This is a genomic window from Cellulomonas sp. P2_B4 (genome assembly GCF_056404795.1).
Genome location: NZ_JBFUDI010000003.1, coordinates 1 through 112291, shown reverse-complemented (window position 1 = coordinate 112291; position 112291 = coordinate 1). Strand labels below are relative to the sequence as shown.

111 protein-coding genes, 4 tRNA genes and 1 riboswitch (1 of these 116 cut by a window edge) are annotated in these 112291 nt (G+C 72.3%); of the genes, 75 read left to right on the top strand and 40 right to left on the bottom strand.

Annotation, left to right across the window (positions count from 1 at the left end):
- The 4 genes in view from cysD to AC1DZC_RS05470 are tightly spaced (each overlapping or abutting the next) and all read right to left on the bottom strand, a layout consistent with a single transcriptional unit that may run on beyond the window.
- Positions 1 to 474 carry the 5' portion of a sulfate adenylyltransferase subunit CysD gene (cysD, locus tag AC1DZC_RS05485; RefSeq protein ID WP_477040431.1) on the bottom strand. It extends 441 nt beyond the left edge of the window, so the window shows 474 of its 915 coding nt (coding positions 1-474); it begins with the start codon at positions 472 to 474; its stop codon lies beyond the left edge, outside the window.
- Positions 471 to 1169: a phosphoadenylyl-sulfate reductase gene (locus AC1DZC_RS05480; RefSeq protein WP_477040430.1), complete on the bottom strand. Its 699-nt coding sequence runs from the start codon at positions 1167 to 1169 to the stop codon at positions 471 to 473. Before AC1DZC_RS05480 ends, cysD begins: the two co-directional genes overlap by 4 nt.
- Positions 1166 to 1324, bottom strand: coding sequence for a hypothetical protein (locus tag AC1DZC_RS05475; RefSeq protein ID WP_197030011.1), 159 nt, complete (start codon positions 1322 to 1324; stop codon positions 1166 to 1168). Before AC1DZC_RS05475 ends, AC1DZC_RS05480 begins: the two co-directional genes overlap by 4 nt.
- The gene (locus AC1DZC_RS05470; RefSeq protein ID WP_477042522.1) at positions 1321 to 2979 is read right to left on the bottom strand and encodes a nitrite/sulfite reductase; all 1659 of its coding nucleotides are present in this window, start codon (positions 2977 to 2979) and stop codon (positions 1321 to 1323) included. The genes AC1DZC_RS05475 and AC1DZC_RS05470 overlap by 4 nt, the downstream gene beginning before the upstream one ends.
- 333 nt (positions 2980 to 3312) lie before the next feature.
- Here AC1DZC_RS05470 and zapE point away from each other — a divergent pair, with 333 nt between their 5' ends.
- From zapE to AC1DZC_RS05455, 3 genes are read left to right on the top strand one after another with little or no spacing between them, the layout of a single operon-like run.
- Positions 3313 to 4341 (top strand): cell division protein ZapE, encoded by a 1029-nt coding sequence (zapE, locus tag AC1DZC_RS05465; RefSeq protein ID WP_477042521.1) that lies wholly within the window; start codon positions 3313 to 3315, stop codon positions 4339 to 4341.
- Positions 4342 to 4350: 9 nt separating this feature from the next.
- Positions 4351 to 4827 carry a MarR family winged helix-turn-helix transcriptional regulator gene (locus tag AC1DZC_RS05460; protein ID WP_477040427.1) on the top strand — a complete coding sequence of 159 codons (477 nt, stop codon included), beginning with the start codon at positions 4351 to 4353 and terminating at the stop codon, positions 4825 to 4827.
- Positions 4828 to 4831: 4 nt separating this feature from the next.
- Positions 4832 to 5290 (top strand): GatB/YqeY domain-containing protein, encoded by a 459-nt coding sequence (locus tag AC1DZC_RS05455; RefSeq protein WP_477042520.1) that lies wholly within the window; start codon positions 4832 to 4834, stop codon positions 5288 to 5290.
- A gap of 134 nt (positions 5291 to 5424) precedes the next feature.
- Here the strand turns inward: AC1DZC_RS05455 and treZ are convergent, their stop codons facing one another.
- The 3 genes from treZ to glgX are packed head-to-tail and all read right to left on the bottom strand — an operon-like array spanning position 5425 to position 11938.
- Complete coding sequence (treZ, locus tag AC1DZC_RS05450; protein WP_477042519.1) at positions 5425 to 7173, bottom strand: malto-oligosyltrehalose trehalohydrolase; 1749 nt, start codon at positions 7171 to 7173, stop codon at positions 5425 to 5427.
- Between the two features lie 2 nt (positions 7174 to 7175).
- Positions 7176 to 9686: a malto-oligosyltrehalose synthase gene (treY, locus tag AC1DZC_RS05445; protein WP_477042518.1), complete on the bottom strand. Its 2511-nt coding sequence runs from the start codon at positions 9684 to 9686 to the stop codon at positions 7176 to 7178.
- On the bottom strand, positions 9683 to 11938 hold the full coding sequence (gene glgX, locus AC1DZC_RS05440; RefSeq protein WP_477040423.1) for a glycogen debranching protein GlgX: 2256 nt from the start codon (positions 11936 to 11938) through the stop codon (positions 9683 to 9685). The genes treY and glgX overlap by 4 nt, the downstream gene beginning before the upstream one ends.
- Positions 11939 to 12057: 119 nt before the next feature.
- Here glgX and AC1DZC_RS05435 point away from each other — a divergent pair, with 119 nt between their 5' ends.
- Positions 12058 to 13296, top strand: a complete 1239-nt coding sequence (locus AC1DZC_RS05435; protein ID WP_477042517.1) for an NAD(P)/FAD-dependent oxidoreductase — start codon at positions 12058 to 12060, stop codon at positions 13294 to 13296.
- On the opposite strand, the gene helR is transcribed toward AC1DZC_RS05435, so the two are convergent.
- Both helR and AC1DZC_RS05425 read right to left on the bottom strand, forming a co-directional pair.
- Positions 13283 to 15445: an RNA polymerase recycling motor ATPase HelR gene (gene helR / locus AC1DZC_RS05430; protein ID WP_477042516.1), complete on the bottom strand. Its 2163-nt coding sequence runs from the start codon at positions 15443 to 15445 to the stop codon at positions 13283 to 13285. The two genes, AC1DZC_RS05435 and helR, sit on opposite strands and share 14 nt — an antisense overlap.
- Positions 15446 to 15545: 100 nt before the next feature.
- Entirely contained in the window at positions 15546 to 16622 is a 1077-nt protein-coding gene (locus AC1DZC_RS05425; RefSeq protein WP_477042515.1) for a carboxylate-amine ligase, read from the bottom strand.
- A gap of 90 nt (positions 16623 to 16712) precedes the next feature.
- Between AC1DZC_RS05425 and galE the strand changes: the two genes are divergently transcribed.
- The gene (gene galE, locus AC1DZC_RS05420; protein ID WP_477042514.1) at positions 16713 to 17690 is read left to right on the top strand and encodes a UDP-glucose 4-epimerase GalE; all 978 of its coding nucleotides are present in this window, start codon (positions 16713 to 16715) and stop codon (positions 17688 to 17690) included.
- Here the strand turns inward: galE and AC1DZC_RS05415 are convergent.
- Positions 17687 to 18529 carry a hypothetical protein gene (locus AC1DZC_RS05415; RefSeq protein ID WP_477042513.1) on the bottom strand — a complete coding sequence of 281 codons (843 nt, stop codon included), beginning with the start codon at positions 18527 to 18529 and terminating at the stop codon, positions 17687 to 17689. The genes galE and AC1DZC_RS05415 overlap by 4 nt on opposite strands.
- A 135-nt stretch (positions 18530 to 18664) precedes the next feature.
- Between AC1DZC_RS05415 and AC1DZC_RS05410 the strand changes: the two genes are divergently transcribed.
- The 6 genes from AC1DZC_RS05410 to AC1DZC_RS05385 all read left to right on the top strand — a co-directional run bounded on the left by AC1DZC_RS05410 (position 18665) and on the right by AC1DZC_RS05385 (position 24840).
- Complete coding sequence (locus AC1DZC_RS05410; RefSeq protein WP_477042512.1) at positions 18665 to 19429, top strand: glycosyltransferase family 2 protein; 765 nt, start codon at positions 18665 to 18667, stop codon at positions 19427 to 19429.
- On the top strand, positions 19426 to 20268 hold the full coding sequence (locus AC1DZC_RS05405) for a carbohydrate deacetylase (RefSeq protein WP_477042511.1): 843 nt from the start codon (positions 19426 to 19428) through the stop codon (positions 20266 to 20268). The genes AC1DZC_RS05410 and AC1DZC_RS05405 overlap by 4 nt, the downstream gene beginning before the upstream one ends.
- Positions 20265 to 20930 carry a class I SAM-dependent methyltransferase gene (locus AC1DZC_RS05400; protein ID WP_477042510.1) on the top strand — a complete coding sequence of 222 codons (666 nt, stop codon included), beginning with the start codon at positions 20265 to 20267 and terminating at the stop codon, positions 20928 to 20930. The genes AC1DZC_RS05405 and AC1DZC_RS05400 overlap by 4 nt, the downstream gene beginning before the upstream one ends.
- The gene (locus AC1DZC_RS05395; RefSeq protein ID WP_477042509.1) at positions 20927 to 22099 is read left to right on the top strand and encodes a hypothetical protein; all 1173 of its coding nucleotides are present in this window, start codon (positions 20927 to 20929) and stop codon (positions 22097 to 22099) included. The genes AC1DZC_RS05400 and AC1DZC_RS05395 overlap by 4 nt, the downstream gene beginning before the upstream one ends.
- A gap of 609 nt (positions 22100 to 22708) precedes the next feature.
- Complete coding sequence (locus tag AC1DZC_RS05390; protein ID WP_477042828.1) at positions 22709 to 24004, top strand: DUF6421 family protein; 1296 nt, start codon at positions 22709 to 22711, stop codon at positions 24002 to 24004.
- Between the two features lie 59 nt (positions 24005 to 24063).
- On the top strand, positions 24064 to 24840 hold the full coding sequence (locus AC1DZC_RS05385; RefSeq protein WP_477042508.1) for an SDR family NAD(P)-dependent oxidoreductase: 777 nt from the start codon (positions 24064 to 24066) through the stop codon (positions 24838 to 24840).
- On the opposite strand, the gene AC1DZC_RS05380 is transcribed toward AC1DZC_RS05385, so the two are convergent.
- From AC1DZC_RS05380 to AC1DZC_RS05365, 4 genes are all read right to left on the bottom strand, one after another.
- The gene (locus AC1DZC_RS05380; protein ID WP_477040412.1) at positions 24812 to 25546 is read right to left on the bottom strand and encodes a potassium channel family protein; all 735 of its coding nucleotides are present in this window, start codon (positions 25544 to 25546) and stop codon (positions 24812 to 24814) included. The two genes, AC1DZC_RS05385 and AC1DZC_RS05380, sit on opposite strands and share 29 nt — an antisense overlap.
- 42 nt (positions 25547 to 25588) lie before the next feature.
- Positions 25589 to 26380, bottom strand: a complete 792-nt coding sequence (locus AC1DZC_RS05375) for a transglutaminase-like domain-containing protein (RefSeq protein ID WP_477040411.1) — start codon at positions 26378 to 26380, stop codon at positions 25589 to 25591.
- 72 nt (positions 26381 to 26452) lie between these two features.
- Positions 26453 to 27907, bottom strand: coding sequence for an SDR family NAD(P)-dependent oxidoreductase (locus AC1DZC_RS05370; RefSeq protein ID WP_477042507.1), 1455 nt, complete (start codon positions 27905 to 27907; stop codon positions 26453 to 26455).
- A 79-nt stretch (positions 27908 to 27986) separates the two neighbouring features.
- Positions 27987 to 28745 carry a hypothetical protein gene (locus AC1DZC_RS05365; RefSeq protein ID WP_477042506.1) on the bottom strand — a complete coding sequence of 253 codons (759 nt, stop codon included), beginning with the start codon at positions 28743 to 28745 and terminating at the stop codon, positions 27987 to 27989.
- Positions 28746 to 28920: 175 nt separating this feature from the next.
- Between AC1DZC_RS05365 and gad the strand changes: the two genes are divergently transcribed.
- The 5 genes from gad (at position 28921) to hrpB (ending at position 35449) form a co-directional block, all read left to right on the top strand.
- Positions 28921 to 30345: a glutamate decarboxylase gene (gad, locus tag AC1DZC_RS05360; RefSeq protein ID WP_477040408.1), complete on the top strand. Its 1425-nt coding sequence runs from the start codon at positions 28921 to 28923 to the stop codon at positions 30343 to 30345.
- The gene (locus AC1DZC_RS05355) at positions 30342 to 31229 is read left to right on the top strand and encodes a hypothetical protein (protein WP_477040407.1); all 888 of its coding nucleotides are present in this window, start codon (positions 30342 to 30344) and stop codon (positions 31227 to 31229) included. Before gad ends, AC1DZC_RS05355 begins: the two co-directional genes overlap by 4 nt.
- Positions 31226 to 31927, top strand: a complete 702-nt coding sequence (locus tag AC1DZC_RS05350) for an RraA family protein (RefSeq protein WP_477040406.1) — start codon at positions 31226 to 31228, stop codon at positions 31925 to 31927. The genes AC1DZC_RS05355 and AC1DZC_RS05350 overlap by 4 nt, the downstream gene beginning before the upstream one ends.
- Before the next feature lie 145 nt (positions 31928 to 32072).
- Positions 32073 to 32921 (top strand): phosphatase PAP2 family protein, encoded by an 849-nt coding sequence (locus tag AC1DZC_RS05345; RefSeq protein ID WP_477042505.1) that lies wholly within the window; start codon positions 32073 to 32075, stop codon positions 32919 to 32921.
- Between the two features lie 47 nt (positions 32922 to 32968).
- Complete coding sequence (hrpB, locus tag AC1DZC_RS05340; RefSeq protein WP_477042504.1) at positions 32969 to 35449, top strand: ATP-dependent helicase HrpB; 2481 nt, start codon at positions 32969 to 32971, stop codon at positions 35447 to 35449.
- Here the strand turns inward: hrpB and AC1DZC_RS05335 are convergent.
- The 4 genes from AC1DZC_RS05335 to AC1DZC_RS05320 all read right to left on the bottom strand — a co-directional run bounded on the left by AC1DZC_RS05335 (position 35439) and on the right by AC1DZC_RS05320 (position 39804).
- A complete protein-coding gene (locus AC1DZC_RS05335) occupies positions 35439 to 36233 on the bottom strand; it encodes a tyrosine-protein phosphatase (RefSeq protein WP_477042503.1) in 795 nt (264 codons plus the stop codon). The two genes, hrpB and AC1DZC_RS05335, sit on opposite strands and share 11 nt — an antisense overlap.
- A 26-nt stretch (positions 36234 to 36259) precedes the next feature.
- Complete coding sequence (locus AC1DZC_RS05330) at positions 36260 to 36613, bottom strand: SHOCT domain-containing protein (RefSeq protein ID WP_477042502.1); 354 nt, start codon at positions 36611 to 36613, stop codon at positions 36260 to 36262.
- Between the two features lie 181 nt (positions 36614 to 36794).
- Positions 36795 to 37619: a bestrophin-like domain gene (locus AC1DZC_RS05325; protein ID WP_477042501.1), complete on the bottom strand. Its 825-nt coding sequence runs from the start codon at positions 37617 to 37619 to the stop codon at positions 36795 to 36797.
- Between the two features lie 88 nt (positions 37620 to 37707).
- Positions 37708 to 39804 (bottom strand): PQQ-dependent sugar dehydrogenase, encoded by a 2097-nt coding sequence (locus AC1DZC_RS05320; protein ID WP_477042500.1) that lies wholly within the window; start codon positions 39802 to 39804, stop codon positions 37708 to 37710.
- Positions 39805 to 40044: 240 nt separating this feature from the next.
- Here AC1DZC_RS05320 and AC1DZC_RS05315 point away from each other — a divergent pair, with 240 nt between their 5' ends.
- The gene (locus AC1DZC_RS05315) at positions 40045 to 41292 is read left to right on the top strand and encodes an arginine deiminase (protein ID WP_477042499.1); all 1248 of its coding nucleotides are present in this window, start codon (positions 40045 to 40047) and stop codon (positions 41290 to 41292) included.
- On the opposite strand, the gene AC1DZC_RS05310 is transcribed toward AC1DZC_RS05315, so the two are convergent.
- Positions 41289 to 41945 (bottom strand): hypothetical protein, encoded by a 657-nt coding sequence (locus AC1DZC_RS05310; RefSeq protein ID WP_477042498.1) that lies wholly within the window; start codon positions 41943 to 41945, stop codon positions 41289 to 41291. The two genes, AC1DZC_RS05315 and AC1DZC_RS05310, sit on opposite strands and share 4 nt — an antisense overlap.
- Before the next feature lie 208 nt (positions 41946 to 42153).
- A complete protein-coding gene (locus AC1DZC_RS05305) occupies positions 42154 to 42663 on the bottom strand; it encodes a hypothetical protein (RefSeq protein ID WP_477042497.1) in 510 nt (169 codons plus the stop codon).
- On the opposite strand from AC1DZC_RS05305, the gene AC1DZC_RS05300 reads away from it, so the two are divergent.
- Positions 42650 to 43087, top strand: coding sequence for an RICIN domain-containing protein (locus AC1DZC_RS05300; protein ID WP_477040396.1), 438 nt, complete (start codon positions 42650 to 42652; stop codon positions 43085 to 43087). The genes AC1DZC_RS05305 and AC1DZC_RS05300 overlap by 14 nt on opposite strands.
- A 10-nt stretch (positions 43088 to 43097) precedes the next feature.
- Here AC1DZC_RS05300 and AC1DZC_RS05295 read toward each other — a convergent pair whose 3' ends face one another.
- The 3 genes from AC1DZC_RS05295 to AC1DZC_RS05285 all read right to left on the bottom strand — a co-directional run bounded on the left by AC1DZC_RS05295 (position 43098) and on the right by AC1DZC_RS05285 (position 45321).
- Positions 43098 to 44381, bottom strand: coding sequence for an APC family permease (locus AC1DZC_RS05295; RefSeq protein WP_477042496.1), 1284 nt, complete (start codon positions 44379 to 44381; stop codon positions 43098 to 43100).
- Positions 44382 to 44426: 45 nt separating this feature from the next.
- Positions 44427 to 44573: a hypothetical protein gene (locus AC1DZC_RS05290; protein ID WP_477040394.1), complete on the bottom strand. Its 147-nt coding sequence runs from the start codon at positions 44571 to 44573 to the stop codon at positions 44427 to 44429.
- 16 nt (positions 44574 to 44589) lie between these two features.
- Positions 44590 to 44664, bottom strand: a riboswitch (cyclic di-GMP riboswitch).
- A gap of 204 nt (positions 44665 to 44868) precedes the next feature.
- Entirely contained in the window at positions 44869 to 45321 is a 453-nt protein-coding gene (locus tag AC1DZC_RS05285; protein ID WP_477040393.1) for a CD225/dispanin family protein, read from the bottom strand.
- Between the two features lie 94 nt (positions 45322 to 45415).
- Between AC1DZC_RS05285 and AC1DZC_RS05280 the strand changes: the two genes are divergently transcribed.
- On the top strand, positions 45416 to 46192 hold the full coding sequence (locus tag AC1DZC_RS05280) for a class I SAM-dependent methyltransferase (protein WP_477040392.1): 777 nt from the start codon (positions 45416 to 45418) through the stop codon (positions 46190 to 46192).
- Here the strand turns inward: AC1DZC_RS05280 and AC1DZC_RS05275 are convergent, their stop codons facing one another.
- A complete protein-coding gene (locus tag AC1DZC_RS05275) occupies positions 46193 to 46390 on the bottom strand; it encodes a hypothetical protein (RefSeq protein WP_477040391.1) in 198 nt (65 codons plus the stop codon). It lies immediately after the preceding gene.
- A gap of 160 nt (positions 46391 to 46550) precedes the next feature.
- Here AC1DZC_RS05275 and AC1DZC_RS05270 point away from each other — a divergent pair, with 160 nt between their 5' ends.
- Both AC1DZC_RS05270 and AC1DZC_RS05265 read left to right on the top strand, forming a co-directional pair.
- Positions 46551 to 46757, top strand: a complete 207-nt coding sequence (locus AC1DZC_RS05270; protein ID WP_477042495.1) for a three-helix bundle dimerization domain-containing protein — start codon at positions 46551 to 46553, stop codon at positions 46755 to 46757.
- Between the two features lie 338 nt (positions 46758 to 47095).
- Positions 47096 to 47230: a hypothetical protein gene (locus tag AC1DZC_RS05265; protein WP_477040389.1), complete on the top strand. Its 135-nt coding sequence runs from the start codon at positions 47096 to 47098 to the stop codon at positions 47228 to 47230.
- A gap of 60 nt (positions 47231 to 47290) precedes the next feature.
- On the opposite strand, the gene AC1DZC_RS05260 is transcribed toward AC1DZC_RS05265, so the two are convergent.
- Genes AC1DZC_RS05260 through AC1DZC_RS05245 form a run of 4 tightly spaced genes read right to left on the bottom strand, consistent with a single transcriptional unit; the run spans position 47291 to position 49704 of the window.
- Entirely contained in the window at positions 47291 to 47647 is a 357-nt protein-coding gene (locus AC1DZC_RS05260) for a PRC-barrel domain-containing protein (RefSeq protein ID WP_477040388.1), read from the bottom strand.
- Complete coding sequence (locus AC1DZC_RS05255) at positions 47634 to 48029, bottom strand: hypothetical protein (RefSeq protein ID WP_477040387.1); 396 nt, start codon at positions 48027 to 48029, stop codon at positions 47634 to 47636. The genes AC1DZC_RS05260 and AC1DZC_RS05255 overlap by 14 nt, the downstream gene beginning before the upstream one ends.
- The gene (locus AC1DZC_RS05250; protein ID WP_477040386.1) at positions 48026 to 49255 is read right to left on the bottom strand and encodes an NRAMP family divalent metal transporter; all 1230 of its coding nucleotides are present in this window, start codon (positions 49253 to 49255) and stop codon (positions 48026 to 48028) included. The genes AC1DZC_RS05255 and AC1DZC_RS05250 overlap by 4 nt, the downstream gene beginning before the upstream one ends.
- Positions 49252 to 49704, bottom strand: a complete 453-nt coding sequence (locus tag AC1DZC_RS05245) for a hypothetical protein (RefSeq protein WP_477042494.1) — start codon at positions 49702 to 49704, stop codon at positions 49252 to 49254. The genes AC1DZC_RS05250 and AC1DZC_RS05245 overlap by 4 nt, the downstream gene beginning before the upstream one ends.
- Before the next feature lie 116 nt (positions 49705 to 49820).
- On the opposite strand from AC1DZC_RS05245, the gene AC1DZC_RS05240 reads away from it, so the two are divergent.
- Both AC1DZC_RS05240 and AC1DZC_RS05235 read left to right on the top strand, forming a co-directional pair.
- On the top strand, positions 49821 to 50126 hold the full coding sequence (locus AC1DZC_RS05240; RefSeq protein WP_477040384.1) for a putative quinol monooxygenase: 306 nt from the start codon (positions 49821 to 49823) through the stop codon (positions 50124 to 50126).
- 3 nt (positions 50127 to 50129) lie between these two features.
- Positions 50130 to 50651 carry a pyridoxamine 5'-phosphate oxidase family protein gene (locus AC1DZC_RS05235; protein WP_477042493.1) on the top strand — a complete coding sequence of 174 codons (522 nt, stop codon included), beginning with the start codon at positions 50130 to 50132 and terminating at the stop codon, positions 50649 to 50651.
- 74 nt (positions 50652 to 50725) lie between these two features.
- Here AC1DZC_RS05235 and AC1DZC_RS05230 read toward each other — a convergent pair whose 3' ends face one another.
- From AC1DZC_RS05230 to AC1DZC_RS05215, 4 genes are all read right to left on the bottom strand, one after another.
- Positions 50726 to 51193 (bottom strand): DoxX family protein, encoded by a 468-nt coding sequence (locus tag AC1DZC_RS05230; protein WP_477042492.1) that lies wholly within the window; start codon positions 51191 to 51193, stop codon positions 50726 to 50728.
- A 175-nt stretch (positions 51194 to 51368) separates the two neighbouring features.
- Positions 51369 to 51443, bottom strand: a tRNA-Val gene (locus AC1DZC_RS05225).
- 40 nt (positions 51444 to 51483) lie between these two features.
- A tRNA-Cys gene (locus tag AC1DZC_RS05220) sits at positions 51484 to 51554 on the bottom strand.
- Positions 51555 to 51604: 50 nt separating this feature from the next.
- A tRNA-Gly gene (locus AC1DZC_RS05215) sits at positions 51605 to 51676 on the bottom strand.
- A gap of 144 nt (positions 51677 to 51820) precedes the next feature.
- On the opposite strand from AC1DZC_RS05215, the gene AC1DZC_RS05210 reads away from it, so the two are divergent.
- On the top strand, positions 51821 to 52900 hold the full coding sequence (locus AC1DZC_RS05210) for a chorismate-binding protein (RefSeq protein ID WP_477042491.1): 1080 nt from the start codon (positions 51821 to 51823) through the stop codon (positions 52898 to 52900).
- A gap of 4 nt (positions 52901 to 52904) precedes the next feature.
- A complete protein-coding gene (locus tag AC1DZC_RS05205; protein WP_477042490.1) occupies positions 52905 to 53768 on the top strand; it encodes an aminotransferase class IV in 864 nt (287 codons plus the stop codon).
- Between the two features lie 58 nt (positions 53769 to 53826).
- On the opposite strand, the gene AC1DZC_RS05200 is transcribed toward AC1DZC_RS05205, so the two are convergent.
- Positions 53827 to 54216: an SsgA family sporulation/cell division regulator gene (locus AC1DZC_RS05200; RefSeq protein WP_477040379.1), complete on the bottom strand. Its 390-nt coding sequence runs from the start codon at positions 54214 to 54216 to the stop codon at positions 53827 to 53829.
- 351 nt (positions 54217 to 54567) lie between these two features.
- Between AC1DZC_RS05200 and AC1DZC_RS05195 the strand changes: the two genes are divergently transcribed.
- From AC1DZC_RS05195 to AC1DZC_RS05155, 9 genes are all read left to right on the top strand, one after another.
- Positions 54568 to 54640 (top strand) — tRNA-Val (locus AC1DZC_RS05195).
- Between the two features lie 134 nt (positions 54641 to 54774).
- Entirely contained in the window at positions 54775 to 56787 is a 2013-nt protein-coding gene (gene thrS, locus AC1DZC_RS05190) for a threonine--tRNA ligase (protein WP_477042489.1), read from the top strand.
- Between the two features lie 3 nt (positions 56788 to 56790).
- Positions 56791 to 57378, top strand: a complete 588-nt coding sequence (locus AC1DZC_RS05185; RefSeq protein ID WP_477042488.1) for an HIT family protein — start codon at positions 56791 to 56793, stop codon at positions 57376 to 57378.
- A gap of 7 nt (positions 57379 to 57385) precedes the next feature.
- Complete coding sequence (gene pgsA / locus AC1DZC_RS05180) at positions 57386 to 58000, top strand: phosphatidylinositol phosphate synthase (protein WP_477040376.1); 615 nt, start codon at positions 57386 to 57388, stop codon at positions 57998 to 58000.
- The gene (locus tag AC1DZC_RS05175) at positions 57997 to 58959 is read left to right on the top strand and encodes a phosphatidylinositol mannoside acyltransferase (RefSeq protein ID WP_477042487.1); all 963 of its coding nucleotides are present in this window, start codon (positions 57997 to 57999) and stop codon (positions 58957 to 58959) included. The genes pgsA and AC1DZC_RS05175 overlap by 4 nt, the downstream gene beginning before the upstream one ends.
- Complete coding sequence (locus AC1DZC_RS05170; RefSeq protein ID WP_477042486.1) at positions 58956 to 60170, top strand: glycosyltransferase family 4 protein; 1215 nt, start codon at positions 58956 to 58958, stop codon at positions 60168 to 60170. The genes AC1DZC_RS05175 and AC1DZC_RS05170 overlap by 4 nt, the downstream gene beginning before the upstream one ends.
- Complete coding sequence (locus AC1DZC_RS05165) at positions 60167 to 60856, top strand: hypothetical protein (protein ID WP_477040373.1); 690 nt, start codon at positions 60167 to 60169, stop codon at positions 60854 to 60856. Before AC1DZC_RS05170 ends, AC1DZC_RS05165 begins: the two co-directional genes overlap by 4 nt.
- Positions 60857 to 60964: 108 nt before the next feature.
- The gene (pdxS, locus tag AC1DZC_RS05160) at positions 60965 to 61888 is read left to right on the top strand and encodes a pyridoxal 5'-phosphate synthase lyase subunit PdxS (RefSeq protein WP_477042485.1); all 924 of its coding nucleotides are present in this window, start codon (positions 60965 to 60967) and stop codon (positions 61886 to 61888) included.
- Positions 61885 to 62511: an NUDIX hydrolase gene (locus tag AC1DZC_RS05155; RefSeq protein WP_477042484.1), complete on the top strand. Its 627-nt coding sequence runs from the start codon at positions 61885 to 61887 to the stop codon at positions 62509 to 62511. Before pdxS ends, AC1DZC_RS05155 begins: the two co-directional genes overlap by 4 nt.
- Positions 62512 to 62533: 22 nt before the next feature.
- Here the strand turns inward: AC1DZC_RS05155 and AC1DZC_RS05150 are convergent, their stop codons facing one another.
- Positions 62534 to 63763, bottom strand: a complete 1230-nt coding sequence (locus AC1DZC_RS05150) for a kynureninase (RefSeq protein ID WP_477042483.1) — start codon at positions 63761 to 63763, stop codon at positions 62534 to 62536.
- 79 nt (positions 63764 to 63842) lie between these two features.
- Between AC1DZC_RS05150 and AC1DZC_RS05145 the strand changes: the two genes are divergently transcribed.
- The 11 genes from AC1DZC_RS05145 to AC1DZC_RS05095 all read left to right on the top strand — a co-directional run bounded on the left by AC1DZC_RS05145 (position 63843) and on the right by AC1DZC_RS05095 (position 74838).
- Positions 63843 to 64157, top strand: a complete 315-nt coding sequence (locus tag AC1DZC_RS05145) for a hypothetical protein (protein WP_477042482.1) — start codon at positions 63843 to 63845, stop codon at positions 64155 to 64157.
- A 44-nt stretch (positions 64158 to 64201) separates the two neighbouring features.
- Positions 64202 to 64813, top strand: coding sequence for a pyridoxal 5'-phosphate synthase glutaminase subunit PdxT (gene pdxT / locus AC1DZC_RS05140; RefSeq protein ID WP_477040369.1), 612 nt, complete (start codon positions 64202 to 64204; stop codon positions 64811 to 64813).
- 70 nt (positions 64814 to 64883) lie between these two features.
- Positions 64884 to 65642, top strand: a complete 759-nt coding sequence (locus AC1DZC_RS05135) for a YebC/PmpR family DNA-binding transcriptional regulator (protein WP_477042481.1) — start codon at positions 64884 to 64886, stop codon at positions 65640 to 65642.
- A 184-nt stretch (positions 65643 to 65826) separates the two neighbouring features.
- Positions 65827 to 66393, top strand: coding sequence for a crossover junction endodeoxyribonuclease RuvC (gene ruvC, locus AC1DZC_RS05130; protein WP_477040367.1), 567 nt, complete (start codon positions 65827 to 65829; stop codon positions 66391 to 66393).
- Positions 66394 to 66517: 124 nt separating this feature from the next.
- Positions 66518 to 67132: a Holliday junction branch migration protein RuvA gene (gene ruvA, locus AC1DZC_RS05125; protein WP_477040366.1), complete on the top strand. Its 615-nt coding sequence runs from the start codon at positions 66518 to 66520 to the stop codon at positions 67130 to 67132.
- On the top strand, positions 67125 to 68183 hold the full coding sequence (ruvB, locus tag AC1DZC_RS05120; protein WP_477042480.1) for a Holliday junction branch migration DNA helicase RuvB: 1059 nt from the start codon (positions 67125 to 67127) through the stop codon (positions 68181 to 68183). The genes ruvA and ruvB overlap by 8 nt, the downstream gene beginning before the upstream one ends.
- Before the next feature lie 169 nt (positions 68184 to 68352).
- Entirely contained in the window at positions 68353 to 68772 is a 420-nt protein-coding gene (gene yajC, locus AC1DZC_RS05115) for a preprotein translocase subunit YajC (protein WP_477042479.1), read from the top strand.
- Between the two features lie 86 nt (positions 68773 to 68858).
- On the top strand, positions 68859 to 70736 hold the full coding sequence (gene secD / locus AC1DZC_RS05110; protein ID WP_477042478.1) for a protein translocase subunit SecD: 1878 nt from the start codon (positions 68859 to 68861) through the stop codon (positions 70734 to 70736).
- A complete protein-coding gene (secF, locus tag AC1DZC_RS05105; RefSeq protein WP_477042477.1) occupies positions 70736 to 71842 on the top strand; it encodes a protein translocase subunit SecF in 1107 nt (368 codons plus the stop codon). The genes secD and secF overlap by 1 nt, the downstream gene beginning before the upstream one ends.
- Positions 71843 to 71925: 83 nt before the next feature.
- A complete protein-coding gene (locus AC1DZC_RS05100; RefSeq protein ID WP_477040361.1) occupies positions 71926 to 72444 on the top strand; it encodes an adenine phosphoribosyltransferase in 519 nt (172 codons plus the stop codon).
- Between the two features lie 69 nt (positions 72445 to 72513).
- Positions 72514 to 74838: a RelA/SpoT family protein gene (locus AC1DZC_RS05095; RefSeq protein ID WP_477040360.1), complete on the top strand. Its 2325-nt coding sequence runs from the start codon at positions 72514 to 72516 to the stop codon at positions 74836 to 74838.
- Here the strand turns inward: AC1DZC_RS05095 and AC1DZC_RS05090 are convergent.
- From AC1DZC_RS05090 to AC1DZC_RS05080, 3 genes are all read right to left on the bottom strand, one after another.
- Positions 74825 to 75412 (bottom strand): hypothetical protein, encoded by a 588-nt coding sequence (locus AC1DZC_RS05090; protein ID WP_477040359.1) that lies wholly within the window; start codon positions 75410 to 75412, stop codon positions 74825 to 74827. The genes AC1DZC_RS05095 and AC1DZC_RS05090 overlap by 14 nt on opposite strands.
- A 132-nt stretch (positions 75413 to 75544) precedes the next feature.
- Positions 75545 to 77554 (bottom strand): DUF349 domain-containing protein, encoded by a 2010-nt coding sequence (locus AC1DZC_RS05085; protein WP_477042476.1) that lies wholly within the window; start codon positions 77552 to 77554, stop codon positions 75545 to 75547.
- The gene (locus AC1DZC_RS05080) at positions 77551 to 78312 is read right to left on the bottom strand and encodes a peptidylprolyl isomerase (protein ID WP_477040357.1); all 762 of its coding nucleotides are present in this window, start codon (positions 78310 to 78312) and stop codon (positions 77551 to 77553) included. Before AC1DZC_RS05080 ends, AC1DZC_RS05085 begins: the two co-directional genes overlap by 4 nt.
- Before the next feature lie 147 nt (positions 78313 to 78459).
- On the opposite strand from AC1DZC_RS05080, the gene AC1DZC_RS05075 reads away from it, so the two are divergent.
- Positions 78460 to 79176, top strand: coding sequence for an MBL fold metallo-hydrolase (locus AC1DZC_RS05075; protein ID WP_477040356.1), 717 nt, complete (start codon positions 78460 to 78462; stop codon positions 79174 to 79176).
- Positions 79177 to 79199: 23 nt separating this feature from the next.
- On the top strand, positions 79200 to 80552 hold the full coding sequence (gene hisS, locus AC1DZC_RS05070) for a histidine--tRNA ligase (RefSeq protein ID WP_477040355.1): 1353 nt from the start codon (positions 79200 to 79202) through the stop codon (positions 80550 to 80552).
- Here the strand turns inward: hisS and AC1DZC_RS05065 are convergent.
- Entirely contained in the window at positions 80545 to 81066 is a 522-nt protein-coding gene (locus AC1DZC_RS05065) for a TspO/MBR family protein (protein ID WP_477040354.1), read from the bottom strand. The two genes, hisS and AC1DZC_RS05065, sit on opposite strands and share 8 nt — an antisense overlap.
- Positions 81067 to 81146: 80 nt before the next feature.
- Here AC1DZC_RS05065 and AC1DZC_RS05060 point away from each other — a divergent pair, with 80 nt between their 5' ends.
- The 15 genes from AC1DZC_RS05060 to AC1DZC_RS04990 all read left to right on the top strand — a co-directional run bounded on the left by AC1DZC_RS05060 (position 81147) and on the right by AC1DZC_RS04990 (position 95515).
- Positions 81147 to 82217: an Rv2578c family radical SAM protein gene (locus AC1DZC_RS05060; protein ID WP_477040353.1), complete on the top strand. Its 1071-nt coding sequence runs from the start codon at positions 81147 to 81149 to the stop codon at positions 82215 to 82217.
- 197 nt (positions 82218 to 82414) lie between these two features.
- Entirely contained in the window at positions 82415 to 83146 is a 732-nt protein-coding gene (locus AC1DZC_RS05055) for an SAF domain-containing protein (RefSeq protein ID WP_477042475.1), read from the top strand.
- Position 83147: 1 nt separating this feature from the next.
- Complete coding sequence (locus tag AC1DZC_RS05050) at positions 83148 to 83924, top strand: CpaE/TadZ family protein (RefSeq protein ID WP_477040351.1); 777 nt, start codon at positions 83148 to 83150, stop codon at positions 83922 to 83924.
- A 33-nt stretch (positions 83925 to 83957) separates the two neighbouring features.
- A complete protein-coding gene (locus AC1DZC_RS05045) occupies positions 83958 to 85268 on the top strand; it encodes a CpaF family protein (RefSeq protein WP_477040350.1) in 1311 nt (436 codons plus the stop codon).
- A gap of 5 nt (positions 85269 to 85273) precedes the next feature.
- Positions 85274 to 86125, top strand: coding sequence for a type II secretion system F family protein (locus tag AC1DZC_RS05040; RefSeq protein WP_477042474.1), 852 nt, complete (start codon positions 85274 to 85276; stop codon positions 86123 to 86125).
- Complete coding sequence (locus AC1DZC_RS05035; RefSeq protein ID WP_477040348.1) at positions 86122 to 87045, top strand: type II secretion system F family protein; 924 nt, start codon at positions 86122 to 86124, stop codon at positions 87043 to 87045. The genes AC1DZC_RS05040 and AC1DZC_RS05035 overlap by 4 nt, the downstream gene beginning before the upstream one ends.
- A gap of 54 nt (positions 87046 to 87099) precedes the next feature.
- On the top strand, positions 87100 to 87339 hold the full coding sequence (locus tag AC1DZC_RS05030) for a hypothetical protein (RefSeq protein ID WP_477040347.1): 240 nt from the start codon (positions 87100 to 87102) through the stop codon (positions 87337 to 87339).
- Positions 87336 to 87776 carry a TadE family protein gene (locus AC1DZC_RS05025; protein WP_477040346.1) on the top strand — a complete coding sequence of 147 codons (441 nt, stop codon included), beginning with the start codon at positions 87336 to 87338 and terminating at the stop codon, positions 87774 to 87776. Before AC1DZC_RS05030 ends, AC1DZC_RS05025 begins: the two co-directional genes overlap by 4 nt.
- A 32-nt stretch (positions 87777 to 87808) precedes the next feature.
- Positions 87809 to 88189, top strand: a complete 381-nt coding sequence (locus AC1DZC_RS05020; protein ID WP_477042473.1) for a TadE/TadG family type IV pilus assembly protein — start codon at positions 87809 to 87811, stop codon at positions 88187 to 88189.
- Complete coding sequence (locus AC1DZC_RS05015; RefSeq protein WP_477042472.1) at positions 88186 to 88632, top strand: TadE/TadG family type IV pilus assembly protein; 447 nt, start codon at positions 88186 to 88188, stop codon at positions 88630 to 88632. The genes AC1DZC_RS05020 and AC1DZC_RS05015 overlap by 4 nt, the downstream gene beginning before the upstream one ends.
- The gene (locus AC1DZC_RS05010; protein ID WP_477042471.1) at positions 88629 to 91442 is read left to right on the top strand and encodes a hypothetical protein; all 2814 of its coding nucleotides are present in this window, start codon (positions 88629 to 88631) and stop codon (positions 91440 to 91442) included. The genes AC1DZC_RS05015 and AC1DZC_RS05010 overlap by 4 nt, the downstream gene beginning before the upstream one ends.
- A gap of 38 nt (positions 91443 to 91480) precedes the next feature.
- A complete protein-coding gene (locus tag AC1DZC_RS05005) occupies positions 91481 to 92011 on the top strand; it encodes a hypothetical protein (protein ID WP_477042470.1) in 531 nt (176 codons plus the stop codon).
- Positions 92005 to 92868 (top strand): hypothetical protein, encoded by an 864-nt coding sequence (locus AC1DZC_RS05000; protein WP_477042469.1) that lies wholly within the window; start codon positions 92005 to 92007, stop codon positions 92866 to 92868. The genes AC1DZC_RS05005 and AC1DZC_RS05000 overlap by 7 nt, the downstream gene beginning before the upstream one ends.
- A 101-nt stretch (positions 92869 to 92969) precedes the next feature.
- Positions 92970 to 94739 carry an aspartate--tRNA ligase gene (gene aspS, locus AC1DZC_RS04995; protein WP_477042468.1) on the top strand — a complete coding sequence of 590 codons (1770 nt, stop codon included), beginning with the start codon at positions 92970 to 92972 and terminating at the stop codon, positions 94737 to 94739.
- Positions 94736 to 95515, top strand: coding sequence for a GNAT family N-acetyltransferase (locus AC1DZC_RS04990; RefSeq protein WP_477042467.1), 780 nt, complete (start codon positions 94736 to 94738; stop codon positions 95513 to 95515). Before aspS ends, AC1DZC_RS04990 begins: the two co-directional genes overlap by 4 nt.
- A 6-nt stretch (positions 95516 to 95521) precedes the next feature.
- Here AC1DZC_RS04990 and AC1DZC_RS04985 read toward each other — a convergent pair whose 3' ends face one another.
- Together AC1DZC_RS04985 and AC1DZC_RS04980 are read right to left on the bottom strand one after the other, a co-directional pair.
- On the bottom strand, positions 95522 to 95884 hold the full coding sequence (locus AC1DZC_RS04985) for a hypothetical protein (RefSeq protein ID WP_477042466.1): 363 nt from the start codon (positions 95882 to 95884) through the stop codon (positions 95522 to 95524).
- Positions 95884 to 98127, bottom strand: coding sequence for an MMPL family transporter (locus AC1DZC_RS04980; RefSeq protein ID WP_477042465.1), 2244 nt, complete (start codon positions 98125 to 98127; stop codon positions 95884 to 95886). The genes AC1DZC_RS04985 and AC1DZC_RS04980 overlap by 1 nt, the downstream gene beginning before the upstream one ends.
- Before the next feature lie 94 nt (positions 98128 to 98221).
- Between AC1DZC_RS04980 and AC1DZC_RS04975 the strand changes: the two genes are divergently transcribed.
- The 13 genes from AC1DZC_RS04975 to AC1DZC_RS04915 form a co-directional block, all read left to right on the top strand.
- A complete protein-coding gene (locus AC1DZC_RS04975; RefSeq protein ID WP_477042464.1) occupies positions 98222 to 99589 on the top strand; it encodes a replication-associated recombination protein A in 1368 nt (455 codons plus the stop codon).
- Between the two features lie 220 nt (positions 99590 to 99809).
- Positions 99810 to 100436: a 30S ribosomal protein S4 gene (gene rpsD, locus AC1DZC_RS04970; RefSeq protein WP_477039446.1), complete on the top strand. Its 627-nt coding sequence runs from the start codon at positions 99810 to 99812 to the stop codon at positions 100434 to 100436.
- Between the two features lie 120 nt (positions 100437 to 100556).
- Positions 100557 to 100925, top strand: a complete 369-nt coding sequence (locus AC1DZC_RS04965; RefSeq protein ID WP_477039445.1) for a DUF948 domain-containing protein — start codon at positions 100557 to 100559, stop codon at positions 100923 to 100925.
- Positions 100925 to 101284 (top strand): hypothetical protein, encoded by a 360-nt coding sequence (locus tag AC1DZC_RS04960; protein ID WP_477042463.1) that lies wholly within the window; start codon positions 100925 to 100927, stop codon positions 101282 to 101284. The genes AC1DZC_RS04965 and AC1DZC_RS04960 overlap by 1 nt, the downstream gene beginning before the upstream one ends.
- A gap of 85 nt (positions 101285 to 101369) precedes the next feature.
- Entirely contained in the window at positions 101370 to 104051 is a 2682-nt protein-coding gene (gene alaS / locus AC1DZC_RS04955) for an alanine--tRNA ligase (protein WP_477042827.1), read from the top strand.
- A gap of 31 nt (positions 104052 to 104082) precedes the next feature.
- Complete coding sequence (gene ruvX / locus AC1DZC_RS04950; protein WP_477039442.1) at positions 104083 to 104622, top strand: Holliday junction resolvase RuvX; 540 nt, start codon at positions 104083 to 104085, stop codon at positions 104620 to 104622.
- Positions 104623 to 104677: 55 nt separating this feature from the next.
- Positions 104678 to 105829 carry an endolytic transglycosylase MltG gene (gene mltG / locus AC1DZC_RS04945; RefSeq protein WP_477039441.1) on the top strand — a complete coding sequence of 384 codons (1152 nt, stop codon included), beginning with the start codon at positions 104678 to 104680 and terminating at the stop codon, positions 105827 to 105829.
- Complete coding sequence (locus tag AC1DZC_RS04940; protein WP_477042462.1) at positions 105826 to 106674, top strand: shikimate dehydrogenase; 849 nt, start codon at positions 105826 to 105828, stop codon at positions 106672 to 106674. Before mltG ends, AC1DZC_RS04940 begins: the two co-directional genes overlap by 4 nt.
- 101 nt (positions 106675 to 106775) lie before the next feature.
- Entirely contained in the window at positions 106776 to 108449 is a 1674-nt protein-coding gene (locus AC1DZC_RS04935; protein WP_477039439.1) for a GspE/PulE family protein, read from the top strand.
- Positions 108450 to 108602: 153 nt separating this feature from the next.
- Complete coding sequence (locus AC1DZC_RS04930; protein ID WP_477042461.1) at positions 108603 to 110204, top strand: type IV pilus twitching motility protein PilT; 1602 nt, start codon at positions 108603 to 108605, stop codon at positions 110202 to 110204.
- Positions 110204 to 111436 (top strand): type II secretion system F family protein, encoded by a 1233-nt coding sequence (locus AC1DZC_RS04925; protein WP_477042460.1) that lies wholly within the window; start codon positions 110204 to 110206, stop codon positions 111434 to 111436. The genes AC1DZC_RS04930 and AC1DZC_RS04925 overlap by 1 nt, the downstream gene beginning before the upstream one ends.
- Before the next feature lie 10 nt (positions 111437 to 111446).
- Entirely contained in the window at positions 111447 to 111881 is a 435-nt protein-coding gene (locus AC1DZC_RS04920; RefSeq protein ID WP_477042459.1) for a type II secretion system protein, read from the top strand.
- Positions 111882 to 112075: 194 nt separating this feature from the next.
- On the top strand, positions 112076 to 112291 hold a 216-nt coding region (locus tag AC1DZC_RS04915; protein WP_477042458.1), incomplete at its 3' end, for a prepilin-type N-terminal cleavage/methylation domain-containing protein.

The following is a 112291-nucleotide window of genomic DNA, read 5'->3' as shown; positions in this document are numbered from 1 at the left end:
GCCGAACTCGTCGCGCAGGGAGAACACGCGCTCCTTGGCGCGGGCCTTCTCCTCGTCGCGACGACCGCCGCCGAAGACCGCGTCGAACTTGTTCTCGATGATGCCGTCGAGCAGCGGGACGGTCTGGAGCGCGTTGCGCGAGCCGTCGGGGCGCTCGGTCACGCGGCCGTCGTCGATGGCGTCCTGCACGCTGGCCACGACGAGCCGCAGGCCGTACTGCTCTACCACGCGGTCGCGGTACTCGATGACCTCGGGGAAGTTGTGCCCGGTGTCCACGTGCATGAGCGTGAACGGCACGGCCGACGGCCAGAACGCCTTCCGCGCCAGGTGCAGCATGACGATCGAGTCCTTGCCGCCGCTGAACAGCAGCACCGGCCGCTCGAACTCGCCGGCCACCTCGCGCATGATGTGGATGCCCTCGGACTCGAGGGCGTCCAGCTGCGTCAACGTGCTTGGTCCGGAGAGAGTGCTCACGTGTGCAACCCGCATTCGATCTTGCCCGTGCCGGACCAGCGGCCCGCACGAGGGTCCTCACCGGGCGCCACCGCACGCGTGCAGGGGGCGCAGCCGATCGACGTGTAGCCGGCCTGGCGCAGCGGGTTCAGCACGACGTGGTTCTCCTCCACGTAGGCGTCGACCTGCTCCTGCGTCCAGGCGGCCAGGGGGTTGAGCTTGACCTTGTCCCGCTTCTCGTCCCAGCCCACGACGGTGATGTCGGTGCGGGTCGGGGCGTCCTCGCGGCGCATGCCGGTGACCCACGCCGTGTACGGCGCGAGCCCGCGCTCGAGCGGCTCGACCTTGCGCATCGCGCAGCAGAGGTTCGGGTCACGGTCGTGCAGCTTCTCGCCGTGCTCGGCGTCCTGCTCCTGCACGGTGCGCAGCGGCAGGACGGTGCGGAGCTTGATGTCCGTGAACTCGGCGTAGTAGTCCCGCGTGCCGATGGTCTCGGCGAAGTGGTAGCCCGTGTCGAGGAAGATCACGTTGACGCCGGGCGCGGCCTTGGCGGCCATGTGGACGAGGATCTCGTCGCCCATCGACGACGCGACGACAAGGTCGTCGCCGAAGGTGGCGGCCGCCCAGGCGATGATCTCCTCGGGGTGGGCACCCTCGAGGTCCCGACCGGCCTGTTCGGCCTGCTCGCGCAGCGAGGCAGTCTCGAGTGTGCTCATGCGCGGCTCACCAGCCCCACGAACTTGAGCGCGAACGCGCGGGTGCACGAGCGGCACTCCCACTGCCCGTGCGTCTCGCCGGCGGGCCAGAGGTCCTCGCTGGCGCAGAAGGGGCAGTAGTACGGCACCGCCCGCTCGCCCGATGTTCCGCTCATCGCAGGTCCTCCTCGTCGGCTCGCTGCACCCACTGGGCGAAGAGCTCGCCCTCGGTGCGCTGCTCGTCGAACTTCGTCGCGACACGCTCGACGTAGTCCGGCAGCTCCTCGGCAGGAACGCGCAGGCCGCGCAGGGTCTTCCCCAGACCGCTCGTCAGGCCGAGCCCGCCGCCCAGGTGGACCTGGTAGCCGTCCTCGCCGTTCGCCAGCGCGCCCTTCAGGCCGATGTCGGCCGTCTGGATGCGGGCGCACGAGTTGGGGCAGCCGTTGAGGTTGATCGTGATCGGCTGGTCGAACGTGGGCAACCGGTTCTCCAGCTCGCCGATCAGGTGCGTGGCGCGCGCCTTCGTCTCGACGATGGCCAGCTTGCAGAACTCGATGCCGGTGCAGGCCATCGTGCCGCGACGGAAGGTGCTCGCGGTGCGCACGACGAGGCCGAGCGCCTCCAGCCCCTCGACGAGCGGGTCGACCTTCGCCGGCGCGACGTCCAGCACGACGATCTTCTGCTCGACCGTGAGCCGGACCTTGTCGGAACCGGCGGTCTCGACGAGGTCGGCCAGCTGTTGCAGCAGCTCGCCCGAGATGCGGCCGACGGTCGGCGCCATGCCGACGTAGAAGCGGCCGTCGTTCTGCGGGTGCACCCCGACGTGGTCGCGACGACCGGTCGGCGGTGCGGGCGGCTCGGGGCCGTCCTCGAGGGCGAACCCGAGGTACTCACCCTCCAGCACCTGCCGGAACAGCTCGGGCCCCCAGTCGGCGACGAGGAACTTCAGGCGCGCACGGGTGCGCAGCCGGCGGTAGCCGTAGTCGCGGAAGATGCTGACGACGCCGACCCACACATCCGGGATCTGCTCGAGCGTGACGAACGCGCCGAGTCGGACGCCGAGCTTCGGGTTGGTGGACAGGCCGCCGCCGACCCAGAGGTCGAAGCCCGGGCCGAGCTCGGGGTGCACCACGCCGACGAACGCGACGTCGTTGATCTCGTGCGCGACGTCGTGGTGCGGAGAGCCGCTGATCGCGGTCTTGAACTTGCGCGGCAGGTTGGAGAACCGCGGGTCGCCGATGTAGTTGTCGACGATCGCGCGCACGGCGGGGGTGCCGTCGATGATCTCGTCGGCTGCGACCCCGGCGACGGGGGACCCGAGGACGACGCGCGGGCAGTCGCCGCAGGCCTCCTGGGTGCTCAGCCCGACGGCCTCGAGGCGGCGCCAGATCTCCGGGACGTCCTCGACGCGGATCCAGTGCAGCTGGATGTTCTGCCGGTCGGTGACATCGGCGGTCCCGCGGCCGAACTCGACCGAGATGTCCGCGATGGTGCGCAGCTGCTGCAGGCTCAGCGCGCCGCCGTCGCAGCGCACCCGCAGCATGAAGAACTCGTCGTCCAGCTCGTGCGGCTCGAGCGTCGCGGTCTTGCCGCCGTCGATGCCGGGCTTGCGCTGCGTGTAGAGCCCCCACCAGCGCATACGTCCGCGCAGGTCCTCGGGCGCGATGCTGGCGAAGCCCTCGCGGGAGTAGACGTCCTCGATCCGCTGGCGGACGTTGAGCGCGTCGTCCTGCTGCTTGAACAGCTCGTTGCCGTTCAGCGGTTCTTTCTGGTCGAACGCCCACTGGCCCTCGGGGCGAGCCGCGGGCGGGGCGATCCTGGTCTGCGCCATAGGGCGCTACCTCCGGGTGAACATGGACGTGCGACTGCACCCTGCGCTCGGGGGAGCGGCGATCGGACACAGACCGCGCGCCCGAGGGGGGACGTGGGCGGGGTCAGTTGCTCCGCGGACAGCAGCAGCGCATGACCAGGGCCGCGGCGGCGCAGTGGCACCGACAGGCGGACGTCCCGGACATGATCACCCCCTGAGGATGACGGACGTCCGCCCTGTGCGGGAGGGCCGTTCCGGTATCTGAGATGCACTCGCCGACATATGGACAACCGCCCGACAGTCCACTAAAAGCGGTCCAGTTGAGTCGGGATTAGCCGCGTACGCTCTCTCCTCGTGCCAGAGTCCCGCGCCGTCGATGCGCCACCTGCCGCGCTCTGCGATCGTCGGCCACAGGTCCCCGTCGACCGGCTGCTGGCCGAGATGGTCCCGCCCCGACACTTTGCCGACGAGTCCTTCGACACCTACCGTCCCGACCCCTCGCACCCGTCGCAGCGGGCCACGGTCGAGCGTCTGACCCAGGTCGCCGCGCAGATCCGCGACGGTGGCGGGGGCCGACGCTGGCGCAAGAAGGCCCCGGCCCCCGCGGTCTACCTCGACGGCGGGTTCGGCGTCGGCAAGACCCATCTGCTGACGTCGCTCGCCCGGGCCGTCGGCGACGCGGCGTACGGCACGTTCGTCGAGTACACGAACCTCGTCGGCGCGCTCGGCTTCCTGCCCACCGTCGAGGCGCTCGCCACCCGGCGGCTGGTCTGCATCGACGAGTTCGAGCTGGACGACCCCGGCGACACCGTCCTGATGTCCCGCCTCCTGCGCGAGCTGGCCGACCGGGGCGTGGCGCTCGCCGCCACCTCCAACACGCTGCCCGGCTCGCTCGGGGAGGGGCGCTTCGCCGCCGACGACTTCCTGCGCGAGATCCAGGCCCTGTCCGCGCGCTTCGAGGTGCTGCGCGTGGACGGCGACGACTACCGGCACCGCTCGCTGGTCACGGATGCCTCCGGGATGCGGGACGCCGACGTCCGTTCCGCGGTCGCCGGCCGACCGGACGCGACCCTGGACGACTTCGACGCCCTTCTCGCGCACCTGGCGACGGTCCACCCCTCCCGGTACGGCGCGCTGCTCGACGGCGTCGGCCTCGTCGGGCTCACCGCCGTGGGACCCGTGCCGACGCAGGACGTCGCCCTGCGCCTCGTCGTGCTCGTCGACCGGCTCTACGACCGCGACGTCCCGGTGCTGCTGGGCGGGTCGGGGGAGCGCGACCTGTTCTCCGCCGACATGCTCGCCGGCGGGTACCGCAAGAAGTACTACCGGGCGCTGTCCCGGCTCGGCTCGCTCGCGGCTGACGGGCTCGCGCTGGTCAAGTAGATTGACCACATGGCCGACGACGTCGTTCTCCCCGCCCTGCTCCGCGCCGCCCGTGGCGCCTACAGCCACGTCATCCACGCCGAGCTCGTCGCCGGTGGCTTCGACGACGTGCCGCGCAACGGGCCGTTCGTGCTCGGCGGTCTGGTCAACCACGGCGGGAGCGTCTCGGGGCTCACGCGTGAGCTCGGCGTCACCAAGCAGGCGGCGAGCCAGCTGGTCGACACGCTCGTCGTGCGCGGCTACCTCGAGCGCGTCGCGGACCCGCAGGACGGCCGCCGGATGACCGTCGTCCCCACGACCCGCGGGCGCGGTGCCGCCGCGGCGGTCCGCAGCGGCGTCGAGCAGGTCGACGGGCAGCTCCGGGAGCGGCTCACCGCCGACCAGCTGGACGGGCTCCGTGCCGGGCTCGTGGCCCTGTGCGACCTGCGCGAGGAGTGGGAGGACCGGATCCGCGCTTCGCGCCCGGCGCGGGACGGGGGACGATAGCCGCATGAGCTCCGAGACCCTCGACCGCCTGACCGCCGACCTGACCACCTCCATGAAGGCGCGCGACGCCGACCGCACCAGCATCCTGCGCCAGCTCATCGGCGCCGTGCGGGCCGAGGAGAAGGCCGGACCCGAGGTCAAGGAGCTCACCGAGGACGACGTGCTCAAGGTGCTGGCCCGCGAGGTCAAGAAGCGGCGCGAGAGCGCGCAGATCTACACCGACGCCGGCGCAGGCGAGCGTGCGGACGTGGAGACGCGCGAGGCCGACGCGATCGAGACGTACCTGCCCGCGCGGCTCTCGGACGACGAGCTCGCCGCCCTGGTGACCGACGTCATCGCGTCCGTGGGCGCGACGAGCATCAAGGACATGGGTGGGGTCATGAAGGAGGCGACGGCCCGAGCGGGCACCGCCGCCGACGGCAAGAAGCTCTCCGCGCTGGTCCGTTCGGCGCTGGCGGGGTAGCGGTCAGGCGCGGCTGACGACCACGAACCGCTCGTCGTCGTCCGCGTCGCCGAGCTTCTCGCTCGCCCGCGCGACCATGGCCGGCGAGATGTCGAGCCCGGACACGCCCACGCCCTCATGGTGGCGCGCGAGCGTCAGGCGAGCACGGTGATCGACCGCGGCGCCCCGACCACCGGTTCGTGCCCCGCGTTCGTCCAGGCGGCCACGACGGCGAGCGCCTCGCCGGTCCCGGCGGCCGGGGGCAGGGGTCCGTCCGAGAGGTTGACGACGACGTGGGCGGCCCCCCGCCGCAGCACGAGCCAGCCGTCCCACGGACCCTCGCCCGAGCCGCCGCCCCAGGTCACGTCCGTCGCGGTGAGGTCGCCGGAGGCAAGGTCCGGCACGGAGCGGCGGAGCGCGAGGAGGGTGCGGTACCAGTCGAGCATCCGGGCGTGCGCCGGATCGGCGAGCTCGGCGCGGTCGAGGGTGCTGGCCCGGAAGGTGGACAGTGCCTGCGGGTCGGGCACCTCGACGTCGCCGCCGTAGAGCTCGGCCCAGCCGTGGCCGCCGAACTCGCGGGTGCGGCCCTCGCGCACGGCGGCCGCCAGGGACGGGTCGGCGTAGGACGTGAAGAACTGGAACGGCGTGCGGGTTCCCCACTCCTCGCCCATGAAGAGCATCGGGGTGAACGGCGACAGGATCAGGAGCGCCGCAGACGCCGCGAGGACCAGATCGGGGTGCTGCCGCGACGGGCGGTCGCCGATCGCGCGGTTGCCCACCTGGTCGTGGGTCTGGACGCTGACGACGAACCGGTGGCCGTCGGTCTCGGGCGCGACCGGGCGGCCCCAGGTCCGGCCACGGAACGTCGACCAGCCGCCGTCGTGCACGAAGGCCCTGGTCAGCGCCTGGCGCAACGCTGACGGCGTGCCGAAGTCGGCGTAGTAGCCGTGCCGTTCGCCGGTGAGCAGGGCGTGGATCGCGTGGTGGACGTCGTCGGCCCACTGGGCGGTCATGCCCCACCCGCCGTCGGCCGTCGGCGTGACCGAGACGATGTCGTTCAGGTCGGTCTCCGCGACCAGCGAGAGCGGTCGCCCGACGGTCGACGAGAGGGCTGCGACCCGGTTGGACAGCTGGGTGAGCAGGTGGACCGGGCGGTCGTCGGCCAGGGCGTGCACGGCGTCGAGGCGCAGGGCGTCGACGTGGAAGTCGGAGAACCAGCGCAGCGCGCTCTCGATGATCCAGCGCCTGACCTCGTCGGAACCTGGCTGGTCGAGGTTGATCGCCGCACCCCACGGCGTCTCGTGCGCGTCGGTCCAGTACGGGCCGAACTCGCCGACGTAGGCGCCCGACGGGCCGAGGTGGTTGTAGACGACGTCGAGGCACACGCCCAGTCCCAGGCCGTGGGCGGTGTCGACGAACCGCTGCAGCGCCGCCGGCCCGCCGTAGGCCTCGTGCACCGCGTACAGGCCGACGCCGTCGTAGCCCCAGCCGCGGTCGCCGTCGAACGGGGCGATCGGCATGAGCTCCACCACGTCGACGCCCAGCGCGACCAGCGACGGCAGCTCGGCCGCGGCGGACTCGAGAGTGCCCCCGGGCGTGAACGTGCCGACGTGCAGCTCGTACAGGACCGCTCCGCGGACGTCGACGCCCTCCCACGACTCGTCGGACCAGTCGAACGCGGACGTGTCGAACACGCGGCTCGGACCGTGCACGCCGGCCGGCTGCCACGCGCTGCGCGGGTCGGGTCGGGGCGGGCCGCCGTCGAGGGAGAACGCGTAGTCCGTCCCGGACGGGAGGTCTCGGTCGGTCTCCCACCAGGCATCGGCGCGCTCCATCGGCACGTGCTCGTCACCGACGACCAGATCGATGCGGGAGACGTTCGGCGCCCAGACGCGAGGCAGCATCCTCAGCCCTGTGCCCGGACGAGCAGGGCGACGGGCAGCCGGTCCAGGATGCCCGCCACGTCGACCACGCCGCCGCTCACGGCGCGCTCAGTCAGGACGTCGAACCAGTCGCCGTCGGGCAGCGCGACCGAGTGGTCGGCCCACCCGCCGAGCCGGTCGACGGCCGCCGCGAGCCGGGTCGCGACGACGGCGACCTGGGGGACGCCGTCCACGGTCCGGGCGTACGTCAGCGAGTGCCCGGACGAGTGCGCGAGCGGCCGGAACCCCGCGGTCGGCCCGACGAACGCGTCGGGCAGGTCGTGCCGCAGGCGCAGCGCGCGGGAGGTGACCAACAGCTTCTCGTCGGCCAGGTCGCGCGGGCCGGCGCCGTCGTCGAGCCGGACGAGCCGGGCGGCGAGCGGTGCGACGTCGACGAACCGGCGGTTGTCCGGGTCGACGAGCACGGGGTCGGGGACCTCGGTGCCCTGGTAGACGTCCGCGACACCCGGCAGGGTCAGCTGGACGAGCTTGGTGCCGAGGGTCGCCGCCCGGACCGCGGGCCGCGTGCGGACCTCCCACTCCGTGAACAGTGCGGCGACCGTGGGATCGACCAGGGCCTGGCGCGCGGCGTCGAGCACGGCGCGTTCGTAGGGCTCGTCGGGCGCCGTCCACGTGGTGCGGGACTTGGCCTCCCGGATCGCCTTCGTCAGGTACTCCACGAGGCGGTCCTCGGCGATCGGGCCGTGGTCCGTCCACGTGCCCGCGAGCGTCTGCCACAGCAGGTACTCGGTCCGGCCGTCCAGCAGCGCGCTGCGGTACGGGGCCGTGGCGGCCCGGAGCCGGTCGACGAGCTGCGACCACTCGCGGGGAAGCTCGCTGAGCACCCCGAGCCGCGAACGCGTGTCCTCGCCGCGCTTGGTGTCGTGCGTCGACAGGGTCGTCATGCCGAGCGGCGACGCCACCTGCATCCGCGCCGCCCACGCCGAGAGGTCCGTCGGCGTCAGCGCGAACTGCTCGGGCGCCCCGCCCACCTCGCAGAGGCCCACGAGGTGCGTCCAGCGGTAGAACGCGGTGTCCTCGACCCCCTTGGCCATGACGGCCCCGCAGGTCTGCTGGAAGCGCACGATCAGCTCGTCGCGACGGGCGCCGCGGGTCTGGCCGGCGCTGCCCACCTCGCGGCCCAGGAGCAGGTCGACGAGCACGTCCATGGTGGACTCGCGCTCCGGCGAGAGCCGTCGGCGCGCGTGCCGGGCGGCGGCGTGCAGCACCTCGAGCGACTCGGGGTGCACCGGCTCGCCGGGCACGACGTAGGCGCGGTACCGGTCGAACGCGACGAGCAGCTCGACCAGGCAGTCCTGCAGCGCCCGCCAGGTGTGGTCGCGCAGGCGCAGGTCGTCGTGGCAGATGCCGGCCGCCAGGGTCGTCAGCCGGTAGACCTCCGCGTACAGCGGACCGTCGACGATCTCGCGCTTGGCCTGCTCGGCGATCCCCGGGAACGCGTCGGAGGTGTCGCCCGTGAGCCGGTGCATGACCGCGTCGAGCACGGCCGCGCCGCCGGGGTCGACGAACGTCTGCTGGATCCGCCAGAGGGCCTCGTAGCCCGTCGTTCCGGCGGTCTCCCAGTCGGCGGGCAGCGTCTCCTCGCCCTCGAGGATCTTCTCGACGACGACCCACGCGCCGTCGCTCTCGGCGCGCAGTCGCGCGAGGTAGCCCGCCGGGTCGGCGAGCCCGTCGGGGTGGTCGATCCGCAGGCCGTCGATCACGCCGTCGGCGAGCAGCCGCAGGACGAGCCGGTGCGTGGCGTCGAAGACGGCGGGGTCCTCGACCCGGATGGCGAGCAGCGTGCCCACGTCGAAGAACCGTCGGTAGTTGAGCTCCTCGTCGGCCACCCGCCAGTACGCGAGCCGGTAGTGCTGGCGCTCGACCATCTCGGCCAGGGCCAGGCTCTCGGTGCCCGGCCGGACGGGGAACACGTGGTCGTAGTAGCGCAGGACCGTCCGCGTGCCCTCGCCGGGGATCTCGACCTCGTCGAGCTGGAGCTCGTCGCGGCCGAGGACCGCGCCGATCCGGTCGCCCAGCACGGGCATCAGCACCGCGCCGTCGCCCGCCGACCAGTCGACGTCGAACCAGTCGGCGTACGGGGAGTCCGGCCCCTCGCCCAGCACCGACCACAGGGCGCGGTTGTGCCAGACGGGCGTCGGCACGGCCATGTGGTTGGGCACGATGTCGAGCACGAGCCCGAGGCCGGCGTCGTGGGCCACCTCGGCCAGGTGCTCCAGGGCGGGCAGGCCGCCGAGCTCGGGCGCGACCTCGTCGTGGTCGACGACGTCGTACCCGTGGGTGGAGCCGGGAGCTGCCCGCAGGATCGGCGAGAGGTAGACGTGCGTGACGCCCAGCGACGCCAGGTACGGCACCCGGTCGGCGACGTCGAGCAGGGTCAGGTCGGTGCCGAGCTGCACGCGGTACGTCGAGACCGGCACCGGCCGCCCCGCCGTGGGGAGCCGTCGGGTCGGGGTCGGTCGTTGATCGCTCATGCCGTCGGGCGCGGCTTGGTGGTGCGTCGCTTCGGCTTCTCGTCCGTGGCGCCCGCCGAGGCCGTGCGCCGCTTGGCCTGCTTGGCGGCCTCGCGAGACGCCTCCGCCACCGCCCCCGTGCCCGACGACGAGGCCGTCGGCGTCATCGGCGCCCGGGTGAGCACCACGACGGACTTCTGGGCGAGGGTCAGGTCCTTGCCGGACTCGACGGTGGTCCCCGACTCGACCTGGGAGTCCGTGTCGAAGACGGCGGTCCAGGTCTGGCCGTAGGCGACCTCGGGGATCGTGAACGTGGCCGTGTCGGGCTGCCCGTTGAACAGCACCAGGAAGCTGTCGTCGACGATCTCCTGGCCGCGATCGTCGGGCTCGACGATCGCGTCACCGTTGAGGAACACCATCACGGCGCGAGCCTGGTCGGCGCCCCACGCCTCGTCACGCATGTGGTGGCCGTCCGGCGCGAGCCACGCGATGTCGAGCAGGTCCGACTCCCCGCCGTGCTCGGCGGAGCCGGCGAAGAACCGACGCCGCCGGAACACCGGGTGGTCCTGACGGAGCCGCACGACGCGCCGCGTGAACTCGAGAAGCGCGTTCTGCGTCTCGTCGAGATCCCAGTCGACCCAGGAGATCGGGCCGTCCTGGCAGTAGACGTTGTTGTTGCCCTGCTGGGTCCGGCCGAGCTCGTCACCGTGCGCGAGCATGGGGATGCCCTGCGACAGGAGCAGCGTGGCGATGAAGTTGCGGCGCTGCCGGGCGCGCAGCGCGAGCACGTCCTTGTCCTTCGTCGGGCCCTCGACGCCGCAGTTCCACGACCGATTGTGGCTCTCGCCGTCGTTGTTGCCCTCGCCGTTCGCCTCGTTGTGCTTCTCGTTGTAGGACACGAGGTCGTTCAGCGTGAAGCCGTCGTGCGCGGTGACGAAGTTGACGCTCGCGATCGGGCGGCGGCCGGTGTGCTCGTACAGGTCCGACGAGCCCGACAGCCGGCTGGCGAACTCCCCGAGCGTGGAGGGCTCGCCGCGCCAGAAGTCGCGCACGGTGTCGCGGTACTTCCCGTTCCACTCCGACCACAGCGGCGGGAAGCCGCCCACCTGGTAGCCGCCCTCACCGATGTCCCACGGCTCGGCGATGAGCTTGACCTGCGAGACGACGGGGTCCTGGTGCACCAGGTCGAAGAACGCCGAGAGCCGGTCGACCTCGTGGAACTGCCGGGCCAGAGTGGCCGCCAGGTCGAACCGGAACCCGTCGACGTGCATCTCGGTCACCCAGTAGCGCAGCGAGTCCATGATCAGCTGCAGCACGTGCGGCGAGCGCATGAGCAGCGAGTTCCCGGTGCCCGTGGTGTCGAAGTAGTGCGCCTGGTCGTCGTCGACGAGCCGGTAGTAGTTGGCGTTGTCGATGCCGCGGAAGCTCAGCGTCGGGCCCATGTGGTTGCCCTCGGCCGTGTGGTTGTAGACCACGTCGAGGATCACCTCGATGTCGGCCTGGTGCAGCGCCTTGACCATCGCCTTGAACTCCTGCACCTGCTGCCCGGCCTGCGGGAAGGCCGAGTAGCCGTTGTGCGGGGCGAAGAAGCCGATCGTGTTGTAGCCCCAGTAGTTGGACAGACCCTTCTCGACGAGCGACGGGTCGTTGACGAACTGGTGCACGGGCATGAGCTCGACGGCCGTCACGCCCAGCGAGGTCAGGTGCTCGATGACCGCGGGGTGCGCGAGGCCGGAGTACGTTCCGCGCAGCTCCTCGGGGATCGCCGGATGCTGCATCGTGAGGCCACGCACGTGCGCCTCGTAGATCACGGACTCGTGGTACTCGTGCTGCGGCGGGCGGTCGTTGCCCCAGTCGAAGTACGGGCTGATCACCACGGACGTCATGGTGTGCCCGGCGGAGTCGTCGTCGTTGCGCTCGTCGGGCGCGTCGAACTGGTACGAGTACAACGAAGGGTCGCCGTCGATCTGACCGTCGATCGCCTTCGCGTACGGGTCCAGGAGCAGCTTGTTGGGGTTGCACCGGTCGCCCTTGGCCGGGTCGTTCGGCCCGTGCACGCGGAACCCGTAGCGCTGGCCGGGCGAGATCGCCGGCAGGTAGCCGTGCCACACGAACGCATCGACCTCCGTGAGGTCCCCGCGCGTCTCGGTCCCGTCCGCGTCGATCAGGCAGAGCTCGACCCGCTCGGCCACCTCGGAGAACAGGGCGAAATTCGTCCCGGTCCCGTCGTAGGTGGCGCCCAGGGGATAGGGACGTCCAGGCCACATCTGCATGCGCCCCAGGGTGCCAGCCCTGGAGTCTTCTGGCGCGTGGTGCACAGCGGAAGCACGGGTGGACTTCACCACACCCGCAGACATTGCGGATCGGGCGGCGACCTGGTGCGCTGGCTGGCATGAGCGCATCGGTGGTCGTCGTCGGGGGTGGTCTGGCAGGCGCCAAGACCGTGGAGGCGCTGCGCGGCGGCGGGTTCGACGGGCGCGTCGTCCTGCTCGGGGCGGAGACCGAGCGCCCCTACGAGCGCCCGCCGCTGTCCAAGGGCTACCTGCAGGGTTCCGACGAGCGCGAGGGTGCCTTCGTCCACGACGCCGGCTGGTACGCGTCGCACGACGTCGACCTGCGGCTCGGGGTCGCGGTGACCGGTCTCGACCTCGCCGCGCACGACGTCCTCGACAGCTCGGGCACCCGCACCGGCTGGGACCACCTGGTGCTCGCGACGGGGTCCGAGCCGCGGCGCCTCGACGTCCCCGGAGCCGACCTGAAGGGGGTGGTGCACCTGCGCACCCTCGACGACTCCGACCGGCTCCGGGCCTCCCTCGTGCCCGGCCGTCGCGTCGTGGTGGTCGGCGGCGGGTGGATCGGCCTGGAGGTCGCCGCGGCCGCGCGGGCCGCCGGGTGCGAGGTGACCGTGCTCGTCCGCGACCCGCTGCCGCTGCTGGCCGTGCTCGGACCGGAGCTGGCCGAGACCTTCGCGGACCTGCACCGGGCGAACGGCGTCGACCTGCAGGTCCGGACGGAGGTCGGGGCGATCGTCGCGGCCGGCGACGGCACGCACGTCGGCGCCGTCGAGCTCGCGGACGGCACGCTCGTCGACGCCGACCTGGTCGTCGTCGGCGTCGGCGCGGCACCGCGGGTGGACCTGGCGCGCGACGCCGGGCTGAACGTCGAGGACGGTGTCCTCGTCGACGCCCACCTGCGCTCGTCGAACCCGCACGTGCTCGCGGTGGGCGACATCGCCCGCGCCCACCACCCGTTCCTGGGCACCCACGTCCGGGTCGAGCACTGGGCCAACGCGCTGAACCAGCCCGCCACCGCGGCGGCCACGATCCTCGGCCGCGACGAGCCGTACGACAAGCTGCCCTACTTCTTCTCGGACCAGTTCGACCTCGGCATGGAGTACGTCGGCTGGGTGGGACCGCACGGCTACGACCGGGTGGTGGTGCGCGGCGACCTGGTCGGGCGCGAGTGCATCGCGTTCTGGCTGCGGAACGGTCGCGTGCTCGCCGGCATGAACGTCAACGTGTGGGACGTGGTCGACGACGTGCAGGCACTCATCCGCTCGCGCGCCCAGGTCGACGCGGACCGGCTGGCCGACCTGGACGTGCCGCTGGGCGAGGTGGTCAGCGGCTCGTGAGGACGACGAGCTGCTGCGTCGCGCGGGTCATCGACACGTAGCGGTCGACCGCCCCCTCGATGCCCTCGCCGAACCTGTCGGGGTCGACCAGGACGACCAGGTCGAACTCGAGCCCCTTGGCCAGCTCGGGCGTCAGCGACCGGACGCGTGGTGTCGCGACGAAGGACGGGTCGCCGATCACGCAGCCGATGCCCTCGGCGTGCTCCGCGGACCAGTCCTCGAGGATCGTGTCGAGGTCGGCCACCGAGCCGTGCGCGACCGGGACCCCTGTGCTGCGGATCGAGGTCGGCACGTTCGCGTCGGGCAGCGCGGCCCGGATGACCGGCTCGGCCTGCTCCATGACCTCCTGGGGCGTCCGGTAGTTGATGCTCAGCGTCGCGAGCGTGAGCTGGTCGAGGCCCACACGCTCCAGCCGCTCCTGCCACGACTCGGTGAACCCGTGCCGGGCCTGCGCGCGGTCCCCGACGATGGTGAGGCTCCGCGACGGGCAGCGGCTCAGCAGCATCCGCCACTGCGCGTCGGTCAGCTCCTGGGCCTCGTCGACGACGACGTGCGCGAACGGCCCGGCGAGCACGTCCGGGTCCGGGGCGGGCAGCGCGGTCTCGTCGACGAGCGCGTCGCGCAGGTCCTGGCCGCGCAGCATGCTCATGACGGCGAGCTCCGAGTCGTCGGACTCGATGAGGTCGTCGACGATCTGGTTCATGTACTCGCGCTCGGCCGCGAGCGTCGCCTCGTGCCGCCGCCTGCGCTCCGACGCCTCCGCGTCGCCCAGTCGCTGGCGTGCGGCGTCGAGGAGCGGCAGGTCGTCCACGGTCCACGCCTGCGCGTCGGCCCGCTGCAGCACCCGGACCTGCGACGGCTCGAGCCACGGTGCGCACAGGCGCAGGTAGGCGGGCACCGACCACAGGTCGCCGACGAGGTCGGTGGGCTCGAGCATCGGCCAGGCGCGGTTCAGGGTGCGGACGAGGTCCTTGTTGCCGAGCAGCGCCCGGCGGAGCACGTCTGCGGGGACGTCGTCGTCGTCGACCTTGTCGGCCAGGATCGTGAGCACGGCGTCGAGGACCTGCTCGCGGGCCTCGTTGTGCGGCGTGCCGCGCTCCGGCGCGTCGAACGCCTCGGCCCAGTCCGCCGAGCTGAGCCACAGGTCGGCCCACTCCGTCTCGACCTCCATGCCCTCGGTGGGCGGCCGCTCGTAGAACCGGACGGCGGGCTCGATCGCCCCCACCATCGCCGCCGACGACTTCAGGCGGGAGACCTCGGGGTCGGCCTCGACCCGCGCGGTGGCTCCCTCCAGGACGAGGTCGCGCAGCGTGCAGGTCTGGACGCCCTCCTCGCCGAGGCTGGGCAGGACGTCGCCGACGTACGCCAGGTACGGCTCGTGCGGGCCGACGAACAGCACGCCGCCGCGGTGGTGACCGAGGCGCGGGTCGGAGTAGAGCAGGTAGGCCGCGCGGTGCAGTGCCACGACGGTCTTGCCGGTCCCGGGTCCGCCGTCGACGACGAGCGCGCCGCGGGACCCGGCGCGGATGATCGCGTCCTGGTCGGCCGCGATCGTGCCGAGGACGTCGCGCATCCGTGCCGAGCGGTCGGTGCCGAGGCTCGCGACGAACGCGGACTGGTCGTCGAGCGCGGCGTTGCTGGTGAGGCCCTCGGGGGTGAAGACCTCGTCCCAGTAGTCGCCGATGCGCCCGCGCGTCCACCGGTACCGGCGGCGGCTGACGAGTCCCATCCGGTTCGCGTGGGTGGCGCCGAAGAACGGCTCGGCGGCGGGGGAGCGCCAGTCGAGGAGCAGCCGCCGGCCCGCGGCGTCCGTGAGACCCAGTCGTCCGATGTAGACGGGACCGTCGGCGGTGACGATGCGGCCGAGGCAGAGGTCGAGGCCGTACCGGCGCAGGGTCCGCAGGCGGGCGGTCAGCCGGTGGACCTCCTGGTCGCGCTCCAGCGCCTGCGTGCCGCCGCGGCCCGGCGCCCTGCGCTCGGCGTCCAGCCGGGTCGACAGGTCCGCGATGCTCTCCTCGAGAGTCGCAGCGATCGCGGCGAAGTGCTCCTCGTCGTCCGCGACGAGGGTCGGGTCGGCCTTGGCGGCGAGTCGGTCGGGAAGGTCGAACGCGCTCACACCGGTGCTCCGATGTCCGTGGATGGTGGTCACGGCTGGCGATTCTGCGCGCCGACGGGGGCCTTGCCGCAAGCCCCCGGTCGCGCTATACCTTGGAAGTGGAAGGAGGCCGGGCCTCCTTCCTTTCGTGCGTCTAGGCCAGCGTCCGGTCGACCGCGCGACGGACCACCTCGTCGTCGTCGGCCCCCTGGGCCCGCCAACCCAGCTGCTGGATCGCGCCGTTGCCCCGCCGCAGCAGGGTCGTCACCTGGTGCTCGACCCACTCCAGGTCCCCGTTCGCCAGCAGCGCGGGCCGGACGTGGTCGACGAGCGTGCCGACGGCCTCCGCCGCAGGGACGGGCGTGCCGGTGAAGGGGTCGACGAGGTCGCCGGACAGGCCCGACCGCGCGGCCCGCCAGCCGGCCGCCCGCAGGAGCTCCGTCCGGGGCTGCTCGATCGTGGCGCGGGTGTCCGCGAGCGCGCGGACGAGGGCGGCCTGCAGCGCCGCGTCGCCCGCGTCGAGGCAGACGTCCGCGACCCGGACCTCGACGGTCGGGTACCGCGACGACAGCCGGGCGTCGAAGTAGACCATCCCCTCGTCGAGGATCGCGCCCGTGCGCAGCAGGCCGTCGATGACCGCGCGGTAGCCGGCCGCGTCGCCGAACGGCGCCGTCGGGCCGGCGGTGGGCCAGCGACCCCAGACCTGCGAGCGGTAGCTGGCGTACCCGGTGGTCGTGCCCTGCCACGACGGGCTGTTGCCGGAGAGGGCCAGCAGGATCGCCGTCCAGGGCCGCAGGTCGTCGAGGATCCGCACGCCCTCCTCGTCGTCGGCGACCTCGACGTGCACGTGGCACCCGCACGTCAGCTGGTCCCGCGCCGTCTGGCCGAACTCCGCCCGGATCGCGTACGCGCGCTTGTCGGGCAGGACGGTCGACTCGACGGCCTGCGGGGGCGTGGCCAGGGCGGCCACCCGCGCGCCCGCCCGACCGGCCAGCTCGTCCGCCCGGGAGCGGCCGGACCGGATCTGCTCGACGAGGTCCGCGAGGTCCGTGCACGGGTGCGTCGACGTCTCGATCTGCTCCTGCTTGAACTCCTTCTCCAGGTCGCCGCCGGGTTCGTCGCCCGACGACGGCTCGTCCGCTGCGTGCCGCAGGACCGCGGGGGCGACCGCGTGGGGCTGCCCCTCGGGCGTGACGAGCAGGAACTCCTCCTCGACGCCGACGCTCCGCATCGGCTCAGTCTGGGGGAGTCTTCTGCGACGCGCTCGGCAACGCTCGCCGATCCACCCACCTGCCCGGTCGGTGAGCGCTAGTCTCCGGGCGTGGCAGTGCTCGTGACAGGGGGAGCGGGCTACATCGGGGCGCACGTGGTGCGCGCGGTGCAGTCGGCTGGGCATGCGGTCGTCGTCGTCGACGATCTGAGCAGCGGCGACGCCGGACGCGTCCCGGACGTGCCTTTGGTGCGTCTGGACCTCGCGCTCGCTCCGAGTCGGGCGGCGCTCGCCGCGACGATGCGCGAGCACGGCGTCACGTCGGTGATCCACCTCGCGGCGCGCAAGCAGGTGTCCGAGTCGGTCGAGCGCCCGCTCTGGTACTACGACCAGAACCTCTCCGGGCTGTCGCACGTCCTGGGCGCGATGGACCTGGCGTCGGTCGGGACCATCGTGTACTCCTCGTCGGCCGCTGTGTACGGCTGTGTCCCCGACGAGCTCGTCACCGAGGACGTCGCTCTGGCTCCGATGAGCCCGTACGGGCGCACCAAGCTGGCGGGCGAGTGGCTCGTGCGGGACGCCGTCCGGGCGCGCGGGGTGCGCGCCGTCGCCCTGCGCTACTTCAACGTCGCGGGCGCGGGCGCCCCGGAGCTCGGCGACACCGTCGTCGCGAACCTCGTCACCTGCGTCCTGGACCGCATCGGTCGGGGGCTGCGTCCGCAGGTGTTCGGTGCCGACTACCCGACCGCCGACGGCAGCTGCGTGCGCGACTACGTGCACGTGCTCGACCTCGCGGAGGCCCACGTCGCGACCCTGGACCGCGTCGTCGGCGGCGATCCCGTCGGCCCGGCGCTCAACGTGGGTCGCGGCGAAGGGGCGTCGGTGTTCGAGGTCCTCCGGGTGCTGTCCGAGGTCAGCGGGCTGGACACCACCCCCGAGGTGGTCGGCCGGCGGCCTGGCGACCCCGCCCGGGTCGTGGCGGCCGTCGACCGCATCGCGCGCGACGTGCACTGGAGTGCCCGGGCCGACCTGCGCGCGATCCTCGAGAGTGCCTGGGCGGCGTGGCGGGCGGGTCGGGCCGTTCTCTAGCGCGCGGGCTCGCGTTCCGCCGGCGCCCCGAAGCGGGCGACGACGACGGCGCCCACGAGGACGAGCACGAACCCGACCGCCGCGACGCCCGCGGCCCCGTCCGTGGTCCGGTCGCCGGCGAAGAGCAGGCCGAGGGTCGCGCCGGTCACCGTCTCGATGCCGACCATGAGCGCGGTGACCGGGACGACCGGCGCCCGCCGCAGCGCGATCGCCGAGGCCGCCAGACCGAGCACTCCGCAGACGCCCGCGCACCAGATGACGGGGTCCGTGACCAGGACGAGCGGCGACCAGCTCGGCGCCGTGCGCGCCCCGAGCGCCAGGACGCCGAACGACAGCCCGGCCAGCGCCGCGAGCGCGAGCCCGCGCACCGGGGTCGGCGGACCGAGGGCGACGAGCGCCGTGGAGACGACGAGGGCGACGGTCAGGGCGAGGACCCACCACAGCGTGTGCGTGGTGACGGGGACGGACGGCTGGGCGCTCACCGACGACGCGAGCAGGATCAGCCCGGCGGCGAGGCCCGCGAGCCCGAGCCAGTCCGTCCAGCGCAGGCGTGCGCCGAGCGCGAGGATCGACAGCACCGCCGCGACGCCCAGGCTGGACGCCCGGCCGGCCTGCACGACGAACAGGGGAAGGGTCTGCAGGGCGAAGAACGACAGCAGGAAGCCGGAGACGACGAGCACGAGCGAGGCGAGGTAGGTCCGGTTGCGTGCGAGGCCGCCGACGAGGGCCGCGTCGAGCCGGGAGTCGACCGGCATGCGCCGCATGGCCAACGCCTGGACGACGATCGCGCCGCCGGAGCACAGCGCGGCCCCCGCGACACACAGAAGTGCCAGACCCACGTGCTCTCCCCCTGTCGCGTGCCTTCGGCGTGGATGACGCACCGAGCCCAGCCCGGAAACCCTATGCTCCACGCGGACGTACTTGCAGACGTCCGTCACGGCGCGCGGGCAGCGCGCATCCCGGGCGGGGGCCCCATGAGCAGTGCAACGAAGCCGTTCGAGAAGCTCTCGATCTTCTTTCCGATGTGGAACGAGGAGGAGTACATCGAGCGGGCCGTTAACGCGGCCCGGGCGGTGTGCGAGGAGCTGGTCGAGCAGCACCAGATCATCGACTACGAGATCATCGTGGTCGACGACGCCTCGACCGACGCCACGGGCCGGCTGGCCGACGCGATCGCCGCTGAGGACGCCCACGTCGTGGTGGTCCACCACCCCCGCAACCGCAAGCTCGGCGGGTCGATCAAGAGCGGGTTCGCGGCGGCGACGGGCGACGTCGTGCTCTACACGGACGCCGACCTCCCGTTCGAGATGGAGGAGCTGGTGCGCGCCCTGCGGGTCCTGCGCACGTACGAGGTGGACGTGGTCAGCGCGTACCGACTGGACCGGACCGGCGAGGGACCGCGCCGCGCGGTCTACTCCTTCCTCTACAACTGGCTCGTCCAGATCATGTTCCGCACGCGTCTGCGGGACATCAACTTCGCGTTCAAGCTCTGCCGCCGACGCGTCCTGGACCACGTGACGCTCAAGAGCGAGAGCTCGTTCATCGACGCCGAGCTGGTCATCCGCGCCCAGCGCTCGGGGTTCCAGATCCTGCAGATCGGCGTCGACTACTTCCCGCGGACGCGCGGGGTGTCCACGCTCTCGTCGCCGGCGGTGATCAAGGCGATGGTGCTCGAGCTCGTGCACCTGCGCCGCGAGCTGCGCGACGTCGCCCCCGTCGTCGGCCTCGAGCGCCCGTGAGGCGGCTCCTGGTGGTGACGGCGGACGACCTCGGGCTCACCCGGGGCGTGAACGACGCCGTACGCCAGGCCCACCTGTCGGGCATCGTCACCGCCGCGTCATTGCTGGCCGTCGGGCGGGAGTTCGACCACGCCGCCGCGATGCTCCGCGACCTGCCGGAGCTCGAGCTCGGCGCGCACCTGGCGCTCGTCGGCGAGGACCCGCCGCTCCTGTCCGCGCGGGAGGTGCCGAGCCTCGTCGACGCCCGCGGTGCGTTCCCGCTGAGCTACCGCGCGGTCGTGCGCCGCGGGCTCGTGGGCCGCATCGACCCGGACGACGTGCGCCGCGAGCTCGGCGCCCAGCTCGAGCGTGTGATCGGCGTCGGCGTCCCGGTCACCCACGTCGACACCCATCAGCACACGCACCTGTGGCCGACGGTCGGCGCCGTCGTCGCGGAGCTCGCCGCGACGGCGGGCATCTCGGCCGTGCGGCTCCCGACGAGCCACGCTCACGGGCCGACGAGCCTCGGGGTGCGCGCGCTCGCGCGGGGCACCCGGTCGCAGCTGCGCCGGGCGGGCCGGTCGACGACCGCCGACTACGCCGGGCTCGACGAGGCGGGAGGGCTCGACGCCGCACGGTTCGCGCGCACGCTCGAGCAGACGGCGCGTCGTGGCGCGGCCTCGGTCGAGATCAACTGCCATCCCGCGCTCGCGGACGACCCGGACCTGCAGCGGTTCGCGTGGGGCTACCGGTGGGCCGACGAGCTGGCGATGCTCGTCGACCCCGCCTCGCGGCGGGCGGTCGACGCCGCCGGCTACCGGCTCGGCGGGTTCCGTGCGCTGGTCGGGGAGGCGGCATGATCGCCGGTCGCCGACCCGACGAGCCCGGCCGCCGGGCGCTCGCGCTCTACCGGGACGCGCCCGCCGCGGTCCGCGCGCACGTGACGATCCGCTGGTGGAGCGCGCCGTTCCGACCCGTCGCCGACGTCCTGCCGCGCGACGGCCGGATCCTCGAGATCGGGTGCGGACACGGGCTGTTCAGCGCGTACGCGGCGTTCGACTCCGCCGGGCGGGACGTGCTCGGGGTCGACATCGACGCGGACAAGATCGAGGCTGCCGTCGCGGCCGCCGAGGGTCTCGACCGGCTCGAGTTCCGGGTCGCCCCGGACGGCGCGGTGCCCGAAGGCCCCTGGGACGCGATCGTCTTCGTCGACGTCCTCTACCTCCTGCCCGCCGACGAGCAGCGTCGCCTGCTGACCGAGGCGGTCGCGCAGCTGGCACCAGGCGGGTCGGTCGTGGTCAAGGAGATGGGCACGCGGCCCCGCTGGAAGGTCCGCTGGAACACCCTGCAGGAGACGCTCTCGGTCAAGGTGCTGCGGATCACCGAGGGGTCGGAGTTCGACTTCGTCGACCCGCGCACGATGGGCGGCTGGCTCGTCGGGCTCGGTCTGCGCGTCCGGGTGCGACGCCTCGACCGGGGGCGGGTGCATCCGCACCACCTGCTGGTCGCGAGCTCGTCGTGAGGCTGCCGTGGTCGCGGGTGGTCGCCGCCTACCTCGCGGTCGCCGCGGTCCTGACGGCGGTCGTCGCGGTCGCCGGTCGGTGGCGGCACGCCCCGGACGTGAGCCCCGCCCTGCAGGGGCCGTCGTGGCTCGACGGCTGGTTCCACTACGACGCCGGCTGGTACCTGCAGATCGCCGGGCAGGGGTACTCCTACACGCCCGGCCAGCAGTCGTCGGTCGCGTTCTTCCCGGTCTACCCGCTCGGCATGCGCGGTCTGGGCAACGTGCTCGGCGACCACCAGCTCGCGGGGTGGGTGATCACCGTGCTGGCCGGCCTGGGCGTGGCTCTGCTCTTCGCCCGCTGGGTCTGGGAGCGCCTCCCGCAGCGGTCCGCCACCTTCGCCGTCGTGGCCCTGCTCGTCTACCCGTACGCGTTCTTCCTCTACGGGGCCGTCTACGCCGACGCCCTCTTCGTGCTCTGCAGCATCGGGGCGTTCCTGCTGCTCGAGCGGCGCTGGTACCTCGCCGCCGGACTCGTCGGGGCGCTCGCGACCGCGGGCCGGCCGGTCGGCGTCGCGGTGGCGGTCGGACTGGTGGTCCGCGCGCTCGAGCTCCTCGCCACGGACCGCGCCGCGGTTCCCGGACGGGTGCCGCTGCGCGACGTCGTCGGCTCGGTGCGTGACGTCCGGCTGCGGCACACGGGCGTCCTGCTCTCCCTCGCGGGGCTCGGACTGTGGTGCTGGTACCTGTGGAGCACGTTCGGTGACCCGCTCGCGTTCGTGCACGTCGAGAGCGCGCCGGGCTGGGACCAGGGCGTGGGGCCGCGCACCTGGTTCAAGGTGTCCTTCGTCGAGACGTTCACGTCGGGGCACTGGCAGACCGGCCTGCTGCTCACCGTCCAGGCGGTGGCCTGCCTGGTCGCGGTGCTGCTCCTGCCGCGCGTGTGGCGCCTGTTCGGGTGGGGCTACCTCGCGTTCGCGGCCGTCGTGCTCGCCATCCCCATCCTCGGCACAGACGACTTCATGGGCACGGGCCGCTACGTCCTGGCCGCGTTCCCGGTGGTGGCGGCCGCGGGGGACTTCGTGGCGGGCCTGCGTCGCCCGTGGGTGCGATGGGTGCTGGTCGCGGGCTCGGCGGCGTTGCTGGTCGCCCTGACGGCCCTGTTCGGGGCGTCGTACGAGGTCTCCTGACGCGCCCGGCCTCCCGTTGACCGCGCAGCCGCCAGACCGTACCGTGCGGTAACGCTGACGTCCGGATGGTGAGATACGCGCATGAGCCTGTTTCCGACCCTGCACGCGACCGGGGACCTCCCGCCCGCCCACCGGTCCCACCTCGAGCACCACGGGATCGCTCTGGTCGGGGTCGACGACGACCCCGACGTCGTCCTGGTCCTGCCGGGCACGGAGCCCGTGCAGACCGGGGCCGGGACGATCGTCGTCGCGACGGGGGAGGACGGGCCGGCGACGGTCGCGCTCCTGGCCTCGCGCGGCATCGTGAGCCGCCCGTCGCAGGCGACCGGGTCGCTCGCGACCGCCGGCGTCGGGGTCCCGGACCTGCTGGCCTGGACGGGCGACCTCACGCTCCCGGTGCGGGCGGTGCTCGACGTCGACGCCCCCGCCGTGCCCATGCTGCGGCTCGGCGAGCGCGGCGCGGTCGTCGCCGCGGGCGTGCGGGACGACGCGGGCGCCGCACTCCTCGTCCTGGGCGTGGATCCCCTGCTGGAGACACCGGAGGTGCTGCTCAACGCGGTCAGCTGGGCTGCGGCACCCGCGCCGGCCGGCTCGGCGAGCCGGGACCCGCTGGTCGACCACCCTGCGTGGCAGCGCCTGAAGGCCGACGTCACCGAGCTCCAGCAGCTCCAGGTGAAGGACGGCTCGATCGCCGACCCGTCGCTGCACGAGCGCGCCCGCGAGCTGGTGACCGCGATCGACCTGGCGGTCGCCGCGCTCGTCCCCGTGCTCCCGCACGACGAGGAGTACCTCACGGCGGTCGGCAAGGACCTCCAGCGGTGGTCCGACGCGGGCTTCGTCGTCCCCGACTTCCTCGACTCGCTGGTCGCGTTCCGACCCGAGACGCAGCGCGTCGATGGGCTGGTGCACCTGGTCGTGTTCCCGATGTACACGCAGAACGGCAGCACCGACCGGCGCGTCGAGGCCGTGCTGCTGCGGGTGCGCTGGCCCGACCTCGTCGCGGACCTGGAGGCGACGCAGTTCAGCAACGCGCTGTTCGTGCCCGTGACGTTCCTCGACTTCACGCCGGGCTACGACACCAACTCGGCGGTGCTCTTCCCGGAGACCGTCGCCGTGCGCGAGGTGCCGACGTTCACCTGGGGTGCGATCTTCGCCGACCGGGAGGCCGCGCGGTTCCGGCGCGTCGTGCGGGCGGCAGCCGACACCACCCGCCTGGCGCTGCCCCCGGACGCGGCCCGGCTCCTGGAGGACCAGCGCCTCGCCGAGGAGACGTTCGTCCTCTGGGACCTGGTCCACGACCGCACGCACATGCGCGGCGACCTGCCGTTCGACCCGTTCATGATCAAGCAGCGGATGCCGTTCTTCCTGTACTCGCTTGAGGAGCTGCGCTGCGACCTGACCGCGTTCCGTGCGGCGGTGCGCCTCGAGGCCGACGGCGTCCCGCACGCGCGGTACGTGCAGTACGCGATCCTCTTCGACCGCATCTTCCGGTTCCCGGTGACGGGCACGCGTGTGCGCAACTACGACGGGCTCGGCGGCCAGCTGCTGTTCGCCTGGCTGCACCAGCACCACGTCCTGCACTGGACCGACTCGCGCCTGACCATCGACTGGCCGCAGGTCCCCGACGCCGTCATCGCGCTGGCCGAGCAGATCGAGCAGCTGTACTGGCGCTCGATCGACCGCCCGAAGACCGCGCACTGGCTCGCCGCGTACGAGCTGGTGTCCGGCACGCTGACGCCGCACCCGGCGTCCCGGTGGGCCGTGCGCGACCTGCCGCTCGACGGCCCGCCCAAGGGGCTGACCGACGCGGTCCTCGACGACGAGTTCCCCCTGTCGATGTTCTACGAGGCGCTGTCCCGCAAGATCGCCGACGTCGTCGCGTCGACGTCAGGGATCACCGCCTAGTCGATTCCGGCCCGCCCCGCGCGTCACCCCGTCGACGGACTCACGGACGGGGAGGCGCCATGGAGCTCGACGGATCGGTGGCGGTCGTGCACGGCGCGGCCGGGGCGCTCGGGAGCGCGATCGTGCGTGCGTTGGCGCGCGACGGCGCGACGGTCCACCTGGCGGGCCGGACGCTGGCGCCCCTCCAGGCGCTCGCCGCGCAGGTCGGGGGCACCGCCACCCTCGTGGACGCGACGGACCCCGAGGCGGTCGACGCGCACCTGGCGGGGATCGGGCGCGTCGACATCGCGGTGAACGCCGTGGGCGCCGACCACGTCCAGGGCGTCCCGCTGCGCGACCTCGCACTCGACGACTACCTGCAGCCGATCGTCGCGGTCACCACGACGCAGTTCGTCACGGCGACCGCGGCGGCCCGGCGGATGGTCGCGGCGGGCGGCGGTGTGGTGGTCGTCCTGTCGACGACCGCGGCGCGGGTCGGGCTGCCCTCCGACGGCTTCGGTCCGGCGTGCGCGGCCGTCGAGGCGTTCGCGCGCCAGCTCGCCGCGGAGGTCGGTCCCCGCGGGGTGCGCGTCGTGTGCGTCCGGGCGGACGCCATCCCCGGCTCGGTCGCGCACGGCTCGCACGCGGCGGCGATGTGGTCGCGCGCGGCACGGGCCTGGGGATCCACCCTGGAGCAGGCGATGGCCGCCGGCCTCGGCGTGCCCGGGGCACTGCTGGCCGACGAGCTCACGCTCGACGCGCTCGGGGACGTCGTCGCCTTCCTCGCGTCCGACCGGGCACGGTCGATGACGGCGACGGTGACGAACCTCAGTCGGGGGGCTCTGCCGGACCTGTGAGGCGCGACCGGCGCGGCGTGACGGTGAAGGACGCGACGAGCCGTGCCACCAGGGTCGCGAGGAACACCTGGCCGACGAGCGCCTCGAACGTGGCGAGGTTGCGGCCCGGGAACTGGGCGGCGGTGAAGTCGCCGTAGCCGAGCGTGGTGAGCGTCGTGTACGAGAAGTACTGCAGCGCCTGCTGGCTCGTCGCCTGACCGCCCGCGAAGAACGGCTGGGGTCCGAGCCAGGCGAGCACGCCGAATATCGCGGTGAAGATCATGCCGATCAGGAGGTACGCGCTCAGCGCCCCGAAGATCGACTGCAGCGTCACCGCAGTGCGGCGCAGGATCCGGTCGAGGATGACGACGAGAGCGGTGATCAGGATGCTCGCGACGGCCGCGTTCAGGACGCCGTAGGCGTCCTCGCGCGGCAGGACGAGAAAAGCGCTGACGCTGACCACCGCGGCGACGGCGGGAACCGTGCGCACGACGATCCGCGCACGCCCCTCGACGCGCGACGACCGGATGGCGACGAACAGGGCGCCGACGTAGAGGAACGCCACCCCCACCTGCACCCACTCCTCGCCCCCCAGGGCGGAGGTCACATAGGCGGTGACCAGGAGCGTCAGCACCAGGGCGAACCGGTCCGGCTCGCGGCGGCGCTCGGACCAGGTCCGTCTCGTGCGCTTGGTCTCGGCGGGTTCCTGCGGCTCCTCGGCGCTCACGTTCGGGAGGTTAGCAGCGGTCGTGGTCCGCCCGGCGGAGGTTCAGCCGATGACGACCAGGTCCCGCACGTCGTCGTCGGGCAGCGTCTCGGCGACTGCTCTGACCTCGAGCTCGACCAGGTCGGCGAACCCGTGGTGGACGTTGAGGAACGCGGTGTCGGAGGCGTCGCGCCCGGTCGCGATCCGGACGAGCGTCGACCGCGGAGCGAGCGTGGTCGCGTCCACGACGTACCACTGCCCGTCCAGGTAGGCCTCGGCGACTGCGTGGAAGTCCATCGGCTGCAGCCCCGGCGCGTAGACCGAGGCCAGCCGGGCGGGCACGTCGAGGGCGCGCAGGAGGGCGACGACGAGGTGCGCGTAGTCGCGGCACACGCCCTCGCGGGCCAGCAACGTCCGCACGGCACCGTCGGTCGGCAGGCTCGAGCCCGGGACGTACGACAGCCGCGAACCCACCCAGGAGCTCACCGCGGCGAGCAGGTCGTACCCGTGCAGCCCGGCGAACTCGGCGTGGGCCGTCGGGCCGAGCGAGTCCGACTCGCAGTAGCGGCTGGGACGGAGGTAGCGCAGGAGGTCGGGCTCGTCGGCGGGCTGGGACGCGGCGCGCCCGTCGACCGTCGCGGTGTAGTCGAGCAGCAGCCGGCCGACGCCGGCGTCGAGCACGTGCAGTCGCGTCCCGTGGTGGTCGAGGAGCTCGCGCGGCTCGACGAACGTCCCGTCGATCGAGACCGTCAACGCCTCCGTGACGGCGTACTGGGTGGACACGGCAAGCTCGAACGCGAGCGTCGCGGGTGACGTCACGTCGAGGACCAGGTGGGCGCTCATCTCGCGATGCATGCGCCGATCGTGGCGGGTCCGGGCCCCGGGCGCCTCTGGGCGCAGGCTACGTGCCCCCGAGTGTGACCAGCGTCACCACGCGGAGCGGACGTAGTCCTTGAGGAAGCAGCCGTAGAGGTCCTCGCCGGCCTCGCCGCGCACGATCGGGTCGTAGACGCGGGCGGCGCCGTCGACGAGGTCCAGGGGAGCGTGGAAGCCCTCCTCGGCCAGCCGGACCTTGGTCGGGTGCGGCCGCTCGTCGGTGATCCAGCCGGTGTCCACGCTGGTCATGAGGATGCCGTCCTGCGCCAGCTCGTTCGCGCTCGTGCGCGTGAGCATGTTGAGCGCCGCCTTGGCCATGTTGGTGTGCGGGTGGCCGGGGCCCTTGTAGCCACGGGAGAAGACACCCTCCATCGCGGAGACGTTGACCACGTACGCGTTGCCGGGGACCGCGCGCATCACGTGCCGCAGGCGGCTGACCAGGATGAACGGCGCGGTCTGGTTGCACAGCTGGACCTCGAGCAGCTCCATCGGGTCCACCTGGTCGACGGTGTGCACCCAGCTGTTGGACTCGGCGGTGTCGGGCACGAGGCCGCCCGCGTCGATCGCGGTGCCGGCCACCAGGCGCGTGAGGGACGCGGCCTCGGCGGTGAGCGCGAGCTCGGCGACACCCGCGCCGGGGGCGATGCTCGTCAGCTCGGTGACCGACCCGGCCAGGGCGTGCGGGTGCGCGCTGCTCGTCCGGCCGAACGTCGTGATGGGCGGCAGCGCGCGGTCGGGCAGCGGCTCCAGCTCGGCGTCCGCGAGGTGCGAGTACGCGCCCGGCGAGCGCCGGACCGTCTGGGCGGCGTTGTTGATGAGGATGTCGAGCGGGCCCTGGGAGGCGATCTCGTCGGCGAGGGCGACCACCTGGGCCGGGTCGCGCAGGTCGATGCCGACGATGCTCAGCCGGTCGAGCCAGTCGGCGCTGTCCGGCATCGCGGCGAACCGGCGCGCGGCGTCGCGGGGGAACCGCGTGGTGATCGTCGTCGTCGCACCGTCGCGCAGCAGGCGCAGGGCGATGTACATGCCGATCTTGGCGCGCCCGCCGGTGAGCAGGGCGCGCTTGCCGGTCAGGTCGGTGCGGGCGTCCCGCTTGACGTGGTTGAGCAGCGCGCACGCCGGGCAGAGCTGGTGGTAGAACGCGTCGACGTCGACGTACGGCTCCTTGCAGATGTAGCAGGGCCGGGCCTTGAGCAGCGTCCCGGCGGTCGCGCCCTGGGCCGACGACACGAGCGGGATGCCGTTGGTCTCGTCGTCGATCCGGCCCGGGCTGCCGGTGGCCGTCGCCGCGATGACCGCGCGGTCGGCCGAGCTGATCGCGTCGCGCTTCTCGGCGCGGCGCTGCTTCTTGGCGGCCTTGAAGAGCGCCGAGGTGGCACGGCGGGCGAGCGCGAGGTGCGGGTGGTCCGACGGGAGCGCGCTGATCTGCTCGGCGACGCGCAGGAACGTCTCGAGGTCGACGGCATCGACCTCGTCGGTGGCGGGCGCGTTGGTCAGTGCGGTCATCGTGCGGAGTCCTCGGTGGTCGTCGTGCCGTGGCCGACGAGCAGAAGTGAGCACGAGAGCGGGGCGCGGGGGAGAGCGGTCAGTCTACCGGCAGGCCCGAGGGGCTCTCCGGGCGCCCGCCGACGAGGTCGCGCAGCCGGTTGTGCCGCCGCTCGTACCGCTCTCCGAACCTCGCGCGCGACCGGGCCAGCTTCTTGGCCCCGTACCGCCGGAGTGCCCACCACGAGGACGGTTTGGCCAGCCGGGCCGCACCGATCCAGGCGACGGCCGGGACGACGACGCCCAGGATGCCGGTGGCGAGCTTGCCCTTGAGCACGCAGACGAGCGCGAAGATCATGTGGAAGACGACGACGGCGGTGTACAACCAGCCCGACACCCCCTGCGCGCGCGTGGTGCCGATGGGCGAGACACCGAGCAGGATCGCGAACCCGAGCGCCCCGCCGACGAGGATCGCGTCGATCGACTTGCGGCCCTCCTGGGACCAGTAGACGTCGTCGAGGTGGAACCAGAGGGCGAACTCGTCGAGCGTCAGCGCCGCCCCCGCACCGAAGGCGAGCGCGAGGACGTCGATCGCGGGCGACTGCGGCGTGAACCGGAAGACGAGCAGGCCGGAGACCAGCACCAGCACGATGCCCCACACCTGGTGGTGGACGTGGACGCCGCCGATGTGGACGTCCTTGACCGGGCCGCCCTGCGGGGCCCCCGCGTCGCGCGTCGCGGCGGCGTGGATCCGACGGGTGATCGTCCGGACCAGGACGAAGGTGATCACGAACCCGACCAGCGCCCACAGAGCAGGCGAGCGGCCGCTGTCGACGAACGTCGTCCGGTACCAGTCCACCGCTGTCCCTCCGCGACCAGGGTGCTGCCTCCCTCCGGACCCTAGCGAGATGCCGAGAAGTCGCCACAGACCGGGACGTACCGTCATGTTCGGCTGCTACGTTCGGCAGGCAGGCACGTGCACATCTCCGCAGGCAGCAGGCCCAGGGACCCGCGGATGGACTCGAGGAGCAACGGTGAGCAAGAAGCTTGAGAGCAGTGACGTGTTCGGCCCGATCCACGGGCGTCCCAGCTTCCGCGAGCACATCGACCGCGGCACCTTCCCGGAGCACGGGATCGATGCCGACGAGGCCTACGAGCTGCTGCACACCGGTCTGATGCTCGACGGCCGGGAGACGCTGAACCTCGCGTCCTTCGTGACGACCTGGATGGAGCCGCAGGCCGAGAAGCTCATCCACGACACGATCCGCAAGAACCACATCGACCACGAGGAGTACCCGGCCGCGTCCCTCGTCGAAGAGGCGGCCGTGCACATGCTCGGCGACCTGTTCCACGCGCCCGACAACGCCCAGGTCGTGGGCGTCGCCACGATCGGGTCCTCCGAGGCGATCATGCTCGGCCTGCTGGCGCACAAGCGCACGTGGCGCAACCGCCGTGCCGCTGCCGGGCTGCCGACCGACAAGCCGAACGTCGTGTTCGGCGCCGAGACGCACGTCGTCTGGGACAAGTTCGCCAACTACTTCGACGTCGAGATGCGCAAGATCCCGATGAAGCCGGACCGGTTCGTGATCAGCGCGGCCGACGTCGAGCCGCTCGTCGACGAGAACACCATCGCGGTCGGGGCGGTGCTGGGCACCACGCACATCGGCGAGTCCGACCCGATCGAGGAGATCAACGACCTCCTGGTCCGCATCAAGAAGGAGAAGGGCTGGGACGTCCCGCTGCACGTGGACGGGGCCAGCGGTGCGTTCATCGCGCCGTTCTCCGAGCCCGACTTCAAGTTCGACTTCCGTCTCGAGCAGGTGGCCTCGATCAACGCCTCCGGGCACAAGTACGGCCTGGTCTACCCGGGCGTCGGCTGGCTGATCTTCCGCGACGGCTCCAAGCTGCCCGAGGACCTGGTCTTCAGCGTCAACTACCTCGGCGGGGCGCAGCCCACCTACACGTTCAACTTCTCGCGCGGGTCCGCGATGATCCAGGCGCAGCTGTACAACTTCGTGCGCCTCGGTCGCAGCGGGTACACCTCGATCGTCGAGACGATGCTGGCCAACGCCCGCTTCCTCAACGAGAGCCTGGTGGCCAGCGGCAAGTTCGAGATCCTCAACCCGGGCCTGGCCGAGCCGGTGGTGACGTTCACGCTCAAGGGGGACCCGGGCTTCGACGTGTACCACCTGTCCGCCAAGCTGCGTGAGGACGGCTGGATCGTCCCCGCGTACAGCCTGCCGCCGGACGCGCAGGAGACCCACCTGATGCGGGTCGTCGTCCGGCTCGACCTGAGCCGGCTGATGGTCGAGCAGCTGCTCAAGGACCTGCACCTGGCCTACGACACACTCGTCGCGGAGCAGCCGACACACGACCAGACCCGCAAGCCCGACGTCTGGACCTCGCCCGCGCACGCCGCCGCCAAGAGCAAGGCGCGCACGGGCTTCACCAAGAAATGAGCACGAGCACCACCACCGTTCCCGACCTGCCCGACGGGTGGCGGGTCGTCGAGACGTCCGGACCGGCATCGTTCGTCACCCGCGCCGTGCTGGAGCGTCCCGACGGGTCGCGGGTGCACTGGAGCTCACGTCGGCACCGCAAGGGGCTGGGCCTGCTCGAGGACCGCGTCCTGGACCCTGCGCGGACCTGGGCGAGCCGCCCGAGCGCGATGAGCTGGTGGATCGGCAGCCTGTTCGCGGTCGGCTCGGTCTGCTTCGCGCTCGGCTCGCTGCCGGTGTACTTCGACAACATCGCGCCCGAGATCGTCGCGTGGACCTTCTTCGTCGGCTCGATCTTCTTCACGAGCGCCGCCTACCTGCAGTACCGGGAGACGGTGGCGGCGCCCGAGGGGATCTTCGTCGACAGGCAGACCCGCGGACCGCTGCGCCGGCTCATCGGGTGGAAGCCGCGCCGCCTGGACTTCTGGGCGGCGTTCGTGCAGCTGGTCGGGACGCTGTTCTTCAACGTCACCACGTTCGCGGCGACGCGCGCGGACCTGAGCCTCGCGCAGGACCGGCACCTGGTGTGGGCACCCGACGCGCTCGGCTCGGTCGCGTTCCTCGTGGCCAGCTGGTTCGCCTACTCCGAGGTGAACCGCGGGATCCTGCCGCGCTCGGACCGCTCGACCGGCTGGCGCATCAGCGCGCTCAACATGCTCGGATCGATCGCGTTCGGGGCGTCGGCGATCGGTTCGCGCTACGTGCGCTCGACCGGCGAGCTGGCCAACCTCGCCCTCGTCAACGCGGGCACCTTCCTGGGGGCCGTCTGCTTCCTGCTCGGTGCGATCCTGCTGCCGGTCGAGTCGGCGCGCGACCGGGTCCCGGAGAGCGCGGCGGCGGCGTGAGCGGCCTGCGGGATCGGGTGCTCGGCCTGACCAGCGCGCACGTGGCCGACGGCTGCATCCGCGTCGGCGTGGACGTGCGGTGCGCGCCGGCCGACGTCCGGGCCGCGTTCCCGGCGGGCAAGGTCTTCGGCCGCGTGCTGCCGGCGCAGCACGCGGGGTCGGTCGACGTGTTCCTCGAGGCGTTCGAGCGGGCCGGGGAGGGCGACGTCCTGGTCGTCGACGACGGCGGCCGGGTCGACCGGGCGTGCGTGGGCGACCTCGTCGCGCTCGAGGCGCGTGCCGCGGGGATCGGCGGGATCGTGATCTGGGGGCTGCACCGGGACACCGTCGACCTGCGAGCGATCGGGCTGCCGGTGTTCAGCCAGGGCGCGCTGCCGACCGGTCCGCTGGGCGTCGAGCCGCGCCACCCGGACGCGTTGACGTGGGCGCGCGTCGGCGAGTGGGTGGTCGGGCCGGACGACCTGGTCCTCGGGGACGAGGACGGCGTGCTGTTCGTGCCCGCCGAGCGCGCGACCGCCGTGCTCGATGCGGCCGAGCGGATCCGGGACACGGAACGCCGCCAGGCCGAGCTCGTCCGTGGCGGCACCCCGCTGCGGTCGCAGGTCCGCTTCCGGGAGTTCCTGGCGCGGCGGGACCGGGAACCCGCCCTGACGTTCCGGGAGCACCTGCGATCGGTCGAAGGTGCCATCGAGGAGTGACCCGGGCGAACGGATCCTTAAGGTTTGCTGACGGATGTCACACCATCCGACGGGCCTCGCCCGTAATTCATGTCGTAGCCGTCCGCTAGCCTCGGACGCGATGGTCGAACAGGGGCCCACCCGGAACGTGGCGAGACGCGCAGCCGTGCGCGAGCTCGCCCTCGTGGTTGCCCTCTACGCGGCCTACAGCGCCACCCGGTTCGTCGTCGGCGGCGACTGGGGCGCGGCCAGGCACCACGCGCTGGACATCCTCGAGGTCGAGCGCTTCCTGCACATCGACGTCGAGCACGCCATCAACCACTGGGTCACCCCGCTGACGCCGGTCACGGTCTTCTCGGCGTACTGGTACGCGACGATGCACTTCATCGTCACGTGGACCGTGCTGGTGATCCTGTACGTCCGCCGTCCGACGCTGTACCGGCCCGCGCGCACGGCGCTGTTCGCCGCGACGTTCATCGCGCTGCTCGGCTACATGTTCTACCCGACGGCCCCGCCCCGGCTCACCGCGGGCTACATCGACACCGTGGCCGCGACCTCGCAGTACGGCTGGTGGCCGTCGGCGGCCGAGCAGGCGCAGAACGCCAGCACCGTCACCAACCAGGTCGCGGCGATGCCGTCGATGCACGTCGGCTGGGCCCTGTGGGTGAGTGTCGTCCTGGCGTGCCTCGCCCGACGGCGCTGGCTCAAGGTCCTCGCGTTCGGCTACGTCACCATGACCACGGCCGTCGTCGTCCTGACCGCCAACCACTGGCTCCTCGACGCGGTCGCGGGTGGCGCGCTCGTCCTGGCGTGCTGGTGGGCCGCGCGCAAGCCGTACGGTCCTGCGTCCGCCACCGGGCGCAAGGGCACCGGCAAGGTCGCGGTGCCCGAGGACTACGCCTTGGCCGCCGCCGAGAACCGTCCCGGAGCGGATGTGCACGAGCCCGCTCCGGCGGTCGAGCACATGGACGCCACGTCGCACGACCGGGACCCGGGCCGGCCCCCCGGCGGCTGACGCGTCCGCGGTCGTCACCACAGCCCGGACCAGGGCAGACTCCAGCCGTGGACGACGACCCGATCGCGAGGCTGCTCGCGGACCCGCCGCAGCTCCCGGTCCGGGACGCGCTCGACGCCGTCGCGGCCGCGGTCCTGGCCCACGGGGTCGTCGTCGTGCAGGCGCCGCCGGGCACTGGCAAGACCACGCTCGTCCCGCCCGCCGTCGCCGCCGCGGTCCGGGGCCGCATCGTCGTCACCCAGCCGCGCCGGATCGCCGCCCGCGCGGCCGCTCGCCGGCTGGCACACCTCCTCGGGGAACCGGTGGGTGGAACGGTCGGCTACAGCGTGCGCGGCGAGAGCCGCACCAGCGCCCGGACGCGGATCGAGGTGGTCACCACCGGGATCCTGCTGCGCAGGCTCCAACGTGATCCCGAGCTTGCGGGGGTCGGCGCGGTGGTGCTCGACGAGGTGCACGAGAGGCACCTGGACGGGGACCTGACCCTGGCCCTCCTGGTCGACGTCCGCGCGCACCTGCGCGACGACCTCGTCCTGGTCGCGATGTCGGCGACGCTCGAGGCCACCCGGACCGCGGACCTGCTCGGTGGCGCGCCGGTGGTCGCTGTCGAGGGCGCCCTGCACCCGGTGGACGTGCTCTGGTGCCCTGCTCCGCCGCGCGTCGCCCGCACCGACGAGCGCGGGATCACGCCGGGGTTCCTCGATCACGTGGCCGCGACCGTCCGCCGCGCCCTTGACGAGCGCGCGGGCGACGTCCTGGTCTTCGTGCCGGGCGCCGGCGAGGTCGGCGCCGTGTCGCGGCGCCTCGCGGGCGTCGATGCGGACGTCCGGCCCCTGCACGGACGACTGCCGTCGCGCGACCAGGACCTGGCCCTTGCTCCGGGTCCGCGCCGACGCGTGGTGGTCTCGACGGCGGTGGCCGAGTCGTCGTTGACCGTGCCCGGCGTGCGGGTGGTGGTCGACGCAGGCTTCTCACGGCAGCCGCGCACGGACCACCGGCGCGGGCTGGCGGGGCTGGTGACCGTCGGCGTGAGCCGTGCGGCGGCCGAGCAGCGCGCCGGGCGGGCCGGGCGGGAGGGCCCCGGCGCCGTGTACCGCTGCTGGACGGAGGCGGACCACGTGCGGCTCGTGGCCCATCCCGAGCCGGAGATCCGCACGGCCGACCTGACGGCGTTCGCACTCGAGCTGGCGTGCTGGGGGAGCCCCTCGGGGTCGGACCTGGCGCTGCTCGACCCGCCGCCCGCGGCCGCGCTGGACTCAGCCGTCGAGACGCTCCGGGACCTGGGCGCGGTCGCGGCGGACGGCACCGTGACCGAGCGCGGACGCGCGGTGGCGGCCGTGCCTGCCGACCCTCGGCTCGCCCGCGCCCTCCTCGACGGCGCGCCGGTGGTGGGCGCACGGCGGGCCGCCGAGGTGGTCGCGTTGCTGTCCGACGACCTGCGCGCGCCCGGTGGCGACCTCGTCGCCGCCCTTCGTGAGGTCCGGCGCGGCAGCCCCGACACGGAGCGCTGGCGGGCGCAGACCGAGCGGCTGCTCTCCGCGCTGCCGGATCGGACCCGCGGTGGCTCGCTGACCGACGACCTGGCCGCGGCGTTCGTCGTCGCCCTCGCGCACCCCGACCGGATCGCCCGTCTGCGGCCGGGCGGGTCGGCGTACCTCATGGCGTCCGGTACCGGCGCGACCCTGCCTCCGGGGTCGCCGCTCACGGGGTTCGGATGGCTCGCCGTGGCGGACGCCGACCGGGGAGCGGCCCGACGCGACGCGACGATCCGCTCGGCGGCCCCGTTCGACGGGGACCTGGCGCTCGAGGCGGCCCCGGCGCTGGTGCGCGACGAGGAGCGCGTCGCCTGGCAGGACGGCCGGGTGGTCGCGCGGCGGGTGCGGTCGCTCGGCGCGATCGAGCTGGCGTCGTCGCGGGTGGCCAACCCCGACCCGACGCTCGTGCAGGCGGCGGTGCGCGAGGGCCTGCGCCAGGCCGGCCTCGGCGCGCTGCGGTGGACCGCCGGTGCGACGGCGCTGCGTGCACGGCTGGCCTTCCTGCACCGTGCGCTCGGTGCTCCGTGGCCGGACGTGTCCGACGAGTCCCTCCTGGCCACGCTCGACACGTGGCTCGGGCCGGACCTCGCCCGCGGTCCCTCCGCCCTGCACCGCATCGACGTGACGTCGGCGCTGCGCCGGCTCCTGCCCTGGCCCGATGCCTCCCGACTGGACGTCCTGGCGCCCGAGCGGCTCCCGGTGCCGAGCGGCTCGACCGTGCACATCGACTACGCCGGCGACCAGCCGGTGCTCGCGGTTCGGCTGCAGGAGACGTTTGGCTGGCGGCAGACGCCGCGGCTGGCCGACGGTCGGGTGCCCGTGCTCCTGCACCTGCTCTCGCCCGCCGGCCGGCCCGCGGCGGTCACGGCGGACCTGGAGTCGTTCTGGCGGAACGGCTACCCGCAGGTGCGCGCGGAGCTGCGCGGGCGGTACCCGAAGCACGCCTGGCCACAGGACCCGCTCGCGGCGGAGCCCACCCGGCGGGTCACTCGGTGAGGGCGTCCCGGATCCGCTGCTGCTGGTCGGCGTCGACGCCGAGGCCGTCCCGGATGTAACCCTCGATCGAGCCGAACCGCGTCTCGACCTCGTCGAGCGCCGCGGCCAGGTACTCGGGTCGGGCGCCGAGGACCGGGCTCAGCAGGGACGCGTCCCCACCGGCCGCGGTGAACTGGTCGAACAGCGGCTGCAGGTGCGGCACGAGCTGCTCGTTGGTGAGCAGGTAGTCGTACGACACGTCGTCCTTGCTGACACCCAGCAGCAGGAGCGTGGCCGCGGCCGCCCAGCCCGTGCGGTCCTTGCCGGTCGTGCAGTGGAACAGCAGCGGGAGGTCGTCTCCGTCGGCGAGCATGCCGAACAGCCGCCGGTAGGAGTCCAGGCCGCTGGGGAGCGACACGATCTGGCGGTAGGCCTGCGAGAGCAGCGCCACGGCCTTGCCGTCGCCCAGGATGTCTGCGGCCTGCGCCGGGTGTGCCATGAGCGTCAGGAGCTGCTCGGGCCCGTCGCCGCCGGCATCGGCCAGGACGTCCAGCACGATCTCGTCGACGCCCTCGAGGCGGCGGTCGGGCGCGGCCTCACGCTCCGGCGTGGTGCGCAGGTCGACGACCGTGCGCAGACCGAGCGCCTCGACGACGGACGCGTCGGAGTCGTCGAGCCGGCTGAGGTCCGTCGACCGGAACACCACGCCCGTGCGCACCCGGCGACCGTCGGCGGTCGGGTAACCGCCGATGTCGCGCAGGTTCAGCAGGGACGCGAGGGCGATGGACTGCCCAGGTGTCGTCATCGGGACCCCAGCCGGCTCGTCGCGACTCAGGCCAGGGCCGCGGCCTTGAGCTTGTCGAACTCGCCCTGGTCGATGGCGCCGCTGTCGAGCAGGGCCTTCGCCTTGGCGATCTGGTCGGCGGCCGAGTCGGTCGAGCCGGCAGCCGTTCGGATCTGCGCGTTGAACTGCTCCTGCGCGGCAGCGGCCTGGGCCGCGCCACGCTCACCCATGCCCTTCCCGCGGAAGATCAGGTACAGCAGGATCCCGAGGAACGGCAGGATGATCAGGAAGAAGACCCACAGGGCCTTCACGCCGCCGCCGGTGTTCTTGTCCCGGAACAGGTCCGAGAAGATCGCGATCAGGAGCCAGAACCAGATCACGAACAGGAAGAACTCGAGCATCCAGAGCAGGATCCCACCGTTGCCGGATGACGTTTGAATGAGCATGTCGACTGTCTCCAAGTGCGGGAAGAGAGCATGGCGGGCGTCCGGCCGGTACGGGCGGAAACCGACAGATCCGGCGTCCGCGCCTCGATACTAGGACCAACGGTGCACGTCAGACCGCAGGTCGGGGCCGAGAAGCTCAGGTCGCCCGCCCGTCCGCGTCACACGGGAGCGACAGGTCGAGGCCGAGGGCGGTCAGCTCCTCGTCGATGACCCGCATGTTGCGCTGCATCGCCGTGGGCTGCAGCTTGCCGAAGCCCTCGCCGTGCGGGTGGTCGAAGAACGTGAGGAGCAGCAGGAGCAGCGTGATGACGACCGTGACGCTGCCCATGAGCATCACCTGGGTCGTGGGGGACTCGCCGCGGTCCGCGAAGAACAGCATGTAGGCGAAGATCACGCCGGAGATGACGTAGAGGACCAGCCACAGGGGGAACGGGATCAGCCCTTCGGCGCCGTGCACCCGGTCGACACGGGCCTGCTCGCGGTCGGCCGTCTGGTCCATCCACCGGTCGTACGCGGACTGCTCGGTGTCGCTGCCGGGCGTGAAGTCCTGCAGCGTGCGGAACATCGCGACGCCCCACGGGTTGATCGAGTCCCCGATCGTGCCGTCCGCCATCGCGGGCCACTCGGTGCCGACGACGGAACGGCCGTAGCAGACGAGCTCGCCGCTCAGCTGCTTGCCCGTCGCCGCCGGGAAGAACTGGGCCGTCTCCAGCTGCTGCGCGACGATCGTCGCCTCGGCCTCCGCGCCGGAGCGCGCCTGGTCGTAGGAGTCGAAGGCCAGGAAGATGATGAAGCCGAGGAGCACCGAGAACCCCGTCGCCAGGACGCCGAACACGCCCGACGCGCGGTCTCCGTCCGTGAAGAAGCTCCCCACGGGTGCCCGCCGCCGCACGAACAGCATCGCCGTGCAGGTGAGCGCGGTGACGACGATGAGGACGGCCGCGCCCACGACGATGTTCATGGCCGGAAATATACGGGTCAGCGTGGTCCGTCCCGGACAGACGACGACCGACCCACCCCAGGGCGAGCCGGCCGCCGTGGTCCCGGCTTCAGCTGCCGAGCGTCACGTGGAAGAGCCTCTCGTCGCTGTTGTTCGCGATGCTGTCCTTGTCGCCCAGGTTGGTGGTCGTCATCCACAGACCACCGTCGGGCGCCGGCTCCACGGTGCGGATGCGGCCGTAGGTGCCGTTGAAGTAGGACTGCGCGCTGGGCAGGGCGTCCCCGACGATGGGCGTGCGGACGAGCCGGGTTCCGCGCTCGCACGCGACGTAGACCACGTCACGCACGATCGCGATGCCCGAGCACGATCCCTCGGAGGTCGGGTAGGTGCGCTTGGGAGCGATGTACCCGGCTGTGCCGCAGGTGCCGCTGGTGCCCTCGCACGCCGGCCAGCCGTAGTTGCCGCCCTTGGTGATGAGGTTGGTCTCGTCCATGATCCCGTTGCCGAACTCCTGCTCCCAGAGGCGTCCCTGGGAGTCGAAGGCGAGGCCCTGCGGGTTGCGGTGGCCGTAGCTCCAGACGAGGTTGCCGAAGGGGTTGTCCGACGGGACGGACCCGTCCGTGTTCATCCGCAGCACCTTGCCGTTGAGGCCGTTCCGGTTCTGCGCGTTGTCGCCGTTCTGCGCGTCACCGGTGCTCGCGTAGAGCTTGCCGTCCGGTCCGAAGCGCAGCCGCCCGCCGTTGTGGAACTTGTTGCGCAGGATGCCGCTGACCAGGACCTGCTCGGTCGAGAGGTTGAGCTTGTCGTTCTCGACCTTGATGCGCACGATCCGGTTGTCGGTCGGCGTCGTGTGCATGATGTAGAGCCAGTGGTCCGACGAGTACGTCGCAGCGATGGCCAGACCCATCAGGCCGCCCTCGCCGTCGGTGCTCTGGACGTTCGGGACGGTGCCGACGTCGAGAGTCGCGCCCGTCGTCGGGTTGAGCTTGACGATGTTCTGCGCGTCGCGGCGCGAGTACATGATCTGGCCGTCGGGCAGCGTGACCAGACCCCAGGGGATGTCCTTGTCCGTGCCGATCTGCGTGACCTCGCAGATCGAGCTGCCGCAGGCGGTGCCGGTCCGCACGTTCACCGTGCTGCTGCTCGGGCCGTAGTTCAGCTGTGCGTCACGGGCGACGACGTAGTACGCGTAGGTCGTGCTCGCTGCCAGGGTGCTGTCGACGAACGTGTTGTTCGGCAGCAGCGTCGCCGTACCGGTGTTGGTGCCGACCTTCGCGCCGTTGCGGTAGATGTCGTAGGCGCGCACGCCGATGTTGTCGGTGGCGTGCGTCCAGGTCAGCGTGACCGTCGTGCCGTTGGCCGTGCCCGCCAGGTTCGTCGGGGCCGACGGGGGAGTCGTGTCGATCTGGCAGACCGGCGGCGTGATGTAGACGGTCGTGCTGGCCTGCGAGACGTTGCCGGCTGCGTCACGGGCGTTGACGTACAGCCCCCAGCGCACACCGGCGACGACCGGCAGGTCGGTGGTGAGGGTCGAGCCGCTCACCGTCTTGATCTGCTGACCGTCGTGGTAGACGTCGTAGTACGCCACGCCGACGTTGTCGCTCGAGGCGTTCCAGGAGAACGTCACGGCGTCGCAGACGAGGTTGCTCACCCGGGCGTTGCCGGGGACCGACGGGGGCGTCGCGTCGGGTGTGAACAGCGGCGAGGTCCACCGCTGGTTGTTCTGGCCGTTGCAGGTCCACAGCCCGACGAGCGTGCTGTTGGCGCTCGTGTTCCCCGTGACGTCGAGGCACAGACCCGAGTTCTGCGCAGTGATGGTGCCGTTCGAGTTGAGCCGCCACTTCTGGTTCTGGCCGCCGTTGCAGCTGTAGATCTGCACGATCGCGCCGGCGGTGGTGGACTGGCCGGCCACGTCGAGGCAGGTCACGGCGTCGTAGACCTTGAGCTCGCCGGCGGCCGTCAGGGTCCAGCCCTGGTTGCTCTGGCCGTTGCAGTCGTAGATGTTCACGCGGGCCTTGTTGGTGTGGCTCTGCCCGACGACGTCCAGGCACCGCTGGGACGCGACGCCCACGATGGTCGAGCCCGCCGCCGACGCGGTGCTGGCACCGGCGACTCCGACGAGCATCGTGGCGAGGGTGGCAAGAGCCGCGAGGGCGGCGACGAGGGCGCGCGGGCGGCGGCGCCTGCGCGGGGACGAGTCGTTCATGGACCGCTCCTTCGGGGTGGGCCGGCAAGGGGGTGTGCCATTCGGGGCATTTCTGGGGGGTTCTGGTGGATCGTTTCGCACTGCTGTGCTCTTCGCGCGCCGAGCGACGAGATGACCCGCACCGGCTGGACGGCCCGAGGGGCACGGCCCGGCCGCTCCTGTTGACCGGACGTCGGTGATCGGGGTCAATGGGGTGCAACCGCGGTACCGACGCGGGGTCGCCGACGAGCGGAGCGAGCGATGTCGACGAGGTCGTCCGGGTACGGCGTCCACTCCGAGGTGGGGCGACTGCGGACGGTGCTGGTGTGCCGGCCCGGCCTCGCGCACCGCAGGCTCACGCCGACCAACGCCGAGGACCTCCTCTTCGACGACGTGCTGTGGGTCGAGAACGCGCAGCGGGACCACGCCGCGTTCGTCGACGAGCTCAAGGTGCGTGACGTCGACGTGCTCGAGCTGCACGACGTCCTGGCGCAGACGATGGCCGTCCCCGGCGCCCGGGACTGGCTGCTCGACCGCAAGATCGTCCCGGACCTCGTCGGGCTCGAGCTCGTCGACGCGACCCGCGGCTACCTCGAGCAGCTGAGCCCCTCCGAGCTGGTCGAGCTGCTGATCGGCGGGCTGGCGGTCGAGGACCTGCCGGCCGACGTGCGGTCCGGCCAGTTCGTGCTCGCCGCGTCGTCGCCGGACGCCCGCGAGTACCTCATGCCGCCGCTGCCGAACACGCTCTACACGCGCGACACCACCTGCTGGCTCTACGGCGGCGTGACGCTGAACCCGCTGTACTTCCCGGCCCGTCGCGACGAGACGCTGCTGATGAAGGCGGTCTACCGGTTCCACCCGGACTTCGTCGGCTCGACCGTGCTGTGGGGCGACCCCGAGCGCGACTGGGGTCAGGCGTCGCTCGAGGGCGGTGACGTGATGCCCGTCGGCAACGGGACCGTGCTCGCCGGCATGAGCGAGCGCACGTCGCGGCAGGCGATCACGCAGCTGGCGGCCGCGCTCTTCGCGCAGGGTGCCGCCGACCGGGTCGTCGTGGCGGGGATGCCCAAGCTGCGCGCCGCGATGCACCTGGACACGGTCTTCACGTTCGCGGACCGGGACGTCGTGACGCTGTACCCGCGCATCGTCGACCAGATCCACGCCTTCACGCTGCGGCCCGGCGGCCCGGCGGGCGTGCACGTGACCGACGAGGGCTCCACGCCGTTCGTCGACGTCGTCTCCGGGGCGCTCCGCCTGCCGGGCCTGCGTGTGATCGAGACCGGGGGAGACGCGTACGCCTCGGAGCGCCAGCAGTGGGACAGCGGCAACAACGCGGTCGCGGTGGAGCCCGGGGTCGTGTTCACGTACGACCGCAACACGACGACGAACGCCCTGCTCCGGGCCGCGGGCATCGAGGTGCTGGAGATCACCGGGGCCGAGCTGGGGCGGGGCCGCGGCGGCGGGCACTGCATGACCTGCCCGATCGCCCGGGACGCGGTCGAGCTCTAGGGTTCGACGCGCGGGCGCTCGGCGGTGACGAGGATGGCGATGCTCAGCACCAGGACCCACGCGGGGAAGAGCAGCTCGACCCAGCGGTCGCTCCCTGCGGTCAGCAGCAGCACGAGCGCGGCCCCGTACCCGACGAACGCGAGACCGCGGTGCACCGAGGCGGTCCGCAGCACGACCGTGCTGACGGTCAGGGTGAAGACGGCGGCCATGCGCATCGCGTAGACGTTGATCAGGGTCGTGGTCGTGTGCCGGCCGAAGTCCCACAGGCCGAGGTCGAGGTTGGGGCTCGCCACCATGCCGATCAGACTCGTGGTCATCGCCGAGCCCAGGAAGAGCATCGCCAGGAACAGCAGTCCGCTGCCGAGGAAGACCGACGAGAAGAGCCGGTCCTCGGTGGCGCCCAGCTGGTCGCGGACGACGCCGATGAACCACAGGAACGCGATGCCGGCGAACGGCACGAGCTGCAGGGCGAACCGGATGAGGTGCTGCCGCCCGGGGTTCTCGGCGAGCTCGGCAAGGTCCTGGTCGGCCACGGCCAGGCGCATGATCACCAGCACCGTCATGAGCAGGATCGCGAACACGATGCCACCGACGGCCGCGGACCTGCGGCTGCGCCAGCGCTGGGCGGTGACGGCTCTGCTCTGGCTGGTCATGATCCTGCTCTCGCTCAGGGACTGCGCCGATCGGGTGCCGGACGGCAGGGTCTCAATCGCCAGGTTCCGCCCGATATGGGCGGGGCCATCTGGACCAATCGTGCAAGAACTGCTTCCCGGTGTCATAAGCCCCACGACATGATCCCGACGGTTCACCCGTTCGGGAGTCGTAGCTCGCACGAGCACCCTTCCGCGTTCACGAAGAAGGTCACATGCGCAGTCCGCGGCTCAGGCGATCGGTGACGGTGCTCGCGACCATCGTGCTCGGGCTGGGCAGTCTCCTCACCCTGGCGAACGGCGCGCAAGCGGCCAACCCGACACCGACGCCGACCCCGACCGTGTCGCCCAGGCCGACTCCGACGCCGACCGTGACGCCCAAGCCGACGCCGACACCCACGCCGACGCCAAAGCCGACGCCGACCGCGACGCCCAAGCCGACACCGACGCCGACCCCGACGCCCAAGCCGACACCGAAGCCGACGCCCACACCGACGGCGACCCCGAAGCCGACGACGTCGCCGAAGCCCCCGGTCGTGACACCGACCACGGCGCCGAAGCCCCCGGTGGCTGCGCCGGACCCGAAGACCCCCGTCGCACCGCCGGCGCCGGCACCCGCGGCGCAGTCCCCGGCGGCGCCTCCCGCCGCCGCTCCGACGCCCTCGGACACGCCGGCGGCCCCGGCGGACGTGCCCACGACCCCGTCGATGAAGCCGGTCAAGGTGCCCGGCTCGGCGCCGACCCTGACGCCGGCGGGACAGTCCAGCCTGGTCAAGGGCGCCGAGTCCGGCCGGTGCATCGACCTGCCGAGCTCGACGCAGCTGAGCGGGACGCAGGTCACGCTCTGGGACTGCAGCGGCGGCACCAACCAGAAGTGGACCGCGACCTACTCCAAGCAGCTGATGATCTACGGCACGCGCTGCCTGGACGCCAAGGGCAGCGGCACGACCGACGGCACGCCGGTGATCGTGTGGTCCTGCCACGGCGGCGCCAACCAGCAGTGGCAGGTCATGGCCGACGGCACGATCGTGAGCATCGCGTCGGGCAAGTGCCTGGACGCCGCCGGGCACGGGACGGGCAAGGGCACCAAGCTCCAGCTCTGGACGTGCAACGGCGGCAAGAACCAGCAGTGGGCGCGCAGCTGACGCTGCACCCCTATCCCTGGGGCTTGCGAGCGCCCCGCCCGTGCCGGCGGCGGACGGCCCACTCGAGTGCCGCCAGGGCCACGACACCGAGCCCGGCGAGGACCGCCCCGATCGGCAGCGTGCAAGCCAGGACGAGGCAGCCGACGAGTCCGACCACGGGGATCGCCCGCAGGGGCCGACCCTCGTCGCGCCGCAGCGTCAGGGCGGACGCGTTCGCGATCGCGTAGTAGACGAGCACGCCGAACGACGAGAAGCCGATCGCGCCGCGCAGGTCGAGGGCGGCGACGAGGACCACGACGACGGCCCCGACCACGAGCTCGGCAGTGCGCGGTGTCCGGGACACCTCGTGGAGCCGGGCCAGTCGGGCGATCGAGGGCCGGTCACGCGCGACCGCGACGACCGTGCGGGAGACACCGAGCAGGAGTGCGAGCAGGGCGCCCAGCGACGCGACGGCGGCCCCGACCCGGACGGCGGGCGACCACGCGGCCCACGAGCCGGCCTCGACGACGGCCTGCAGCGGTGCCGGCGTCGCCGCGAGCCCGGTCGCTCCGATCGCGAGCAGCGCAGCGAACCCGACGACCGCGTACACGGTGAGCACGACGAGCAGCGCCACCGCGATCGCGCGCGGGATGGTCCGGACCGGGTCGCGGACCTCCTCGCCGAGGGTCGCGATGCGCGCGTAGCCGGCGAAGGCGAAGAACAGGAGCCCGGCGGACTGCAGGATGCCCGCGGCGTCCCCACCGGGGAACGGCTGCAGGTGCGCCACGTCCGCGGTGCCGCCGCGGACGGAGGCCAGCACGACGACCAGCAGCGCGGCGAGCGACACGACGACGATGACGGCGCTCAGCTGCGTCGAGCGCTGCACCCCGGCCCATCCGAGGGCCGTGAGGGCGACGACCGCCAGGATCGCGACGAGCCGGACGTGGTCGGGTGCCACGTAGGACCCGAGCGTGAGCGCCATGGCGGCACAGCTCGCCGTCTTGCCGACGATGAACGCCCAGCCCGCCTGGCCGGCCCACAGGTCTCCGAGGCGGTGCCGCGCGTAGACGTAGGTCCCGCCGGAGGTCGGGTACAGCGCGGCCAGCCGGGCCGAGGACGTGGCGTTGCACCAGGCCACGACGGCGGCGACGGCGAGCCCGATGAGCAGGCCTGAGCCGGCCGCGGCGGCGGCGGGCGCGAACGCCGAGAAGATGCCGGCGCCGATCATCGCGGACATGCCGACGACGACCGCGTCACGCACGCCGAGGCGTCGGACCATCGACTGGGGAGCGGGGGTCACCTCGGGCGGCGGCACGGCTCCATCATGACCGTCGGGCGTCGCCGCCCGTGCCGGTGTCCGTCAGGCGGCGCGAACACCCTGCGCGGGGACGAGGGCGAGCGCCTGGGCTCGGGCGGCCAGGGCGGTCCACGCCTGAAGCCGGCTCGTGGGGAGTGCGTTGGTCCGTGCCGCCTCGGAAGGGTCGAGCGGGTAGCCGCGCTGGTCCATGTGAAAGTCCCGTCTGTTCGGTAGCCCGGCTGACCGTGTAGGCCCCGTGGCTTTGCGTCCCCACCTTGCAGCGGGTTTGCCGTCTCGCTGACGTTCCCTACTGTAAGTGAAATCCGGCGTGACAGCAGTCATTGGCAGCCGCACATCCGGACAATCGTCCACTTTTCACCCGGCCGGGCGTGCGAGGTGCACCCGCGCGGGTGATCGCTGGCAACGGTGGGCCGCCGATCGGGGGACGGGTCACAGTAGACGAACCGCAGTCACGAACCGTGACTGCGGCTCGTGACAGACCGTCCTACCCGTTGCGGGACGAGTGCGGCGGGAGCGGCATCTGGTGGGAGTCGTCGAACGGCTGCTCGTTCGACCAGTCCGGCCGCTCGTGCCAGAGCTCGCCGTCGCCGTGGCGCACCGCGAGCACGACGATCGCGAACCAGGCGATGGACACCAGGATCCAGAACAGCACGAGGCACGCCCCGACGATCACGCTGATGATGCCCCAGCGCCGGGCGTTCGCCGACTCGTGCTGGGCGGTGCCGACGTCGCCGGCGCCGAAGGCGCGCGCCGCTCGGTGGGAGGCGAGCAGCGCCGGGATCCCGGTGGGCCAGAACACGAGCATCGCGGCGATGACCCAGCCGACGGGTGCGCTCGTGAATCCGGGTCGCTGGGGTGCGGGGGCGGAGGGGAGCGGGGCAGCAGGCAGCGGGGCGGGTGCGGGGTCCGGCTCTGCGGCGTTCGACTCTGATGCCACGGTGTCCTCCTGGGGGCAGGGCTCGTCCCTCGCAGCGTACGACCGTCGTCTGTGCCCAGGCTGTGCGTGCCGACCCGGGCGGTAGGGTCCGCGGATGGGGATGCGGCAGGTGGCGTGGCGGGCGTGCTACGAGCTGCTCGGGTCGCGGGTGCGCCGCCCCGAGTGGGCGTTCATGAACTACGGGTTCGCCCCGGTCTCGCCGGTCGGCGAGCCCACGCACCTCGAGGCCCCCGACGAGCCCGACCGCTTCTGCATCCAGCTGTACGCGCACGTCCTGGACGGCGTCGACGTCGCGGGTTCCGACGTCCTGGAGGTCGGGTCGGGTCGCGGCGGGGGTGCGTCGTGGATGAGCAGGTACCTCGGGCCGCGTTCGACGACCGGTGTCGACTTTGCGGCCTCGGCGGTCTCGCTGGCCCGCCGCGACCGCCACGGTCCTGCTCTGGGGTTCGTCCGCGGGGACGCGCAGGCGCTGCCCTTCCCGGACGGGTCCTTCGACGTCGTCGTCAACGTGGAGTCGTCACACTGCTACGCCTCGATGGGGACCTTCGTCGCCGAGGTGCACCGGGTCCTGAGGCCGGGCGGCCGGTTCGTGTGGGCCGACCTGCGCGACACCGTCGACGTCGCCACCACCTGCGACCAGCTCACGTCGAGCGGACTCGTGCTGACCGCTGACCGGGACATCACGGCGGACGTCCTGCACGCGATGCGGCTCGACGACGCGCGCAAAGCCGCGCTCGTGCGGGAGTGGATCCCGCGTCCGTTCCAGCGGGCGCTGCGCCCGTTCGCCGGGCTCGACGGCACCAGGAACCCCGAGGCGATGGCTGCGGGCACCGTGCAGTACCGCAGCGCGTCGCTCGTGCGGACGACCTGATCAGGCTTCTCGACGAGCGATGTGCGCCGGTCGACCGTCGGGCAGCGTGGTGAGCTCGGGCGTGACCACGTACGGGACCTCGTCGAGCGCGTCTCCCCGGTAGAGGAGGTGCTCGCCGGCCGGGTCGCCGTCGAGCTGGAGCAGACCGACCGCACCGTCGAGCTCGCCTCCGTGGGCGACCACCCAGAACTCTGACATCGGTCCAGGATGCATCGCGCCGGGGCGCCACGGAACCCCGGGCGCACCTCGGATCCGTCCGCCTGGGCGTGTCGGGGCGTGTCGGGGCGTGTCCAACTGTTCGGTGTTTGTTCGGGCACCCGCCGTTGCGTCGGCGCGCCCCGCGATCGAGCGTTTCCCCATGCCCATCGACGACGAGCACCATGCCATCGACGAGGTCGTCGCGCGCATCGCGACGAGATACCCGACGCTCTCCGAGGAGCTGATCCGCGACCAGGTCGACGTCCAGCTGGCGGAGTTCGACGGGTCGGCGGTGCGCGACTTCGTCCCGATCCTCGTCGAGCGGGACGCCACCGCGTTCCTCGCCGAGTTCGCTGCGCCCGACTGACCGTCGTTGGGCGTGCGGACGCTCGTGGGCGGGCTTACCGTCGGTTCCTGCGAGCCGACGGTGCGGGATCCGCGCCCCTGGTTCTCTCCGGCGCCGATGGTGGAACCGGAGGAACGTCGGCCGAACGCTCCCAAGAACCGGCGAGCCTCACTCCCGCACGCACGACGGCGGAGACCAGCGCCGAGCTGGTCGACGCCGGCCACGGACGGGCGGTGGTCGGACCGGCGGGAGCCGTCCGAGCAAGGCGATGCAGCACGCCTCGTGCCGGCGAGCTGCACGTCCCACCGCCCGCTCCGGGCGTCGATTCCCTGTGCGACCGAACCGAAGGAGAAGGACGGATGACGAGAGACGAGAGGATCGTGCCCGACCGCACGGACGTCGACGAAGGTCTCGACCTGACCGATGCCGAGAAGATCGAGGCCGACGGCCTGCAGGACCAGGACACCGACGTCGTCGAGACACCGGAGCGCTGAGCAGGCATCCGATCACGCGGCGCCGCGCCCGGACACGGGAGCGGCGCCGTTCGTGCATGGTCAGGCGGCGCCGGTGGAGCGAGGACCAGGCAGGGCGGGTGAGAACCGGCGAAAGCCCTCCGCCACCCGCACCGCGCCGGGTGCCACGGAGTCGACGTCCTCCCAGCGGACCAGGAACGTCCCCCGGTGTCGCCACGCGAACCAGCGCGCCACGAGGGCGGGGGAGCGCACGCCGGTGCGTTCGTAGCCGAGGAAGGACGTCGCTGTGCGCGGGCTGACGAGGAGTCCGTGCAGGCGCGGTGCGGCGAGCAGCCCGTCGATCGGCCCGTCCAGGACGAGCCGCACGTCCACCACGTAACCGAGCCGGCTGCCGTCGGGGCCGGTCACCGGCGCGTCGAGGAGGTCACCCAGGATCATGGCTGCCTCCGGGGATGCGGCGGATGATGTGGTCGCGGACCCAGCGCTCGGGCCAGGTGACGTCCAGCTCCTCGCTCCGGATGCCGAGTCGGACCGTGGTGCCGACCTCGGCCACGTGGGTCCACCGGATGCGGTGCCACCGCGACGGCGGGGGACGGCCTCCGAAGATGCGCGTGGCCAGCACCGCTCCGCTGAGCAGCGAGGTGATGACAGCGGCCTGCGACCCGTCGGGCTCGTCGGAACCGTCGAGACCGTGCACCTCGAGGTCGTCGACCGTGCACACCGGTGTGCCGTCGACGTCGAGGATCTGCCGGTCGAGCAGGTGCAGACGCGCGTCGAGCAGGAGGCCGGGCGGATGGGCGTCCTGGGGCAGGTCGGTCATGAGCCGGCTCCCGTCACGATCATCAGAGGGATCGCAGCGACGGACGCCACCACGATGATCACCAGGTAGACGAGCGCGAACCCGTTGGTCAGGCGCCCGTTGACGTGCTTTCCCATGTACTCGGGGTCGTTCGCGACGACGAGGATCGGCAGATAGGTGAGCGGCAGCGCCACCGCCGAGAACACCACCGAGAACTCGGTCACGGCGATCGGGTTCACGCTGGTCATCAGGACGGCGACGGCGACGATGAGGCAGATGATCATCGTCAGGTGGAACCGGGCCGCCTGCGACGGCCGTCGGAACTTGCCCCATGACCACCCCATGAACTGCGCGAGCGTGTACCCGCTTGACAACGAGGTCTCCAGGGCGGCCCCGAACGTCGCGGCGACGATGCCCACGATGACGACGGCCAGCGCGAGCTTGCCGCCGGCCATCGCGACCGGCAGGACGATCTGGGACAGCGACGACACCTCGATGCCCTGCGGCAGGAAGACGATCGCAGCGCACGCCGCGATCGCGACGGAGAGGACGCCGCCGAACGGGAAGCCGACCAGCACGTTCAGGCGGGACTGCGACAGGTCCTTCACCGTCCACCTCTCCTCGACCGCCCCGGACGAGAAGAAGAACACCTCGTAGGGCGTCATGGCCGCACCGAACAACGCGATCGCGTAGTACCAGTAGACGGCCTGCCCCTCCTGGGCGGCGACGCGCGGGTGGAACGCCTGGTCGGCCAGCTCGCTCCAGTCGGGGCCGAGGAGGAACACCGCGACCGCGAAGACGATCAGCGTCAGTCCCACGAGCCCCGTGACGTTCTCCATGATCGAGAACTTCGTCCGCCAGATCACGAGCCACACCGCCAGGCCGGCGACCGGGATCCAGAGCCGCGGCTCGACGCTGCTGGCCAGCTGCAACGCCAGGGCGATGCCTCCGACCTCGGCCGTCAGGGTGAGCAGGTTGATCAGGAACGACGCCGTGAGGTTGGCCCCGGCCGCGCGCGGACCGAGTCGCTCGCGGATGATCTCGAACGTCGCCCGGCCGCTGACGGCGGCCACCTTGCCGGACATCTGCGCGAACAGGCAGATGCCCACCACACCGACCACCACGACCCAGGCGAGCGACAGCCCGAACCGCGAGCCGACCACGGCGTTGGTCACCAGGTCACCGATGTCGAGGAACCCACCGATCGCGGTGAGGATCCCGAGCGCGAGGCCGAGGAGCCGCTTCACGGCACGACCGCCAGCTGGGCCGTCAGCTCGTCCAGCCGGTCGGCGCTCGAGGCGAGGGCGGCAGAGACCGCGTCCTCGCCTGCGCCTGCGTCGTTGGTCCAGGCCCGCGCGCCGACGACGGCTGCCTGCGCCTGGCGGACCGCGGCGAGCGCGTCGTCCTGCCAGCCGGCGCTCGTCGCGTCGGTGGGCACCAGCGTGGAGACGGCGAACGCCGCGTCCTCGAGGACCGCGTTCTGGTCGAGCAGCGCGGTGTCGGCGACGGCGCGCGAGAGCCGGCCGGCGCCCAGGAGGTCGACGGTCATCTCGGCGGTCGCGACTGCCGACGACGTCTGCTCGAGCGGGTCGGTCAGCGCCTGGGCGTCGTCCGCCCGGGTCGAGGACGACCCCACGGCGCAGCCGGCCACGGCCGCGAGGGCCACGACAGACAGCATCGCCCGGGGGACAACCATGGCCGCATCGTGGCCCGCGGTGCCTGCGGCCGCACGCCGAAGCCTCGACGTGCAGTCCGGCCATCTTGAAGTGGCAGCGGAGCCGGAGGAGCCTGGAGACGACCGAGGAGGACACCATGACGGGGTTCGTGCAGATCATCGACTTCCGGACGTCGCGCATCGACGAGGTGCAGGCGTTGGGCGACGAGTACGTCGCGGCCCGGGCGGGCGAGCCCGACACCAGGGTGGTCCGGGCGGTGGTGACGGCGGACCGCGACGACCCAGGTCGCTACCTCAACATCGTCGAGTTCGAGTCCTACGAGTCGGCGATGGAGAACTCCGCGCGGCCCGAGACCGACGCGTTCGCGGCCCAGCTCGCCGCCCTGTGCGACGGCCCCCCGACGTTCACCAACCTCGACGTCCGGTTCAGCTGGTCCGGCTGAGCCATGACGACCGGAGTGATCGACCCGAGGTACGGCGACGCCAGCCAGGAGCCACCGCCGTGGGACGAGATCGAGCGGCTCCTGAGCGACGCGCAGCTCTACTGGATCGTCACCGTCCGCGCGGACGGTCGGCCCCATGCGGTGCCGCTGGTCGGCGTCTGGGTCGACGGGGCGTTCGCCTTCTGCACCGGCGAGCAGGAGCAGAAGCAGCGCAACCTCGACAGCAACAGGCGCGTCGCCGTCACGGCCGGGAACGGCGGCGCGGGCGGCTGGGACAACGGCAAGGACGTCGTGGTCGAGGGCGTCGCGACGAGGGTCACCGACGCCGATGCGCTCCAGTCCCTCGCGACGGCCTGGTACGCCAAGTACGGCGACGACTGGGACTTCGAGGTGCAGGGCGACGTCTTCGTGGAGCGCAGCCGCTCCGGCGGCGCGACCGAGGGCGGAGCGGTCGTGTACCGCGTCGCGCCCGAGAAGGTCCTGGTCTTCGGCGGGGCGCACGGCCAGACGAGCTACCGCTTCTGACGGCGACCGTTCCCGTGCACTGACGCGTCCCGACAACGTGCGGCACGTGGTTCGGGACCTCCGGCCGGGTGTCGTCACGTCGTCGGTCGACGGCGCAGCGCCTCGAGCGCGCCGCTCGACCAGAGCGCCCAGGCGACCAGCGCGGGCTGGAAGAACAGCCGGGCCAGGCGCCGGTCGTCGGTGTCGAGGCCGAAGCCGTCCTTGCGCTCGCGCCACTGCGCGATGTTGCCGGGGAAGATGGCGACGAAGAACGCTGCGGCAACCAGCCCGACCGCGGCGCGCCGGCGCGTGAGCGTGACGAGCGCGGTCCCGAGCGTGATCTCGACGGCGCCGGAAGCCAGCACCGTGACGTCGGTGCCGACCGGGAACCACCTCGGCACCTGCGCCTGGAACTCCTCGCGCGCGAACGTCAGATGGCTGACGCCGGCGAGGACCAGGCCAGCGCCGAGCGCCGTGCGCGCGACCCGACGGATCAGCGGGTCGCTGCCGGGCGCCGGCTCGGTGAGGGCGGCGGACAGCCGGGAGAGGGCATCGGAGGTCATCCCGCGATGCTCGCCCCGGACCGAGCCGACCGCGACCCGGGACGGGCACGCCGGGGCTCGGATCGCCCGGGCGGTCGCTCCGACGGCTGGCCCGGGTGGCGTGTCCCGAGCTGCGGGCGCATGACTGAGGGCCGCCCCGATCGCTCGGTGACGGCCCTCTGACCTGCGGTGATGCTGGTGGGCGATACTGGGATCGAACCAGTGACCTCTTCCGTGTCAGGGAAGCGCGCTACCGCTGCGCCAATCGCCCGGCGTTGGTCCGGGGCACAACAAACTGCACATGTCCTACGAGGTGGAGATGGGATTCGAACCCACGTATACGGCTTTGCAGGCCGCTGCCTCGCCTCTCGGCCACTCCACCCTGAGACCGCAGTCCAGAGCGGCTTGCGCCGATCAGGATGTCTGCCTCCGAGCGGACGACGGGATTCGAACCCGCGACCCTCACCTTGGCAAGGTGATGCTCTACCACTGAGCCACGTCCGCACAGCACGTCCGCCGGTTTTCACCGGTGCTCCGTGTGCGTCCCGAACTCTAACCGACGACGTCGGCGAGAGTCCAACTGGCTCACGCCAGGCGCGCAACCGTGCGGATCTGCGGGTGTTCTGAGGGTGTCTGTACCGTGTGCGGGTGCCCGAGCGATGCGTCCGAGCCCCCGGGAGCGCCTGGTTCGCCGGGGTCGAGGCGACCGATCTGGTCGAGGTCGTGGACGTGCGAGCCCGACCCGAGCGGCTGACCGCGGGCTGGTGGGCCGTTGTCGGCGACTTCGAGGGACGCGTCCGGGCGTGGCGGTTCGCGACGGTGCGACCGGCGCGGACCGGGGGAGAAGCGTCGTGGCGCGGTCCGGACGCCGGGGCGTGGACGTCGTCGCTGGACCGCCAGGCGTACGTCGACGCGGTCGAGGGTGTCCGGGACCGGATCCGCGAGGGGGACGTCTACCAGGCGAACCTCTGCCGGGTCCTCTCGGCGCCCCTCGCCGGCGAGCCCGACGCCCGCGCGCTGGCCGCGGTCCTGGACGCCGGCAACCCCGCGCCGTACGCGGGAGGCGTGCACGTGCCGGTCGGGGCGTCCGACGAGCCCGTGTGGGTCGTCACGGCGTCCCCTGAGCTGTTCCTGCGGGTGGGCGACGGCGTCGTGACCTCGGGGCCGATCAAGGGCACCGCCGTCACGGCCGACGCGCTGACCGAGAAGGACCGCGCCGAGAACGTCATGATCACTGACCTGGTCCGCAACGACCTGCAGCGCGTCTGCGCGCCGGGAACGGTCGAGGTGACGACGCTGCTGGGTGAGGAGCGTCACCCGGGCCTCGTGCACCTCGTCTCGACGGTGCAGGGCGTGCTGGATCCCGAGGTCGCGGCCGCCCCCGACCTGTGGGCCCGCCTGCTCGACGCCACCTACCCGCCGGGCTCGGTCTCGGGTGCTCCGAAGGCGTCGGCGCTCTCGATCATCGAGGCGCTCGAGCGGGAGGCGCGGGGGCCCTACTGCGGCGCGGTGGGCTGGATCGAGGTCGCCGACGACGGCAGCGTCCGGGCCGAGCTGGCCGTCGGCATCCGGACGTTCTGGTGGTCCGACGGCGTCCTGAGGTTCGGCACGGGCGCGGGGATCACGTGGGGGAGCGACCCGGGCGCCGAGTGGGCCGAGACCGAGCTCAAGGCCGCGCGGCTCGTCGGCCTGGCGTCCAACGTCGACGTCGGCCCGGTGACAGAATGACCCGATGAGTGTGGTGATCTGGTCCGACGGTCGTCTCTATGGTCCCGACGAGCCGCTGGTCACGGGCGTGGACCATGGCCTCACGGTCGGCGACGGCGTCTTCGAGACCTGCGCCGTGTACGGCGGCACGGCGTTCGCCCTGAGCCGTCACCTGCGGCGGCTGCGGCGTTCCGCCCTGGGCATCGGCCTGGCCGAACCGGACCTCGACGCGGTGCGCGAGGGTGTCCGGGCGGTGCTGGCCGCGGCCGGCCCGGAGACCGGGCGCCTGCGGATCACGCTGACCGGCGGCGTCGGTCCGCTCGGCTCCAACCGGCTGCCCCCGCAGGACCAGCACCAGAGCCTGCTCGTGCTGGCCGGCCCCGCCGCCCCGTCGGCCGTCTCGCGCGTCGTCCGGGTGCCGTGGGTCCGCAACGAGCGGTCGGCCGTGGCCGGCCTGAAGACGACCTCGTACGCGGAGAACGTCGTCGCGGTGGCGGAGGCGTACCGGCGCGGTGCCGACGAGGCCGTGCTGGCCAACACGGTCGGCGAGCTGTGCGAGGGCACCGCGTCCAACGTCTTCGTGGAGCGCGACGGCGAGCTCGTCACGCCTCCGCTGTCCAGCGGGTGCCTCGCGGGCATCACGCGCGAGCTGCTGCTCGAGTGGGCGGCGCAGGAGGACCTGCCGGTGCGCGAGGCCGCGGCGGGGGAGCTGCGCTACGAGGTGCTCGACGAGGTGGCCGCCGGGACGGCGCAGCTGATGATGAGCGGCTCGATCCGCAACGTCTCGCCGGTCGTCAGCCTGGACGGGCAGACCGTGGCGGCAGGCCCTGTGTCGCTGGAGGCGCAGCGGCTGTTCCAGAAGCGCCTGGCCGACGACCTCGACCCGTGACATGGGAATGGAACGACCGGCCCCGCGGCAGCGGAACCGGTCGTGAGGAGGGCGATCGTCAGGCGGTGAGCAACGCGGCGATGAGCGCCGTGATCTCGCCTTCCATGCGGTCGCTCTCGGTACCCAGAGGCACCAGTGCCTCGGTACCCGCGAGGAACCGTTCGATCGGCTCGGTGGGCGCGGCGAGCAGCGCGCTGCCTTCGACCCCACTGAGCGATACGAGCGTGTAGTCGGGGTCTTCGTCTCGCCACACCTGGACGTCGCCCGTTCCCGCCGGTGCTTCGGCGGTGGCGTGCATCCCCAGGGAGAGCAACTCGCGTCCGACGAGCCACGTCGACATGGTGTGCGGGCCGGTGAAGACCGCGCGGACCGTGTACGGATCGGTGGTTCGGAACGAGAACTCGGCACTCACCGGGATGACGCTTGCGTCGGATCCGATGAGCTGCATGGCGACGACCTCGACGACGTCGTAGGTCGAGCTCGTCATCGGGTCCTCCTGTTCGCAAGGGCTGGAGGCACCATCATGGCAGGACGATTGCCGGATTGGACCGGTAACTACCCCTAGTTCACCCGGAGGGACGCGCTCCCGAACGGGCGAGGGGTCACAGCACCCACCGGCTCGTTGACACGAACGTGTCGATGAGAGCGCGAACATGCCCTGATCAGGCCTTGGTTGGCCGCACGTGACGTCCAGTTCGGAATCTCGGCGCCCGCCGGGTAGCATTCCATCGACATCACCCGCTGATGGTGCTCGTCGGACGACACGGCGTGTCGGACTGACGGGTGACGGTGCGGGGATGGGCGATTGGCTCAGTTGGTAGAGCGCCTCGTTCACACCGAGGAGGTCATCGGTTCGAGTCCGGTATCGCCCACGTACATCAGGAGGGGTCGGCCCCACGGGCCGGCCCCTTCTGGCGTCCTATAAGGCGTCGGGCGCTCCGCGTCGCCGCCGGTAGCATCGAGTGGCCCGCCGCCCGGGCGGGCCGCCACGAAGGAGGCAGTACCGGTGCCCGAGCTCATCACCCTCACCGTCGACGGGATCGCGACCACGGTGGAGCCGGGGACGACGGGTACCGACCTGTACTCCGCCCGGCGTGACGTCGTCGTCGTCCGCGTGGACGGCGAGCTGCGCGACCTGCACCTGCCGCTGCCCGAGGGCGCGGTCGTGGAGGCCGTGACCATCGAGGAGCCCGACGGCCTGGCCGTGCTGCGACACTCGGCGGCGCACGTGCTGGCGCAGGCCGTCCAGGAGGTCGTCCCGACCGCCAAGCTGGGCATCGGCCCGCCGATCACCGACGGCTTCTACTACGACTTCGACGTCGACACCCCGTTCACCCCGGAGGACCTCAAGGCGATCGAGAAGGTCATGGGCCGGATCGTCAAGGAGGGCCAGACCTTCCGACGGTGGGACGTCACCGAGGACGAGGCGCGCCACGAGCTGCGCGATGAGCCGTACAAGCTCGAGCTCATCGGGCTCAAGGGCGACCCGACCGCGGCCGAGGGCGCGTCGGTCGAGGTCGGCCTGGGCGGGCTGAGCATCTACCAGAACGTGCGCGGCGCCGGCCGCGAGACCGAGCAGGTCGTCTGGCAGGACCTGTGCCGCGGGCCGCACATCCCGAGCACCCGGCTGCTCGGCAACGGCTTCCAGCTGACCCGGTCGGCGGCCGCCTACTGGCGCGGGAGCGAGAAGAACCCGCAGCTGCAGCGCGTGTACGGCACCGCCTGGCCGACCAAGGACGAGCTGCGCGCGTACCTCGAGCGCATCGCCGAGGCGGAGCGTCGCGACCACCGTCGGCTCGGCACCGAGCTGGACCTGTTCTCCTTCCCCGAGGAGATCGGCTCAGGCCTGGCCGTGTTCCACCCCAAGGGCGGCGTGATCCGCATGGAGATGGAGCACTACAGCCGGCTGCGGCACGTGCAGGGCGGGTACGAGTTCGTCAACACCCCGCACATCACCAAGAGCAAGCTCTACGAGATCTCGGGGCACCTCGACTGGTACGCGGAGGGCATGTACCCCCCGATGACCCTCGACGAGGAGCGCGACGCCGAGGGGCACGTGCGCAAGGCCGGGCAGCAGTACTACCTCAAGCCCATGAACTGCCCGATGCACAACCTGATCTTCGCGGCCCGCGGGCGGTCCTACCGGGAGCTGCCCCTGCGGCTCTTCGAGTTCGGCACCGTCTACCGGTACGAGAAGTCGGGCGTCGTGCACGGCATGACCCGTGCCCGCGGCTTCACGCAGGACGATGCGCACATCTACTGCACCCGTGAGCAGATGGCCGACGAGCTCACCACGACTCTGAAGTTCGTCCTCGACCTGCTCAAGGACTACGGGCTGGACGACTACTACCTGGAGCTCTCGACCAAGAACCCCGAGAAGTTCGTGGGTTCCGACGAGGTCTGGGAGGAGGCGACCGAGACCCTGCGCCAGGTCGGCGAGGCGTCGGGCCTCGACCTGGTGCCGGACCCGGGCGGCGCCGCGTTCTACGGGCCGAAGATCTCCGTGCAGGTCAAGGACGCGCTCGGTCGCACCTGGCAGATGTCGACCATCCAGCTCGACTTCAACCTGCCCGAGCGGTTCGAGCTCGAGTACACGGCCTCCGACGGCAGCCGTCAGCGGCCGGTCATGATCCACCGCGCGCTGTTCGGCTCGGTCGAGCGGTTCTTCGCGGTGCTGACCGAGCACTACGGCGGCGCGTTCCCGGCCTGGCTCGCGCCGGTGCAGGTGCTGGCCGTCCCGGTCGCCGAGCCGTTCGAGCCGTACCTGGACGACGTCGTCGCGCAGCTGCGGGCCCAGGGCATCCGGGCCGAGGTGGACCGCTCCGACGACCGGTTCGGCAAGAAGATCCGCAACGCCAGCACGCAGAAGATCCCGTTCGTGCTCATCGCGGGCGGGGAGGACTCCGAGGCCGGCGCCGTGTCGTTCCGCTACCGCGACGGGCACCAGGACAACGGGGTGCCCGTGGCCGAGGCGATCGAGCGCATCGTCGCCGCGGTGCGCGATCGCGTGCAGGTCTGACGGGTGCAGCCTGACGAGATCGAGCCTGCCAGCGAGTCCTCGGAGGACTTCGCCGGTGTGCCCGACGGCTTCGAGCGGTTGTGGACGCCGCACCGGATGGCGTACCTGGGCGGGCAGGACAAGCCGACCGATCGTGAGGCCGGTCCGGGCTGCCCGTTCTGCCGTGCTCCCACCCGCAGCGACGAGGACGGGCTGATCGTCGCGCGCGGCGAGGTCGCGTTCGTCGTGCTCAACCTCTACCCGTACAACTCGGGGCACCTGATGGTCTGCCCGTACCGGCACGTCGCCGACTACACGGAGCTGACCGAGGCGGAGGTCGCCGAGGTCGCCTCGATGACCCGGACCGCGATGACCGTGCTCCGGGAGGTCTCCGGTCCGCACGGCTTCAACCTGGGCATGAACCAGGGCGACGTCGCCGGTGCCGGGATCGCGGCCCACCTGCACCAGCACGTCGTCCCGCGCTGGGGCGGCGACTCGAACTTCCTGCCGATCGTCGGCCGGACCAGGGCCCTGCCCGAGCTCCTGGGCGACACGCGGGAGCGCCTCGCGGCCGCCTGGCCGGGTCCGATCAACGGGGTGACTGAGGGATGATCTTGACGTGCTGAACGGACTGCGCGGCGCCATGACCCGCCTCTTCACGCCCCTGGCCAGGCTGCTGCTGAGGCTGGGCGTCTCCCCGGACGCGGTGACCATCGGCGGCACGCTCGTGGTCGTCGCGACCGCCCTGTGGGCCTTCCCGACCGGGCACCTGCTGCTGGGCACGCTGATCATCACGGTGTTCGTGCTCACCGACTCGCTCGACGGCGTCATGGCGCGGCAGGCCGGCCGGTCGGGTCCGTGGGGCGCGTTCCTGGACTCGACGATGGACCGGTTCGGCGACGGCGCGATCTTCGCAGGCCTGGTCCTGTGGTTCACCGCGGGCGGCGACGACCGGCTCACCGCGGTCCTCGCGCTCGTCTGCCTGGTCCTCGGCTCGATCGTGCCGTACGCCCGGGCGCGCGCCGAGGGCCTCGGGATGACCGCGTCCGGCGGGATCGCCGAGCGCGCCGACCGGCTCCTGCTCGTGCTCGTCGCGACGTTCGTCGTCGGTCTCGGCGCACCGGTCGTGGTGCTGACCGTGGTGCTGTCCCTGCTGGTCGTCGCGTCGGCCATCACGATCGTGCAGCGGATGAGCAAGGTCTACCGGCAGGCGGCGGCGGGGGTCGCCCCGTGAAGGTGGACGTCGCGCGGCTCTACGCGACCGGCTGGAAGGTCGCCGGCAAGGTCCCCGGGTCGTTGCTGCGCGGGGCGTTCACGCTCGTCGCCGACGTGACGTGGCTGCGCCGCACAGGCGGCGTGGTCCAGCTGGAGAAGAACCTCGCCCGTGCCCGTCCCGACCTCGACGCCCGCTCGCTGCGCCGCCTGACCCGGGCCGGCATGCGGTCGTACATGCGGTATTTCGGCGAGGCGTTCTCGCTCGGCTCGATGAGCCAGCGCCAGATCGACGCGCGCGTGCGCGGCATCGGGGTGGAGAACCTCCTGCCGTACACGCAGGACAGCCGCTCGGTCGTGCTGGCGCTCGGCCACATGGGCAACTGGGACCTCGCCGGGGCGTGGGCGACCCGGGCGATCGCGCCCGTGACGACCGTCGCGGAGCGGCTCGAGCCGGAGGAGCTGTTCCAGGAGTTCGTCGCGTTCCGCGAGAGCATCGGCCTGACGATCTTCCCTCTGACGGGCTCCGGCGACGTCTTCCGCGGGCTGGTGCGCGCGGCGCGGGGCGGACCCGGCCTGATCCCGCTGCTCGCCGACCGTGACCTGACCGCCTCGGGCGTCGAGGCCGACCTGTTCGGCCTGCGCGCCCGGTTCGCTGCCGGCCCCGCGGCGCTGGCGATCTCGACCGGCGCTCCGCTTGTCACCACCTCGATCACCTACGAGCGGCTGTCCGGGGCTCGGCGCAGGGCGGCGCGGTCGCCGTGGGGGATCGTCATCGACTTCCACGAGCCGATCCCTGTGCCCGAGGGGGTCCCGCGCGCCGACCAGGTCCGGGTGCTGACGCAGGCATGGGTCGACCAGCTCGGCGCCGAGATCCGACGCAACCCCCAGGACTGGCACATGCTGCAGAAGGTCTTCGTCGAGGACCTCGACCCCGAGCGCTACGCCAGCATGCTCGAGCGAGCGGAACGGTCGGCATGAGCCAGCTCGATGCCGTGCGACCCCTGCGTGTGGGCATCGTCTGCCCGTACTCCTACGACGTGCCCGGCGGGGTCCAGTTCCACGTCCGCGACCTGGCCGAGGCCCTGATCTCACGGGGCCACTCGGTGTCCGTCCTGGTCCCTGCCGACGACGACACCGAGATCCCCGAGTACATGACGGCAGCCGGGCGGGCGATCCCCGTCCGCTACAACGGCGCCGTCGCTCGCATGACGTTCGGGCCCGTCACCGCGGCCCGCGTGCGCAAGTGGCTCGCGGCGGGCGAGTTCGACGTCCTGCACCTGCACGAGCCCGTGACCCCGAGCCTCGGCATGCTCGCCCTGTGGATCGCCGACGGGCCGATCGTCGCCACGTTCCACACCGCGCTGATCCGCTCGCGACCGCTGCAGATGGCGTACCCGTTGGTCCGCCAGTCGCTCGAGAAGATCTCGGCGCGCATCGCGGTCTCCGAGGACGCGCGCCGCACGCTCGTCGAGCACATGGGCGGGGACGCCGTGGTGATCCCGAACGGTGTCTACACGCAGGGTTTCATCGACGCGGAGCCCGACGAGCGCTGGACGGGCACGCACGACGCTCCCACGATCGCCTTCCTCGGCCGGCTCGACGAGGCGCGCAAAGGCCTGCCGGTGCTGCTCGACGCGGTGCCGCGCGTGCTCGCGGCGATCCCCGGGGCTCGGTTCCTCATCGCGGGGCGCGGGGACACGGGTCCCGACGAGGTGCGCGAGCTCCTCGGCGAGAAGGCCGCGGGTGCGGTCGAGTTCCTCGGCGGGATCTCCGACGAGGACAAGGCCCGGCTGCTCTCGTCCGTCGACATCTACTGCGCGCCCCAGACGGGCGGCGAGAGCTTCGGCATCGTGCTCGTCGAGGCGATGAGCGCCGGCGCCGCGGTCGTCGCGAGCGACCTGGGGGCGTTCTCCCGGGTGCTCGACGACGGTGCCGCGGGCGTGCTGTTCACCACGGGCGACAGCGAGGACCTGGCCAGCACGCTGATCCGAGTGCTGCACGACCCCGCGCTGCGCGACTCCGTGCGGGCGCATGCCCAGGAGGTCGTGCCCCAGTACGACTGGTCGGTGGTGACCGACCAGGTGCTGACCGTGTACGAGATGGTCGTCGCCGACCGCCGCGAGCCGGTGGGCGAGGACCCGTGGTCGCAGCGCGGTGCGCGGCTGCGCGGACGGAGCGAGGCCCGATGAGCTGGTCGGAGCTCTTCGTCTACATCACGATCGTCCTGGCCCTGGTCCTGTGGTGGGTCTGGGTCGCCGCCTCCCGCCTCGACCGGCTGCACCGCAAGGTCTCCTCGTCGAAGGCCGTGGTGGACGCCCAGCTCGTCCGCCGCGCGACCGTGGCCGCCGAGCTGGCGACCTCGGGCCTGTTCGACCCCGTCAGCTCGGTGCTCGTCGGCGAGGCCGCCTGGGCGGCGCTCTCGGCCGGTGGTCCGGACGTGACCGAGGATGGCTCGCTGCCCGCCGACCTGCGCCGGCTGCTCGCTGCCGACCGCGGCGCGCTGCCCGTCGTCGAGGATCGCCCGGCGCACGGGCGACCCGCACCGGTCGACCGCGGGCGGATCGAGAGCGAGCTGTCGGCGACGCTGCGCGAGGTGCTCGACGACCCGGACGAGGTGGCCGCGCTGCGGGCCGACCCGACCGGGAACGAGCTCGCGGACGCGCTCGCCTCGGCCTGGTACCGGGTCCAGCTCGCGCGCCGGTTCCACAACGAGGCCGTCGCGCAGACCGCTCACGCACGCAGCGGACCGCTCGTGCGGCTGCTGCGGCTGGCCGGTCACGCACCCGCGCCGCACTCCCTCGAGCTCGACGACACCTGGCCCGAGACCCTCGGCCGGCCGGGTGCGCGTTCCACGGCGAGCACCGACGGTCACTGACCAGCACTGACGTGACGCCAGACGCGCACGGTCTAGGATTGTCGTTCGTGGCCAGCACGGCCGCCATCCCGTTCAGGTTCCACCCGCACACGATCTGTGAGGCTCGACGTGACCAGCGAGAACAGCCAGCCCACCACCGCGACGCACGCCGGCGTCATCGGCACCGCACGCGTGAAGCGCGGGATGGCCGAGATGCTCAAGGGCGGCGTCATCATGGACGTCGTCACCGCCGACCAGGCCAAGATCGCCGAGGACGCCGGGGCCGTCGCCGTCATGGCGCTGGAGCGCGTGCCGGCCGACATCCGCGCCCAGGGTGGCGTCGCGCGCATGAGCGACCCCGACCTGATCGACGGCATCATCGAGGCCGTCTCCATCCCCGTCATGGCGAAGGCGCGCATCGGCCACTTCGTCGAGGCGCAGGTCCTCCAGTCGCTCGGCGTCGACTACATCGACGAGTCCGAGGTGCTGACCCCGGCCGACTATGCGCACCACATCGACAAGTGGGGCTTCACGGTTCCCTTCGTCTGCGGTGCCACGAACCTGGGCGAGGCGCTTCGCCGCATCACCGAGGGCGCGGCCATGATCCGCTCCAAGGGCGAGGCCGGCACGGGCGACGTCTCCAACGCCACGACCCACATGCGCACCCTGCGCGACCAGATCCGCCGCCTGACCTCGCTGCCGGAGGACGAGCTGTTCGTCGCCGCCAAGGAGCTGCAGGCGCCGTACGACCTGGTCAAGGAGGTCGCCGAGGCCGGCAAGCTCCCCGTCGTGCTCTTCACGGCCGGTGGCATCGCGACCCCCGCGGACGCCGCGATGATGATGCAGCTCGGTGCCGAGGGCGTCTTCGTCGGCTCGGGCATCTTCAAGTCGGGCAACCCGGCCGAGCGTGCCGCCGCGATCGTCAAGGCCACCACGTTCTTCGACGACCCCGACGTGATCGCCAAGGTGTCGCGCGGTCTGGGCGAGGCCATGGTCGGCATCAACGTCGAGGACGTCCCGGAGCCGCACCGCCTGGCCGAGCGCGGCTGGTGACGCAGGACCCTCTGGTGGAGGCCGCGGACGACCCGTCCGCGGCCTCAGCCGTCTCTCCGAGGTCCGGTGCCGACGGCGGCGGACCCGTGCACGGGCTGGGACCGGAGTGGAGGCGCGGCGAGGACGGCCTGCTGTTCCGCGAGGCCGCGCGCGTCATCCTGCTCGACGAGAAGGACCGCGTGCTGCTCATCCGCGGGCACGACGTGGACCAGCCCGAGCGCAGCTGGTGGTTCACGGTCGGCGGCGGGATCGACGACGGTGAGGACGCGGCCTCCGCGGCCCTGCGCGAGGTGCGTGAGGAGACCGGCATCGTGCTGGGCGCCGACGACCTCGTCGGACCCGTGTTCACGCGCTCCGCGATCTTCGACTTCTACGCGGAACACTGCCGGCAGGACGAGGTGCTCTACCTGGCCCGCGTCCCCGCGGCGGCGTTCGGGGCCGGTCACCGGGCCGGCTGGACCGAGCTCGAGCTGGACGTCATCGACGAGCTGAGATGGTGGTCGCTCGACGACCTCGAGCGGGTCGACATCGAGGTCTTCCCGGACACTCTGGTCGCGCTGGTGCGCGGCCTGCTGCCCGCCTGGGACGGGGTCACGCGGCACCTGGGGCTGGCTCGCGAGTAGCGGTCGGCCCCGTACCTCTCCTTCAGGCCACCGCGTTGCGTGTGGCCCATGCGGGGTCGAGGTGCTCCTCGGCGCGGAGCACCGCCTGCAGGGCGCGCGCCGCGCTGACCAGGTCGGCGTGCGTCAGGTACGGCGCCGCAACGCCCAGACGCACGATGTCGGGCGTCCGGAAGTCGCCGACCACGCCGCGGGCGGCGAGCGCCTGGACGATGCCGTAGGCGTGCTCGTGGCGCACCGCCACCTGCGAGCCGCGCGTTGCGTCGTCCTGCGGTGACGCAAAGGTGGCGTCGGGGAGCACCGCGGCGATGCACTCGCGCAGGAACCGGGTCAGGCTGAGCGAGCGCGTCCTGAGGTCGTCGATCTCGATACCGTCGAACGCCTCGAGCGCCGCCTCGAGCGCAAGCAGGGACAGCAGCGGGGGAGTGCCGATGCGTGCCCGGGCGATGCCCGGGGCACCTCGGTACTCGTCCGCCATCTCGAACGGCTCGGCGTCCCCGTTCCAGCCGGGGACGATGTTGACGAACGCCTCCTGGTGCCGGTGCGCGACGTAGCCGAACGCCGGCGCGCCCGGGCCGCCGTTGAGGTACTTGTAGCCGCAGCCGACGGCGAGGTCGACGCCGTGGGCGTCGAGGTCGACCGGCATGGCACCGGCCGAGTGGCACAGGTCCCAGACCGCGAGCGCGCCGGCGTCGTGGGCTGCCGCGGTCAGGCCCGGCAGGTCGAGCACCTCGCCGGTGCGGTAGTCGACGTGCGACAGGACGACGGCGGCGACGTCCCCGTCCAGGAGCCCGGGGATGTCGTGCGGCCGGGCGCGGACCACGCGCCAGCCGACCTGCTCGGCCACGCCGTCGACGATGTAGCGGTCCGTGGGGAACCCGTCGGCCTCGGTGATCACGACGGTGGCCCCGGGCCGCATCGCGGCGACCGCGTGCAGGCTCTGGTGCAGGCGGACGCTCGTGGAGTCCCCGACCACGACCTGCCCCGGTGCCGCGCCGATGAGCCGCCCGACCGCGTCGCCCACCCGCTGCGGCGCGTCCCACCAGCCGTGCGTGTTCCAGGAGCCGATGAGGTCGGTGCCCCACTCCTGGCGGATCACCCGGGCGACCGCCTCGGGCACGCCGACGGGCAGCGCCCCGAGCGAGTTGCCGTCGAGGTAGACGGTGCCGGCCGGCAGCAGGAACCGGTCCCTCAGGTCGGTGTGGGCGTGCAGGCGGTCGAGCTCGGCGGCGCGGGCGTCGAGGGCGTCGGTCACAGCCCGGAGCCTACGACCGCACGCCGGATGTCAGTGGGTGTCCGTACGTTTGTTCGAACACCAGTCCTGGAGGTCGTGAATGAGCACGCAGCCCGAGAACCCCCCGTCCAGCTTTCCGTCCAGCTTTCCGTCCAGGTACCGGTCCGGTGCACCGGAGGGCTCCGTCTTCCCGGTCCCGCCGCCACTCCCGCGGCTCAACGAGGACCCGGAGCGGCTGATCTCGCTGCTCTGGCAGATCGAGTCGGAGGACGTCGCAGGCCTCGACACCAGGGGCCTGCGCGAGAACTTCTCCATCTACCAGGCGCTGATCGACCACGCCTGCGCGCGGCAGGCCGAGGTCGAGGCGCTGCTCGCGCACCGGCGTCGGCACGAGCGGAGCGGCTCCGTGTACTGAGCGCGGCGGTCGCGATCGGCGGACCCGAACTAGGATCGCCCGCTGTGACCGTGACCGTCGGAGTCCTCGCCCTGCAGGGAGACGTGCGCGAGCACGTGCACGCCCTGACCGCCGTCGGGGCCGCTGCCGTGCCCGTGCGCCGCGAGCGCGAGCTCGACGCCGTCGACGCGCTCGTCCTGCCCGGGGGCGAGTCCACGACGATGGACAAGCTCCTGCGCGCGTTCGACCTGTTCGAGCCGGTCCGCGCCCGCCTGCGCGCCGGGATGCCGGCCTACGGCTCCTGCGCGGGGATGATCCTGCTCGCCGACCGCGTGCTCGGCGGCATCGAGGGTCAGCAGACCCTCGGCGGGGTGGACGTCACGGTGCGCCGCAACGCGTTCGGCCGGCAGGTCGAGTCGTTCGAGACGGACCTGGAGATCAGGGGGATCGACGGCACTGATGTCCGACCCGTGCACGGCGTCTTCATCCGGGCACCGTGGGTCGAGGAGGTCGGCCCTGCGGCCACCGTGCTCGCGCGAGTGGAGTCGGGCCCGGCCGCCGGTAGGATCGTGGCCGTCCGCCAGGGCCCGTTGCTCGTGACCTCGTTCCATCCGGAGGTCACCGGGGACACCCGGGTGCACCAACTGTTCGTAGAGATCGTCCGCGACACCCTGTGAGGCTCGGCGCTGCAGCCGGGGTCGAGGTCGCGCGGGACGAGAAGCAGGACGAGAAGAGGTAGCTGAAGCGATGTCGGGTCACTCCAAGTGGGCCACCACCAAGCACAAGAAGGCCGTGGTCGACGCCAAGCGGAGCAAGCTCTTCGCCAAGCTGATCAAGAACATCGAGGTGGCCGCGCGCACCGGCGGCGGTGACCTCGCCGGCAACCCGACCTTGTTCGACGCGGTCCAGAAGGCCAAGAAGTCGTCGGTCCCGATCGACAACATCAACCGCGCGGTGAAGCGCGGCTCCGGCCAGGAGGCCGGTGGCGCCGACTACACGACGATCATGTACGAGGGCTACGGCGCCGGTGGCATCGCCGTGCTGGTCGAGTGCCTCACCGACAACCGCAACCGTGCCGCGTCCGACGTCCGCGTCGCGTTCACGCGCAACGGCGGCCAGATGGCTGACCCGGGCTCGGTCTCCTACCTCTTCTCCCGCAAGGGCGTCGTCATCGTCCCCAAGGAGGGCACGGACGAGGACTCGGTCGTGGAGGCCGTCCTGGACGCGGGCGGCGAGGAGGTCAACGACCTCGGCGAGGCGTTCGAGGTCCTCTCCGAGGCCACCGACCTGGTCCCGGTACGCACCGCGCTGCAGAACGCCGGGATCGAGTACGACTCCGCCGATGTGGTGTTCTGGCCGGCCACGCAGATCGAGGTCGACGCCGAGGGTGCGCGCAAGATCCTGCGCCTCATCGACGCACTCGAGGACTCCGACGACGTGCAGAACGTCTACGCGAACTTCGACGCCTCCGACGAGGTCATGGCGGAGCTCGAGAACGACGACTGAGACGGAGAGCAGTGCTGGTGGGGGCGCGCCAGCGCACCCGCCCGCAGCGGAGCGCAGGCTCAGTCCGAACGACTGAGTCCCGCGCCATCGCCTGGAGAGGGACCCCGCCGCTCGGTCGGCCGGGTCCCTCTCGCGTCGGCGCTGCCTCCCGGGAACCGGTCGGGTCGGCTGCGACCATGACGGCGTGCGCGTCCTCGGAGTCGACCCTGGCCTGACCCGGTGCGGCCTCGGCGTGGTCGACGGTCTGCCGGGGCGGCGCCTCGCCATGGTCGCGGTGGGTGTCGCGACGTCGGACGCCCTGTGGGACGTGGACCAGAGGCTGCTGCACATCGAGAAGCAGATCGAGGAGTGGCTCGAGGAGCACGCCCCGGACGCGGTCGCCGTGGAGCGCGTGTTCGCCCAGCAGAACCTGCGCACGGTGATGGGGACCGCGCAGGTCGCGGGCATCGCGATGGTCGCCGCGGCGCGTCGTCGGATCCCGGTCGCGCTGCACACGCCGAGCGAGGTCAAGGCCGCCGTCACCGGCAACGGCCGCGCGGACAAGGCGCAGGTGCAGACGATGGTCCAGCGCCTCCTGCACCTGGAGGAGCTCCCGCGTCCCGCCGACGCCGCCGACGCGCTCGCACTGGCCGTCTGCCACATCTGGAGGCCCGCCGGCGCCCTCGGGACGCCGCAGCGTGCTCCCGGTTCCATGACCGCGGCGCAGCGCGCGTGGGCGTCCGCGGAGCAGGCGGCGCGACGACGCGGCTGAGGGTGCCGTCGCCCGACCACCCGTGGGCCGACGCGTGCGCGCGTCGCGTGTCACTCGTACACCTGTTCGTCTGCGTGTGCCAGCATGTGCGCATGCGCAACGTCGTTCGTGAGGGAGGTGCCCGGTGATCGCCTCGGTCCACGGCACGGTGCAGGCGGTACGGCTTGACGCGGCCGTCGTCGAGGTCGGCGGCGTGGGTCTCCTGGTGCACGCGACGCCCGCCACGCTCGCCGGCCTGCGGGTCGGCTCGTCGGCGCAGCTCGCCACCTCGCTGCTCGTGCGCGAGGACGCGCTCACGCTGTTCGGGTTCGCCGACACGGACGAGCGCGAGGTCTTCGAGATCGTGCAGACCGTCAGCGGCGTCGGGCCGCGGCTCGCCCTGGCCATGCTCGCGGTGCACACGCCCGACGGCCTTCGCCGCGCGGTGCTCGACGAGGACTTCAAGGCGCTGCAGCGCGTGCCCGGGATCGGCCTGAAGGGCGCCCAGCGGATCGTGCTCGAGCTCAAGGACCGGATCGGGGTGCCGGCTCCCGTGGCGTCGGCGGCCCCGGCACGGGCCGTCCCGGGCGACCGTCGCGACATGGTCGTGGAGGCGCTCGTCGGGCTCGGCTGGACCGCCCGCGCCGCAGGAGACGCCGTCTCGACCGTGCTCGAGGGCTCGGAGGGGCCCATCGGCGAGGACGAGGTCGCCGGTGTCCTGCGCGCCGCGCTGCGGACGCTGGGCGGTGGGCATGCCTGACGACGACGAGGAGATGGTCACCGAGCGGTTCGGGGCCGAGTCGCTGGTCCGCCCCGCGGCCGACGACATCGAGCGTGCCGCCGAGGCGGCGCTGCGGCCGCGGAACCTGGACGAGTTCGTCGGCCAGCGCGTGGTGCGCGACCAGCTGTCCCTGGTCCTCCAGGCCGCCAAGGCGCGGGGACGGGCACCCGACCACGTCCTGCTGTCCGGGCCGCCCGGGCTCGGCAAGACCACGCTCGCCATGATCATCGCCGCCGAGCTGGCCACGTCGCTGCGCGTCACGAGCGGGCCGGCCATCCAGCACGCCGGCGACCTCGCCGCGGTCCTGTCGTCGCTGGAGGAGGGCGAGGTCCTCTTCATCGACGAGATCCACCGCCTGGCGCGTCCCGCCGAGGAGCTCCTCTACGTGGCGATGGAGGACTTCCGCGTCGACGTGATCGTCGGCAAGGGCGCGGGTGCGAGCGCGATCCCGTTGGCGCTGCCGCCGTTCACGGTCGTCGGTGCGACGACCCGGGCCGGCCTGCTGCCGGCACCGCTGCGCGACCGGTTCGGCTTCACCGGCCACCTCGACTTCTACGCCACCGACGAGCTGGAGCGAGTGCTCCTGAGGTCGGCGGGGCTGCTCGGGGTCCCGCTGGAGCACGAGGCGGCCGCCGAGATCGCGTCCCGGTCGCGGGGGACACCTCGCATCTCGAACCGGCTGCTGCGCCGGGTCCGCGACTGGGCGGAGATCCGCGGCGACGGGACGCTCAGCCTGTCGGCCGCCAGGTCGGCGCTCGAGGTCTACGAGGTCGACGAGCTCGGCCTGGACCGCCTGGATCGCGCGGTGCTCACGGCGCTGTGCACGCGGTTCGGCGGGGGACCGGTCGGGCTCACCACGCTCGCGGTGGCGGTCGGCGAGGAGCCCGAGACGGTCGAGACGGTCGCCGAACCGTTCCTCGTGCGCGAGGGGCTGGTCGGCCGGACGCCCCGCGGCCGCGTCGCGCTCCCCGCGGCCTGGACGCATCTCGGCCTCGACGTCCCGCACACGGCGGGGACGCTCTTCGGCTAGGTTCAGTCGGCCCGGGCGTCGCGTACGGGCCGTTCAAGCCCGTTCTAGCCCGTTCCAGCCCGGGAATCCGGCGAAAGTCGGAACCTCTGTCCGTGGTCGTGCGTTGGAGCGGCGAGCCGCTGCGCCTAGACTGCGGGCGGACACGTCACCCTGATCGGAGCTCGTAGCTGTGGACCCCCTCTTCTTCATCATCATCCTCGCCGTGGCCGGCCTGCTGTTCATGTCGAGCCGGACGAGGAAGCAGCAGCGCTCCGCCATGGAGTTCCGCAACAACCTGGTGCCCGGCGACGAGGTCATGACGCACTCGGGCCTGCTGGGCACGGTCGTGGATGTCGAGGACGACGTCATCACGCTCGAGTCCGCCCCGGGCAGCCGGAGCCGCTGGATCCGCGCCGCGATCTCCAAGAAGATCGAGCCGCCCGTCGACGAGGTCGAGGACGAGGACGAGTCCGACGAGGACGAGGACTCCGACGACACGGTGTCCGACGTCGACCAGCTCGACGACGCCGACGACACGGTGATCGACGTGCCCGACGACCTGTCCTCGCTTCCCCCTGCTCGCAAGGACGGGGACGCAGACAAGCAGTAAGACGCCTTCGGTCCGGGCGACGATGCCCGGACCTTGACCCCACCCGCTGCTCCCGCCGCGGGTGCGCGCACGAGAGAAGAACTCCGTTGGCTCCTCCTACCCGCCGCCGCAGGCCCGTCCGCACGCTGGTCACGCTCGGCATCATCATCGCCGCGCTCTTCGCGACCATCGCCGCCGGCGTCAAGTGGTCCGATGCCTCGTGGACGCCGAACCTCGCCCTCGACCTCGAGGGCGGCACGCAGATCATCCTGACCCCGGTCGCGACCGACGGTGAGGACCTCCCCAAGGGGACGATCGACCAGGCGATCGGGGTGATCCGCCAGCGCGTCGACTCCTCGGGTGTCGCCGAGGCCGAGATCACGAGCCAGGGCAACAACATCGTCGTCTCCCTCCCGGGCCACCCGAGCGAGGAGACGCTCCAGCTCGTCCGGACGTCCGCGCAGATGGAGTTCCGCCCGGTCCTCGTCCAGGGCGCACCGACGCCGACGACGACCGCGCCGACCCCCTCGTCGACGATCCCGGCCAACGGTGTCGAGGCAGCCGCGCCGGACCCCACGCCGACGCCCGAGGACGCGGAGCCGTCCGACGAGCCGACGAAGGCCGCCCCGGACAGCCCGAGCGACGCCGCGTACTACGTCACCCCGAAGGTCCAGGCCGACTACGACGCGCTGGACTGCACCGACCCCGCCAACCGCAAGGGCGGCGTCCCGGGTGACCCCGACAAGGCCGTCGTCACCTGCGACCAGGACGGCACCGCCAAGTACATCCTCGGCCCGGTCGAGATCGAGGGCGCCCGGATCAGCGGCGCCAACTCCGGCCTGGAGCAGCTCCCGAGCGGCGGCACCGGCAACGAGTGGGTCGTCAACATCACGTTCGACTCCAAGGGCACCGACCAGTTCACCGACGTGACCACGCGCCTGCAGGCCCAGACGTCGCCGCTGAACCAGTTCGCGATGGTGCTCGACGGCCTCGTGATCTCGGCGCCGAGCCTCGCGCCCGGCGTCGTCATCTCGGACGGCCGCGCGGTGATCTCCGGATCATTCACGCGTGAGTCGGCCGCGAGCCTGGCCAACCAGCTGAACTTCGGTTCGCTGCCACTGACGTTCGAGGTCCAGAGCGAGGCGCAGATCTCGGCGACGCTCGGGTCCGAGCAGCTGCGGATGGGCCTCATCGCCGGCCTCATCGGCCTGATCCTGGTCGTCGTCTACTCGATGTTCCAGTACCGCGCGCTGGGCCTGGTCACGGTGTTCTCGCTCGTGGTCTCGGCGACGGTCACGTACGCGGTGATCACGCTGCTCTCGTGGCTGTACGGCTACCGGCTCTCGCTGCCTGGTGTCGCCGGTCTGATCGTGGCCATCGGCATCACCGCCGACTCGTTCATCGTCTACTTCGAACGCATCCGCGACGAGCTCCGCGAGGGTCGCACCCTCGTCGCCTCCGTCGAGCGTGGCTGGGAGCGTGCGCGCCGCACGATCCTGGCGTCCGACGCCGTCAACCTCCTCGCGGCGAGCGTGCTCTACGTCCTCGCCGTCGGCGGCGTGAAGGGCTTCGCGTTCACTCTCGGTCTGACGACGCTCATCGACATCCTCGTCGTCTTCATGTTCACCCACCCGGTCATGGAGCTCCTGTCGAAGACCAAGTTCTTCGGCCAGGGCCACGTCCTGTCGGGCCTGGACCCGAGGCGGCTCGGTGTCCCGACCACCCGCTACGCCGGTCGTGGCCGGGTCGTCACCGTGACGTCGTCGGACTCTGACGTCCAGGACGCGCCCGAGAAGCCCAGCACCGCGGACTCCGGGTCCCGCGTGCCGGTCACCGTCGGTGCGCCGAACGAGTCGGGCCTGACCATCGCCGAGCGTCGTGCGGCCGCGAAGAAGGCAGCGGCCGAGCCGACCGACGCCCCCGTGGACAGCCCGCCGCAGGAGTCCGAGCCCGAGTCCGGGCGCACCGAGGGGAACGAGCACTGATGGCCGCCGGATTCGCCCAGTGGGGCAACGACCTCTACACCGGTCGTCGCTCGTACAACATCGTCGGCCGCCGCAAGATCTGGTTCACGATCTCCACGATCCTGGTCATCCTGTCGGCGATCTTCCTGATCAAGCCGGGCCTCAACCCCGGCATCGACTTCCGCGGCGGCTCGGAGTTCGTCGTCGCGGGTGTGTCCGACAAGGACCAGCAGCTCGCCATCGACACGGTGCTGTCGGTCGCGCCCGACGAGGAGCCGCGCGTCACCACCGTCGGCGCCGACAGCATGCGGATTCAGACCTCGACGCTCGACAACGCGCAGGTCGAGGAGGTCAAGGCCGCGCTGGCCGAGGCTTACAACGTGCCGGTCGAGAGCGTCACGAGCTCCTTCATCGGGCCGTCCTGGGGCAAGGACATCTCGCAGAAGGCCATCATCGGCATCCTCGTGTTCCTGCTCCTGGTCACCGTCGTCATGACCGTGTACTTCAGGAACTGGCGCATGGCCCTCGCCGCGCTGATCGCGCTGTTCCACGACCTGATCATCACGGTCGGGGTCTACGCGGCGGTCGGCTGGGAGGTCACGCCGGCGACGGTGATCGGCTTCCTGACGATCCTCGGGTACTCGATCTACGACACGGTCGTCGTGTTCGACAAGGTGCGCGAGAACACGGCGGACACGCTCGAGCAGTCGCGCTGGACCTACGCCGAGAAGGCCAACCTGGCCGTCAACCAGACGCTGGTCCGGTCGATCAACACCTCGGTCGTCGCCCTCCTGCCCGTCGCCGCGATCCTCTTCGTCGGGGCTGTCGTCCTCGGCGCGGGCACGCTGCGTGACATCGCGCTCGCCCTGTTCGTCGGCATGCTCATCGGCACGTTCTCGTCGATCTTCCTGGCGACCCCGTTCGAGGTCGTGCTGCGGCAGCGGGAGCTCGCGATCAAGGCGCACACCGCCAAGATCCTCGCGGCGCGCGCCGCGGCGGCCGGCGGGACCACGGAGGACGGCGAGCTCGCGCTCTCCGGCCCCACCTACGTGCCGGCAGGCGCGCTCAAGGCCGGTTCGCACCAGGGCGTGGCGGCCCAGCCGAAGCGCCGCCCGACCAAGAAGTGACCCAGCCCGACACCGCTTCGAACCCGACAGGGGCGTCCTCGGACGCCCCTGTCGGGCGTGCCGGCCGGCGCGACCGCGCGGCCGTGCTGCGCCGCGTCGACGAGCTCGTCCGGCTCGTGCCGGACTACCCCGAGCCCGGGATCCTGTTCCGCGACATCACGCCGCTGCTCGCCGACGCCGACGCCTTCGCGGCGGTCGTCGATGCGATCGCGTCCGCCGTCGAGGGACCCGTCGACCTCGTCGCGGGGATGGAGGCACGCGGGTTCCTGTTCGCCTCGCCGGTCGCGCTCGCCCTGGGCGCGGGCGTGCTGCCCGTCCGCAAGGCCGGCAAGCTGCCCGGACCGACCGCGTCCCAGTCGTACGCGCTCGAGTACGGGACCGCCACGATCGAGGTCCACCCGGACACCATCCCGGCCGGCGCGCGCGTCCTCGTCATCGACGACGTCCTCGCCACCGGGGGCACCGCGGCCGCAACCGTCGAGCTCCTCGAGCGGTGCGGTGCGGTCGTCGTCGGGCTCTCGTTCCTCGTGGAGCTCGAGGCGCTGAACGGGCGTGACCTGCTCGGCGGCCGGCCGATCGACGTGCTGGTCACCGTCCCCTGAGGAGCGCGTGGTGCGTTTCCTGTGCTCCCGCGGTCGTAGACTGACGCCTCGACCGAGGGAGGGGGTGCGATGACAGAAGACGTCCGCACGCCCGCGACCGGCGTCGATGGTGTGTCCGACGCCCAGCCCGGCTCGCCCTCGGGTCGGATGCGCTCCAGGCTCGGGCGGTTCGGCGCGCGCAACGGTGCGACGTTCCCTGCCCTCGAGCCCGTGCTCCAGGCCGCGCGCACCAACCACCCGAAGGCCGACCTCGCGGTCGTCGAGCAGGCGTACGTCGTCGCCGAGAAGGCGCACCGCGGCCAGCTGCGCAAGAGCGGCGACCCCTACATCACGCACCCCGTCGCCGTCGCGACGATCCTGGCCGAGCTCGGCATGACCCCGTCCACCCTGGCTGCGGCGCTCATGCACGACACGGTCGAGGACACCGACTACTCGCTGGACCAGCTGCGCCGCGAGTTCGGGCCCGAGATCGCGATGCTCGTCGACGGTGTGACCAAGCTCGACAAGGTGACGTACGGCGACGCGGCGCAGGCCGAGACCGTCCGCAAGATGGTCGTGGCGATGTCCCGCGACATCCGCGTCCTGGTCATCAAGCTCGCCGACCGCCTGCACAACGCCCGCACCTGGAAGTTCGTCGCGGCCGCCTCGGCCGAGAAGAAGGCCCGCGAGACGCTCGAGATCTACGCGCCGCTGGCTCACCGGCTCGGCATGAACACGATCAAGTGGGAGCTCGAGGACCTCTCGTTCGCGACGCTCTACCCCAAGGTCTACGACGAGATCGTGCACCTGGTCGCCGAGCGTGCGCCGGCCCGCGAGGAGTACCTGGCGACCGTCCGCGAGCAGGTCGGCGCCGACCTGGGCAAGGCCAAGATCAAGGCGACGGTCACCGGCCGGCCGAAGCACTACTACTCGATCTACCAGAAGATGATCGTGCGCGGCCGCGACTTCGCCGACATCTACGACCTCGTCGGCGTCCGCGTCCTCGTCGACACGGTGCGCGACTGCTACGCCGCCCTCGGTGCGCTGCATGCGCGATGGAACCCGGTCCCCGGCCGGTTCAAGGACTACATCGCGATGCCGAAGTTCAACCTCTACCAGTCGCTGCACACCACGGTGATCGGGCCCGAGGGCAAGCCGGTCGAGATCCAGATCCGCACGCACGACATGCACCGTCGGGCCGAGTACGGCGTCGCCGCGCACTGGAAGTACAAGGAGAGCGCCAAGGGCGCCGTCCCCGACGCCTCCGGCAACGACATGCAGTGGCTGCGGCAGCTGGTGGACTGGCAGAAGGAGACCGCCGACCCCAGCGAGTTCCTCGACTCGCTCCGGTTCGAGATCGCCGGGTCCGAGGTCTACGTGTTCACGCCCAAGGGCGACGTCATCGGGCTCCCGTCCGGGTCGACGCCCGTGGACTTCGCCTACGCGGTGCACACCGAGGTCGGCCACCGCACGATGGGCGCCCGTGTCAACGGCCGGCTGGTCCCGCTCGACTCGTCGCTCGAGAACGGGGACGTCGTCGACGTCTTCACGTCGAAGTCGGAGACCGCCGGCCCGTCGCGCGACTGGCTCGGGTTCGTCAAGAGCCCGCGCGCCCGCAACAAGATCCGCCAGTGGTTCTCCAAGGAGCGCCGCGAAGAGGCCATCGAGCACGGCAAGGACGCCATCGCCAAGGCGATGCGCAAGCAGAACCTGCCGATCCAGCGCCTGCTCTCGCACGAGTCGCTCGTCGCCGTCGCCAACGAGATGCGCTACGCCGACGTCTCGTCGCTCTACGCGGCGATCGGCGAGGGCCAGGTCTCGGCCGCGACCGTCGTCCAGCGCCTCGTGCAGTCGATGGGCGGGGAGACCGCCAACGAGGAGGACCTCGCCGAGGTCGCCCGGCCCGGTTCGACGCAGCGCCGGGTCCGCACCGGCGACCCCGGCGTCATCGTCAAGGGCGTCGACGACATCTGGGTCAAGCTGGCCAAGTGTTGTACGCCGGTGCCCGGGGACGACATCGTCGGCTTCGTGACCCGTGGCGCCGGCGTCAGCGTGCACCGCTCCGACTGCATCAACGTCGCCAGCCTCCGGGCCGAGCCCGAGCGCATGGTCGACGTCCAGTGGAGCCAGACGAGCTCCTCGCTCTTCCTCGTGCAGATCCAGGTCGAGGCGCTCGACCGCAGCAGGCTCCTCTCCGACGTCACCCGCGTGCTCTCCGACTCGCACGTGAACATCCTCTCGGCGTCCGTGTCGACCTCCCGGGACCGAGTCGCCCTCTCGCGCTTCGTGTTCGAGATGGCTGAGCCGTCGCACCTGGCGTCCGTGCTGGCCGCGGTGCGCAAGGTCGAGGGTGTCTTCGACGTCTACCGCGTCACCGGCGCCAAGTCCGCCGACGGCCCGGTCACCCGCGCCTGACCGCAGCGCGCGGCTCCTCGACGCGACGCAGGACGTCTCTCGCACCCAAGATCCCTCGGTGCCCGGCCAGGCGTCCGAGCTGCGTCAGTCCGTGTGCCGGGTCGAACCCCGCCGCGAGCAGCGGCTCGAGCAGCCGCAGGGCCTGACCGGGCGGTAGGTGCCGGCAGATGTCCAGCCCGGTGCGCTGCACGGTGGTCGCCCGGACGGCTCCGACCTGGACCACGTCGCCCGCCTCGAACGTCGCCTCCGCCGTCGTCCGCAACGGGTCGGGCTCTGCCCGCCGCGCGCGCGACGCCACCAGCACGTCGACCCTGCGCGGGGCGAACCGGCCCGTGTGCAGCCAGACCGCCGTCTGGCGACCGACGACCCCTCGGGCCGGCACGAGCTCCGCGATCGCGACCGAGCGGCGCTCGGGCGTCTCGTCGAGGTCCGCCGCGATCGCCACCTCACCCCACAGCGGGCGGATGACGCCGTCGTCGAGCAGCCTCCACCAGGCCGCCGCGCCGACGTCGGACCGGCGGAAGGTCTCCGGAAGCACCAGGGGGCGCGAGCGGTACGGGGCAAGCACGTCCATCCGACGAGCATCCCGGCTCGACGCTCCTGACGGGGCCGGACGGGCTGCCTGTGGACGGGTGGGAAGCAACCACGAACGACGCAGGGACCGGGCCACTCGGGCCCGGTCCCTGCGTCGATGGCGAGCGGAGCGTCAGCCGCGCGCGTCCTGAGCCGCGCGCTGGACCTGCTCCAACCACGCCCGCCGTGCGTCGAGGGCGGCCTGCGCGTCGGCGATCTTGCGCGCGTCACCGGCGGCCTTCGCCTTCGCGAGGTCGGCCTCGAGGCCGGCGATCGCCTGCTCGAGCTGAGCCGCGGCTCCCTCGGCACGCGCACGCGTCTCGGGGTTGGTGCGACGCCACTGTGCCTGGTCGGTGTCGCGCACGGCCGCCTCGACGGCACGCAGACGGGCCTCGATCCGCTGGACGTCGCCGCGCGGCACCTTGCCGGCAGCCTCCCAGCGGTCCTGGATCCGGTTCAGCGTCTGCTTGGCCGCCGCCAGGTTGGTGACCGGCAGGAGCGCCTCGGCCTCGGCCAGCAGCGCCTCCTTGACCTCGAGGTTCGCGCGGAACTCCTCGTCGGTCGCGGCCGACTGGGCGTCGCGCGCGGCGAAGAACGCGTCCTGCGCGGCACGGAACCGGGCCCACAGGGCGTCGTCGTCGGCGCGGCTGGCACGGCCCGCGGCCTTCCACTGGACCATGAGGTCCCGGAACACGCCCGCGGTCGCCCCCCAGTCGGTGCTCGACTGCAGGCGCTCGGCCTCGGCGACCAGCGACTCCTTGACCTGCTTGGCCGACGCGTTGCGGGTCTCGAGCTCGGCGAAGAAGTGCCGACGCTCGCGGTCGAACGTCGTCCGCGCGTGGCTGAACCGCTTCCAGAGGGCTTCCTCGGTCGGGCGGTCGAGGCGCGGGCCGGAGCGCTGTGCTTCCTTCCACTGGTCGAGCAGCGTGCGCAGCTGCTCGCCCGCGGGGCGCCACTGGATCCGCGACGGGTCGGTGCCGGCGATCTTCTCCGCCTGCTCGACGATCTGGGTGCGCGCGACGACCGCGGCCTCGCGGGCCGCGGCGCGCTCCGCCTCGGCGACCGCGCGACGCTCGGCGGCGGTGGCGCGCAGGGCCTCGAGGCGAGCGCGGAGCCCGTCCAGGTCGCCCACGGCCGCCGGCTCGGCGAGCTCCTCGGTCAGCTTGGCCAGCGTCTGGTCGATCTCCTTGACCGACAGGTCGGCGGCACCGAGGCGGGCCTCGAAGAGCGCCACCTTGGCCTGCAGGTCCAGGAACCGCCGCACGTAGAGCGCGAGGGCGTCGTCCTTCGTCGCACCCGGGAACTGCCCGACGACGCGCTCACCGGCGGCCTCGCGGACCGACACGGTGCCTTCGTCGTCGACGCTGCCGAACGTCGCCGCGATCGCGGCCTCGGCGGCGTCCTGCGGGGGCGCGACCGGGGCGGGAGCTGCCGCCGTCGACGCGGAGGGTGCCGGGTGGGCCGGCGGGTGGGGGACCGGCCGCGGACGCGGGCTGGGCCGCGGCGCGGGCGTCGGCCGGGGGGCAGGGGCAGCGGACTCCTCGACGACGACCGCGACGGAGTCGACGGACGTGATGTCGTCGGCGACGACCTCTCCGTCGACCAGGACGGTCTCCTCGACCACGACCGTGTCCTCGACGACCTCGCCGTCCTCGATCACGGTGACCTCGTCGACGACCACGACGTCCTCGACCACGGCCCCGTCGACCACGGTGACCTCGTCGGCCACGACGACCTCGTCGGTGATCGTGACCTCGTCGGCCACGACCTCTCCGTCGACGACCAGGGTCTCCTCGACCACCTCGGCGGTCTCGACGACGTCGCCGTCCTCGACCACCGCGACCTCGTCGACCACGACGACGTCCTCGACCACGTCACCGTCGACGACGGCGACCGCGTCGGTCACGGTCTCGTCGACGACGACCACAGCATCGTCGGCGACCGCATCGTCGGCTTCGTCGGCGACCGCGTCGACGATGTCCTCGACGACGACCTCCTCGGCCACGGCCCCCTCGTCGAGGGCCTCGGGAGCGTCAGGAGCGTCGGACACGACGGCCGCCTCGGTCGGCGCGTCGACGGCTTCGCCCCCGGAGGGAACCTCCGCGTCGTCGGGCACGGGACCGGGCGTCGGGGTCTGCGTCACTGGATGTTCACTCCCTCGATGATGACGTCGGACACCGGGGCCTCGGACCCCTCGACGGTGCCTGCGTCGGCGATGGCCTTGAGCACGTCCAGGCCGGACGTGACGTGGCCGAACACGGTGTAGCCGCCCGCGGAGTCCGCGGGAATCTTTGAGTCCTCGTACACCAGGAAGAACTGGCTGCCCATGGAGGAGCCGTCGCCGCCCTGGCGGGCCATGGCGATGGTGCCGGCCGGGTAGATGTCGTCGGCGGGCGCGTTCTCGATCGGGCCCCAGGAGTAGCCCGGGCCGCCCATGCCGGTGCCCTCGGGGTCGCCGCACTGGAGCACGTAGATGCCGTCGGTGGTGAGGCGGTGGCACTTGGTCTTGTCGAAGAAGCCCTGGCCGGCGAGCGTCACGAAGTTCGCGACGGCCTGCGGCGCGGCGGCGCCGTCCAGCTCGATCCCGATGTCGCCCTGCGTCAGCGAGAGCTGTCCGGTCCACGTGCGGGCCTGCGCGAGCGACGGGTCGGGCACCTGCGCGGCGTTGTCGCTGGGGGCGGGCGTCTCGGACGAGGCGGGGGAGGTCGGCGACGCGCTGGGCGTGCCGTCGTCGTTGTTCAGGACGATGAGACCGGCTGCCGAGATCACCAGGACGATGGCGGCGACGATGCTCCCGACGATCCAGCGCTGGCGCGTCTTGCGGGCCCGTGCCTTGGCCTGACGCTCCTGCCACTTCTCGTACCGGCGACGCTCGTACTCGCGCTCGCGCTTGATGGTCACGCCTACTCCTCGCATCGTTGTGCGTCGACGACAGGCACCTCACCTGCCGCACTGCACGAAGCAACCCGGGACAGTCTAGGCAAGGCGGGGGCGCCCTCCGCCATCTGAGCCACACGCCGGGACGTCGGTCGCGTTACGGTGCGTCGCATGCAGGTCATCACGGTCGTCGCCCCGGTGTTCGGCGCGCGCTGCAGCGTCCTTGTCCACGACGACGGTTCGTGCGTCGTCATCGACGCCGGGGCGGGGGTCGCCGACGACGTCGTGGACCTCGTCGCGACGCGCGGCCTGCGTCCGACGGCCGTCCTGGCGACGCACGGCCACGTCGACCACACCTGGCACGCGGCCCGCCTCTCGGAGGCTTTCGACGTGCCCGTCGTGCTGCACGCGGCCGACGCCTACCGGCTCGCCGACCCGTTCGGGACGCTGGGCGTCCTCGGCCACGCGGTCCACGACCCGAGCGGCCCGCTGGCGCAGGCGCTGGCCGCGGCGGGGCTCGATCCGACCACCTACCGGGCACCGGCCCGCATCGAGACGTTCGGCGCCGCGGCCGACCCGCGCAGCCCGGACGTGACGCTCGAGCTCGGCGGTCTGCGGATCGTCGCGCGGCACGCACCCGGCCACACCGAGGGGTCCACGCTCTACCTGGTCGAGATGGAGGAGGACCGGCTCGCGTTCACCGGCGACGTCCTGTTCGCGGGCACGATCGGCCGCACGGACCTGCCGGGCGGCGACCACGAGACCATGCAGCAGACCCTTCGCGAGGTGGTCGCGCTGCTCGCACCTGAGACGGTCGTGGTCCCCGGGCACGGTCCGACCAGCACGATCGCGTCCGAGCTCGCGCACAACCCGTTCTTGCAGCCCTGAACCGTCTGGAAAGATCAGGCCCCATGGCCCGCCCCACCCCGTTGTCCGGATTCCCCGAGTGGCTGCCCGACGGGCGCCTCGTCGAGCAGCACGTCCTCGACGTCCTGCGCCGCACCTTCGAGCTCCACGGGTTCGCGGGGATCGAGACGCGAGCCGTCGAGCCGCTCGACCAGCTGCTGCGCAAGGGGGAGACCTCCAAGGAGGTCTACGTCCTGAGCCGGCTGCAGGAGGAGGAGCTCGACCGGACCGCCGGACTGGGCCTGCACTTCGACCTGACGGTGCCCTTCGCGCGCTACGTGCTGGAGAACGCCGGTCACCTCGCCTTCCCGTTCCGCCGCTACCAGATCCAGAAGGTCTGGCGGGGCGAGCGCCCCCAGGACGGCCGCTTCCGCGAGTTCGTGCAGGCTGACATCGACGTCGTCGGCGCCGGCGAGCTGCCGTACCACTACGAGGTCGAGCTGCCGCTCGTGATGGCGGCGGCGCTGGGCGCGCTCCAGGAGATCGGCGTCCCGCCGGTGCGGATCCTGGTGAACAACCGCAAGGTCGCCGAGGGCTTCTACCGCGGCCTCGGGCTGGACGACGTCGAGGCGGTCCTGCGCAGCATCGACAAGCTGGACAAGATCGGCGCCGACAAGGTGGCGGCCCTGCTCGTCGCCGAGGCGGGTGCCGACGAGGCGCAGGCCCGGGCGTGCCTGGCGCTGGCCGCCATCCACGGGAGCGACGAGGGCGTGATCGACGCGGTCCGCGACCTCGCCACCGCGCACGGCGTGAGCAACGACCTTCTCGACGAGGGGCTCGCGGAGCTCGGCGCACTGATCCGCGCGGCGTCCGTGCGGGCCCCCGGCGTCGTCGTCGCGGACCTCAAGATCGCGCGCGGGCTCGACTACTACACGGGCTCGGTCTACGAGACGGTCCTCGTCGGCCACGAGCAGCTCGGCTCGATCTGCTCGGGCGGTCGCTACGACACGCTCGCCTCCGACGGCGCCACCACCTACCCGGGCGTCGGCCTGTCGATCGGTGTCTCGCGCCTGGTGTCCCGGCTGCTCGGCGCCGGGCTCGTGCGGGCGACGCGGTCCGTGCCGAGCGCCGTCTTGGTCGCGGTCGGCACCGAGGAGGCACGGGAGCGTTCCGACGAGGTCGCGGCCCTGCTGCGGTCGCGGGGCATCCCGGTGGAGGTGGCACCGAGCGCGGCCAAGTTCGGCAAGCAGATCCGCCACGCCGACCGCCGGGGGATCCCGTTCGTGTGGTTCCTCGGTGCCGACGGCGGACCGGACCAGGTCAAGGACATCCGCTCGGGCGACCAGGTCGACGCCGACGCCTCCGTCTGGACGCCCGCCGACGACGATCTGTGGCCCCGGGTCGTGCCCGTCAGTTGAGCACCGCGATGCCCAGGTTGAGCGTCGTGGCGAACAGCACCCAGGTGATGTAGGGCCCGAGCAGCCACGACGCGACCTTCGAGTGCCGCCAGAACGCCACGGCCGTGGCGATCAGCACCGCGTCGAGCGCGACGATGATCGCCAGCGCGACCCAGACGAGCCGGCCGCTGAAGAACACCGGGGTCCACGCCGCGTTGAGGGCCAGCTGGAGGATGTAGAGCGTCAGGGCGTTGCGCGCAGGCGCCCAGCCGCCGCGACGCCACACCAACCAGGCCGCGACCGCCATGAGCACGTACAGGACGCTCCAGGCGGGTGCGAACACGCCGTTCGGCGGGGTCCACGCCACCTTGTCGGCGTCGGCGTACCAGCCGTCGACGGCGTCCGCGGTGGACAGGCCGCCCAGGGCCCCGACCGCGACGTTCACCGCGACGAGCAGGACCAGGACGAGCACGCTCCCGACCCCGCGCTGGGGGTGCTCGGTCGCACTGCGCTCCGCGAGCTGCGTCGTCTCCATCCGACGAGGTTCCGGGAGACGGGGCGCGCCGGCAACCGCAGACGGTTGACACCCGTTAGAACACGTGTTCGACTGGACGCATGCGATGGGACGGGCAGAAGCTGGCGGCCGACGACGCCGCGCTGCCGGGTCTCGCGCTCTCCGGGCTCGTGCGCAGCGTCCGGACGCCGGAGTTCGCCGGGGTCACGTTCCACGAGGTCACCTGCAAGAGCGCCCTCAACAAGGTGCCTGAGGCGTCGCGCATGCCGTTCCGCTGGACGGTCAACCCGACGCGTGGGTGCCTGCACGCCTGCACCTACTGCTTCGCCCGCCCGACCCACGAGTACCTCGATCTGGACGCCGGTCGCGACTTCGAGACGCAGATCGTCGTCAAGACGAACGTGGTGGACGTGCTCAAGGCCGAGCTGGGCAGGCCGTCGTGGCGGCGCGAGCCGGTCGCACTAGGCACCAACACCGACCCGTACCAACGCGTCGAGGGCCGGTACCGCTTCATGCCCGGGATCATCGAGGCGCTCGTGCGTTCGGGGACGCCCCTGTCCATCCTTACCAAGGGCACGCTGCTGCGACGCGACCTCGCGCAGCTCGCCGAGGCGTCGACCCACGTCCCGGTCGGCATCGGGATCTCGCTCGCGGTCGGGGACGAGGCGCTCCAGCAGGCGGTGGAACCCGGGACGCCGACGCCCAGGGCGCGCCTCGAGCTGGTCCGGGCCGTGCGCGAGGCGGGGCTGCCGTGCGGGGTCATGGTCGCGCCCGTGATGCCCTGGCTGACGGACGACCGCGCGCACCTCGACGACCTGCTGGCCAAGCTTGCCGATGCGGGTGCGACGGGGGTCACCGTCCTTCCCCTCCACCTGCGGGGCGCGGTCAAGCCGCTGTTCCTCGCCTGGCTGGCCGAGCACGCGCCGGGGCTGGTGCGCCGGTACGAGGCGCTGTACGGGCGGGGGGCGTACGTGCCCCACGAGTACGCGCGCTGGCTCGACGCGCGCGTCCGGCCGCTGCTGGTCCGGCACGGTTTCGCCGACCCGGCCGGTCACCGGGCGGGCCGGACGGGCGGTGCACGGGAGGGTTCCTACCCCTCCGGGAGCATGTCGTCCGGCGAGATGCCCGTGCTCGAGCCCACGGTCGGCTCAGCCCAGCCGGTCCTGTTCTGAACTCGCTGGTCAGCGGCGGTACGCGCCTCTCGCACGGCGTCGGAGACGGCTCCCGAGCGGGGCGTGGAGCCCCTCGTCCAGATGGGTGACAGAGCATCCGCCGGTCGGTGACGACCGGCGATGTCCGAAGTGTCGCCTTATAGTTCACACGTCCCGGCGACCGTCGGACGGATCGACGCGAGGTGTGACACGACCAGATGAGCAGCTCCACCGGCGCGCCTTCGCGCGACACCGTCAACGACCGCCGACGCGCCCGCGAGGAGCGCGGCCTGGCTCCCGCCGCACAGCGCGGCGACCGCCTGCCGCCCCCGCCGCGCGAGCGGCGGCCCGCGCTGGCCGCCCTGGCCGTGCTCCTGATCGTCGGTGGCGCCGCGCTCGCCGGGCTGCTCGCGCTGCGGGCCGACAACCGGGTGGACGTGCTCGTCGTGGCTCGCGACGTGCCGGCCGGCAAGCAGCTGACGGCGGAGGACCTCACCAGCACGCCGGTCGCGTCCGAGGGCACGATCCTCGTCCCGGCCGCCTCCAAGGACGCCGTCGTCGGCCAGTACACCCGGGTCGCGCTCACGAAGAAGCAGCTCCTGGACGCGTCGATGATCAGCGAGACGCCGTGGATCCCGGAGGGCGACGTCGCCGTGGGAGCCGCCATCGGTGCGGGCCGCATGCCCGCCAACGGCCTGTTCGCGGGCGACCTCGTGCAGCTGGTCGCGGTCGGCGACGCGGCGACGGGCGGCGCCGGCTCGGTGATCGTGGACCAGGCGCGCGTCAGCTCGACGCGGACGAGCGACTCCGGTGGCATGTCGTCGAGCACCACGTTCGTGACGTTCAACGTGTCGGGCAGCGACGCACCTGACGTCGCGGCGGTCGCGGCGGCGGGCGACCTCGCCGTCGTCCTGCTGTCCCGCGGCGTCCCGCTGGACCAGGACAGCTGACGTGCTCATCGCACTGGCCTCCGCCAAGGGTGCTCCGGGCGTCACGACGACCGCGCGCGTGCTCGCGTCGATCTGGCCCAGCGACTCCATCCTCGTCGATGCCGATCCCGCCGGCGGGGACACGGCGCTGCTGTCCCGGTCGCCCGCGCACGAGCCGCTGGACCCGGAACGCGGACTGCTGTCGCTGGCGGTCGCGGCGCGCCGCGGCACCGATCAGGCTCCGGTCGGACCGCACCTGCAGCTGACCGACGGCGGGCTGGACGTGCTGTGCGGCGTCAACCGTCCGGAGCAGGTCGCCGGCATGGGACCGGTCTGGACGACGATCGGCGAGATCCTCGTCCGCCAGCCCGGTGCCGTGGTCGCCGACGTGGGCCGGCTCGCCGTCGGCAGCCCGGTGACACCGCTGGTCACGGCCGCGGACGTGCTCCTGTTCGTCGTCCGTCCGCAGGTCGAGGCGTACGCGCACCTGCGCGAGCGGCTCGCCTGGACCGACTGGCTCGCGTCGAACGGCGGAGGTCCTCCCGTCGGCGTGCTGATCGTCGCGGACGCCAAGGACCGCCGAGCGGCTCCCGAGCTCGAGAGCCTGCTGGCGCACAGCGGCCTGACCAACCCGGTGCTGGGCGTCGTGGCCCACGACGAGCGCGCCGCCGCCGTGCTGGGCGGCCGCCTCGACCGGGCGATCGACCGCTCGCTGCTGGTCCGGTCGGCCCGCCAGCTCGTGGAGCCGATCCGCGGGCTCGCGTCCATGCGGGCCACCGTGCGGACAGGAACGGCGTGACCGACGCCGACGGACACCAGGGGGTGAACCACCATGCTTGACCAGGCACTCGTGCGCAGGTTGCGCGAAGAGGTCGCCGACGTCCTGGCGCGCCAGCGGCGGGAGGACGCCGCGACGGGTCTGCCGCCCATGTCGGCCGAGGACGAGCGACAGTTCGCCCGCGCCGTCATCGGACGCGTGCTCGACGCGCACGCCCGTTCGGAGATCTCGTCGGCCCGCACCCCTCCGACCCCTGCCGAGGAGGAGGAGATCGCGGCGGGCATCCACGCCGCGCTCTACGGCGTCGGTCGTCTGCAGCCGCTGCTCGACGACCTGCAGATCGAGAACATCGACATCAACGGCTATGACAACGTGTTCGTGCAGTACGCGGACGGGCGTGAGGAGCGCGGTCAGCCGATCGCCGACTCGGACGACGAGCTGGTCGAGCTCGTGCAGGTGCTCGGCGCGTACTCGGGCCTGTCGAGCCGCTCGTTCGACTCCGCGAACCCGCAGCTCGACCTGCGCCTGCCGGACGGGAGCCGGCTCTCGGCCGTCATGGACGTCTGCGCGCGGCCCTCGATCTCGATCCGGCGCGCGCGGCTCTCTCGCGTGCACCTCGACGACCTGGTGCGGTTCGGATCCGTCTCGACCGACGTCGCCGGCTTCCTGTCGGCCGCGGTGCGGGCGCGCAAGAACGTCATGATCGCGGGCGCGACGAACGCGGGGAAGACGACACTCCTGCGCGCGCTCGCGAACGAGATCCCGCCCGGGGAGCGCCTCATCACGGTCGAGCGCGCGCTCGAGCTGGGCCTGGGGGAGTTCCCCGACCTGCACCCGAACGTCGTCGCGTTCGAGGAGCGGCTGCCCAACTCCGAGGGCCACGGTCGGATCGCGATGGCCGAGCTCGTGCGCCGCAGCCTGCGCATGAACCCGAGCCGTGTCATCGTCGGCGAGGTCCTGGGCGACGAGATCGTCACCATGCTCAACGCGATGAGCCAGGGCAACGACGGCTCGCTGTCGACGATCCACGCGAACAGCTCCATCGAGGTGTTCAACCGCATCTCGACCTACGCGATCCAGTCCGCCGAGCGGCTGCCGATCGAGGCCACGATGATGCTCATCGCCGGGGCCATCGACTTCGTCGTGTTCGTGCAGAAGCACAACGACTACCAGCAGGGCGGGCGCCTCCGTCGCTACGTGGCGAGCATCCGTGAGATCAACGGCGTCGACGGCCGCGTGCTGTCGAGCGAGGTGTTCGCGCCCGGGGTGGACGGGGTCGCCCGGGCCGCGGCGCCGATCGCGTGCCTCGACGAGCTCGTCGCCGTGGGCTACGTCCCCGGCTTCGCCGACGTCGGGAGGAGATGACCGGCATGCCCGCACCGTCCACGCTCCTGATCATCCTGCTCGGCGCCGTCGTCGGCGCCGGGGTGGTCCTGCTCGTCGTCGCGCTGCGTCCGCGGGAGCGCGCGCCGAAGGTCGTCGCGTCCGGGCCGGGCCTCGTGCAGCGGATGGGCCGGCGCACGCTGGTCGCGATCGGCGTGGGTCTGCTGGTGCTCGTCCTCACGCGCTGGCCCGTCGCCGCGCTCGCCTCGGCCGCGCTCGTCGTCGCCGCGCCCGCGCTGCTCGGCGGCGCGAAGGCGGAGCGCCAGGCGATGGCCCGGCTCGAGGGCCTGGCCACGTGGACGGAGTCGCTGCGCGACACGATCGCCGGGGCCGTCGGGCTCGAGCAGGCGATCCCCGCGACCGCCTACGCCGCGGCGCCCTCGATCCGGCCGCAGCTCCAGCTGCTCGTGGACCGCCTCCGGGTGCGCACGCCGTTGCCCGTCGCGCTGCGCCGGCTCGCCGACGACCTGGACGACCCGAGCGCGGACCTCATCGTGGCCGCCCTGGTCCTGAACGCCAAGCTGCGAGGGCCCGGCCTGCGGCAGGTGCTCTCGTCGCTCGCGGACTCCGCCCGCGCCGAGCTGGAGATGCGGCAGCGCGTGACGGCCGCCCGCGCGGCGACCCGACGGTCGTCGCAGATCGTGATCATCTTCTCGATCTTCGTGATCGCGGCGATCACGTTCCTCAGCCCGAACTTCGTCGAGCCGTACGGCTCGCCGCTCGGCCAGGTGGTCCTGCTCGTCGTCGTCGCGTGCTTCGCCGGCGGGTTCCTGTGGATGAAGAGGCTGTCGGGCATCGACACGCCCGCGCGGTTCCTCGTCGTGACGGAGGACCGATGATCGGCGCGATGCTGGCCGGCGCGATCGTGGGCCTCGGCGTGCTGCTGATGGTCCTCGCGTTCGCGCCGCCGGCCACCAACCGGCCCGGCGCCACGTTGGCCCGGATCGACCTCGAGCGCTCGGAGCAGCGGCAGCGCGCGGGCATCCTCGCCATCGACCCGCGCGCCGCGTCGGGTTCGCGGTGGATGCACGACCTGGGGCGGCGGACCGCGACGTCGCTCGCCCGCTCCGGCGTGCAGCTCGGCCAGCTGCGGTCGGACCTCGCCGTCCTGGGTCGGCCGCTCGACGTCCACCTCGCCGTGACGATCGTCTCGGGGGTCGTCGGCCTGTTCGTGCCGATCGTGCTGGGGACGGTGCTCTTCGCCGTCGGCGCGCCGATCTCGCTGGCTCTGCCCCTGATCGTGAGCCTGCTGATCGCCCTGCTGGCGGCGTCCGTGCCGACGCTCGCCGTGACGGGTCAGGCGCGCAACGCCCGGCGCGACTTCCGGCACGTCGTCGGGTCGTTCCTCGACCTGGTCGCCATGAGCCTCGCAGGCGGCCGCGGGGTGCCGGAGGCGCTGCAGAGCGCCTCCGAGCTCAGCGACGGCTGGGCGATGGTGCGCATCCGCGACGCGCTCGGTGCCGCGCGTCTGCGCGGTCAGACGCCGTGGTCGGCGCTGGGCGCTCTGGGGGAGGAGCTCCGCATCGACGAGCTGCGCGACCTGGCGGCCTCGCTGGCCCTTGTCGCGGAGGACGGCGCCCGCGTTCGCGAGTCGCTCGCGGCGCGGGCCGACTCGATGCGCCGCCGCGAGCTCGCCGACTCCGAGGGCCGGGCCGGCGAGAGCTCGCAGTCCATGCTCGTCGCGCAGCTGCTGCTGTGCGTCGGGTTCCTCATCTTCCTCATGTACCCGGCGCTGGTCGGTGTGCTCGGAGGGCTCTGACCTGCACGCTCGCCCCTATCCCGTCCCTGACGGCAGAAGGAAGGATCTGGACGAATGAACAACCTGGCAACCCCGTGGGGGTTCCTCTACCTGGAGCTGCGGCGCCGGTTCGACCGCGCGCGCAGCGCTCCCGACCTCGGCGCCTCGGCGATCGAGTGGGTCATCATCACCGGCGTGCTCGTCGCGATCGCCGCGGCGGTCGGCCTGGTGATCTACAACTTCGTCAACAACAGCGCGGACAAGCTCGAGGTGCCCGAGCTGCCCGACGGCGGCGGCGGGGTCGGCGGGGCATGACCGCGGCGGCGCGCCCGACACCCCGGCACCTTGGTGCCCGGGGTCGGTTCGCGTCGCCCGACGCCGGATCGTCGGCGATCGAGCTGGTGCTCTACACGCCCCTGCTCATGCTCATCACGTTCCTCGTGGTGCAGTTCGCGCTCAGCTGGTACGGCCAGGAGATCGCCGGCGCGACGGCCCGCGAGGCCGCCCGCGTCGCGCGGGCCGAGGGCGGTACCCCCGAGGCCCTCGACCACGCCGAGGCGCGCGGTCGGGACTACGCCGAGGCCATCGGCAAGGGCACCTTCGTCGACGTCGACGTGGACGTGGTGCTCGTGGACCCCGGCACCGTCAGCGCGACGGTGACCGGCCGGTCGATGGAGATCATCCCCGGCTGGGCGCCCGGGGTGCAGGCAGTGGTGCAGGGTCCGGTCGAGATGTTCAGGCCTGACCAGTGAGCGCGTCCAGGCTCCGGGACGACGAGGGCACGATGGCGGTCGAGATCGTCGTGCTCGTCCCGCTGCTCATGCTGCTGCTCATGCTCGTCGTCGCGTTCGGCCGGCACGTGTCGGCCGAGGGCCAGACGCAGGCAGCCGCGCGAGAGGCCGTGCGCGCCGCGACACTCGCACGCACTGCCGAGGGGGCCCAGCTGGCCGCGCAGGACGCGCTCGACGCGACCGTCCCGGACACCCTCGAGTGCGAGCCGGTCCTGCTCGACGGCGCGTTCGTCGCCGGCGGCACGCTGACGGTCACGGTCACCTGCGCCATCTCTTACGCCAACCTCGGTGCGCTCGGGCTCCCCGGCTCGACGTCGATCTCGGCGACGAGCTCGGCCCCGCTCGACCTGCACCGGTCCGTGGGGGCGCCGTGAACCGCCGGCTGCGGGGCGACGAGTCCGGGACCGCGTCGGTCTTCGTCATCGGGATCGTCCTGGTCCTGATGGTCGTCGCCGGCCTCGTGGTCGACGGCGGTCGCGCCATCAACGCGCGGGCGGCCCTCGCCGACGACGCGGAGCAGGCGGCCCGCGCCGGGGCCAACGTGCTGGACCTCGACACGCTGCGCGCGACCGGCGACGTCCGGATCGATCCCGCCGGGGCGCGCGACGCCGCCGAGCGCTTCCTGGACGCCCGCGGGTATCGTCCCGACGAGATCGTCTCCATCGAGGCGGACGCGGCGCAGGTGCACGTCGTCCTCACGCGGGTCGTGCCGACGTCGCTGCTCAGCCTCATCATGATCAACGAGTTCACCGTCGACGGTCAGGCGACCGCCCGCGCCGCCGTCGGCATCGTCAACGAGCTCCCGGGAGCACCATGAGCACACGCGTCGACCCCCGACGGTCCCAGCCCGAGCAGAGCGGGCCGGGACGTTTCCAGCCCGCGCCCCCCGCGCCCAGCGGTTCGCGCGCGGGCGCCTTCGGTGCGGCACTCGTGCTGCTCCTGGTCGTGGTCGGCGTGCCCGCGCTGCTGATCGCGCTGGGTGGGGTCCCGGGCCTCCCGAGGTCCTTGCCGACGCGTGACCAGCTCACGGCGACGCTCGGCACCGCGCAGCTCCTGAGCGTGCTCCTGTGGGTCGTCTGGCTGGCGTGGCTGCAGTTCACGGTGTGCGTGATCGTCGAGCTCCGCTCCGCCGTCCGCGGGGTCGGGCTGCCMGCGCGCGTCCCGCTGGCCGGTCCGAGCCAGCGCCTCGCGCGCACGCTCGTCGCGGCGGTCCTGCTGCTGGTCACCGCTGCGGGGCAGGCGACGGCGGCCGCGGCGCCGACCACGGTCGAGCACGTCGGGACGTCGGTCGCGGTCACCTCGACCGCCGTCGCGGGGGAGGTCACGGCGCCGGCGGCGCCCGTGGTGCAGGCCGGTCCCGAGGTCGCGCAGGCGGGGACCACCTACCAGCTGGGCGGGGTCGAGCTGAGCCCGGAGCAGGGTGCGGAGCTCGTTGGCAAGCGCGTGTACGTCGTGCACCCGCCGGAGGGTCGGTACCACGACAACCTCTGGGACATCGCCGAGCGGACCATGGGCGACGGTCGCAGGTACCAGGAGATCTACGAGCTCAACAAGTCGCGGGACCAGCCCGACGGTCACGAGCTCTCGCTCGCACGGCTCATCTACCCGAACTGGCTCCTCGTCATGCCTGAGGACGCCGTCGGCGTCGACCGCGTGGTTGCCGTGGCACCCGTCGCGCCCGCCCCGGCCCCTGCCCCCGCGCCTGTCGAGGCGCCCGGCCCGGTCGTCGCAGCTGCCGACGCGCCCGTCGCGCACGCGGCGCCGGCGGCGCAGCAGCAGGGCGTGGACGCGKGCGACCTGGCGGGCGGCGCGCTGCTGTGCGCCGGCCTGCTCGTCGCGATCGACCAGCTCCGTCGGCGTCGCCGGACCCCGGAGCCGTCGGAGGGCGCGATCGAGGCGGAGGTCGCCCTGCGCGTCGGCGCGGACCCCGAGCGCGCAGCCCGCCTCGACGCGGCTCTGCGGACCCTCGGCGCGACGCTGCAGTCGTCCGGCCGCAACCTGCCCGCGCTCTACGCCGCGACGATCGACGACGCCTCCCTCGTGCTGCACCTGGCCCCGCCGGAGCCCCACGCACCCGCGCCGTGGGTCGCGGAGGCCGAGGGTGCCAGGTGGGTCCTGCGGGCCACCGACCGCACGCCGGCGCCGCGGCAGGCGGCCGCGCCCTACCCGGGGCTCGTGTCGCTCGGCCGCGACGACGCGGGCGCCGACGTGCTGCTCGACCTCGAGGCCGCGCAGGGTCCGGTCGCCGTGGTGGGCGACCCCCGGGCGGCGGGGGAGGTGGTCGCGGCGATCGCCGCGGAGCTGGCCACCAACCGGTGGTCGGACGCGCTGCGCGTCACCGGCGTCGACCTGCCCGGTGGTCTGACGGCCCTGGGCCCGCGCCGCTACCGGTCGGTGCGCAGTGCGCGCGACGTCCTGCCGGCCCTCGCGGAACGTCAGGCGGACGTGCTCGGCGGTGACGTCCTGAGCGGTCGGCTGCGCAGGCCCGGGGACCCGGCGTGGGTTCCGGAGTATGTCGCGCTCGGGTCGGTGCCGGACGCCGCGACCGTCGACGAGCTGCTGGTGCTCACGGGAGCGCAGCGACGGGCTCCGCTCGGTGTGGTCTGCGCGGGCGAGCTGCCCGGCGCGCGCTGGAGGCTCGAGGTGGACAGCGCAGGGACGCTGCGCGCGGGGCTGCTCGGCGTCTCGGTACGCGCGAACCGGCTCACGCCGGCCCTCGCCTCGGCCGTGGCGGAGCTGCTCACGGAGGAGCCTCCGCCGCTCGTCGACCCGGCCACGGTGGCGCGGAACGAGGAGTCGGTCGCGCGCCCCGCCCCGATCGTGCCGGCGCGTGAGGTCGACGCCGCCGACCTGGCCACGGCGCCCGTCCGCGTCCGGGTGCTCGGCTCTCCGTCCGTGGCTGCGCAGAACCCGATCGAGCCCGAGCGACTCGCCCTGTGCGTCGAGCTCGTCGTCCACCTCGCCCTGCACCCGTCGGGCGTCCACCCGACCGTCCTGGCCGGTGCGCTCTGGCCTCGCGGGGTCACGGCGGCGGTGCGCGACGCGACCATCGACCGGGCGCGCGAGTGGCTCGGCACCGACGTGCACGGGTCGCCGCACCTGCGCACCCGCGACGACGGGCTGCTCGAGCTCGGTCCGGGAGCCGTCCTCGACTGGGACGTCGTGTGCACGCTGACCGCCAGGGCACGGTCCCGGACCGACCCTGTCGACGAACGCCGCGACCTCGTCGCCGCGCTGCGTCTGGTCCAGGGTGGCGTTCTCGCCCGACGCCCGGCCGGTCGCTACGCGTGGCTCGCTCGCGTCCGGCTCGAGCGGGCTGCGCGCGACCTGCTCGTCGACACGGCACACCGGCTCGCGGTCCTGAGCACGCACGACGACGACCCGACGGCGGCGCGGGCAGCCGCCTGGACCGGTCTCGGGGTGGCTCCGACCGAGGAGCTGCTGTGGCGCGACGTGCTGCGTGCCGCGTTCGCGGAGGGCGGCACGGAGGCGGTGCGGTCGGCGGCGGACGAGATGGAGATGACCCTGCACGCATCCGGCGTTGCCGAGGTCGGGGCGCCGACCGCGGCGCTCCTCGAGGAGCTCGCACCTCGGGGGCTCGACGCCCGGCTGCCGGGGTCCGCGTGACGCGGGCGGCCCGCCCAGGGCTCCTCTACCCTCGTTCCATGCCCTCTCCCGTCCCGCTGCTCGGCCGCGCCGCCGTCGTCCTCCTGCTCGTCGGCGGGCTGGCGGCGTGCAGCTCGCCGGACCCCGAGCCGTCTGCGACCGTCGAGGCGGCGTCCACCCCGAGCCCGACCCCGACGCCGACCGTGGACGACGAACCGGTCGTCCTCGCTGCCCTGCAGCGGTACTGGGACGCCGAGGTCGCCGCCCAGGCCGGAAACACCGACCCGGCGGTGTTCGCCGGGGTGGCCGAAGGCCCGCTCGTCGAGGACTCGCTCGCCACGGCACGTCAGCTCCAGTCCGTCGGCCTCGCGCGCCAGGGGCAGCCGACGCTGTCGAAGCAGACAGTCACCGTCGACGGCGACACGGCGACCGTCCTGGTCTGTGTGGACAACTCGACCTGGACGATCCCCGGCCAGACGGTCGCCGAGGGTGTCTCGCTGATGGTCCCGACGAGCGTCTCGTTCCGCCGGGTCGGTGAGGACTGGGTGGTGACGGCGACAGCGGTCGCGCCACCGGAGTTCACGTGCTGAGGGCCTGGCGGGCGTTCGTCGTCCTGCTGATGCTCGCCGCAGGCACGGTCGTCGCCGCGTCGCCCGCGCAGGCCGCCTGCACGTCGCAGGTCGTCGGGGTCGACGCGCACGGGAAGCTGATCTACCAGACCGTCTGCGACGGCGGCCCGGGGACCCCGGGCGGCGGCACCGGCGGCAGCGGAGGCGGACCGACGTGCACGCTCACGGGCCTGAACTCCTACTGCATCGGCTCGGCGCCGTGCTGGAGCAACATCCCCGCGGCCGTCCCGCCGACCCCCGAGCAGGAGGCGCAGCGCCCGTCTCCGGAGGCCGTCTGGGTGTACCAGCGGTGCAACGACGACGAGGCGGACCCGTTGTCGGGGTGGTCCTGGCAGGAGACGACCGGACCCACGCTGGAGGAGCTCGCGCAGCAGGCGTTCGGCGCCCTGCGGACCCCGCCGTTCTCGATCGGGGTGAACCCTCCGCGTCAGGCCGTCGTCGGCATCCCGACCTGGTTCTGGGCCGAGGCGGCGGGGAACGCGCCGCTGACCGGCACCGCGGCGCTGGGCGTCGTCGCCATCGGCACGCCGACGGGCATCGAGCTCGACCCCGGTGACGGGACGGGGACGATCAGCTGCCCGTGGACCGTGCAGGCGACCGACGCGTGCTCGCACGTCTACGACCGCAGCTCCGCCCGCCAGCCGGTGAGCGCCAGTGGGCTTCCGGCGTACACCGCGCGGGCCCGGCTGATCTACGACATCCGGTTCGAGGTCAACGGTGCGCCCCTGGACCTTCCCGGCACTCCCGACGAGCTGCAGTCGCCGTGGGCGCAGGTCGCGGTCCCGGTCGCCGAGGTTCAGTCGGTGGTGACGTCCTGACGCGTCCGTGGGAATCGTGACGCGACCCGCGCGGGGACCGCACTAGGATCGTCCGGTGCCCGCGAGGGCGCTCCCATGCATCCCAGAACGAAGGACGACCCGTGCTCCGCACCCACACGGCCGGCTCCCTGCGAGCCGAGCACATCGGTACCACCGTCACCCTCACGGGCTGGGTGGACCGGCGGCGCGACCACGGCGGGGTCGCGTTCGTGGACCTGCGGGACGCGTCGGGCATCGCCCAGGTCGTCATCCGCGACGAGGCCGTCGCGCACGGGCTGCGCGCCGAGTACGTGCTCCAGGTGACCGGCGAGGTCGGTCGTCGGCCCGCCGGCAACGAGAACCCGAACCTCGCGACCGGCGAGATCGAGCTCGTGGCGGCGGACGTCGTCGTCCTCAACGAGTCGGCCCCGCTGCCGTTCCAGGTCTCGTCGTCGCTGGACGAGACCGTCGGCGAGGAGGCCCGCCTCAAGTACCGCTACCTCGACCTGCGCCGGCCGGCCCCCGCCGCCGCGATGCGCCTGCGCGCCAAGGCCAACCAGGCCGCCCGCCGGGTGCTGGACGCGCAGGACTTCGTCGAGGTCGAGACGCCGACCCTGACGCGGTCGACGCCCGAGGGTGCCCGCGACTTCCTGGTTCCCGCTCGGCTGAGCCCGGGCTCCTGGTACGCGCTCCCGCAGTCGCCCCAGCTGTTCAAGCAGCTGCTCATGGTGGGTGGGCTCGAGCGCTACTACCAGATCGCCCGCTGCTACCGCGACGAGGACTTCCGCGCGGACCGCCAGCCGGAGTTCACGCAGCTCGACGTCGAGATGAGCTTCGTCGAGCAGGACGACGTCATCGCGCTTGGCGAGCAGGTGCTGGTCGCGCTCTGGGAGCTGATCGGGGTCACCATCCCGACGCCGATCCCGCGGATCACGTTCGCGGAGTCGATGGCCCGGTACGGCAACGACAAGCCGGACCTGCGGTTCGGCCTCGAGCTGGTCGAGCTCACCGAGTACTTCGTCGACACCCCGTTCCGCGTGTTCCAGGCGCCCTACGTCGGTGCCGTCGTGCAGCCCGGTGGCGGCTCGACGCCGCGCCGTGGCTTCGACGCCTGGCAGGAGTGGGCCAAGCAGCGCGGCGCCAAGGGGCTCGCGTACGTCACGGTCAGCGAGGACGGCGAGCTCGGGGGACCGGTCGCCAAGAACCTCTCGGAGACCGAGCGCGCGGGACTCGTCGCCGCCGTGGGGGCGAGCCCCGGGGACGCGGTCTTCTTCGCGGCCGGCAAGGCGAGCGAGGCCCGGGCCCTGCTCGGCGCGGCGCGCCTGGAGATCGGTCGTCGCGGCGACCTGATCGACGACAACGAGTGGAAGTTCGTCTGGGTCGTCGACGCCCCGCTGTTCAAGCCCACGGGCGAGGACGACGACGTGGCGGTCGGCGGCGGCGCCTGGACCGCGGTGCACCACGCCTTCACGTCCCCGACGCCCGAGTGGATCGACACCTTCGAGCAGGACCCGGGCGCAGCCCTGGCCTACGCGTACGACATCGTGTGCAACGGCAACGAGATCGGCGGCGGGTCCATCCGTATCCACCGCCGCGACGTGCAGGAGCGCGTGTTCGACATCATGGGCATCGGCCCGGACGAGGCGCAGGAGAAGTTCGGCTTCCTGCTCGACGCGTTCCAGTTCGGCGCCCCGCCGCACGGCGGGATCGCGTTCGGCTGGGACCGCATCCTCGCGCTGCTGACCGGCTCGGAGTCGATCCGCGACGTCATCGCCTTCCCGAAGTCCGGCGGCGGCTACGACCCGCTGACGGCCGCTCCCGGACCGATCACGCCCGAGCAGCGCCGCGAGGCCGGCGTCGACTTCACGCCGAAGGCTCCTCCGGCCGCGTGAGCGCGGACGTCCTGACGGGTCTTCCGCGACGGTGGCGTGCGGACCGTCTGCTCTGCAGCGACCGCGCGCGCTGGGCCGCGGTCGAGCCCTTCGGCGACGACGAGGGCGTCCTGCTCGTCGTGAGCGCGCACGAGCAGCCGGGTGTGAGCCTGCTGGGTCGGGGCGACGGTGCGACCGTCGACCGGCTGGTCGAGGCGGTGGTCGACGGGGGACGTCTCGACCTCGTCCGATGGATGAGCGTGCCGAGGACGTCCCGGCCGACCCCGCGGGTGCTCGACGCGCTCGGCCTGACGCCGTTCTCCGCGTGGGACTGGATGGCGTCCGACACCGAGCCGCCGGCGACGCCGGGGGAGGACCGGGTGCGTCGGCTCGACCCGTCACGCGATGCGGAGGCGATCCGATCCTGCCTGGCCGAGGCGAACCCGAGCACGTCGGCCGACCCGACCGCGGCCGGGGAGATCGGTTGGTGGGGCGTCGACGGCGGGTCGGGGCTCGCGGGCGTGGTCGGCGTGGCGGCCCGCGCGGCGAGCGACGGCGGAGCGTCCTGGCACCTGCACGGTCTGGGCGTGCGACCGGTCGCGCGGGGGACCGGTGTCGGTTCGGCCCTCGCGGCCGTGGCCACCCGCACGGGCCTCGCGGCGGGCGCCGAGTGGGTGTCGCTGGGGCTGTACTCGAGCAACGACACCGCGCGGCGGCTCTACGAGCGGCTGGGGTTCCGGACCGAGGCGGAGCTGTCGTCGTTCGCGCCGACGGGCGCGGACCGCCCGCCTGCCTGACGCGAGCTACCAGCGACGAGGCGGCGGCACCTCGCCCGTGAGGCTGGTGTGGGCGCGCGACGGGGCGTCGAGCTCGGGCACGCCCGTGGTCGCCCCGGGCCCGGCGTCGTGCGCGAGGACGACGGGCCGCGCACGGAAGGACCGCCGCCACGCCCACCAGACGACCAGACCGGCGCCGATCGCGTAGAGCCCGAGCTGGAAGAACGCCCAGCCCGCCTTGACCGTGACCGTCGGGTCCTCGTCGCCCGCGAGCCGGACGAGCTCTACCAGCGAGAGCGTGAACGGGATCAGGGCGCCGACGGTGATCCAGCGCGCCTGCCAGCGCAGGCGCCGGTAGGCGTCCCGGTCGGTCGGCACGTGGCGGGGCATCAGTGCACGATCCCGATCCGGTCGTGGACTCGGCGCAGGAACCCGGGCGCCCACCAGTTGAACCGGCCGAGCACCGTCATGGTCGCCGGCACGAGCAGGAGCCGCACGACCGTCGCGTCGATGAGGACGGCGATCGCGAGCGAGAAGCCGACCTCCTTGATCACGAGGAGCTGCCCGGCCACGAAGCCGGCGAACACGACGATGACGATCAGCGCGGCGGATGTGATGATCCGCCCGGACCGCTGCATGCCGAGGCGGACGGCCTCGTCGTTGGGCGCACCCGCGTCCACGAGCTCCTTGATCCGCGAGAGCAGGAACACCTCGTAGTCCATGGCGAGCCCGAACCCGAACGCGACGACGAGCGCGACCACGTAGGTCTCGATCCCGCCCGTCGGCGTGAAGTTGAGCAGGCCGGCCAGGTGCCCGTCCTGGAACACCCAGACCATCACGCCGAGCGACGCCGCCAGCGAGAGCGCACTGGTGAGCAGCGCCTGGACCGGCACCACGACCGACCCCGTCATGAGGAAGAGCAGGATCAGCGTCGCCAGGGCCACGATTGCGATCGCGATCGGCGCGCGCTCGCCGACCGCGGCGGTGAAGTCGATCTGCGACGCGGCCTCGCCGACGACCCACGTGGGGAACCCGGGGTCGAGCGCCCGGATCTCCTCCACGACCTGCCGAGAGACCGTGTCACCAGGGTCGTCGGTGTCGGGCCGGACGCCGATGGTCACGTAGGACCCGACCGGTGTCGGGGTGTCGACGGAGGCGACCCCGTCGATGTCCTCGAGGCTCGCGGCCCACGCGGTGGCCTCGTCGAGCGTGGTCTCGACGACCACCGTCACGGCCGGCGTGGAGGCCGCGGGGTAGTCGCTGGCCAGCACGTCGACGAACTCCCGCTGGGTGCTGCCCTCGGGCAGGAGCTCGGTGGTGGAGTTGCGCACCTCGAGGTGCGCCAGGGGGATCGCCAGGACGCCGAGCGTGACGGCCGTCGCGCCGAGCACCCACCACGGGTGGCGCTGCACCCGTCCCGTGAGCCGCGAGAAGAATCCCTCCTCGGTCTGCACGTCGGAGGTGTGGGCGAGCACGACGCGCAGGCCGGGGACCCGGTCGAGGATGCTCGGGCGGATCAGCCGGCGGCCGGCCATCGCCATGAGTGCCGGAACCAGGGTCAGCGCGGAGAGCACCGCCACGAGGATGACCGCGACGCCGGCCGCCCCGAAAGCGCGCAGGATCGGCGCCGAGAAGACCATGAGACCGGCGATCGCGATGGCGACGGTCAGGGCGGAGAACGTCACGGTCCGGCCCGCGGTGGCCATCGTGCGCTCGATCGCGGTGATCACGGCGCCGTCGCCCCGTCGTCGGCGGCTCGCGCGTCCGTCGTCCTCGTCGACGAGCTTGTGCAGCTCTTCTCGGAACCTGGACACCATCAGCAGGCCGTAGTCGATCGAGAGCCCCAGCCCGAGCACGGTCACGATGTTGACCACGGAGGAGTCGAGGTCGATCACGTACGAGAAGGCGAGGAGCGCCGCCAGACCGCCCGAGATCGACGCGAGGGCGCCCGCCATGGGCATCGACGCCGCCAGGAAGCCTCCGAAGACGAGCACCATGATGACCAGGGCGATCGGTAGCGCGATGGCCTCGCCGGTGCGCAGGTCCGTCTCGACCTGCTGGGTGATGGCGTCGACGATCAGCGGAGTGCCGCCGACGATCCCGGTGACGCCCGGGGCGACGTCCTGCAGCTCGTCGGGCACCTGGTCGAGCTGCGCGTGCACCTCGGCCACGGCCTCGGCCTCCGCGTCCCCGGTCAGCTCCGGGTCCAGCTCGACGACGACGAGGAAGCCGTCACCGTCGTTCGCGACGAGGGGCGCGGCTGCCGGGTTCGCGGCTCCGTCGGGCAGCGCGAGCGGGTCGATGACGCCGACGACGCCGTCGATCGCGGCCAGGTCGGTGCGGATGGGGTCCATCGCCGCGTCGACGTCGGGGTCGGTCGGGTCGATGCCCTGCAGCGCGAGGGTCAGCGAGACGCCGCTCTCGTCGGCCTGGTCGAGGATGGCCCGGCCCTCGAAGCTCTCGGAGCCGGGAACCTCGGGTGCGCCGGTGGTCAGCCGGTCGAACAGGTTCTCGCCGTGCACGCCGACCACGGCGAAGCCGTAGCCGAGCACGACGAGCACGAGCCACACGGCGACGGTGAGGCGTGGGCGGTGGGCGACGATGCGACCGACACGGGCGAACACGCTGGCCATCGTCGCAGGTGATCGCGCCAACCCGCACACCCGCCACTCGATCGCGCGACCCTGACGGTCTGTGCCCGTGGGTGCGCGTGCGTACCCTGCCCGCATGGACCTGTTCGATGCGGTGACGTCGACGGCCTCGGGCCTGCCCTCCGTCGGGGAGGGCGCTCCGCTCGCGGTCCGCATGCGGCCGAGCTCGCTCGACGAGGTCGCCGGGCAGGAGCACCTGCTCGTGGCCGGGTCGCCGCTGCGTCGGCTGGTGGAGCCCGCCAACGAGGCGGCGCGTCGTGCGGCGCCCACCTCGGTCGTGCTGTGGGGACCGCCCGGCACCGGCAAGACGACGCTGGCGTACCTGATCGCCGCCACCTCGGGCCGGCGGTTCGTGGAGCTGTCCGCGGTGACCGCCGGCGTCAAGGACGTGCGGGCCGTGATCGAGGACGCGCGCCGCAGGCTGGCCACCGGCGGCACGGAGACGGTCCTGTTCATCGACGAGGTCCACCGGTTCACCAAGGCGCAGCAGGACGCGCTCCTGCCGAGCGTCGAGAACCGCTGGGTCACGCTCGTCGCCGCGACCACCGAGAACCCGTCGTTCTCCGTCAACTCGCCGCTGCTGTCTCGCTCCCTGCTGCTCACGCTCCAGCCCCTGGGCACCGACGACGTGCGGCGCCTCGTGCGTCGGGCCGTCGAGGACGAGCGCGGGCTGGCGGGCGCGATCGAGCTCGACACCGACGCCGAGGACCACCTGCTGCGCCTGTCCGGCGGCGACGCGCGCAAGGCGCTGACCATCCTCGAGGCGGCGGCCGGTGCCGCGCTGTCGGAGGAGGACGCGGTGGAGCCCGTCCTCGTCGACCTCGCGACCATGGAGCGCGCGATCGACGTCGCCGCGGTGCGCTACGACCGGGACGGCGACCAGCACTACGACGTCATCAGCGCGTTCATCAAGTCGATGCGCGGCTCCGACGTCGACGCCTCCCTGCACTACCTCGCGCGGATGATCGCCGCGGGGGAGGATCCCCGGTTCATCGCCCGTCGCGTCGTCATCTCGGCGGCCGAGGACATCGGGATGGCGGACCCGAGCGCGCTGCAGACGGCGGTGGCCGCCGCGCAGGCGGTCGCCCTGATCGGCATGCCGGAGGCCCGGATCATCCTGGCCGAGGCCGTCGTGCACAACGCCACGGCGCCGAAGTCCAACGCCGCCTACCTGGGCATCGACCGCGCCCTGGCCGACGTGCGCGCCGGTCGCATCGGCTCGGTCCCCGCGCACCTGCGCGACGCGCACTACCCGGGCGCCCGCGACCTCGGCCACGGCACGGGGTACGTGTACGCGCACGACGAGCCGCACGGCGTCGCCGCGCAGCAGTACCTCCCGGACGAGCTGCTGGGTACGCGCTACTACGAACCGTCGGACCGCGGCTACGAGCGCTCGGTCACCGAACGCCTCGAACGCATCCGCGCGATCCTCGACACCCCGTAGCGTCCGCGCCCGGCGGCGGCGACGGATTGGGGGATCCCGGTGCCCAGAGGGTAGAGTGGTGCGGTCGTCCGCGGGACGGGTGTGCTTGCACGCCCGGGCGGACGGCCACCTGGGGCCTTAGCCGCGTCGCAAGCACGTGACGCATCCATGGTCGGCCCCACGCCCCGGCGGAACTTCTCCGCACCCGGGTGTGACGTCTACAACGACAGGAAGTATCTCTGTGAGCAGTGTGACCCGTTCGCGCCGCCAGGTTCGCCTGAGCCGCGCCCTCGGCCTGGCCCTGACGCCCAAGGCCGTCAAGCACTTCGAGAAGCGTCCCTACCCGCCCGGTGAGCACGGCCGCGCCCGTCGCCGCACCGAGTCGGACTACGCCGTCCGTCTGCGCGAGAAGCAGCGTCTGCGCGCGCAGTACGCCCTCCGCGAGAAGCAGATGGCTCGTGCGTACGAGGACGCCCGCAAGGCCCCGGGCCTGACCGGTGAGGCGCTCGTCGAGAACCTCGAGACCCGCCTGGACGCCCTCGTCCTGCGCTCGGGCTTCGCCCGCACGATCCTCCAGGCCCGCCAGGTCGTCGTGCACCGCCACATCCTGGTCGACGGCAAGATCGTGGACCGTCCCTCCTTCCGCGTGAAGCCGGGCCAGACGCTCCAGGTCAAGCCGAAGAGCCAGGCCACCGTGCCGTTCCAGGTCGCCGCCGCCGGCGCGCACCGCGACGTGCTCCCCAACCTGCCGGGCTACCTGGACGTGCAGCTGGAGAAGCTCAGCGCCGTGCTGGTGCGTCACCCCAAGCGCGCCGAGATCCCCGTGACGTGCGAGGTCCAGCTGGTCGTCGAGTACTACGCCCGCTGATCTGAGCCGTTCGCAAGAACGACGTTCACGTACGCCCCGCTGCGCCTCGGCGCACGCGGGGCGTTCGTGCGCAGGTAGGGTTTCCGCGGGGTCGACGGCCCCGGAACCGGGAGGCAAGACATGTCGGTGGGTGACGTCGCGGGACTGATCGCCGCGATCGCGTTCGTGCTGCTCGTGGGCGTGCTGGCCGTGCCGTTGATCAAGCTCGGTCGGGTGTTCGACGAGGCGACGGCGTCGGTCAAGGAGATCACCGAGCACACGGTCCCGGTGCTGGACGAGACGGCGACCCTCGTCGCGTCGTCCAACACCCAGCTGGAGAACATCGACACGGTGACCACCGCCGCGGCGCAGGTCTCGGAGAACGTCTCGGCGCTGACGGCCCTGTTCGCCGCGACCGTCGGCTCGCCGATGATCAAGGTCGCAGCCTTCTCCTACGGCGTCCGTCGGGCTCTCACCGGCCTGTCCGCGAGCGCCCGCAAGGCCCGCTGATGCGCCGCCTGGTGTGGATCGGCGTCGGCGTCGTCGTGACGGTGGTCGTGATCCGCAAGGGACGCGCCGTCATCGACGCGTACGTGCCCGCGGGCGCCACGGACGCGGTCGGCACGGCCGCCCGGTTCGGGTCGGCGCTGCGTACGGTGCGCCACGAGTTCGTCGCCGGCATGGCCGAGCGGGAGCAGCAGCTGCGCCGCGACCTGGTCGGCGACGCGGACATCGACACCATCCGCGAGCAGCGTCCCGAGCGCGTCGCGGACCTCAAGCGCACCTGGTCGACGGCGCGCAGGCACGACACCGACCCGCTGGGCCCGACGGAAGACCCGGACGACGACGACGGCTACACCTTCTTCTGACGCAGCGGGAGAATTGGCCTCGACCGAGGCCGTGCCAGGCCCGCACGATCAGGCACGACCCGAACCACCACGAGAGATGGACACGATGCGCACCGCCGAGATCCGCCAGCGCTGGCTCGACTACTTCGAGGGCCGCGGCCACACGGTCGTCCCCTCGGCCCCGCTGATCTCGCCGGACCCGTCGACGCTGTTCGTCATCGCCGGCATGGTGCCGTTCATCCCGTACATGCTCGGGGAGCAGACCGCGCCGTGGCCGCGCGCGACGAGCGTGCAGAAGTGCGTGCGCACGCTCGACATCGAGGAGGTCGGCAAGACCACCCGGCACGGCACGTTCTTCCAGATGAACGGCAACTTCTCGTTCGGCGACTACTTCAAGGAAGGCGCGATCACCTACGCGTGGGAGCTCGTCACGGGCTCCCAGGAGACGGGCGGCTACGGCTTCGACCCCGACTCGATCTGGGTGACGGTCTTCTACGACGACGACGAGGCGGCGGCGCTCTGGAAGCAGATCGCCGGGCTTCCCGACGAGCGGATCCAGCGCCGCGGCTGGAAGGACAACTACTGGTCCACCGGCGCGCGCGGCCCCGCGGGCCCGTGCTCCGAGATCTACGTGGACCGCGGTCCGGAGTTCGGGGCGGAGGGTGGTCCGGTCGTCGACGAGGACCGCTACCTCGAGATCTGGAACCTCGTCTTCATGCAGTACGAGCGCGGCGACGGGGGCGGCAAGGAGGACTTCCCGATCCTCGGCGAGCTCAAGCAGAAGAACATCGACACCGGGATGGGCCTCGAGCGCGTCGCGTACCTGCTGCAGGGCGTCGACAACCTCTACGAGATCGACGAGGTGTTCCCGGTCATCCGGGGTGCGCAGGAGCTGTCGGGCAGGCGCTACGGCGCGGTGCAGGACGACGACGTGCGCATGCGGGTCGTCGCGGACCACGTGCGCAGCGCGCTGATGCTCATGGGCGACGGCGTCACCCCGTCGAACGAGGGCCGCGGCTACGTGCTGCGCCGCCTGCTGCGTCGCTCCATCCGCGCGATGCGCCTGCTCGGCGTCGAGGACCTCGCGCTGCCCACCCTGCTCCCGCTGAGCAAGGACGCGATGAGCCCGAGCTACCCCGAGCTCGCGACGAACTTCGACAAGATCAGCCAGGTCGCGTACGCGGAGGAGGACACGTTCCGGCGCACCCTCGCGGCGGGCACGACGATCCTCGACACCGCGGTCCAGGCGGCCAAGTCGACCCCGCAGCCCGTGCTCACCGGCTCCCAGGCGTTCCAGCTGCACGACACCTACGGCTTCCCGATCGACCTCACGCTCGAGATGGCGGCGGAGCAGGGCGTCCAGGTGGACGAGACCGCGTTCCGCAGCCTCATGAAGGAGCAGCGCGAGCGGGCGCGCGCGGACGCGCTGGCCAAGCGCGCGGGGCGCGCGGACAACGCGGCCTACCAGGACCTGCACAGCACGCTGAGCAGCGAGAACGCGAAGCCGGTCCAGTTCGTCGGCTACACGGACTCGACCACCAGGTCGCGCGTCGTCGGCCTGCTCGTGGACGGCGTCCCGGCGCCCGCGGCGACCGCACCGGCGGACGTCGAGGTCGTGCTGGACGTGACGCCGTTCTACGCGGAGGCGGGCGGCCAGCTCGCGGACACCGGCACGATCGTGCTCGAGGGCGGCGCGCGGATCGAGGTCGACGACGTCCAGGCGCCGGTCAAGGGACTGTCGGTGCACCACGGCCGCCTGGTCGACGGCACCGTCACGTTCGGCGAGTCCGGTACCGCGTCCATCGACCTGGTCCGTCGACGCGCGATCGCCCGGGCGCACACGGCGACGCACTTCGTGCACAAGGCGCTGCACGAGTCGATCGGCGAGGGCGCCACGCAGGCGGGCTCGCTCAACGCGCCCAGCCGCCTCCGCTTCGACTTCCGCTCGCCGTCGGCGACGCCGTCCGAGGTCGTCGCGGAGATCGAGGCGCGCGTCAACGAGCGGCTCCAGGACGACCTCGAGGTCACCGACGCCGTCATGCCGATCGACGAGGCGCGCGGCCGCGGCGCGATGGCCCTCTTCGGCGAGAAGTACGGCAACGAGGTGCGCGTCGTCGACATCGGCGAGGGCTGGTCTCTCGAGCTGTGCGCGGGCACGCACGTCAAACGGTCCGGCGAGCTCGGTCTGGTGACCTTGCTGTCCGAGTCGGCGATCGGCTCGGGCGTGCGCCGCGTCGACGCGCTCGTGGGTGCCGGTGCGTACGGGTTCCAGGCCAAGGAGCGGGCCCTCGTCGGCCAGCTGTCGGGGCTGCTCGGCGCGCGCCCGGACGACCTGACCGACCGCGTCTCCTCGCTGCTCACCAAGCTCAAGGAGTCCGAGAAGGAGCTCGCCACGCTGCGGCAGGCGGCGCTCCTCGCGCAGGCCGGGTCGCTCGCGTCCGGCGCGCAGACCGTGGGGGAGACCCGCGTCGTGACGCACGACGCGGGTGAGGTGGCGGGCAGCGACGAGCTGCGCACGCTGGTCCTCGACGTGCGCTCGCGCCTCGGCGACTCCGCGCCGAGCGTGGTAGCCGTCGGTGGCACCAGCAAGGGCCGACCCGTCGTCGTCGTCGCGACCAACGCGACGGCCCGCGAGCGGGGCGTGCGGGCCGGGGCGCTCGTGAAGGCGGCGTCGACCATCCTGGGCGGCGGGGGCGGCGGCAAGGACGACCTCGCGCAGGGCGGCGGCACGGACCCCGACAAGATCGTCGACGCGCTGGCCGCGATCGCCGGCGCGGCGAACGGCTGACGTGCCGGGTCGTCGCGACACGCCCGACCCCGTGGTCCGCGGGGTCAGGCTCGCGGTCGACGTCGGGTCGGTGCGCGTGGGCCTGGCCGCGAGCGACCCCGACGGGCTGATCGCCACGCCGGTGGCCACGCTCGCGCGTGACAACAGCGGTAAGGGCCGGCTGCCCACCGACATCGCGTCGCTGGTGGGCGAGGTGGAAGAACGACGTGTGGGTGTTGTGTACGTCGGACTACCTAGACACCTGTCCGGGTCCGAAGGTGCCGCATCGGAGGCCGCGCGCGCGTACGCTGTCCAACTGGCGCAAGCCATCTCACCGGTACCGGTACGGATGGTCGACGAGCGGATGAGCACGGTGTCCGCACATCAGGCGCTGCATGCGTCCGGCCGATCCGGACGCAGCCACCGCAAGGTCGTCGACCAGGCGGCCGCGGTGGTGATCTTGCAGTCCGCGTTGGACGCGGAGAGTGCGACGGGGCGACGTCCCGGAGAGCGGGTCGTGGTAGACCCAGCTCAGCACCCTCCGACGGCGCGCGGGGGGGCTGCGGGCGACGCACGGACGACGGTGGAGTGACGCGCACGTGAGCAATCAGACCGAGTGGTGGGCCCCTGTGGAGCGAGGTGACGAGGTGACGTCCGACCTGTTCGGCGGCGACCCGCACGGCAACGCTCCCGACCCTCGTCGCAACTCTCGCTCCCGCGGCCGAGCCAAGGAACAGCGTGAGCGCAAGCGTCGCCGCCGCCGTTCGATCGGCGTGCTGGTGGTCGCGATCGTCATGGTGCTGGGCGCCGGGTATGTCGTCGTCGAGCTCATGGGCGGCTTCTTCAACGGTGGCCCCGCGTCCGCCGGCAACGTCGAGGACTACCCGGGACCGGGCCACGGCACCGTGACCGTGGCGGTCAAGCCGGGACAGACGGGCTCCGAGATGGCGACGACGCTCGTCGACGCCGGTGTCGTGGCCAGCACCAAGGCGTTCAACGAGGCGTTCGCCGAGAACCCCGACGCGGCCTCGATCCAGCCCGGCACGTACAACATGCTGCTCGAGATGAAGGCCGCCGACGCGATCGTCGCGCTGCTCGACCCCGCGAGCCGCGTCTCGTTCAAGGTGACCATCCCCGAGGGCCTGAACAAGGACCAGACGCTGGCCAAGATCAGCGAGAAGACCCTCATCCCGGTCGACCAGCTGAACGCCGCGATCGCCGACCCCGCGTCCATCGGTCTGCCCGCCGAGGCCGGCGGCAACGTCGAGGGCTGGCTGTTCCCCGCCACCTACGACGTGCAGCCCGACGCGACGGCTGCCGGCGTGCTCGGTCAGATGGTCCAGCAGACCGTCACCAACCTGACCAACCAGGCCGTGCCGCAGGACCAGTGGGAGACCGTGCTCATCAAGGCGTCGATCGTCGAGCGCGAGGCCAAGCTGGACGAGGACCGCTACAAGGTGGCCCGCGGCATCGAGAACCGGATCGCGCGGGACATGCCGCTGCAGATCGACTCGACGACGGCGTACGGGCTCGGCGTGACCCGCGCACCGACGCCGGAAGAGAACAACGACCCCAACAACGCGTACAGCACGTACACCCACGTCGGCCTGCCGCCCGGCCCGATCGCCTCGCCCGGTGCGGTGTCGATCGACGCCGTGATGCACCCCGCCGAGGGCCCGTGGATCTTCTGGGTGACCGTCAACCCGGTCACGGGCGAGACCCTGTTCACCGACTCGTCGGCCGAGCACGCCGCGAACATCCAGAAGCTTCGCGACTGGAAAGCGGCGAACGGGCAGTGACGGGAGCCGCTCCGCGGCGAGCGGCAGTACTGGGTCACCCGGTCGCGCACTCGCTGTCGCCGACCCTGCACCGTGCCGCGTACGCGGAGCTGGGGCTCGACGAGTGGCGGTACGACGCGGTCGACGTGACCGAACAGGACCTGCCGGAGTTCGTCGCGGGTCTCGACGACACGTGGGCCGGGCTGAGCCTGACCATGCCGCTCAAGCAGACCGTGATCCCGTTGCTCGACCACGTCGAGCCCTTGGCGCAGGTGGTCGGTGCGGTCAACACCGTCCTGCTGCAGGGCACGGGCGGCTCGCGCGTGCTGGTGGGTGCCAACACCGACGTGCACGGCCTCGTCGCGGCGATCGGCGAGCGGCAGGGGACGCAGGAGCTGCGCACGGCGGCCGTCCTGGGCGCCGGCGCGACGGCCTCCTCGACGCTCGCCGCCCTGGCGGAGCTGGGCTGCCCGTCGCCGGTCGTCTACGTGCGCGCGCTCTCGCGCGCCGGGGGGCTGATGCGCTCGGCGCACCGGATGGGCGTCACGCCCACGTTCCGCGCGCTCGACGCGGCCGCGGCGGAGATCGGCCGCGCCGACGTCGTCGTGTCCACGCTCCCGCCCTTCGCCGCCGACCCGGTCGCGGCGGCGCTCGTCGGCCCGGTCGACGGCGTGCTGCTCGACGTGGCGTACGACCCGCGTCCGACCGCGCTCACCGCCGCCTGGCGAGCCGCCGGCGGGGACGCGGTGGCGGGGGAGCGGATGCTGCTTCACCAGGCCGCCGAGCAGGTCCGCCTGATGACCGGTCGCCCGGGTCCCGTCGCGGCGATGTCCGCGGCCCTCGAGGACCGCCTGACGACCGTCTGACGCAAACTCGTCGGGTGCAGTTCCTCACGGGCGCCCACGCGTCTGCCGATGCTCCAGCGAGGACGGCCGACCGCGGCCGTCGGCTGAGGCGGAGGTACGGCGTGAAGCAGCTCGGGGAGATCTTGCTCGACGAGGGCCTCGTGACCGAGGCGCAGCTGCTGGCCGCACTCGACGAGACGATGACGCGGGGCACGTCGCTCGGCCGCACCCTGGTCGAGCTGGGCGTGCTGACCGAGGGGCAGCTGGTCAAGGCGCTCGCCGCCCAGGTCGGCATGACCTTCGTGGACCTGGACGACTACCCCGTCGACCGCGCCGCGCTCTCGCTCGTGCCGAGCGCCCTGTGCAGGCGGTACACGGTCCTGCCCGTCGGGTTCCAGGGGGACGCGCTGCTGCTCGCGACGTCCGACCCCGGCAACGTGATGGCCGTCGACGACGTGCGCACCGTCTCGGGACGCCCGGTTGTCGCCGTGATCTCGACGCACGACAACCTGCTGCGCGCCATCGACCGGTTCTGCCGCGCCGACGACGAGATGGAAGACCTCTCGCAGGCGTTCGAGGACGAGACCAAGCCGGCCGACGCGGACCTGTCCCGCATGGGCGACGTGGTCGACGACGACGCGCCGATCGTCCGGTACGTGAACCTCCTGGTCACTCAGGCGATCACCGACCGCGCTTCCGACATCCATATCGAGCCGACCGAGCACGACCTGCGCGTGCGGTACCGGATCGACGGCGTGCTGCACGAGACGCAGCGCTCCCCGAAGCAGATCCAGGGCGGCGTCATCAGCCGCGTGAAGATCATGAGCGACATCGACATCGCCGAGCGCCGCAAGCCTCAGGACGGTCGCATGTCCGTGGTCCACAACGGGCGCAAGATCGACCTGCGCGTGGCGACGCTGCCCACGGTGTGGGGCGAGAAGATCGTCATGCGAATCCTCGACAACTCGACCGCGAGCCTCGACCTGCGTGACCTGTCGTTCCTCGACGCGAACTACGCCACGTACCACGAGGCCTACACCAAGCCCTACGGGATGATCCTGGTGACCGGCCCCACCGGTTCGGGCAAGTCGACCACCCTGTACGCGACGCTCAACGCCGTCTCGCGGCCGGAGATCAACGTCATCACGGTCGAGGACCCGGTCGAGTACCGGCTGGCGGGCATCAACCAGGTGCAGGTCAACCCGAAGGCGGGACTGACCTTCGCCGGCGCACTCCGCTCGATCCTGCGCTCCGACCCCGACGTCGTCCTCCTGGGTGAGATCCGCGACCACGAGACCGCGCAGATCGCGATCGAGGCCGCCCTCACCGGTCACCTCGTCCTGTCGACGCTGCACACGAACGACGCGCCCTCGGCGATCACCCGTCTGACCGAGATGGGCATCGAGCCCTTCCTCGTCGGGTCGGCGCTCGACGCGGTCGTCGCCCAGCGGCTCGCGCGCAAGCTGTGCGGCAACTGCAAGGAGCCGTACACGCCCTCGCCGCAGGAGATGCTCGCCGCCCGCTTCCCGTGGGTCGAGGGAGAGCAGATCCCCGAGCTCATGCGTGCCGTCGGATGCGTGACGTGCTCGAAGACCGGGTACCGCGGCCGCATCGCCCTGCACGAGGTCATGCGGGTCACCGAGGAGATCGAGCGCCACGCGGTCGCGCACTCCTCGAGTGCCGACATCGCGGCCACCGCCATCTCGCAGGGGATGATCCCGCTGCGCAACGACGGCTGGCAGAAGGTCGCTCTGGGGCAGACGTCGATCGAGGAGATCCTGCGCGTCGTCGCGTGAGGTGAATTCCCTGTTCAGACCAGTTTGTCGACTAGCGACGTGCACGGACGGCTCAAGTCAGTCACCCACGTGACCGATGAACGGGCAGAGCAAGGCGACGGTGCGTAGGTCCGCGTACCGGCAGAGCAGGTCGGTCGACCGTGGAGGAATGACGTGAGCGAGTCCTACCAGGCATCTGCCGGGGAGCCGGCCCGGCCCCTGCCGCCGTACCGGCCGATGGGCCCGCAGGCGGGCGCGCCCGCACCCGCGCCGGGTCAGGCGATGTTCTCGCCGATCCCGTCGCAGAGCGTCGCGGCAGCCCCCGTCGCCGCCCAGCCGTTCCCGCCAGCACCGAGCGGCCCTCCGCCGGGCTACGCGGCGCCGCAGCAGGGCTACGCACCGCCCGCGGGCGCGCCGCAGCAGTCCTACGCCCCGGCGCCGGACCCGACGCGTCAGTACGCCGGGGCGCCGCCCGCCGCCGCCCCTCCGGGTGTCTTCATGCCCGCACCGCAGGCTCCGCAGGCACCCGCCGAGCCGCCGGCGGCCGAGACGCCCCGGCCGCAGCCCGTCGCCGACGTCCCCGTCCAGAAGGCTCGCCCGGGTGCACGTCGTGCCCTCGGCCAGGAGTCGCAGGAGGGGGACATCCCGATCGACGCCGTCCTCACCGAGATGGTGCGCTACGGGGCCTCGGACGTGCACCTGACCACCGGCGCCTCGCCCATGATCCGCATCTCCGGCTCGCTCAAGGCTCTCGACGGCTTCGGCACCGTGGCACCCGAGCCGCTGCGACGCGCGCTCTACGGCATCCTCACGCAGAAGCAGCGGGAGAAGTTCGAGGCGAACCTCGAGCTCGACCTCTCCTACGCCGTGCGGGGTCTGGCCCGGTTCCGCGTGAACATCTACCAGCAGCGCGAGTCCATCGGCGCGGCGTTCCGTGTCATCCCGTACGAGATCAAGCCGTTGGAGGCGCTGGGTGTCCCGCCCATCGTCGGCTCGTTCGCCGGCCTGCCGCGCGGTCTCGTCCTCGTGACGGGCCCCACCGGTTCCGGCAAGTCGACCACGCTGGCCGCCATCGTCGACCTCGCCAACCGGACGCGCGAGGACCACATCATGACGGTCGAGGACCCCATCGAGTTCCTCCACCGCCACAAGAAGTCGCTGATCAACCAGCGCGAGGTCGGCTCGGACACGCTCTCGTTCGCGAACGCCCTCAAGCACGTGCTCCGCCAGGACCCCGACATCATCCTCGTCGGTGAGATGCGTGACCTCGAGACGATCTCGGTGGCCCTGACCGCCGCCGAGACCGGCCACCTCGTCTTCGCGACGCTGCACACCTCGGACGCCGCGCAGACGATCGACCGCGTCATCGACGTGTTCCCGGCCCACCAGCAGGCTCAGGTCCGCACCCAGCTGGCCAGCGCGCTGCAGGGTGTCGTCTGCCAGACCCTGGCCAAGCGTGCCGACGCCTCCGGGCGTTCGGTGGCCACCGAGGTCCTCATCGCGACGCCGGCCATCCGCAACCTCATCCGCGAGGGCAAGACGCACCAGATCTACTCGGCCATGCAGGCCGGTGCCCAGCAGGGCATGCACACGATGGACCAGCACCTCGCCGACCTGGTGAAGACCGGACGCATCTCCTACGAGACTGGCCTGGAGAAGTGCCACCACATCGAGGACTTCAACCGGCTCACGGGTCGTGACCACGGCGGTACGGCGGGTGCGGGTCTGACCAAGGCCGGCATGGGCGGGAACTTCTTCGCGGAGGGGGCACACTGATGGCGGCGACGACGGCCAAGACGTTCGAGTACGCGGTCCGGGACCGCGAGGGCAAGATCGTCAAGGGGCGCATCGAGGCCCCGAGCCAGGCGGCGGTCGCCAACCGGCTCAAGACCTTGGGCATGGCGCCCATGTCCATCAACGAGGTGGGAACCGGCGGTCTCCAGAAGGAGATCTCGATCCCTGGCTTCGGGGACAAGATCACGCTCAAGGACCTGGCCATCATGGCCCGGCAGCTGTCGACGATGATCAACGCCGGTCTGTCGCTGCTCCGTTCGCTGACCATCCTGGCCGAGCAGACCGAGAGCAAGCCGCTGGCCAAGCGCCTCGCGCTCGTGCGCAGCGACGTCGAGGTCGGGGTGTCGTTCTCCGCCGCCCTCAGCAAGCACGCGGACGTCTTCCCGCCCCTGATGATCAACATGGTCAAGGCCGGCGAGGTCGGCGGCTTCCTGGACGGCGTGCTGATCTCCGTGGCCGAGAACTACGAGGCCGAGGTCAAGCTGCGCGGCAAGGTGAAGTCGGCGATGACCTACCCGGTCGTCGTGTTCATCATCGCGATCCTGGCCGTCGTCGGCATGCTGCTCTTCATCGTCCCGGTGTTCGCCGGCATGTTCGAGAGCCTCGGCGGCGAGCTGCCCGCGCCGACTCGCGTGCTGGTCGCGCTGTCCGGCCTGCTCAAGATCGTCGCCATCCCGCTGGTCATCGGCATCGCCGTGTTCAGCGTGTGGTGGGGCAAGCACAAGAACGACCGCGGCGTGCGCGAGAAGCTCGACCCGATCAAGCTCAAGGTGCCGGTGTTCGGCAACCTCTTCCGCAAGATCGCCGTCAGCCGGTTCACCCGCAACTTCGGCACGATGATCCACGCCGGTGTCCCGATCCTGCAGGCTCTCGACATCGTCGGGGAGACCAGTGGCAACCTCGTGATCGAGAAGGCGGCCAAGGCCGTCCAGGAGTCGGTCCGATCCGGTCACTCGCTGTCCGGACCCCTCTCGCAGCACCCCGTGTTCCCGCCGATGGTCGTGCAGATGATGGCCGTCGGTGAGGACACCGGTGCGCTGGACACCATGCTCGAGAAGATCGCCGAGTTCTACGACCAGGAGGTCGAGTCGACGACCGAGCAGCTCACGTCGCTCATCGAGCCGCTCATGATCGTGGTTCTCGGGTCGCTCATCGGCGGCATGATCATCGCGCTGTACATGCCGATCTTCTCCGTCTTCAACCTCATCAACTGAGGGCCGGACCGTGCCCGTCGACGCGTTGTCCCGCAGACCGGAAGACCGCCAGGGCGGGTACTCCCTCGTCGAGCTCCTCGTCGTCATCATCATCATCGGGATCCTGGCGGCGATCGCTATCCCGATCTTCATCTCGAACCGCCAGAAGGCCACGGACGCGAGCCTGAAGTCCGACCTGCGCACCGTGGCGACCGCCCTGGAGGCGGAGCGGACGGCCGAGGGCGAGCTGCCCCTGACCGTCGACAAGATCCTCGCCGACGCGGTGACGAGCAAGGGCAACACCGTCGACGTCGTGATCACGGGAACCGACTACTGCCTCCTGGGGGACAACCCCACGGGCGTCGGACCGTCGCACACCTGGGTCTACGACACGACCCAGGGCGGCCTCGTCGTCGACGACACCGCCGCGACCTGTGCCGGTGCGGTGACGTACTCCCTGCCGTAACCCTCCGAGGCGTTCCGCTCCGGATTTGTCGCATTCTTTCCGGAGCTCGTCACGCCATTCGGGTGAATCGCACGATGCGGGAATCACTTGCTCAAGTTGGCGGCGCAGATGCCGACAACTCATGTGTGCACGACGCCTCGGCGGAGGGCACCTGCCGAAGTCTTCGCCACGACACTGAAATGGGGAACGGTCGCATGATCGCTCGCGTTCGCAAGTCCATCGACGAGAAGGACCAGGGCTTCACGCTCATCGAGCTCCTCGTCGTCATCATCATCATCGGCATCCTCGCCGCCATCGCCATCCCGGTCTTCCTGAACCAGCGCAAGAAGGCGGTCGACGCGTCGATCAAGTCCGACCTGCGCACGGTCGCCAACGAGCTCGAGACGGTCTACACGGACGACCGACGAGCA

What these genes read in the sequence shown, in the direction of transcription:
- AC1DZC_RS05035 (WP_477040348.1), top strand. Translation starts at nt 86,122, where the DNA reads ATGATCGGCGCGATGCTGGCCGGCGCGATCGTGGGCCTCGGCGTGCTG.
- AC1DZC_RS05165 (WP_477040373.1), top strand. Translation starts at nt 60,167, where the DNA reads ATGAGCTGGTCGGAGCTCTTCGTCTACATCACGATCGTCCTGGCCCTG.
- AC1DZC_RS04985 (WP_477042466.1), bottom strand. Translation starts at nt 95,884, where the DNA reads ATGCCCCGCCACGTGCCGACCGACCGGGACGCCTACCGGCGCCTGCGC.
- AC1DZC_RS05315 (WP_477042499.1), top strand. Translation starts at nt 40,045, where the DNA reads ATGTCGACGAGGTCGTCCGGGTACGGCGTCCACTCCGAGGTGGGGCGA.
- AC1DZC_RS05055 (WP_477042475.1), top strand. Translation starts at nt 82,415, where the DNA reads ATGAGCAGCTCCACCGGCGCGCCTTCGCGCGACACCGTCAACGACCGC.
- AC1DZC_RS05255 (WP_477040387.1), bottom strand. Translation starts at nt 48,029, where the DNA reads ATGACCGACCTGCCCCAGGACGCCCATCCGCCCGGCCTCCTGCTCGAC.
- ruvB (WP_477042480.1), top strand. Translation starts at nt 67,125, where the DNA reads ATGCCTGACGACGACGAGGAGATGGTCACCGAGCGGTTCGGGGCCGAG.
- AC1DZC_RS05230 (WP_477042492.1), bottom strand. Translation starts at nt 51,193, where the DNA reads ATGACCTCCGATGCCCTCTCCCGGCTGTCCGCCGCCCTCACCGAGCCG.
- AC1DZC_RS05270 (WP_477042495.1), top strand. Translation starts at nt 46,551, where the DNA reads ATGCCCATCGACGACGAGCACCATGCCATCGACGAGGTCGTCGCGCGC.
- AC1DZC_RS05385 (WP_477042508.1), top strand. Translation starts at nt 24,064, where the DNA reads ATGGAGCTCGACGGATCGGTGGCGGTCGTGCACGGCGCGGCCGGGGCG.
- AC1DZC_RS05235 (WP_477042493.1), top strand. Translation starts at nt 50,130, where the DNA reads ATGACGACCGGAGTGATCGACCCGAGGTACGGCGACGCCAGCCAGGAG.
- AC1DZC_RS04925 (WP_477042460.1), top strand. Translation starts at nt 110,204, where the DNA reads ATGGCGGCGACGACGGCCAAGACGTTCGAGTACGCGGTCCGGGACCGC.
- AC1DZC_RS05310 (WP_477042498.1), bottom strand. Translation starts at nt 41,945, where the DNA reads ATGACCAGCCAGAGCAGAGCCGTCACCGCCCAGCGCTGGCGCAGCCGC.
- AC1DZC_RS05200 (WP_477040379.1), bottom strand. Translation starts at nt 54,216, where the DNA reads ATGCAGCTCATCGGATCCGACGCAAGCGTCATCCCGGTGAGTGCCGAG.
- AC1DZC_RS05470 (WP_477042522.1), bottom strand. Translation starts at nt 2,979, where the DNA reads ATGGCGCAGACCAGGATCGCCCCGCCCGCGGCTCGCCCCGAGGGCCAG.
- AC1DZC_RS05040 (WP_477042474.1), top strand. Translation starts at nt 85,274, where the DNA reads ATGCCCGCACCGTCCACGCTCCTGATCATCCTGCTCGGCGCCGTCGTC.
- AC1DZC_RS05355 (WP_477040407.1), top strand. Translation starts at nt 30,342, where the DNA reads ATGAGCACGAGCACCACCACCGTTCCCGACCTGCCCGACGGGTGGCGG.
- AC1DZC_RS05145 (WP_477042482.1), top strand. Translation starts at nt 63,843, where the DNA reads ATGAGCACGCAGCCCGAGAACCCCCCGTCCAGCTTTCCGTCCAGCTTT.
- treY (WP_477042518.1), bottom strand. Translation starts at nt 9,686, where the DNA reads ATGAGCGATCAACGACCGACCCCGACCCGACGGCTCCCCACGGCGGGG.
- AC1DZC_RS05370 (WP_477042507.1), bottom strand. Translation starts at nt 27,907, where the DNA reads ATGACCGCACTGACCAACGCGCCCGCCACCGACGAGGTCGATGCCGTC.
- AC1DZC_RS05330 (WP_477042502.1), bottom strand. Translation starts at nt 36,613, where the DNA reads ATGCTCGAGTTCTTCCTGTTCGTGATCTGGTTCTGGCTCCTGATCGCG.
- AC1DZC_RS05300 (WP_477040396.1), top strand. Translation starts at nt 42,650, where the DNA reads ATGAAGCCGGTCAAGGTGCCCGGCTCGGCGCCGACCCTGACGCCGGCG.
- AC1DZC_RS05170 (WP_477042486.1), top strand. Translation starts at nt 58,956, where the DNA reads ATGAGCCAGCTCGATGCCGTGCGACCCCTGCGTGTGGGCATCGTCTGC.
- AC1DZC_RS05325 (WP_477042501.1), bottom strand. Translation starts at nt 37,619, where the DNA reads ATGAACATCGTCGTGGGCGCGGCCGTCCTCATCGTCGTCACCGCGCTC.
- AC1DZC_RS05060 (WP_477040353.1), top strand. Translation starts at nt 81,147, where the DNA reads ATGCGATGGGACGGGCAGAAGCTGGCGGCCGACGACGCCGCGCTGCCG.
- AC1DZC_RS05020 (WP_477042473.1), top strand. Translation starts at nt 87,809, where the DNA reads ATGGCGGTCGAGATCGTCGTGCTCGTCCCGCTGCTCATGCTGCTGCTC.
- AC1DZC_RS05400 (WP_477042510.1), top strand. Translation starts at nt 20,265, where the DNA reads ATGATCGCCGGTCGCCGACCCGACGAGCCCGGCCGCCGGGCGCTCGCG.
- AC1DZC_RS05320 (WP_477042500.1), bottom strand. Translation starts at nt 39,804, where the DNA reads ATGAACGACTCGTCCCCGCGCAGGCGCCGCCGCCCGCGCGCCCTCGTC.
- AC1DZC_RS05280 (WP_477040392.1), top strand. Translation starts at nt 45,416, where the DNA reads ATGGGGATGCGGCAGGTGGCGTGGCGGGCGTGCTACGAGCTGCTCGGG.
- AC1DZC_RS05455 (WP_477042520.1), top strand. Translation starts at nt 4,832, where the DNA reads ATGAGCTCCGAGACCCTCGACCGCCTGACCGCCGACCTGACCACCTCC.
- AC1DZC_RS05045 (WP_477040350.1), top strand. Translation starts at nt 83,958, where the DNA reads ATGCTTGACCAGGCACTCGTGCGCAGGTTGCGCGAAGAGGTCGCCGAC.
- AC1DZC_RS05275 (WP_477040391.1), bottom strand. Translation starts at nt 46,390, where the DNA reads ATGTCAGAGTTCTGGGTGGTCGCCCACGGAGGCGAGCTCGACGGTGCG.
- AC1DZC_RS04975 (WP_477042464.1), top strand. Translation starts at nt 98,222, where the DNA reads ATGGACCTGTTCGATGCGGTGACGTCGACGGCCTCGGGCCTGCCCTCC.
- AC1DZC_RS04960 (WP_477042463.1), top strand. Translation starts at nt 100,925, where the DNA reads ATGCGCCGCCTGGTGTGGATCGGCGTCGGCGTCGTCGTGACGGTGGTC.
- alaS (WP_477042827.1), top strand. Translation starts at nt 101,370, where the DNA reads ATGCGCACCGCCGAGATCCGCCAGCGCTGGCTCGACTACTTCGAGGGC.
- AC1DZC_RS05425 (WP_477042515.1), bottom strand. Translation starts at nt 16,622, where the DNA reads ATGCGGAGCGTCGGCGTCGAGGAGGAGTTCCTGCTCGTCACGCCCGAG.
- AC1DZC_RS04965 (WP_477039445.1), top strand. Translation starts at nt 100,557, where the DNA reads ATGTCGGTGGGTGACGTCGCGGGACTGATCGCCGCGATCGCGTTCGTG.
- AC1DZC_RS05245 (WP_477042494.1), bottom strand. Translation starts at nt 49,704, where the DNA reads ATGGTTGTCCCCCGGGCGATGCTGTCTGTCGTGGCCCTCGCGGCCGTG.
- AC1DZC_RS05095 (WP_477040360.1), top strand. Translation starts at nt 72,514, where the DNA reads ATGACAGAAGACGTCCGCACGCCCGCGACCGGCGTCGATGGTGTGTCC.
- AC1DZC_RS05460 (WP_477040427.1), top strand. Translation starts at nt 4,351, where the DNA reads ATGGCCGACGACGTCGTTCTCCCCGCCCTGCTCCGCGCCGCCCGTGGC.
- AC1DZC_RS05065 (WP_477040354.1), bottom strand. Translation starts at nt 81,066, where the DNA reads ATGGAGACGACGCAGCTCGCGGAGCGCAGTGCGACCGAGCACCCCCAG.
- AC1DZC_RS05375 (WP_477040411.1), bottom strand. Translation starts at nt 26,380, where the DNA reads ATGCATCGCGAGATGAGCGCCCACCTGGTCCTCGACGTGACGTCACCC.
- AC1DZC_RS05075 (WP_477040356.1), top strand. Translation starts at nt 78,460, where the DNA reads ATGCAGGTCATCACGGTCGTCGCCCCGGTGTTCGGCGCGCGCTGCAGC.
- AC1DZC_RS05240 (WP_477040384.1), top strand. Translation starts at nt 49,821, where the DNA reads ATGACGGGGTTCGTGCAGATCATCGACTTCCGGACGTCGCGCATCGAC.
- AC1DZC_RS05435 (WP_477042517.1), top strand. Translation starts at nt 12,058, where the DNA reads ATGAGCGCATCGGTGGTCGTCGTCGGGGGTGGTCTGGCAGGCGCCAAG.
- AC1DZC_RS05135 (WP_477042481.1), top strand. Translation starts at nt 64,884, where the DNA reads ATGTCGGGTCACTCCAAGTGGGCCACCACCAAGCACAAGAAGGCCGTG.
- AC1DZC_RS05410 (WP_477042512.1), top strand. Translation starts at nt 18,665, where the DNA reads ATGAGCAGTGCAACGAAGCCGTTCGAGAAGCTCTCGATCTTCTTTCCG.
- secF (WP_477042477.1), top strand. Translation starts at nt 70,736, where the DNA reads ATGGCCGCCGGATTCGCCCAGTGGGGCAACGACCTCTACACCGGTCGT.
- AC1DZC_RS05265 (WP_477040389.1), top strand. Translation starts at nt 47,096, where the DNA reads ATGACGAGAGACGAGAGGATCGTGCCCGACCGCACGGACGTCGACGAA.
- AC1DZC_RS05090 (WP_477040359.1), bottom strand. Translation starts at nt 75,412, where the DNA reads ATGGACGTGCTTGCCCCGTACCGCTCGCGCCCCCTGGTGCTTCCGGAG.
- AC1DZC_RS05205 (WP_477042490.1), top strand. Translation starts at nt 52,905, where the DNA reads ATGAGTGTGGTGATCTGGTCCGACGGTCGTCTCTATGGTCCCGACGAG.
- AC1DZC_RS05005 (WP_477042470.1), top strand. Translation starts at nt 91,481, where the DNA reads ATGCCCTCTCCCGTCCCGCTGCTCGGCCGCGCCGCCGTCGTCCTCCTG.
- glgX (WP_477040423.1), bottom strand. Translation starts at nt 11,938, where the DNA reads ATGCAGATGTGGCCTGGACGTCCCTATCCCCTGGGCGCCACCTACGAC.
- hisS (WP_477040355.1), top strand. Translation starts at nt 79,200, where the DNA reads ATGGCCCGCCCCACCCCGTTGTCCGGATTCCCCGAGTGGCTGCCCGAC.
- AC1DZC_RS05480 (WP_477040430.1), bottom strand. Translation starts at nt 1,169, where the DNA reads ATGAGCACACTCGAGACTGCCTCGCTGCGCGAGCAGGCCGAACAGGCC.
- AC1DZC_RS05335 (WP_477042503.1), bottom strand. Translation starts at nt 36,233, where the DNA reads ATGACGACACCTGGGCAGTCCATCGCCCTCGCGTCCCTGCTGAACCTG.
- AC1DZC_RS05025 (WP_477040346.1), top strand. Translation starts at nt 87,336, where the DNA reads ATGACCGCGGCGGCGCGCCCGACACCCCGGCACCTTGGTGCCCGGGGT.
- AC1DZC_RS05290 (WP_477040394.1), bottom strand. Translation starts at nt 44,573, where the DNA reads ATGGACCAGCGCGGCTACCCGCTCGACCCTTCCGAGGCGGCACGGACC.
- AC1DZC_RS05260 (WP_477040388.1), bottom strand. Translation starts at nt 47,647, where the DNA reads ATGATCCTGGGTGACCTCCTCGACGCGCCGGTGACCGGCCCCGACGGC.
- treZ (WP_477042519.1), bottom strand. Translation starts at nt 7,173, where the DNA reads ATGCTGCCTCGCGTCTGGGCGCCGAACGTCTCCCGCATCGATCTGGTC.
- AC1DZC_RS05475 (WP_197030011.1), bottom strand. Translation starts at nt 1,324, where the DNA reads ATGAGCGGAACATCGGGCGAGCGGGCGGTGCCGTACTACTGCCCCTTC.
- AC1DZC_RS05030 (WP_477040347.1), top strand. Translation starts at nt 87,100, where the DNA reads ATGAACAACCTGGCAACCCCGTGGGGGTTCCTCTACCTGGAGCTGCGG.
- AC1DZC_RS04980 (WP_477042465.1), bottom strand. Translation starts at nt 98,127, where the DNA reads ATGGCCAGCGTGTTCGCCCGTGTCGGTCGCATCGTCGCCCACCGCCCA.